Here is a 111928-nt window from a genome sequence, read left to right on the forward strand (position 1 = left end):
CAGCTTCATCAGCGCCGTGCCGCCGCCGCGCGAGCCGGTGAAGCCCACCGCCTTGACCACCGGGTGGCTGACCAGCGCCGAGCCGACTTCATTGCCCGCGCCGTTGATCAGCGAAAACACGCCCTCGGGCATGCCGGCCTTGGCGACGGCGCGCTGGATCGCGCCGGCGACCAGCTCCGAAGTGCCCGGGTGCGCCGAATGGCCCTTCACGATCACCGGGCAGCCGGCGGCGAGCGCCGAGGCGGTGTCGCCGCCGGCGACCGAGAAGGCGAGCGGGAAGTTCGATGCGCCGAAGACGACGACCGGGCCGACCGGAATCATGCGCAGGCGCAGGTCCGGCTTGGGAGCGGGCTGGCGATCGGGAATGGCATGGTCGATGCGCGCGCGGAGATACTCGCCCAGGCGCAGCTCCTTGGCAAACAGGCGCAGCTGGCCAGTGGTGCGGCCGCGCTCGCCAGTGAGGCGGGCGTGCGGCAGGCCGCTTTCCTGCATGGCGCGCTCGGTGAGCGTCTCGCCCAGCGCGTCGATTTCTTCGGCGATCGCCTCGAGGAACTCGGCACGCTTCTCGCGCGGCAGGTTGGCGTAGTTCAGGAAGGCGGTCTCGGCAGCGGCGGCGGCGGCTTCGACATCATCCTTGGTGGCCATGCTGAAGCTCGGCTCCAGCGGGGTGCCGGTCGACGCGGCGACAGCCTGGAAGCCCGGCCCGTCGCGGCGGACACGCTTCGATGCAATGAACAATTCGCCGGTCAGCGCCATGCCTGCTCTCCTGTGTGACAGATGAAGTTAGCGGTAACACCGCTCGCGCGGGGACTTAGGCAGCGCCATGGCAAAATGCAATTGCGCGTGGTCGTCTGCATGCTTGCCGACGCGATAGAAATTGTGTCCGGCTTAGCGGGCGATGCGCTGGCTGGCGGCGTTGGCAGGCTTGCGCGCTTCCATCGTGTCCTGGAAGCCGCGCTCGACCAGCCGCGCCATCGCATCATGCGCGCGCTCGGCATCCTGCGCCTCGATCGCCTCGAGCACGGCCAGGTGCACGGGCAGTGCGTCATGCGGGGCGGGCAGGCGGTGTTGCTTGAACGCCGTGGTCAGCTCGATAGCCGCAGCGACGCCGCTGGTCAGCGACATGATGAAATCATTGCCCGAAGCCTCGAGCAATGCCGAGTGAAAGGCCTCGTCGCAACAACGCCCCTCCTCGGAATCGAATCCATGCCGATCTACCCCAGCCAACCCCTGCTGCATGCGGGCGAGTTGCTCGGGCGTGCGACGCAATGCAGCGAGCCGGGCGGCATCGGGCTCGACGATGCGGCGCAGCTCGAACAGGCTCTCGATCAGCGCATCGTCGGGCTCGCCGGCGAAGATCCAGCTGAGCACATCGGGATCGAGCAGGTGCCATTCCCGACGCGGGCTCACCTGCGTCCCGATCTTGGGACGGGAATGGACCAGGCCTTTCGCCGCCAAGATACGGATTGCCTCGCGATAAGCGGTGCGGGAGACCTTGAACTGCTCGCTTGCAGCGATCTCGCCCTCGAGAATCTCGTTCGGCGCGAGCTCTCCCGAGACGATACGGATGCCGAGCGTGCGCGCAACGGTGCCGTGCAGGCGCAGCGACCGGGGCCGCGGCTTGCGGGTCCGGGTTTTTTTCTCTGTGCGCGGGATCGACGCTTTGGGCTGCCAGCTGGGCATGCCCCCTGCCTAAGCACTTTGCCTGCAACTGCCAAGAGCCGCGCGAATCGGGGCAGATCCCCGAGCCTGGATCGTTATCGCATAAAAATATAAGTGATATCAGCGCGTTACAGCGGTGGCGGAGACGGAGGGATTCGAACCCTCGATACGGTTTCCCGTATGACGCTTTAGCAAAGCGTTGGTTTCAGCCACTCACCCACGTCTCCGGATAACGGCTAGAAGCGGGGCCTATAGCGAGGCGTTTCGCGACAGGCAACGCCCACCTCGACGTAAAATCGACTCGACCCGCCGCTCGTTCATTGCCGGGACAGGCGCGCCCTCTATAGAACGGACATCTGCTGGGCTGGGGTAATTCGACCGATGCGCGTTCGTGATCTGATGCTGATGGCGGCAATCGCCGCGCTCGGAATGGGCAGCCTGCCCGCATCCGCCCAGCAGCAGATGACCACGATCGACCCCAACACCGCGATCGATTCGGACATCAACACCCCGCCCCCGGCGCAGGACCCCTATGCCGCCCCCGCGCAGCAGCAACAGCAGGACGTCCCCGCCCCGCCACCACAGGACCCCTATCCGCAGCAGCAGGGCCCGGCCGGCCAGCAGCCGCCCTCCGCCGGCCCGACGGGCAGCGCCCGCGCCCAGGCGACCACCTATCAGCGCGACGAGCTGGTCGGCGCCGCCGAGGGTGTGTTCGGCAAGGGCGCATCGGGCCTGGGCAAGCTGATCGAGGACATCCTCAAGGACCAGGGCCAGCCCAATGGCTATATCGCCGGCAGCGAAGCCTCGGGCGCGATCGGCGTCGGCCTGCGCTATGGCTCGGGCATGCTGTTCCACAAGGTCGAGGGCCAGCGGAAGGTCTATTGGACCGGCCCGTCGATCGGCTTCGACCTGGGCGGCGACGCCAACAAGGTGTTCGTCCTGGTCTACAACCTCTATGACAGCCAGGACCTCTACAAGCGCTTCCCCCAGGGCGAGGGCCGGGCCTATTTCGTCGGCGGCCTCTCCGCCTCGTACCTGCGCCGCGGCGACGTGGTGCTGATCCCGGTGCGCCTGGGCGTCGGCTGGCGGCTCGGCGTCAACGCCGGCTATATGAAGTTCAGCGAAAAGAAGCGCTGGCTGCCCTTCTAAGGGCACCTTTCCCCACCCATAGCCCCTCCGCGAACCCGTTCTTTTAGCCGATAACGAACCATATAGGCACTTTTCTCTTGACATCGTCACGCTGATATGGCACAAGTAGAGCACGCTGAAGAATTGCGAGTCGGGCCGGGGCGGTAACGCCTTCCGGCCCTTTTCTTTTCGGGAGAGGAGCCGTGGAGGAGAACAACCGGCGCTGGACGCGCTGGACCCTGAAGAAGCGTGCCGCATTCCTCGACGCGCTGGCTGGCAGCTGCAACATCCGCGCGGCCGCGCTGGCTGCCGGAGTGACCCCGCAATGCGCCTATCGGCTGCGGCGCCGGGACCCCGGCTTCGCCGAGGAATGGCACGAGGCACTGCTGGCCGGATACGAGATGCTGGAGACCGAACTGCTCGGCCATCTGCTCCTGGGCAGCCCGGACGAGAGTTTCGAGCGGCCGGACGGCGTGCGCGTCAACGTCAAGGACGTGATGACTCTGCTCAGGATGCATCGCGACAGCCTGCAGGGGAAATGGCGGGGCGGCCCGCCGTTGCGCCGGGCCGATCCGGAGGAGACCAACAAGGCGATCCTGAAGAAGCTGGAGGCAATCGACCGGGCACGCGCCCTGGAGCAGGACGATGATTGACGCCGAGGCGCTGTTCGAGCGCGTGCTGGCTTTGCCGCACGACCAGCGGGTGAGCCTGCTCTATGCGCTGAGCGCACCGCAACTGCGCGAATATGGCGAGCGCTGGTGGCAATGGGCGCACCGCGGACAACATGAGCCCAAGGGGGACTGGCGCGTCTGGATGATCCGCGCGGGGCGCGGTTTCGGCAAGACGCGGGCCGGCGCCGAATGGGTCCTTGCCCGGGCACGCGCGCATCCGGGTGCGCATATCGCATTGGTCGGCGCGACGGTGGAGGACGTGCGTCGCGTGATGATCGAGGGGACCGGCGGCCTGCTAGCCGCGGCCCGGCGGGACGAGACTCTGGCCTGGCACCGCAGCTCGGGCGAGTTGGTCTTCCCCAGCGGCGCCCACGCGCAAATCTATTCGGCCGCCGCCGCCGACAGCCTGCGCGGGCCCGAGCATCATTTTGCCTGGTGCGACGAGCTGGCGAAATGGGGGCGTGTGGGTGAAGTCGCCTGGGACAATCTGATGCTGGGCCTGCGCGTTGGCGAAAGGCCGCAGGTGCTGGTGACCACCACGCCGCGCCCGGTGAAGCTGATGCGCAAGGTGATGGCGCTGCCGGGCTTCGAGGAGACGCGCGGGCGCACAAAAGGCAATCCCTGGCTGCCGCGCAGCTTCGTCGAGGCGATGACCGCCGATTATGGCGGCACGCAACTCGGCCGGCAGGAGCTGGACGGCGAGATGATCGACGAGCTGCAGGGTGCCTTGTGGAGCCGCCCGCTGATCGAGGCCTGCCGGGCGAGCGAGGTGCCCGAGCTGGTGCGCCGGGTGGTGGGCGTCGATCCGCCGGCGGGCGTGGGCGGCGATTCCTGCGGGATCGTCGCGGTCGGGCTGGGCCGCGACGGCAAGGGCTATGTGATCGAGGATGCCAGCGTTTCGGGCGCGACGCCCGAGGGCTGGGCGCAGGCGGTGGCCGCCTGTGCCGCGCGGCATGACGCCGACCGGGTGATCGCCGAGAAGAACCAGGGCGGCGCGATGGTGAAGTCCGTGCTGCTCGGCGCCGACAGCCGGCTACCGGTGACCCTGGTGCATGCCAGCGAAGGCAAGGCGGCCCGGGCCGAGCCGGTGAGCCTGCTCTACGAGGCAGGCAAGGTGCGGCACGCCGCGCCCTTCCCGGCGCTGGAGGACGAATTGTGCGGGCTGGTGGCAGGCGGCGGCTATGAAGGACCCGGCCGATCGCCGGACCGCGCCGACGCGCTGGTCTGGGCGATGACCGAGCTGATGCTGAGTAAGCGGGGCAAGGCGGCGATACGGCTGCTATAGGAGTGACGGGTTGATCTGGATGGTGTGCCCGCCACCCCATGTTGACTTGAGCGCTTTGGAATCGATACTAAATATCCAGACAGCAACGCTAGACAGGAGGTCGAGATGGCTAGCAAGCTCAAGATCCCTGCAGAGCAGCACCCGAAGCCGGCTGCCCGGCCGCGTCCCGATGTGGATCGCGCCGAAGTGCGTGCGCTGATCAAGGAACGTTACAAGAATAGCCTGACCTATCTTGGAAAGTGAGCCTTTCTGGCTGACGATCGAAGATGTCCGGGAAATTCATGACGACCAGATTCATAGCTTTGGCGGCCTGGCAGGCGTCAAGGATGAGGGACTGGTCGAGAGCGCCGTCGCGGCTCCGGTCAACCTCTATCATTATAAGGGCGTCGATGATGTCCTTGCGCTGGGCATTCGTCTCTGCATGGCGATCGCCCGCGATCACGGATATGTGGACGGCAACAAGCGGACCGGCGCGGCGGCCATGCTCGAGTTCTTCGTGCTGAATGGCTATTGGCTCGGCGTTCCGGACGACAATGAGACTCATCCGCTGCTCGGCACGCTGGTCGTGCAGACCCTGCTGGATGAACTAGATGAGTCTCAGCTCTACGATATCCTCATAGCCTATTTCCGGCCGCTCGTGCCTTAGGCGCATCGGCAGGCCGCGTCGATCGCCGGACCGGGCGGACGCTCTGGTCTGGGCGATGACCGAGCTGATGCTGAGCAAGCGGGGCAAGGCGGCGATACGGCTGTTGTGAAAGAATCTCCCCTCCCGGCAAGGGAGGGGACGGGGTGGGTCGGCGACGGCGAGGCTTGATGCCTCGTCAGGCGCTTCAGAGGCGCGGGCGGAGAGAGCCTTTTGGGCGCGCAGACGCGCGCACCCACCCCCAAACCCCTCCCTTGCAGGGAGGGGAGTCTTCAGGATTGGGAGAACCGAGATGACGGAACGGAAGCTGTTCCGGCGGGCGATCGTGCTTGCCGGGATGCTGGGGCTGTGCGGCTGCGCGCTGAGCGTGGGTGCGCTGCTCGATGCGGGGAGCGCGGCGCTGGTGGCGCGCTTCGATACCGACCGCGATGGCGGGCTCGGGCCGGCGGAGGTGATTGCGATGGTCGCCTCCGCCGTGCCGGGCAAGGGCGCCGAGCGCGACGCGCTGCGCGCCGGGCTGACGGCGGGATACTGGACGCGGGACTGCGACCGGGACGGCCGGCTGACCGCGGCGGAGCTGGCGGCGAGCGGTTCGTGCGGGTGATTGCCTAGCGGTGGGGGCCATCCTGGATGCGGCTGGCGATTCCCTGTCCGAACAAGCTGTCCGTCATCCCCGCGAAGGCGGGGAACGCCAGCGCAGACGCTACGCCTCGCGCGCTGGCCCAATCGAGCCGGCAGGTGGCGCGGGCAGTGAAAGCCGCGCTGGCGGCGGAGTGAAGGGGGACCGCTAGCGGCGCGGTGCGCTGAACAGGGCGAGTATCAGGATCAGCGCGAAGAAGGCGAGCAGGCCATATTGCAGCAAGATCTGCATCCGATCGAGGCCACGGATGTGCCGGTCAATCTCGGGATCCCGCAGCATCCGGTAGCGTGTGTGCCGATCGAGCGCGCGAGCGCCTCGCGGAAGGCTGCGGGTCATGCTGTCGATCACCTGCAGCGCACCCGGGTGCCGCTCGGCAACTGCATCGCGCAACCGCTTCTGCAACCAGGCCACGCGCCCCAACAGCAACAGGAAGATGCCGGGCAGGATCAGAAAGAACCACATGCTGGCGGCTTAGCACAGGGAAGCGAGCCGTCCAGATTTCGGAGCGGCAGCTTCAGGGTTGCGCGGCCATGCCGTCGAGCAGATCGCGCAGCCAGGGCAGCCGGTTCGCCGCGTCATCCTGGGCATCAAGGGCCGAGGCATAAAGCCCCGACGGCGGATAATCGGAGCGCCAATATTCGTAGCTGCTACCAAAATCTTCATCCTGGACCAGCTCGAAGACGACGTAGCGAAAGCGATCCTCGGCCACGCGCTCGAGGATCACGCGGTGCATGCCATCGGGATGGGTCCATTCGAGCATCTGCTCTGCAGTCATGCGGGCAGCGTGCCACACCGGGAAGGAGAGATGCAACATGGCCCATTGGCTCGCCGATGCGCGCCGCGGGCAGGCCGAGGGCGTGCTCTCACGCTTCGACCCTGCGTATTGGACGGTCAACTTTCCCCGTCCGATGATGGCGGCGGTGACCAGTACCGCGCCCGATGCGCTGCGGGTGGATGCGGTCTTCTATCGCCAGGACGATCTTGCCGGGCTGATCTGGGAAGCCGAGGACCGGCATGACCATCCGCTGCTGCGCTACGCGACCGAGCGGGACTTTCGTGGCTGCCGGCTGAAGTTCCGTTGGCGCTCCTCGGGTGTGAAGCCGCTCGATGCGGTCCATGGCCCGGTGCTGACGATCGAGGGACGCGACGCCGCGGGCACTCCACGTGCCTGGTATGTCCGGCTGTGGAACTATGCGAACGGGACGGCGGAGGATGCGCTGGTCTCGATCGACTTCGCGACCGTGCAGGGCGGGTATCTGCTGCCCGACGAGGCCGATCCGGTCTGGGCCGGCGATGTCGACCGGATGTTCGTCTCGCTGGTGGCGCCGGGCTATACCGAGGCCGACGCCGACCTGGCCGCGCCGGCCGAAGGCTGGGTCGAGCTCAGCGCGATAGCCTGCGAGGGGCCGGGGGCAGTGCTGGCGGTGGGCGACGTGATCGTGCCCGAACACGGGCTGAGCATCGCCAATGGCTATGACGACAATTATCACCTGACGCCCGAGCGGCTGCTGCGCAACATCGTCCAGCTCGGCTGGCGCGGGGCGATCCTGCACTATGTCGGAATGAGCCATTATTTCCGGCTCGAGGCCAGCTCGGGCGGCCATTATGTGAGCCTGGGCGCGACGGCGCTGAACGTCGCCTGCCGGGCCTGGCACGCCGATTTCGCGGCGCGGGCCAGGGCGCTTGGCTACGACCTGATCCTGTCGCTTTCCTATGAGCTGCTCGACCAGCATTGCTGGGGCGACTGGAAGCAGCGCGCGGCGGACGGGGCGCCAGCGCTGACCGGCTGGGATCCGCCCTCCACCCTGCTCTCGCCCGCGCATGGCGGAGCGATGGCCTATCTGCGCGCGGTGGCACGCGAGTTTGCCGGGATCGCGCGCGATGCGGGGTTGCGGGTGCGCTTCCAGATCGGCGAGCCCTGGTGGTGGACGCTGCCCGACGGCAGCCTGTGCATCCATGATGCGGTCGCCCAGGCTGCGCTGGCGGGTGCCGGCGATGTCGAGACGGCCGCGGGCGCGCTGCTCGCGGCATCGACGCTGGCGCTGCGCGATGCGGTGCGCGAGGTCGATACGGAGGTGGAGACGCTGCTGCTCGTCTATGCGCCGACTGCCCTGGCCGCGCCCGCGGCCAATGTGCCGGTCGGCTGGGCGGCACCGGCCTTCGACGTGCTGCAGCTCGAGGATTATGACTGGGCGGCGGCGGGCGACGCGACGGCGAGCGCGCGAGGGATCGCGGCGATCGAGGCGCGGCTGGGCTATCCGGTAGACGACCAGCATTATCTCGCCGGCTTCGTGCTGCGGCCCGAGGATCGCTGGCAATGGCCCAATGTCGCGGCAGCAGCCGGACGGGCCCGGCGGCGCGGGGTGGCACGCACCTTTGTCTGGGCGCTGCCCCAGGTGCTGCGCGACGGCTTCGTGCATTTCGACCAGGAGGAAGACGTGGACGCGTTCGACGACGTGCTGTTCCCGCTCGCGATGGGTCGCGAGGCGGAAGTGGTGCCCGAGGTCTCGACTTCGATCGTGGCCAGCGCGGGCGGGCGCGAGAAGCGCAATGCCGAATGGGCGGAGGCGCGGACCTCCTATGATATCGGCCCGGGGCTGCGCTCCGAGATGGACGTAGCCGAGCTGCTCGCCTTCTTCCGGGCGCGGATGGGGCCGGCGCGCGGCTTCCGGCTGCGCGATCCGTTCGACTGTTTCGCGCTGGATGAGCTGATCGGCGTGGGCGACGGGGTGACCACGCATTTCCAGCTGGTGCGGCGCTATGGCAGCGTGGTGCGACGAATCACCCGGCCGGTGGCGCAGACGCTGGTGGTCGAGATCGACGGCGCCGAGACCGAGGACTTCACGCTGGGCGAAGGCGGGGTGGTGACGCTGGGCCTGGCGCCTGCCGAGGATGTGGCGGTGACCGCACGCTTCCTGTTCGACGTGCCCGTGCGCTTCGCCGAGGACCGGCTGAGCGTGAGCCGGGCGACGTTCCTTGCGGGCGCGCTCGCCTCGGTGCCCCTGGTCGAGATCCGCGAATGAGCTGGCTGGACGGGGAACTCACCACGCTGGCGCTGTGCTGGCGGATCGAACGGCGCGACGGCGTGACGATCGGGCTTACCGCGCATGACCGGGACATCATGTTGGACGGGCTGGTCCACCGTGCCGCGCCGGGCATGGTACCGAGCGCGATCACCCGCGGCGCCGGGACGGAGCCGGCGAGCATGGACGTGACCGGCGCGCTGACCAGCGACGCGATCAGCGAGACAGACCTGCTCGCCGGGCGCTGGGATGGGGCGCGGGTGACGATCTTCGCCTGCGACTGGACCGATCCCGCCAACCGGGTGGCGCTGGGCGAGGGCAACATCGGCGCGGTGGAGACGCGCGACGGCATGCTCACCGCCGAGCTGCGCGGGGCGACGGCGATGCTCGATCGGCCGGTGGCGGAGGAAACTTCGGCCGAATGCCGCGCCGAGCTGGGCGACCGGCGCTGCCGGGTGGCGATGGCGGGGCGCAGGCGCTTCGCCATGGTGACGGCGATCGACGACAATGTGCTGACGGTCGATGTGGGGGAGCCGGTGCCCAATGCCTATGGCCAGGGGCGGCTGCGCTGGATCAGCGGGGCCAATTCGGGGCTCGAGGCGCGGATTCTCAGCTCCTCGGGAACGCAGCTGACCTTGCGCCGGCCGCCGCATTTCGACGCCGTGGGACGGGTGCTGCTGGTCGAGGGATGCGACCGGACCCTGGCGACCTGCGCGGGACGGTTCGGCAATGCGCTCAACTTTCGGGGCGAACCCTATCTGCCGGGCATCGACCTGCTGACCCGCTATCCGGGCGGATGAGCGGCGCGGAGGTGGTCGCCCGGGCGCGGGCGGCGATCGGCGTACGCTTCCGGCCAAGGGGACGGACGCCGGCGGGCGGGCTCGACTGTGTCGGGCTGGTGGGATGGGCGCATGGCCGGGCGGTGCCGGGCGGCTATGCGATGCGGAGCGGCGATGTCGCGCGGGTGCGGGCGGTCGCCACGGGGGCAGGGCTGGTCGCGGGGGAAGGGCGACGGGCGGGCGATCTGGTGCTGCTCGCGAGCGGCGCGGGGCAGATCCATCTCGGCATCGATAGCGGGACGGGGCTGATCCATGCCGACGCGATGCTGGGCCGGGTGGTCGAGCGGCCCGACCCGCTGCCTTGGCCGGTGATCGGCCGCTGGCGAACAAGGGAGGAATAAGCGATGGCGACCGTGGTGCTTACCGTGGCCGGCGGGCTGATCGGCGGGCCCTGGGGTGCCGCGATCGGCGCGCAAATCGGCAATGCCGTCGACCATGCGGTGTTCGGCGGGGGCAAGGGGCGCGAGGGGCCGCGGCTGAGCGACCTCAAGGTGCAGACCTCTTCCTATGGCACCCAGATCCCGAAACTGTTCGGCACGATGCGCGTGGCGGGATCGGTGATCTGGGCGACCGACCTGGTCGAGCATCGCAACCGCCAGTCGGGCGGCAAGGGCCAGCCGAGCAGCACGACCTACAGCTATACGGCCAGCCTGGCGGTGGCGCTTTCCGGCCGGCCGATCCTGGGGGTGGGCCGGATATGGGCCGACGGCCAGCTGCTGCGCGGCGCGGCGGGCGACTTCAAGGCGCGTACCGGCTTCCGGCTGCACCTGGGCGGCGAGGACCAGCCGGCGGACCCGCTGATCATCGCGGCGGAGGGCGCGGGGCTGGCGCCGGCGCATCGCGGCACCGCCTATGCAGTGTTCGAGGATCTCGAATTGGGTCCCTATGGGAACCGGATACCGTCGCTGACCTTCGAGGTGCAGGCCGATGCCGCGCCGGTGCAGGCGGGCGACATCGCGGTGGCGCTGGGCGCGGTGGAGGCGAGTGACCCGACGGTGGCGCTGGCGGGCTTCGCGGCGCAGGGGACGAATCTCGGCGCGGTCGCGCAGCTGCTGGCGGATGCTGCCGGCGGCTGGTTCGGCGAGGGGCGGGTGCTGCGCTGCGGTGCGGGCGAGGCCATCATGGTCAGCGATGACGGCGTCGGCGGGAAAGGCCGCGCGAACCGCTCGATCGCGGCGGCGAGCAGCGTGCCGCGAACGCTGACGCTCAGCCATTACGACCCGGCACGCGACTATCAGATCGGCGTGCAGCGCGCCGGCAGCCTTGGCGGAGGACCGGGTGAGCGGCGGATCGAACTGCCCGCGGTGATCGACGCCGGCGGCGCGCGGACGCTGGCCGAGGCGGCGCTGCTGCGCGCCGATACCGAGCGGACGCGGCGGAGCGTGCACCTTGGCTGGGAAGCACTCACCGTATCGCCTGGAGCGCGGGTGCGGATCGCCGGGAGCCCCGGCATCTGGCGGGTCGATGGCTGGAAGCTCGAGGCGATGACCGTCTCGCTCGATTGCGTCGCGCTGGCGCCCGAGGTCGCGCCGATTCCCGCGGCCAGCGGGCGGGTGTCGCGTGCCGACGACGCCGTGGTCGGCCGGACCATGGTGCACGCCTTCGAGCTGCCGCCGATCGACGACATCACGTCGGCAGTGCCCAGGCTGGCGGTCGCGGCCGCCGGTGCCGGCCCGGCATGGCGCCGGGCGGCGTTGTTGCTCAGCACGGACGGCGGGACTTCCTGGCAGGCGACGGGCGGGACCCGGGGCATTGCCGTGATCGGCGAGATACGCGTTCCGCCCGGCCCGGCCTCGCCGCTGATCGAGGACCGGCGCAACAGCGTCGAAGTCGCGCTGGCGCACGACGGAATGCAGCTCGATAAGGCCGACACGGCAGAGGTCGATCGGGGCGCCAATCTCGCCATGCTGGGGGACGAACTCATCCAGTTCACCAATGCCCAACCTCTGGGTGACCGGCGCTGGCGGCTTTCGGGCCTGTGGCGCGGACGACGCGGGACCGAACATGCGATCGGCAACCAGTCTGCGGGCGACCGCTTCGTGCTGCTCGATCCGGACACGCTCGCGATGATCGACCTGCCCCACACTGCAGTCGGCACGGAGGTGCAGCTGCTGGCGGAAGGCGCGGCGGACATCGGCGATCCGGCTGGCGCCCGGGCGACGGTCGACGGCATCTCCCTGCTGCCGCTCGCGCCGGTGCATCTGGCCGCACAACCGTTGCCCGGGGGCCGGGTGCAGTTGCGCTGGGCGCGACGCAGCCGAACCGATTGGTTCTGGCAAGATCATGTCGATGTTGCCCCCGCACCGGAGGGGGAGCGCTACCGAGTCACCCTCATTCCCGTGAGCGGCGCGAGCTGGATGGTGGATACGCTGGCACCCGAGATGACGCTGCCCATCGGAACCGACACCAGCGACCTCGGAATCGAGGTCCGGCAATTGGGCACCGCCGGGCCCTCGCCGGCCGCGACACTTAGCTTGAAGATCCAAGGAGGGGAGACATGACCGAGACCACCGACCGATTCGGCCTGCCGCTGCTGAACGCCGGTCAGGCACAGAAGGAAATGTATCACAATGAAGCGATCGTCGGACTCGACCTGCTCAGCCATGCCTGTGCCGAGGCCATCGGCCTGAACGCACCTCCGGCAGAGCCGGCGCCCGGCCAATGCTGGATCGTTGGCGACACGCCGGAGAGCGCATGGCTAGGCCATGCCGGCGAAGTGGCCGGCTGGACCGAGGGCGGCTGGCGCTTCCTGGCGCCCCGCAAGGGCATGCGGCTGTGGCTGGGCGAGGTGGCGGGCTTTGCACTGTTCACCGGGGACGAATGGCGGACCGGCGAGATCCACGGCCGCGTGAAAGTGGAAGGCCAGCAGGTCGTAGGCGAACGCGCCGCGGCCATCGCGGAACCACAGGGCGGGCCGGTGGTTGATGCGCCAGCGCGGGCCGCAATTTCTGCGGTACTGGTTGCCTTGCGCGCGCACGGTCTCATCGAACCCGACGGACTGTGACGTTCATGCAACAGTGCCCGGATTTGTGCGCTTGCGCAGAAACTTTCGTTTCGGTACTGAGTTTTTCGCTGTCCGTAGTGACAATCATGAAAGGGGATTAAGATGCGGAAGCTTGCCGTAACTCTGGCACTCGCGACGACCGCGCTCAGCACGCCCGCCCTCGCTCGCGACGATGCGTGGTATGTGGGTGTCGAAGGCGGCGTGATGCTCGTCGAGGACATCAAGTTCGACGTCGGCGCAGCCACCGATGCCGCGACCGTGCACCACAAGGCTGGCTGGGATGCCGATGCCACCGTCGGTTACGACTTCGGTCCGTTCCGTGCGGAAGCCGAGGTTGGCTATCGTTCGGCTTCGGTCAACCGCCTCACCAGCACCGTGACCCAGCCGGTCCGCACCTCGACCGGTGCGGCTGCCAATGCGCCTGCGGGCGACTACAGCTATGCCGGTGGCCGTTCGTCGGCGCTCAGCTTCATGGTCAACGGCCTGCTCGACTTCGGTGAAGACACCGGCGTGCAGGGCTTTGTCGGCGGCGGCGTTGGCGTTGCTCGCGTCAAGAGCAAGGTTGGCCTGAACACCTTCGCCGACTCGCTCGACGATTCGGACACGGTCTTCGCCTGGCAGGCGATCGCGGGCATCCGCGCTCCGCTGTCGGACTCGATCGACGTGTCGCTGAAGTATCGCTTCTTCAACGCCGACAATGTGAAGCTCACCGACGCTGCGGGTCGCGTGTGGGACGGTCGTTTCCGTTCGCACTCGATCCTGGGTGGCCTGACCTTCAACTTCGGCGCTCCGGAAGCGCCGGCCCCCGCTCCGACTCCGACGCCGGAGCCCACTCCGACGCCGACCTGGACTCCGACTCCGGAACCGACCCCGACGCCGACCGTCGTCTGCACCCCGGGACCGTACATCGTGTTCTTCGACTGGGATAAGTCGGACATCACGCCGGAAGCCGCGAGCATCCTCGACAACGCCATCAGCAACTACCAGAACTGCGGTAACGCGCAGGTCATGCTGGCCGGCCACGCCGACCGCTCGGGTTCGGCCAGCTACAACGTTGGTCTCTCGCAGCGTCGTGCCGACTCGGTGAAGGCTTACCTGACCGCCCGTGGCATCGGTGCCGGCGCGATCTCGACCGAAGCCTTCGGTGAGAGCAAGCCGCGCGTCGAGACCGCCGACGGCGTCCGCGAGCTGCAGAACCGCCGCGTGGAAGTCACCTACGGTCCGGGTTCGGGCAACTAAGCCAGACCCGTCCGCAAGGACTGAGAATTGGGGAGGTCGGGAAACCGGCCTCCCTTTTTCTTTGGCTGCTTTTCGCCCTGGCGGTTGCACCGGATCTGACCAAGCGCCTAGCAATCCGAGATGGCCGAGCTGGCACCCCTTTCGCTCGATCGCGATGGCGCAGAGCATTTGCCTGGCGCAGCGCTTGCGGCGCTGGAAAGGCTCAAGGCCGCGCTTGCCAACCTGCCCGCCCATCGCCCCGGATCACGCCTGTACGGGGTCTCCGGTCTGGATACCCTGCTCGCCGCAAAAGGTGTCATCGGACAAATCGCGGCTGATCGCATAGGCGTCCATGCCCAGCCCGTCCGCGCCATCCTGTTCGACAAGAGCGACCGCACCAATTGGGCGCTGGGCTGGCACCAAGATCGCACGATCGCCGTGGCCGCCCGCCGCGACGTGCCCGGCTTTGGCCCCTGGACCGTCAAGCATGGCATGCAGCACGTGGCGCCACCCTTCGCCCTGCTCGCCGGAATGCTGACATTGCGGGTCCATCTCGACCCGGTCCCGGCCGACAATGCCCCCTTGCTGATAGCGCCCGGATCGCACCGGACGCTGGTTGCGGAGAACGAGATCGAGCAGGCGGTGGCCAGCCATGGCGTCCATGTCTGCCTCGCCGATGCGGGAGATGTCTGGGTCTATGCAACGCCGATCCTACATGCATCGGACGCAGCCGCCCAGCCGGCCCGCCGGCGCGTGCTGCAGATCGACTATGCCGCAACCCGCCCTGCCGGGCGGACTCGACTGGCTGGGGATCTAGCCGCCTTCCGCGCGCAGCGCCTCGGCCAGCCACTCCGGCACCAGCGCATCCCCGAGCGCCTCGACCCGGCGCAACTCCACCATCAACCCGAGATCCGGATAGCTGGCCCGGGTGCGGTCGCCCGGCTCGCCGAGCGGCGCCACGACCAGCCGGCGATTGACCTTGGCGCGATAATGCATCCGCGCGGTATTCTCCTGGCCGACATAGCAACCCTTGGTGAAGCTGACACCACCGAGCTCGGCAGCGTTGCATTCGAGCCACAGTGTCTTGTCCTGGCCCAGTTCCTCCACGCCCTCGGCGACGCCCAGACGCAAACGATGCGCGCGCCAGGCCGTCGCTACTCCCCCTGAAGCCTCTCCCAGCCAGCGATAGCCGAGCGCCGCGAGTCGCGGATCGGAAACGCCTCGCCCGGGCTCGGGCGACCAGTGGACGCCACCCTCCACCGCTTCGATCGTGATAGCGCGGCGCAGCCGATAAAGGGTCAGGCGCCGGACCAGCGCCTCGCGCTGCGCGGCTTCGCAATCGACGAGGACCGAATCGCCATCCGCCCAGAGCAGGAAATCGAACAGCGCCTTGCCTTGGGGGGTGAGCAGCGCGGCCCATTGCGGCGTTTCCGCAGTGACCAGGGCGAGATCCTGTGTCACCAGGCCCTGGAGAAATCCCCGAACGTCTTCGCCTGATATGCGGATCAGGGCGCGGTCATCTAGCCAGGTGCTGGTATCGCTCATCCCGAACAGGTAGGGGGTGGCCGGGGGCGACGGAAGAGGCGCGGTTATGAATGTCGATCTGAAGCTCAAAGGCGGGCGCGTGCATCTGCCCTCTGGTCCGGCCGAAACCGATATCGGCATCCGGGACGGACGCATCGTCGCAATCGGCGGCACGCTGGAAGCAGGCGAGACGATCGACTGCACCGGACTCGACGTGCTGCCCGGCGTGATCGACAGCCAGGTCCATTTCCGCGAGCCGGGCCTCGAAGCCAAGGAAGACCTGGAGAGCGGCGCGCGTGCTGCCGTGCTCGGCGGCGTGACCGCGGTGTTCGAGATGCCGAACACCAAGCCCAATACCGATTCGGCCGAGGCGGTGCAGGACAAGCTTGCCCGGGCCAAGGATCGCATGTGGTGCGACCACGCCTTCTATGTCGGCGCGACCAACAACAATGCCGAGCATCTTGCCGAGCTCGAGCGGCTGCCGGGCACCGCGGGCGTGAAGATCTTCATGGGCGCCTCGACCGGCGACCTGCTGGTCTCCGACGATGCGAACCTGGCGCGCGTGCTCGCCTCGGGCCATCGCCGCGTCGCGATCCATGCCGAGGACGAGTTCCGCATGCAGGACCGGCTGGGCGAGCGCGTACCTGGCGACCCTTCCAGTCACCCGGTGTGGCGCGACGACGAAAGCGCGATGCTGGCGACCCGCCGCATCCTGGGCTTGGCGCGGGCGGCGCGGCGGCGGATCCATGTCCTTCACATCACTACGCCGGCCGAGCTGGAAGTGCTGGGGCAGAACAAGGACATCGCGACCTGCGAAGTCACCCCGCAGCACCTCACGCTGGCCGGCGAGGAAGCCTATCCCACGATCGGCACCTTCGCGCAGATGAACCCGCCGATCCGCTCGGCGGCGCACCGCGCCGGGCTGTGGCACTGGCTCAACCAGGGCGTGCCCGATGTGCTCGGCTCCGATCACGCGCCGCACACCCGCGAGGAAAAGGCCAAGCCCTATCCCGACAGCCCCAGCGGCATGCCCGGCGTGCAGACGCTGCTGCCGCTGATGCTCAACCATGTCGCCGAGGGCCGCACCACGCTACAGCGGGTGATCGACCTGACCAGCGCGGGGCCGCAGCGCATCTTCGGCATCGCCGGCAAGGGCCGCATCGCGGTGGGCTATGACGCGGACTTCACCGTGGTCGACCTCAAGGCGCGCTGGACGATCGAGGAGAGCTGGCTCGCCTCGCGTTGCGGCTGGTCGCCCTTCACCGGCATGCAGCTTACCGGCAAGCCGATCGGCACGATCGTGCGCGGGCACCGGGTGATGTGGGAGGCCGAGCTGGCCAACCGGGCAGTCGGCCGGCCGGTGCGCTTCGAGGCGGTCGAGTTCGGGTGAGGACGGTATCGCGTACCGATCGCGCGTCGCGCCTGATCAAGGCGCCGGCGAGCCAAATCTATCGCGCCTTTATCGACGCCGAAGCACTGGTGTGCTGGCTGCCGCCCGAGGGGATGACCGGCGAGATGCTGGAATTCGATGCGCGGCCGGGTGGCGGCTATCGCATGGCGCTGCGCTATGACGAAGCCGGGCATGACGCACCGGGCAAAACTTCGGAACATGAAGATGTGGTCGAGGTGCGCTTCACCGCGCTGAACCCGGGCCGGGGCATCGTCCAGTCTGCAGTGTTCGATGCGGAGGATCCGGCCTTTGCCGGCACGATGCGCATGACCTGGACGCTCGAGCCGGCAGAGGGCGGCACGCGGGTGGCCATCGCCTGCGAGGACGTGCCGCAGGGCATCCGCAAGCAGGATCACCTCCAGGGACTGAAGTCCTCGCTGGCCAATCTCGCCAGCTTCGTCGGCGGCTAGGCGGGAATCGCGGCGGCCCAGGCCTCGGCTTCGTCCTCGCGCCGGGCATGGACGAGCGGCGGCTCGGCGGTGGCGCCGGCCGGATCGACCTCGATGCTCGCATCGTAGAGGAAGGTCGCGTTGCCGCGGATGGTGACCATGCCGGCGGCATCGGACGATCCCATCACCAGCCCGCCCTTGTTGAACACCTTCATCACCGTGCCGAAGGGCACGCGCCCGGTGCGCCCGGCGGCATAGACCGAGGAGGCCATGGCGCTGCCGCAGCTGTCGGTCAGCCCGACGCCGCGCTCATAAGTGCGCACGAACAGGTCCTGGCCACGCAGCTCGACGAAGGAGACGTTGGCGCGCGCCGGGATCAGGTCCGGACCCGCCTCGCACCAGTCGCCCAGCGCGACCAGTTCGGCCTCGTCAACCGATTCAACGAATGTGACGAGATGCGGGTTGGGCATCGCGATCGCGGTGAAGGTGCGCGGGCTCGGCAGGCCGGGAATGGCGGCTTCGATGATCTCTTCCGCATCGATGCGCAGGCCGACATCGGCGGTGCGGATCGAGGCCGGGCCGGCGGTCTCGCGGATCGTCACCACGCCCGGCGCGAGCGGCTCGGCGCGGGCGACTTCGGCGCTGCTGGTCTTCAGCCGCACGCGGGCATGGTCGATCCCGAGCAGCTCGAAGCCCAACCGCGCGGTGCAGCGCAGGCCGTTGAGGCAGGTCTCCGCCTCCGATCCGTCCGAATTGAACATGCGCATGCCGAAATCATGCCCGGCATCGTCGCCCGCGGTGAGCAGCAACAGACCGTCGCCGCCCACCGGCCCGGCACGGTCGGCGAGCGCGCGGGCCACGCCGGCCCAGTCCGCGTCGGACAGGTCGAGCGTGCGCGCATCGATCAGGGGGAAGTCGTTCCCCGAGCCATGGCATTTGATGAAGGCGAACCGCATGGCGCCCATCTAGGCGCATGCGGCCCGGCTGGCTAGCCGGCGGCGACCGCTTCGCGCGACACCGCACCGCCCATCGCATCGACCGCCGCCTTGTCGCGCGCGATGATCGTGGCGAAGCTCGGCCGCGCATGCATCGCCGCGACCCAGGCCGCGAGCCGCGGATAGGTGGCCGGATCCACCGTCACGCCGATGCAGCCCAAGGTCGCGAGCGGGCTCGCCACGGCGATGTCGGCAAGCGTCAGCCGATCCTCGACCAGATAACCGCTCTCGGGGATCGCGCCCTCAAGATAGGCCAGGATCGGCGGCATCAGGTCGCGCTCGGCGGCGTCGGCCGCATCATGGTCGCACTCCATCTTGAGCACGCGCGGGCGCACGAAGCGCTGGCCGAAGATCGCCCCGCCGGCGGCCATCATGATGGTGTCGGCGAGCTCGTCGAACCAGATCGTCCGGGCCCGGGCGCGCGGCTCGGTCGGGATCAGGCTGGGCTCGGGATATTTGGCGTCGAGGTAGGCGACGATCGCCGAACTGTCGGAGATCAGGAAATCCCCGTCCTTGAAGCCGGGCATCTTGCCGAACGGGCTCGCGGCGACGAAATCCGGGCTGCCGCGGCCCATGCCGGCGGCCTGCAATTCGAGATCCAGGCCCTTTTCGGCGCCGAACACCATGACCTTTCGCACATAAGGCGAAAGCGTCGAACCAAACACGATCATGCCAACCTCTCCTAGGCTTTGGCAAAAGGCTATCCGATCGATTGCACGGGGCAACCGGGTTGTGCGCGACAGGTGCGCTCCACTGTGCGAAGACGAAGCGAGTGATTGCTCTCACGCTCCTTCTCGCACTGGGCGCGGCTGCGGCCTTTTATATCGTGCTGCGGCGCGTGGCCTTTCTGGAACAAGAACTGCGCCGTGTCGAATCGCTGATCGTCGCGCGCGACATGGAAGTACGTGAAGCGCCGATTCACCGAACCGAGTCCGAGGCTGCGCCGGTCCGGATGCCCGAAGCGCCCGCGCGCGTCGCCGAATTGCCAGAGGTGGAGGTGGAGGTGGAGGCCGAACCGGCCCGTCCGCACATCCCCGAACCGCGCGCCATGCCGGAGTTCAGCCTCGAGACGCTGATCGGCGGGCGGCTGCCGATCTGGATCGGCGGCGCGGCGCTGGTGCTCGCGGGCTTCTTCCTCGTCCGCTACTCGATCGAGAGCGGGCTGCTCGGCCCATCGACACGCACGCTGCTCGCGGCGCTGTTCGGCGTGGCCCTGATTGCGGGGAGCGAAGCCACTCGGCGGCTTCCCGCAACCGCGGACGATCCGAGGGTTGCCCAGGCACTGGCCGGGGCGGGCATCGCCAGCCTCTACGGCACGCTCTACATGGCCGCCGCGCTCTATCATCTGATCACGCCGCTCACTGCCTTCCTGCTCGTGCTGGTCGTGACCGGCGGGGCGCTCGCCCTGGCGCTGCGCCATGGCCCTCCCACCGCGGTGATGGCGCTAGTCGGCGGGTTCGCCGCGCCGCTGGTCGCGGGCTTCGACGCTGCCGGTATCGGCCCGCTGCTGGTCTATCTCGCGCTGTTCACCGCAGCCCTGTTCGGCCTGGCGATCCATCGAGGCTGGGCCTGGCTGGCGCTCGCCGCCTGCGTGTCCGGCTTTGCCTGGATCAACTTCCTGATCGCGATGCTGGTCGCACGCGAGGGGGACCTCTCCGCGGTCGGCGCCTTCACCATGCTGCTCGCCATCGGGGCCAGCGCAGCCCTGCCCGCCACCGGCGCCCATAGCCGCTGGCTGCGCATCGCGCCGCTGATCGCCGGCTGCCTCCAGCTGGCGATACTCGCCCCGGCGCTCGACTTTGGCTGGCTCGCCTGGAGCTTCTACCTGATCCTAGCCGCAGCCGCGCTGTTCCTCGCCTGGCGCGATACCGTTTATCTTCCCGGGGCGCTTGCCGCACTCGTCCTGCTGCTGATGCTGGAGACGCTGGCGCTCGCGCCGCCCGATACCGGCTTCACTCCGGTTGCCGCGATTCTCGCGACCCTGATCTTCGCCCTCCCCGGCCATGTCCTTGCCCGTCGTCACCCGATCTGGGCGACGATTGCGCTGCTGGGCACGGCAGGCCCCTTGCTGGCTGCACATCTGCGTGCCCCGGACCTGCTACCAGCCGTCCAATGGGGGCTCGCCGAGTTGGCCGCAGCCGCCATTGCCTTCAGCCTCGCCTGGCGGACCCGTGCCGAGCCCGCCCATCCGATGCTCGTGCCCGCAACGGCGCTGGCGGCATTTCTGGCGGGGCTGGGCCTCGGCCAGTTCGTACCGGGTGACTGGCTGTCCCTGCCGCTCGCCCTGGTAGCCGCAGCCCTGGCATGGTGGGCGCGCAAAATTCGCACGCCCCTGCTCTACACGCTGCCTGCCTATCCGCTCGCCGCCGCGCTGGTGGCCGGAGCGCTGCCACTGGGCGCCCTCAGCGAACTGGTGCTCGCGTCGCTCTCCGGCGAACGCCTCACCTATCCGCTGGTCCCCGACCTTTTCGAGCTGCTGCGCGAGTTGGCCCTCCCGACCGCGCTTGCCATTGCGCTGCTGTTCGACCCCGCCCAGTTCGGCCGGGTCCGGCGTGCTGTATCGCTCGTCGCAATCGCACTGGCCATTCTGCTGCTCTATGCGATCGCCAAGCAGCTTCTTGCGATCTCCACCCTGCCCCGCTTCCTCGCCTGGGGTTTCCTCGAACGCGCCCTGCTCACCCAGGCCTTTCTCGCCGCCGGCTGGTGGCTGGTCCGCCGGGGCAAGGCCGTGGTGCTCGGCCATGCGCTGCTCGCGCTCGGCCTGTTCCGGATCCTCTGGTTCGACCTTTTCCTTCTCACGCCGCTGGTGGAGCCACAGCTGGTCGGCCCGCTGCCGCTTCTCAACGTGGTGGTGGCGCACCTCGCGCTGGCCAGTTTCTGGCTGTGGACCCTGCCCCCGCGCTGGCGCGTCGGCGCGGCCCTGCTCGCGCTTCTCGCCGTGCTGGCGACGGTGCGCCAGGCGACGCATGGAAGCCTGCTCACCGGCCCGATCGGCACGGCCGAGAATGGCGGATACAGCGCCGCGATGCTGGCCCTGGCGCTGTTCTGGCTGTGGCGCGGCATCACCACCGGCGCGCGCGACCTGCGCATCTTCGGCCTCGCGCTGCTGACCGGCGTCACCTTCAAGGTATTCCTGATCGACGCCGCCGCGCTCGACGGACTGCTGCGCATCCTCTCCTTCCTCGGGCTCGGCCTCGCCCTGATCGGGATCGGCTGGGCCTATGGCCGCTTCGTCGGCAAGGGCAGCGCGGCGGAGGCCGAGCCGGTCATCTGAGCCCGTAGAAATCGGCGACCCGGTCGAGCGCGAAGCACAGCACCAGCTTGCCCGCGCGGCTCGGCCAGCCCAGCGCCTTCTCCGCCGGCCCCAGCCCCTCCCCCGCGCAGACCACACGCCACAGGATATCGGCCAGACCCGGCCCCGCCGCCGCGACCGCGCCATCGAACCGCCGGCGCGCAGCGAGCTGCGCCAGCGTCGGATCGAGCCGTTCCGACACGCCGCCCGGCGTCCGCGCCGCCGGCGAGACATCCCAGCGCATCGTCACGCGCGGCCCCAGCGCCGCGGTCTCGTAATCGCCGCGCAGCCTCTCCCCCGCATCGAGCTGACGCAGGCTGACATGGCCCCGCGACGCCAGCCAGGCCATCGGCGATTCGGCCAGGTTCACCGTGACGCTGCGCCGCACCCCGTCCAGATCCTCGATCGTCCGCTCGACCAGCTCCCGCATCTTCGATCTCCTTTTGTTCCGATTCGGAATGCTTGCCATGTCGGCTCGATTGTAGGAAAGGGGGAAACCGATCTGGTTAGAGAGATAGTCGCATGATCACCGCCATACGCGAGGTACGCCGGGCCAAGGGGCTCACGCTGGAGGAAGTCGCCGAGCGCTGCGTCCCGCCGACCACGGCGCAGACGATCGGACGGCTGGAGATGGGCACGCGCACCGTCTCGGTGGGGTGGCTCAACCGCATCGCCGCGGCGCTGGGCGTGGATGCCGCCGACCTGGTCAAGCTGCCCGAGCGCCCCGAGATCCCGGTCGCGGCACTGCTGGAGAGCAGCGGCGCGCAGGCACCGACCCGGACCGCCGTGGTGGTGCCGCCGCACGCCGAGCCTGGGATGGTCGCGGTCAGCGTGGTGGCCGGGATCGGCGACTATCGTGCAGGCGACGAGATATGGTGCCGCATGCTCGCGCCCGAGGGCTTTGCCGGCGCGCTCAACCGCGACGTGCTGGTGCCCCGCCCCGCCGGCCGATTCCTGTTCGGCCGGCTGATCGGACGCGAGGGAGACAGGCTCCATCTGCTCCCGCTCGGCCAGGGCGCCCGCCAGCAGGTGGTCGCCGATCCCCCTTGGATCGCGGAGGCGATCCGCCTCGTCCGCCCCCTCTGAATCACCTTGCGGAGTGCCGCGGACAGGCGCAGTCTGCCGGGCAAAAGCAGGAGGGGCATACCATGCTGAAACTGGGTTTGGCGGCAGCTGCCGCAATCGCCGTCGCGGCACCCGCAATGGCCGATGACTGGGATTTCGTACTGATCAACAACAGCGGCAAGCCGATCAAGACGGTCGAGCTCGCGCCGACGGGCACCACCACCTGGCAGCCCAACAAGGTCGATCCCGAGTTCAAGAAGGAAGACGCGACGGTAAAGCCGGGCGGCCGGATGACCGTCCATTTCGACAAGGGCGCCACCTGCAAATATGACGTGAAGCTCAGCTTCGCCGACAGCAGCAGCGGCGTGTGGACCGGCATCAACGTCTGCGACAATTCCTATGTCACGGTGAAGTACAACGCCGCAGGCGCGCCCGCCTTCACCGCGAACTGAACGCCCCGGCTGCGCCGCAGCCGGAGGATCGACCAATGGCGGAGCGCCGCGGCATGCGGTGCGCCGCCATTTTCGTCTGCACGAAGCCCGGCGCCCGTCCCCAGATCAGCACCGGATCGGCCCAAAGCATCCGAGTCGAAGCCTTTCGAATCGGAAAATAGGTCCAAGATGGAAGAGTAGATAAGATATCCACCATTAATTGGAGTCGACTGACCGGTCTTCTAAAGTTATCCACAGATTATCGAGTCGCCTTAGATATCATGGCCGCCACCGGGTCGCGGCTGCTTCACAAGTACATTGCCAGTTCCGGAAGATGCCCAGCATCCTTCCGCGTTCACATGCTCGACCGCCCGGAATCTCCCGGCGCGGAAGGGTCAGTGCTGTCGGGTGAACAGGGGTGGACACGCTCGAGACCAGGCTGCTGGGCGATAGTGATGCGATGGTGCGGCTGCGCACCATCGTTCCCAAGATCGCGCGCAGCGATGCGCCGACGCTGATCACCGGCTCCACTGGAACCGGCAAGGAGCATTGCGCCCGCACCATCCATGCCCTGAGCGAGCGCCAGGACGCGCCCTTCGTCGCGATCAATTGCGGCGCCATTCCCGACAGCCTGTTCGAGGCCGAGCTGTTCGGCTTCGAGCGCGGCAGCTTCACCGGCGCGGTGCGCAGCCAGACCGGCAAGGCCGTGGTCGCCGGCGCCGGCGGCACCCTGTTCCTCGACGAGGTGGGCGAGCTCTCGCCGTTCAGCCAGGTCAAGCTGCTGCGCCTGCTTGAGGAGAAGGAAGTGCAGCCGATCGGGCGCGAGAAGCCGGTGAAGGTCGATCTGCGGGTGATCGCGGCGACCAATCGCGATGTCGAGCGCCAGGTCGAGGAAGGAAGCTTCCGCGCCGATCTCTATTACCGGCTCAACGTCGCCCGCGTCACCCTGCCCGACCTGGCCGAGCGCGCCGAGGACATATTGCTCTACCTCCGGCACTTCATCGAATCGTTCAACTGCCGGCGCGGCTGCACGGTGGCGGCGCCCGATGCCGAGCTGATCGACGTGCTGCTCCACTATGACTGGCCCGGCAACATCCGCGAGGTGCGCAACTTCGTCGAGGCGATCTTCATCGATCCCCCGCGCGGCGCGATCCGGATGGACCATATCCCCGATGCGTTCGTGCGGCTGCAGCGCAGCTTCGACGCTTCGGGCAAGGACGAGCGCGCCCGCATCCGCGCCGCGCTCGACCGCACCGACTGGAACCGCGCCGAGGCCGCACGCGCGCTCAGCTGGTCGCGGATGACGCTGTACCGCAAGATGACCAAGTACGAGATGACCCGCGGCGGCCCGGAAGGCCCCGAGGAGTATCCCGCGTTGTAACAGTCCGGCGTAACATCGATACGCCCCGTTCGCCGTAGTGTTACGTGGTTATACCTAGGCCATCTAGCTAAACTACTGTTATCCCGGCATTTCACAAGCTGGCACAGCGCTTGCTCCGTATCCGGCAGGAGGCATGCCGGATGAATCAGGGCAGCTTGGCAGATGTGGATACGGAGGCGGCGATGCGCAGCGACGCGCCCCGCGCCCCTGCCAGCTACGTCAATTATTTCGAGCTGGGCCAGAACCCCTTCGAATTCCTGATCGACCTCGGCCAATATTATCCCAGCGGCAATGAAGGCGTGGGCGCGATCGGCATCCACACCCGGCTGGTGCTCACCCCGCCCTATGCCAAGATGCTGTCCGAGCTGCTCGCCCGCTCGGTGCAGGAGCATGAGCGCGAGAACGGGTCGATCGTGCAGATCGGCCAGGACAGCTCCCCCTTCGACATCGTCCTCTCCTCGCTCGGCGACTTCGAGGAACGCGCCCGCGCACTGCGCGCGCCGCGTCCGCCATCCGATTCCGCTCCCGGCGACGATGCCGGCCGCAAATCCCCTTCCAGCAACGACAGGTGATCCATGACTGCTCAGATCCGCCCAAACCGCATGGAGGTCAGCGATCGTTTCCCGATGCTGGGATTCGCCGTTCGCGTCGATCAGCCCAATGTCGACGCGCAGGTGGTGCTGGCGACCGACGTCGCCCTGTTCGATCCGGGCAGCAGGCAGCACCGCACCGCCGCCAATTTCTATTGCAGCGACGAGCAGGGGCGGCTCACCGTGCCGCGCGGGGACGGCGTGTTCGTCGTGCCGCCGGAGGTGCTGGCGCGCTTCATCGGCAACAGCCGGCTCTATTTCGGCCTCGCCACCGGCAATGCCGGCACGCGCGAGCTGAGCGTCGCCGCGCTGCCGCGTGAGGGCAGCCCCTATGTCGCGCTCAACGGCTTCAGCGGGCGGAGCCTGCGCCGCAGCTACACCGCCGCACGCACCGCGCCGGTACTCGAATGGGCCGGCGACGTCCCGCAGCCGGGCAGCCGGCCCGCCGCACCGGCCAGCCCCGCGCCGGCCGGCGCATCGCCCGCCCCCGCCGCGCCCGGCGGCAACGGCACCTATGACGACGGCTTCGGACCGATGCCCGATATCCCGGCGAAGAGCGCCGGCCTCTCCCGGGCGCAATCCGCGCGCGGCAATGTCGCGCTGACCATGGCGTCGGGACTGAGCGCGAACGACGCGCTCGCCTGGATCATGGAGAAGGTCCGCGCCGCCGCGGCAGTCGCTGGCAGCGACGTCAATCCGCCGAGCCTCTACCGGTTCGGCGCGGCGAGCAGCACCTTCATCGCCGCCTGGCAGGCCGGGTTCGGGATCACCGGGCTGATCAACCCGCTCAACGCCTTCCTCGCGGCGTTGCCTCAGCTCGCGGTGCGCAGCGGCGTCACCCTGTCGATCGGGCCGTCGCTCGACACGCCGGTGTTCGGCGGCGGGGTCGGCGCGGTCTTCGCACCCGACGGGCAGGCGGCTTTGTTCGGCACCGCCGATTCGAATTTCGACGCCCAGGGCATCGGCGACTTCATCGAGCATCTGAAGCTGGCGCTCCAGGCCAAGTTCAAGCTCGGCTACAATGCCGGCGGGATCGACGGTTTCGCCAGCCTCCGCAAGGTCGCCGCGATCAATGTCGGCGAGGAGCTGGTGGTCGGCGCCGAGCTCTGGCTCAACGGTGCCAATCAGGGGATCGGCGGCGCGGTGTCGATCGGCGCGGGCTTCGCGCTGCAGTTCGGCCAGGAAGAGGCCGCCTATGTGCCGCCGAGCCTGCCCGGCACCGGCGCGCGCGATCGCGCCACCCGTATCGGCGGCCAGTTCGCCAGCCGGATCGGCGAGGCGCTCGACCTCGGCCTGGCCGAGGCGACGCTCAACCCGCTGTTCGAGAAGCTCGAAGGCTCGGTCCGGCCCGTGCCGCTCGCCTATTCCCGCGCCCAGTCCGTCGGCCGCAGCATCAACTGGGACGGGATCGACTGGATCGCCCAGCCGAACGACAATGCCTGCTGGGCCACCACGCTGGCGATGCTGATCGGCTGGAAGGATCAGAAATGCTATGAGCCGGCGACGATCGCCCAGCGCTGCGGCCGCGACATCAATTCGCGCCTGCCCTGGGCCGAGCGTGCCGCCACCGCCGCCGCGCTCGGCCTCGGGACGGTCCAGCCGCAATGCTACACGCCCGAGGGCTTCTTCAGCCTGATCGAGCGCCACGGCCCGCTCTATGTCGGCAAGATCATGTCCGACACGATCAACTCGGGCCATGCCGTGCTCGTCGTCGGCATGTACGAGGATGGCGGCCAATATTATGTCCGCATCGTCGATCCCTGGGATCGCCCCGTCGGCACGCCGGGCAACCCCGGCGCCTATCCCGACACCCATGAGCGCGGCAGCCGCTACATCATGCGCTACGAGGATTTCGCGCATGAGTACGAGATGGCGGCAGCGGGCACCCCATCCTACGTCCAGATCATCTATGCCGGCATCCCCGCCGGCCGCCAGCCCAACACCGGCACCAGCGCCCCCGCGGGCTTCGCTATGGCGGCGCCGCGCACCAGCAGCGCGATGTCGGCCCCCGACTGGTCGATCAACTGGGACGGCGTCCAGCTGGTCGCCCAGCCCACCGACAATGGCTGCTGGGCGACGACCATCGCGATGATGCTCGGCTGGCGCGACGAGCGCAGCATCACGCCGCAGTCGATCGCGCAGCGCGCCGGCAACGATATCGAGCAGGGCCTGCCCTGGGACGATCATGCCGCCGCAGCAGCCCGGCTCGGCCTCACCGCGCATCCGCCGCAATGCTATTCGACCGACGGCTTCGCTCAGCTGATCCAGAACAACGGCCCGCTCTACGTCAGCAAGATGGCGACCTCGAGCGGCCTGTCGGGCCATGCCGTGCTGGTCGTCGGCATGTATTCGAGCGGCGGGCAATATTTCGTCCGCATCGCCGATCCCTGGGATCGCCCGGTCGGCACGCCCGGCAAGCCCGGCGCCTATCCGGACAGCCATGATCACGGCAGCCGCTACATCATGCGCTACGAGGCGTTCCAGGCCGAATATGAGATGGCCGCATCGGGCAGCAACCCGGTCAACGTGCAGATCCTGAGCGCCGGGGTCCCCGCCGGCCGCCAGATCAACAGCGGCACCACGCCGCCGGCCGGCTATGCGATGGCCGCGCCGCGCACCAGCAGCGCGATGTCCGCGCCCGACTGGTCGATCAACTGGGACAATGTCCAGCTGGTCGCCCAGCCCACCGACAATGGCTGCTGGGCGACGACCATCGCGATGATGCTCGGCTGGCGCGAGCAGCAGAGCATCACCCCTGAATCGATCGGCGCGCGCTGCGGCAGGAGCATCGAGAATATCCTGCCCTGGGTCGATCATGCCGCCACCGCGGTCCAGCTCGGCCTCACCGCGCACGCCCCGCAATGCTATTCGACCGACGGCTTCGCCCAGCTGATCGAGAACAACGGCCCGCTCTATGTCGGCAAGATGGCCAGCTCGGCCGATCGCTCGGGCCATGCCGTGCTGGTCGTCGGCATGTATTCGAGTGGCGGGCAATATTATGTCCGCGTCGCCGATCCCTGGGACCGGCCGGTCGGCACGCCGGGCAATCCCGGCCGCCACACGGCGACGCACAATCATGGCAGCCGCTACATCCTGCGCTACGAGGACTTCCAGTCCGAGTATGAGATGGCGGCGACCGGCACGCCTGCCAATGTCCAGATCTTCAGCGCCGGCGTGCCCGCCGGACGCCAGATCAACCGCAGCACGACCGCGCCGGCGGGCTATGCCATGGGGGCGACGGGCACGCTGCCCGAGCCGCCAGTCGCCCGCAGCCGCGCGCTCGATATCGGCGCGGCGGCGACGATCGCCGGGACGGTGATCCAGATCATCGCCAGCAACAGCGGCGACATCCGGACAAACCTGTCCGCCTGGGCCGGCACCAAGCATCCGAACGATGTGGCCCCCGCCACGAGCGCCAGGTTCCAGAATGGCGAGATCGCCCTGCGCGACTGGCCGGTGCTCGGCGCCACCTTCGGAATCGACGACATCTATTGCTGGCTGAAGATCCGCTGGCAGTACAACGGCACATCGATCAGCCATGTCTATATCGACGATGACGGCCATGACGATGCGCTCGACTGGGGCCTCACCGTCAATGCGACGATCGAGGACGATTCGCGGCTCTATCCCCGCAGCTCCCAGGCGACCCTGCCCGGCGCTGCCGAGGTGCCGGCGCTGCACGTCAACATCACCTATACGTTCGACAACACGGTGGCCGACGACCATGTCGCCAATACCCGCGTCACGCTCTACGCCGACGGCACCCACGACATTTCCAGCCGCTGGGTACAGCATGCGCGGCCCGGCGGCGGCACGCCGACCAACCGCGCCCGCCCGCTTGCCCTGGCGTGATCCATGTCGGGTGATCGCTACCTCCCGCCGCCGCCCGTCGCCACTTCCCGGCGCGCGAGCGTTGCCACGCCCTCGCAGGCGATGGCGGGCTCCTTCTGGGGCGGCGACGGCGCGCAGCAGCCTGCCCAGCAGGACGAGCTGACCGCGCCAGGCACCAGCACGGGCTCGTCCGGCGGCAAGGCGCCGCCCGCCACCGAGACGATCGGCCGGCGTGCGGGGGCGCTTTCGGACGAGCTGAACTTCCCCGATTTCGTCGCGTCGCTGATCCACGGCACCTGGGACGCGATGGTCGATTCGTCGATCCGCCAGATGGACAGCTATGCCGATCTGGTCGCCGCGATCTCCAAGCCGCTCTCGCAGTTCCGCGACGAGAACGTCACCGCCAACCAGGCGCGCGACTGGCTGATGGCGCAATATCCCGGCGATATCGGTCTGGCCCGCGGCGAGAGCGAAGGCACGCTGGTGCCGCGCGGCGGCAGTGGCGGCGGCGATTCCGGGGAAAGCAACTCGCCGACCTGGCTCTCCGATTATGGCTTGGGCGGGCAGGAGCTCACCCCCGAGCTGATCGAGGAGCAGCTCGTCCCCGCCGCGCGCGACCGCCTCGCCGGCGACCGGATGCAGACGCTGGCGACGCTCGTCATGATGGGCATGAACCGGATCGTCGTGAAGGACGGTTCGATCACTGCCCGGCTGCGCTTCCGCGCGGCGGCGGCGGACAAGACCGCGATCGACTATGCGGTGAGCGACGATCCCGGCAACGCCACGCCCTCGGGCAGCTGGTCGACGCGCGGCAGCACCTCCTACCAGGCGCCGGTCACCAAGGTCTCGACCGTCGGGGTCAACGCCCAGACCGACAGCCAGCTCAATGCCGAGCTGTTCGGCGAGGTGAAGATCAACTTCGCCAGCGAGACGCTGCCGCTCGACCGGTTCGTCGACGATGCGCGGCGCACCCTGCTCGAACGGGCGGCACGGCCCGCCCAGCTCCCCGGCAAGGCGCCCGCCGCCGCACTCCCCGCCCCGCCGGCCTCGGCTCCCGCCGCGCCTGCCGCCCCCGCGCCGCTGCCGGTCACTCCGCCGGGAGGCCCGGCATGACCGACGCCGCCCGCCGCCCGCTCGAGGACCTGATCGGCGAGCTGCTCGACGGCGTCACCGCGCTGCCGGCGGCGGGGCTGCGCGCCACCAGCGTCGAGTTCGACCTGCCGGTCGAGGCGACGGTCGAGACCGGCCCCGCCGGGCCGATGGTCCGCGCCGACGTGCCGCGCACCCGCACCCGCACCTGGTTCGACCGCCCGGTCGGCCGCCTCTCGCTCCACATCGGCACGCTGCCGGTGGAGGAGGCGCGATGATCGGCGAGACCGGCGAGGCCGTGGCGCTCGAGGACTTCATCCAGGCGGTGCAGTCCCAGCTCGATACCGCCCAGGCGCGCATGACCTTGAAGGCGCAGAACGACCGCCTGCCGCTCACTTTCGCGATCAGGGACATCTCGATGGACCTGAAGGCCCATCTCGAGCTCAACCAGGGCGAACTCCGAATCCGTCCCGCCGGCCCGAGCGACAAGGACCCGACCGTCCTCCACCTCGTCTTCACCGCGATCACCAAGCCGATGATCGAGGAGAATGCGGTTCCGATGTCGGTCGACGACAAGAACGAAGTGCCGCTCTCCGCGCTCGGCGACGAGCTCGACCCGGCCGAGCGCCGCCGGCTCGAAGGCATCGGCGTGCGCACGGTCGAGAAGCTCAACGAGCTCGAGCGCCGCGGCATCTCGGGATCGGTCGGTCGGATCACCCGCCTGCCGGTCGACAAGCTCGAGCAGGTTCTCGCCCGCGCCTCGCGCCCGATGGTCGACGACGTCAGCCGCGACGGCTCGGAGGATACCGACCAGACCGACGAACTGCGCCAGCGGCTCCGGGTCAAGGGCCGCAACCTGCTGCGCGGCGGGATGCCGCCCCAGGTGATGATCGCCGGCCGCCCGGTCAACGTCGTCCAAGCGCATGACAACGAGCTCGTCCTCGCCCCCGACCACGACCAGCTCGCCGGGCAGATGAGCCTGACGCACGATCCGCGCGCGCCGACCGAATTGTGGTTCGACCAGCAGCCGCGCCGCGCCTTCGTGCAGCCGGCCGGCAACGGCCATGCCGGGGGCTATGGCCTCGACGGAGGCCAGCCATGAGTGCCCGGCTCGGCCGCCTCGTCCAGCCCTGGGCGCACCGCGCCGGCGCCTATGCCGCGCCCGGCAGCCTGCTCGTCCGTCTCAAGCTCGGCGAGGTCCCCGCCGGCATCCCCGCCGCGCTCGACGTGCGCCGCCGCGCCGCCCAGCCCGCCGAGACCACCCAGCACCAGATCCTCGACCGGGTGGTCAAGTCGTTCGGCGGCAGCGTGCGCGTCTCGCGCCTCCACGCCGCCGGCCAGGCGCTGCACAGCATCGGCGCGCGCAACCGCGGCTATAGCGAGGCGGAGGAGATCAGCGGCATCGCCCGCATGCTCCGCTTCGACGTCGCGCCCGACACGCATGTCGGCTCGCTCGCCGTCTCGCTGATGCAGCTCGACATCGTCGAATCGGCGATGCCCAACTATCTCTGCACGATCGGCCTGGACGGACCCGATCGCCATCCCCGCCGCGACGAGGATGACGACAATGAGGGCTGGGACCCGCGCGACATGGTCAATGCGCGCCGTGCGCTGTCCTATTGCGCCGGCGATGGCGGCGTGATCGTCGGCGTGGTCGACAGCGGGATCAACCTGCTCCACCCCGAATTCTCCGGCCATGCGCAGGACGGCGGCATGGGTGACCGGCTGCGCCGCGGCTATGACACCGTCCAGCTGAGCGAAGGCCAGCTCGCCACCGGCATCAAGCTGCTCGGCGACAATCGCGGCGCCGATACCGATCCCACCGATCGCTATGTCGGCCATGGCACGGCCTGCGCCGCGATCATCGGCGCCAGCGGTGCCGGCCTGCCCCCGGGGATCGCCGGCGCCTGCCGCCTGCTGCCGATCCGTTCGCTCGGTGCCGCCCAGCCGCCCGATCACAAGCCCGTCGGCATCGGCGCGATCAGCGATCTCGACATGGGGCTGGTGATGGCCGCCCAGCTCGGCGCCCATGTCATCAATTGCAGCTTCGGCACCGATGACGAGGCGATCGAGCCCGGCATGCCCAAGCCGCATGCCGAAGCCATCGCCTATGCCACCGCGCGCGGCTGCACCCTCGTCGCCGCATCGGGCAACAGCGGCGACAAGCGGGTCTACTGGCCCGCCGCCTTCCCCCAGGTGATCGCGGTCGGCGCCGTCGACTCCGGCCGCCGGATGGCGGGCTTCTCGACCAGCGGCGACCATGTCGCGCTGTGTGCGCCCGGCGTGAACATCCGCACCGCCGATCTCGACGGCTATCAGCGCGCCACCGGCACCAGCTTCGCCGCGCCCTTCGTCGCCGGCGCCGCCGCTCTGCTCGTCGCCCGGGCACAGGAGCGCGCCGCCGCGGTCGATCCCGACACGATCAAGAAGCTGCTGGTCGCCAGCGTCCAGCCGCACCGCTCCGATATCGCCGCCGGCAATGGCGCCGGCATCCTGGACGCCGCCCGCGCGCTCGAGCTGCTCGATCGCGCGATCGACGCCGACGACACCACCGAATTGGGAGGCGCCGATGACGGCTAGAGCCCGCTTCGCTCCCTAGGGCGCCCACCGCGCCCCTCCCCAAGATGGACAAAGATTTTCGAAAGGAACCGTTCAAATGGCCGACATCCTGATCCCGACCATCCGCTTCGTCGACATCGCCAAGCGCGAACAGGCTGCCCGCGATGCGATCACCAGCAGCTATGACAATCTCACCGCGCGCCTGGCCAAGCTCGGCCAGCTCGGCCAGGCCGATGCCGCCGAGCTGGCGCGCGTCACCGCGCTGCAGGCGCTGGTCAAGAACGACGACAAGGGGAAGCTCTATTTCGATCCCCTGTTCGCCACGGCCCGCGCCGCGCTCAAGTCCACCGAGATCGGCCTGCGCCCGCGCGACGTCGAGCATGAGCTGGGCGTGCTGCGCTTCCCCGAGCTGACCGGCGACAAGTCGACCGAGGCCGAGCGCGACGGGGAAGTCGCCCGGATCGGCCTGATCCTCGGCCTGCTCCAGCATAACGGCACGCCGCTGCCCCGGCTCGTCACCACCGGGAAGCTGCCCCAGCCCGATCCCGAGGATCCCAACACCGCCGCGTTCGGCGAGGGCCTGTTCCAGGCGGTAGGCCGGATCGCCGGCCGGATCGAGCTTGCCGAGCGCACGCTCAAGCAGGTCGCCGCCGCGGTCAACATCCAGGGCGACCGGCAGGAGCCGGGCGTGTCCAGCGCCGAATATGCCAAGGTGTTCGAGGGACTGGTCGGCCGCGGCGTCACGGCCCGCGACGTCAATCTCAAGCGGCTGGTCGAGGACCAGTTCGACCGGGTCCAGGCGCTCGGCGACGACCAGGCGCTGCACGACATCGTCATCGACCTGCCCGATCTCGAGGCGACCACGGCCTTCGAAGTCGTCGCCAGCCATTGCAAGCTGATGGGCTCCTTCATCTTCGCCTCGGCCTTCGAGGAGCTGAAGGCCTTCCAGGTGGTCGACAAGCTGGTCGAGATGTCGCAGCGCGGCGAACTCGCGCTGGTCAAGGGACCGGCCGGCACCCAGCTCTACAGCTATTGGCGCGAGGCGCCGAACCGGATGAGCGAGAGCGAGCGCCAGAGCTTCTACGCGATGATGCTCGGTCTGCCGACCGGCCAGCCCGGGGTGAAGGTCAACACCGAGTTCCAGGATCTGTGGCTGCGCTTCGTCTCCTCGGTCTCCACTCTGGTGCGCGAGGCCCGCGTCGATGCGCTGATCCGCGCCGCGACGCCGATGGCGGTCAACCAGCAGCAGGTGAAGAAGGCCGCCCGCGACCTCGCCACCAACATGTCGCTGCACGGCTATGGCATGGCCTTCTATGCCGCCGCCGACCTGCAGAAGCAGATCAACGACATGATATCGCTGCTCCAGGACAAGGAGCTGCTCTCCGCTTTCGGCTCGACCGACATGTGGGGCGTGATCGACCAGGTCGCGCAGACCGAGCTGGGCGGCGCGCGCAACAGCTCCAAGTATCGCATGCTCGCCACCAGCGGCGCGATCATCACCTCGTGGATCGCCGGCAACAGCGATCGCCTGCGCGATCCCACCGCGGCGATGATCGATCTCGGCACGGTCGGCAACCCGCCGACGCGTCCGCGCGGCCAGTCGGCGGTGTCGCACCCGAACGATTATGACCTGGTCAATGCCTGCGAGATGTGGCTCGCGGACTCGGCGATGGACGAGGGCCGCATCGAGCAGATGTCGCAGCCGCGCGAGGCGCCGAACATGACGAGCCGGCCGATCCAGATCCCGTCGATCGCGCGCGATCTGCTCGACAGCGCCGGGCTCGGCATGGGCATGGGCTATGCCCAGGCACCGCAGGCGAACGGCCATGCCCGCGGCGGCTACGGCTATTGATCCCCGGCTGAAGGAGCATTGCCATGGGCTATGAACCACTCAGCACGCAGGTGAAGGGGCGGCTGTTCAGCGCCTCACGCTGCTTGCGAACCGCCAATCCGCTGGGCTTTGTCGGGCGATTGCTGGAGGACAGTTTCGAGCTGCCCGTCGGCGATCCGCGCTATGCCGCCAATGCGCTGGCCCCCGGCGCCGCGCCGATCGAGCCGGTGTTCGGATCGAACCAGACGCGCGCGCTCGCCTTCCATCTCGAACCGCTCGGTCCCGAGGCGTCGGGGTGCGAGCGGCGCGACACGGCCAGCCGCGAGATGCGGCGGCTGGTCGGCGACAATTTCGGGCGCGAGGCGCTGCACTGGTTCGATGGTGCGAGCGAGAGCCAGCGCGGGCTCACCCGCGCCGGCGGGCTGCGCTACGGCGCCTTCTTCGGATCGAGCTTCGACCAGAACGGACTGGAAAGCGCCACCGTCACCTATGAGGGCGGCAACGGCAATCCGATGAACGAGGTCAATCCCGCGCTCGCCCGGCTGATCGGCCAGGCGATGGCGGCGATGCCCGGCCTGCGCCCGGTGTTCACCACCCTGGTCGCCGGGCGCGACTATGGCAGCCAGTGGGTGACCTTCCTGCTCACCAACCGCTTCCGCATCACCGACATGCGGCCGATGCTCGACGAGCTGGGGCTGGGCGCGCGGCTGGGCAGCATCCTGCAGATCGTCGGCGTCGCGCTCGGCGGCCGCTTCGACGTGCCCGACGGCGCGGCTTTGGTCGCCTTCGGCCGCAGCCCGCAGGGTGTCGAGCTCGACCTGCAGATCATGCTCGATGCGATCCCCGACGTGCCGCCCAACTTCCTCCAGCTGCTGACGATGAACCTGCGCGAACGCCCGCGCGAGCTGGCGGCGCTCGAACGCTTCCTCGAGGCGTTCACCCCGGCCGACGATGTCTGGCCCGGGCGGTTCACCATTCTCGGCATCCGCGTCGGCCCCACCGGGCCGCCCAAGGTGAAGCTCTATCTGCGCCCGGTCGAGTTCGAGATCAGCCCGGCCGCCTCGCTGGTCGGTGCGCCCATGCCCGCCGCCGCCTGAGCCATGTCGCGCCGGCTCCGGCCGGCCAGCCAAGGACCGAAGAGATGAACGCTCCCGCTCAGTTTCCCGCCCCCGGCTCGCCGCCCCCGGCCGAGGCGACGCCGCGCCCCGAGGTCCGCGCCAAGGTGCGCGAGATGCTCGCCGCGACGCCTTCGTTCCGCGAGCTGCCGGCCGATACTCAGATGCAGGTCGCGCGCGACACTGCGCTGATCGCCGACGCCCTGGTCGGCCAGGCGGAGGCCGGCAGCCAGTCGGTCGCCGCGCGGCCGATGGCGGAAAGCCAGTGGGAATCGAACAAGCAGGCGGTCGACGATATCGGCAAGGAGGAATTCTCCGCCGGATCGCTGATGGCCGGCGCCCAGGCGGCCGGCGAGTTCATGCGCCAGGTCAACTTCGTCGAGTTCGTCTCGGGGCTGATCGACGGCGTGTTCAACTCGATCATCACCTCGAACATCCAGCAGATGGAGGCCTATTCGAAGATGGTCTCCGACGTGTCCAAGTCGCTCAACCAGTTCCGCGACGACAACACCTCCTCGGACGACGGCAAGGACCAGCTCTGCGAGCAGTTCCCCGACCTGTTCGACGTCGGCGCGGACGCCTTTTCCGGCGGCGGCCCGCAGCTGCGCGTCAAGGACGGCGCCGATCTCGATGCCGGGCTGCAGAGCGTCCGCGACGCGCTGGGCAGCTATGCCGACAAGGACATCGATTCGATCGACGTCACCGATCCCGAGGTGCAGGAGACGCTGATCAAGGCGGCTCGCGGCCAGATCGCCACCTCGCGCCAGCAGCTGCTCGCCACCATGGTGATGATGGGCCTGTCGCGGATCGTCGTCACCAACGGCAAGATCCAGGCGAAGATCCTCTACGACTTCAACGCCTCGAGCCAGCGCACCCTGTCGCGCACCGCCATGGCCCGCGACTATGCCAAGGATGCCTCGGGCAATCTCGCGGTCACCACCGACGGCGAGGGCGAGAGCGAGCGCGGCGGCACCAGCAAGGGCGATTACAGCGGCAGCTATCAGAGCGGCAAGTCGAGCTACAGCGGCAATTACGACTCGGATTACTACACCAAGGGCAAGTACAAATATTCGCAGAAGCCGGTGATGACCGCCCAGGCGGTGGCGAGCGACCAGTCGGTCGACCAGATCAGCGCCAAGGCGAGCCTGGCCGGCGTGGTCGACGTCAATTTCAAGAGCGACTATCTGCCGCTCGAGAAGATGGCGACGCCGGAGATGATCGCGGCGATCCAGATGCGCTCCAAGCCGGTCGATCACAACAAGCCGCAATATACGCCGGGACCGGCGCCCGCCCCGGCTGCTCCGGCGCCGACTCCCGCACCCGCTCCGGCCCACGCCTGAGCCATGGCACAGGCCCTCGCCTCCGATCCGGATCCGCAGGCGCCGCCGCTCTATGGCGGCCCGGGCGGCATGACTCCCGCGGCGATCGCGCGGGTGCGGCCCAAGGTGCAGCAGATGCTCACCGCGATCCCCGCCTTCGCGATGCTGAGCTCGGCCGAGCAGTCGAAGCTCGCCAACGACATGGTCAAGGTGCTCGCCTATATCGACGATCCCGCCGGCGTGGTCGAGCAGACCACCGCGGCGGCTCCGCCGGCGGCGGCGCGCGGCATGGCCGATGCGAACGAGCAGACGCGCAAGAACCTGTCCAAGTCGCCCGGTTTCGCCGGCAAGGACTTTGTCGCGGGCGCGGCGGCGGCGGGGACGGAGCAGTTCACCAACCTCGTCCACAATGTTGATTTTCCTGCCTTTGTCGGCGGGCTGATCAACAATGTCTTCAAGTCGATCGTCGAGACCACGATCGAGCAGATGCGCGCCTATGCCGAGCTGGTCGCCGCGGTGGCCAAGACCGCCGAGGAGTATATGGCCGAGAATATCGGCATGGGTCAGGGCCGCGACTATATGGTCGACCGCTTCCCCGACCTGCTCGCGGTCGATGTCGACGAGGACAGCGGCAAGTCGAAGCTGCGCATCACCGGGGAGGACGAGGAGGCGGCGCTGGCCGAGATCCACGGCACGCTCGCCATGGCCGGCCCGGTGCCCAGCGATCTCAGCGAGGACGAGACCGAGGCCGCCTTCGTCAACGCAGCGCGCATCGTCATGGCCAAATCCCGCCAGCAACTCCTCGCTTCGATGGTGATGCTGGGCATAAACCGTATCGTAGTCACCGACGGCTCCATCACCGCCAAGGTGAAGTTCGACATGCGCGCCACCGATCAGGCCAAGCGCGACTATCGCGCCTCGGCCTATGACCGCCAGTCGAGCCGCAACCGCAAGGTGAGCGCGTTCGGCGGCAGTTTCCTCGGCTTTGGCGGCGGACAGGTGAGCACCAGCGAGCAGTCGCACGTCGCCACCGTCAGCACCGCCGTCAACGAGACGAGCGAGTCGCAGCTCGAGCTCGCCGCCAAGATGCAGGGCGAAGTGCGGGTGAACTTCAAGTCCGACTATCTGCCGCTCGAGAAGATGGCGACGCCCGAGATGATCGGCGCGATCCAGGGCAACTCGATGCCGCCGCCCCCGCGCGGCACGGCGACGCCGCCGGCAACCGCCACCCCGGCGCCAACGGGGCCCTGAACGATGCTGCATACCCCCGCCCTAGCTCTCGCGCTCGAAGCGCGGCCGGCCGTCCCGCACGGGCTGATGCGCGCGGTCGACGACGCCGAGCGCTTGCTCCTCTCCGCCGACGCGCATGCGACGATGCTCGCCGAGTTGGGCGATATCGAGCTCCCGCCCGCCGCGCGCGCCGATGCGATGCAGATACGCGCCATCGCCAGCCTCTATCTCGCCTCGACACTGGAGATGGCGGGACTGATCCAGGCCGCCGACGACTTCACCCGGTTGATGCGCACCGGCGCGCTCGACGGGGACATCGGCGAGGCGGCACCGGTCGTGGAGAAATTCTGGCAGAGCCGCGACGAGCGGCCGAACGAGGCCGAACGCCTGTCCCTGTTCGGCCGGCTGTTCGGCGCCCCGACCGGCCCCGAGGATCTGGGCGCTCGCGCGAACGGGGAATTCGAGGAACTGCTGCTAAACCTTTGCGACGCAATCATGAAGGCTGCGGATGGAGGGAGTCAGGGGCGGGCTCGGCAGGCAGGGATACAGATTGCCGAGAACATTTCCGGCGCGACGAACGGTATGGTGCTGATGCTGGCGCGGCAGATACTGGATACGCTTTCCCAGGCGATCGCGATCCTCAACAACGCCCAGGTACGCACCCTGCTGCACGCCCGCACGCTGTGGGACACGGTCGGCGCGATCGACCGCAAGTTCCGCCGCCAGCCGCGCCCCACCCTCGCGCTGCTGCGCCGCGGCCGCGCCGGCATGGCGGTGCTCGCCTGGCTCGCCGAGCATGTCGACACGATCGAGACCTCGGGCGGCAGCCTGGTCCAGCCCAGCGACCCCGTCATCGACTCGGCGGTCGACTGGGTCGACGAGACGCTGTCGATCGTCCGCGGCCAGAACGGCCCCGACGCCAACGCCGCCGCCCCGCCTTCCCCCTCCGCTTCCGGCGGCGCGAGCACCAGCTGGCGCGACCTGGGGAGCTGAGCATGACGGCCGCGGCGCTCGCCACCCCGCCGCCCCTGGTCCGCGGCGCGATCCGCGATTCGCTGACCGCGGCGCAAGGCTATGGCGATCTCGAGGAAGGCGACCGCCGCGACATCGCCAACGCGCTCGTCCGCATCGCCCATGCCGCCCAGCTGTTCGAGGCCGAGGCCGCCCCGAAAAAGCCCGCGACCGCCGCCGGCATGGCTGCGGGCGACCATTATTCGGGCACCGCCGTCGCCGGGGTCGCGAGCACCACCCATGCGGTGCTGCGGGCGATCAGCTTCCCGCGCTTCGTCGCCGAGCTGATCAACGGCATCTTCCGCGCGATCGTCGACACCAACCAGCAGCAGCTCCAGCAATATGTCGAGCTGGTCCGCGGCGTGTCGCAGTCGCTCGACGGCTTCGCTTCGGCCGGCGGATCGAGCGACGACCCCGCCAAGCGCTGGCTGGCCGACCAGTTCCCCCAGAGCTTCCGCATCGAAGAGCCCGAGGCCCCAGACCCACGCGACATCCCCGATCCCGAGGACACACCGGATCCGGTGCGGCTGATCCCGGTCGGCGCCCCGCCGACGGTGGACGCAGTGCGCGCCGCGCTCAACCTCGAGCCCGATGCCGCGATCCCCGGCACCGACGCGCAGCAGCTGATCCCGTTCGTGCGCAGCAGCCTGGCCCGCAACCGCCAGCAGATGCTTGCGACGATGGTGCAGATGGGCATGCAGCGCATCGTGATCGATTCGGGCCGCATCGCCGCCTCGATGCGCTTCCATATCGACGCGCAATCGGCCGCACGCGAGCAGGAGCATAGCGGCTTCGACACCCGCACCACGGTGGGCGCGAGCGCATCGGGCGGGTTCGGGTTCTGGAGCGCATCGGCCTCGGTCAACTCGACGATCGGCTATGTCCGCACCGATGACGTGACGACCAATGAGAGCACCAATGTCTCGGCCGATCTCGACAGCTCGGTCGAGCTGCACTTCCGCACCGACCAGGTGCCGCTCGACCGCATCGCCTCGCAGAACACCGTCGAGCGGCTGCGGCTCAACACGCTCAATCCCGAGCGCGAGGCGCAGATCGTCGCCGAGACCGACCGCGCCCGGATCACCGCCGCCGGCGCCGCCAATCCCCCCACCGCCGCCAGCAGCGGCGGCTCGGGCCTTGCGCCCTCCCAGACGGTGACCCCGCCTCCGCTGGCGGCAATCACCCCGCGCGGCACCACGCCCGGCAGCAGCGGCGGAGGGACGACTGCGCCCCCGCCGGCCGGCGGGGGTACCACCGCTCCCCCGCCGACGGGAGGAGGAGCGACCACGGCGCCTCCGACCGGCGGCGGCGCGACGACCGCGCCACCCACTGGCGGCGGCGCGACGTCGGCACCGCCCACGGGCGGCAGCACGACCGCGGCCCCGCCCGTCGCCGTGGCGCCCGCGCGCTGAGCCGAAGGATTCTGTTGTAACCGGGCAAGGCCGTTGCAGGAGAATGACGGAGAACCACGAGAAGCAGTTTCCGGGAAGGCTGCCGCGCCCGCTTGGCGCGCCGCAAATCGAACTTCCGAGGACAACGGCGCCTCAGCGCAGGGTCTATAGAAACCTGTTGCGATTCAGCCGGGTAGGTGCCGGAGCGGCAGGGACCTCTTCACCTTCGCCTATCATCCGGCGTCAGGCGGCGTTTTCGCCGATATTCTTTCCTCTCTGACCGCTTAGCCAGGGCCGCAGGATCAGACCGTTCAAATTAATCACAATGTGAAACAGGACCACCGCCCAGAGCAGGCCAGTGCGCAAGTAGAGAAACGACAGGAAAGCAGCCAATAGCGTCGTGGCCAGCACGCCCGCCAGGCCCTGATAGCTGTGCACGGCGCCGAACGCGAGCGCTGCAATCGCGAAGGAAATCACGAGCGGAATCCCGCCAAGCATCAATAGCAGCGGGAGCAGGAGCCGAAAGAAGAGCTCCTCGCCGACTCCTGCGTTCAGCGACAGCGCCACCAACCAACGGCGCTCCTCGTTATTGCGCGGCAGCATGGGCTCGACATCGCCGATGGCTTTCGGCTTGCCTCCACCGAACAGCCTCGCCGCCGCGACTGCGATCACGGCCCCGAGCACCACGGCTATGAGCATCCCGGCCACCAGCGCGGGCGGGAACCCCTGGTCCCGCGCGGTGCGCGCACTTGGCTCCACTACGCTGCGAAACGCGGCGAACTCATCCGGCGCGCCGATCAACGCTTCGAGCCTCCCCAGACAGGCGAGCACGGCGAGAGGCGTCAACGTGTAAAGGGCTATGCCCTTCATGAGCCAGCGGCGGAAATAAGCTTGCCGCTCACGCGTGCCGGCAGCGACCTTGAAGCTCCGATATTCGGGGCCATCATTCCGGATCGACCAGATCAGTATCGCGATCAGCACCAGCGCCGCGGCTAACGGCTGGGGGGAGAAGCCGAACCACATCATGTCAGATCCCGGCAACCGTTATGGGTGAATATGTCCCGCCGGAGTGAATCATGCCATTCCTCGAGATCGCTCAAATGCAGCTGAGGCGAACGCGGCCCATGACAGATGCCACGAGCCGCGCCCCGTACTAGGTCGCGACCGCTACGGCAATGGCGACGCCGGCACCGACGATGCCGAGGCCGATGACAACACCCTCCCAGAACTCCGTCGAGGGAGCTTCCTGGGGCTCAAGCTCTTCCATGTTCAGTTCGATCATATCGATTTTCCTTGTCCAATATTTTCGAAGGACGGCGGCCCGCTAACGGCAGGATCCGTCCAAATCGCGCTCGAAAGACTAGGTTGCCAGCAGGGCGCCGGCAACGATGCCGAGACCCAGGGCAATGCCGACGAGAATTCCGGCTTCCTTGTCGTCCATCGGAGCTTCGAGGACGTCCAGTTCCTCAAGGGTGAGGTCAATCGATTTCTGGTCAAAAAGAATAGCTGACATATTTCAATCCCTTAATGAAATAGGATCAATATTACTCTTTTCAGTCAACGTATCTACTAGGTAGCGATCGCCGCACCGAGGATTACACCGCCCGCAAATGCAAGCAGGCTGTAGAGAAGTACTTCTTCACCGGACATTTCCGGGGTTTCGATCGGATCCAGCTCTTCCAGGCTAATATCCATAGCAGAAGCGAACGCACTCATTGCTTTCTCCTTAGTGGAATATGATAAACTTGAAATGTATATCTAAATACATTTCAGGTCATCTCAGGTCACTACCAGTACAACACCGAGAGCGGCGGCAGCGCCCAAAATGCCACCCATGATAAGAGCTGCAGCAGTCGAATCTTGTGGGGATTCGATCTGATCCAGATACTCGATGCTTAGGTCGATGTCAGAAGAAAACTGATTCATTGAATTCCCCTTTTTAAAGGAAATCATATCAGTGTTACGCGTAGATAGACTTACACAGATATCCCGAAATCAAATATTTATTCCGGGATTCTGAGGGGTACATGCGGAGACCTGCAAGTCAACGTCGAATACTCCCAAAATGGCGCATAAACCTGCTTGACGGCATAAATAGCGAAAGTGATCCTACCGGAATATGGAGAGATTCACATCGTTGCGGGGGCATTCTTTGCGGAATTTTTTCTATCGCAGCAAAGATCTATTGATAGATCCACAGAAAACCTTCACGGATATAGAAAAATCCAATCTCAACGAAAGCTTTATTCCCGTAATATTGCAGATAATTTGCCCAATTATTCTTTTTTATTCCTACTATCATTTGGTGAATTTTCCGTGGTTGCTTTCAAGCATGACGGATGGCCTCCCTGTTGATCAAAAATCATCGATCATGAAGGTGATGACCCCGACAATCATGAGCGCGTCTAGCGCGATCGTAATCTTTATATCGGTGCCTATAGTTTTAGCTATTACTGCTCTTTACTTCTTTCTTGTCGGAAAGATCGCAAATATTCCGCACAGCTATTCACGCTGGTTTGTATTCGTGAGCTGGGCGTCGATGCCGGTTGTCCTCGTGCTACCGATCGGACTTCTCGCCATATTGGGCTCCGATGGTCGCCTGCTACCGGCTGCACTCAACCCGCTTTCACTTGGAAATATACTGGGATTGGAGGCGGATAGTCCGTGGGCGAGCCTGGCCAACGCGGTCAGCCTGATGCTGCTCTGGACACTGTTCCTCACCGCGGTTGGACTTCATGTCTGGACCAGGATGACGGTTGCAAAGAGCAGCTTCATCGCCGCGCTGCCCTATCTCCTTATCTTCGGCACCTGGGCCGCCATCGTCCTGCTGGCGACCGCGGTATGAACAGGCGCATTATCGGCCCCGCCGTGCTTGGGTTGGTCATCCTGCTTGCGGCGCTGGTCCCGCGCCTCACACGCGGGGAAGAGCGCACCGTCGATCTCGAAACGGCCGCCGTCCGCCAAGTCAGCACATCGATCATCTCGTCGGGCGTGCTCAACTTCGAGAACCGGGTGCAACTCTCGCCGGAAGTTATCGGCGCGGTGCTCAAGATCTATGTCAAGGAAGGCGATACGGTGCGCAAGGGCGACCTGCTGCTACGCATCGACGATCGCACGTTGCGCACCGCGGTGGCGGAGCAGATGGCAGTGGTTCGCAGTCAGCGGCTCAGCGTGCAGCAGAGCCAGGTCAGCGCCAACCTGCGCCGTCAGGAATTCGGTCGTGTACAACGGCTCTCCTCCAACGGCTTCGCCACCGTCTCGCTGCTCGACCAGTCACAGAGCGCGCTGCGGACCGCGCAGCTCGACATCGCGTCGAGCAGCGAGCGGCTGCGCCAGGCTGAAGCGGCGCTGCAGCGCACCCAGCGCGAGCTTGCCAAGACGCTGGTGCGCGCGCCGAGCGACGGCACGGTGGTCGCCGTCAACATCAAGGAAGGCGAGACCGCAGTGCCGAGTTCAATCGGCATTGCGGGGTCCAGCCTGATGACCATCGCCAACCTGGATTCGCTTATCGCCGAGATCGACGTGGGCGAAGCGGATATCGCCGCCGTCCGCCCGGGCCAGAAGGTTGCGATCACCGCCGCCGGCATGTCCGACCGGCAGATCGAGGGGCTGATCACGTCGCTCGCCATTTCGCCGCGGCAGGACGAACGCGCGATGGCAGTATCTGGTGGCAGCAACCAGGCGCGGACCTACACCGTCAAGGCCATGCTGCCGGCGAGCGCCCGTCTTGCGTTCCGGCCAGGCATGACCTGCCGCGCGGAGATATACACGCGCACCGGTGGCCGAACCGTCGCCTTGCCGGTGCAGGCCGTGTTGTCGGAGAGCGACGCCGAGACCGGTCAGCCAAGGCGTGGCGCGGAGGATAGCGCGCCACGAGCCGCCAAGGGCGACCAGCGCTACATCTTCGTCAACGATGGCGGTGTCGCCCGCCGCCGGACCGTGACGATAGGGCTCTCGGACGACAGCTTTCAGCAAGTGATTTCGGGACTCAAGCCTGGCGAGCGGGTGGTGGTGGGCCCCTATCGCGAGCTCAAGTTCCTCAAGGACGGCGACCGCATCCGCACCAAGCCACAGGCCCGTTGATGACCCCGCTGATACAGTGTTCGGCCCTTACCAAGGTCTATCGGATGGGGGATGCCGATGTGTTCGCGCTGGATGGCATCGACCTGACGATCGAGCACAACGACTATGTCGCAATCATCGGTCCATCGGGCTCGGGCAAATCGACGATGATGAATATCCTCGGCTGTCTCGACACGCCGAGCAGCGGCCAGTTCCTGCTGAACGGACGCGACGTCGCGAAGATGAACGACCGCGAGCTTGCCGCGACGCGCAATCGTGAAATCGGCTTCATCTTCCAGAGCTTCAACCTGCTGCCGCGCGCGACCGCCCTGGAGAATGTCATGCGCCCGCTGGTCTATCGCGGCATATCCCGGCAGGAACGCCGGGAGCGCGCGCGCGAGGCGCTGGCCCTGGTCGGGCTGGAGGCGCGGGTCAGCCATCTGCCCAACGAGCTGTCCGGTGGCCAGCGCCAGCGGGTGGCAATCGCGCGCGCGCTATGTGGTGAACCTTCGCTGCTGCTGGCGGACGAACCTACCGGCAATCTCGACACCGCTACGGCCGACGAGATCATCGGCCTGTTCGACCGGCTGCACCGCGCCGGCAACACCATCCTGCTCATCACCCACGAGCCGACGATCGCGGCGCGCTGCAAGCGCGCGATCACGCTGGCGGACGGGCGCATCGTCGACGACCGGCGGCGGGAGCAGGTGCTTGCTGCTTAGGCTGAGAGAAGGGGCGCGGGCCGCATGGGACGGCGTGATCGCCAACCGTTCGCGCAGTGGGCTGACCATTGCCGGCATGGTGGTCGGCGTCGCCGCGATCATCGTCGTCGTCTCGATCGTGCAGAGCCTGTCCCAGTCGATCACCAGCAGCTTCGATTCGCTGGGCACCAACACGTTGAGCGTGCGTGCCTATACGAGCTTCGACGAGCAGCTGCGCGGCATCACACGCCGGCTGACGCTTTCCGATCATCGCGCCATCCTCGGCCGGGTCGATGGCGTGGAGCAGGTCACGCCGGTGCTGCTGCCGTTCGGCGCCTATGGCACGCGGGTCGCGGCCGGCGGGAAGACGGGCTTCACGCGCGTCTATGGCGTCACGCCCAATTATCAGGACACGTTCAAGGTATACACCGCGCAAGGCCGTTTCGTGAACGCTGCGGATGAGCAGGCCGCACGCAAGATTTGCGTGATCGGCACCAAGGTCCGCGAGAATCTCGATCTGCCGGGCTCGCCCATCGGGCAGTTTCTGCGCATCGGCGGCGACTGGTACAAGATCGTCGGCGTCATGGAGGAGAAAGGCGATGTCTTTGGAATCAGCCAGGACGACTATGTCGCGATCCCCTTCTCGGCCGGAGAAATTGCCGTTGCGGATCCCGGCAAGCTAGACCTTTCCATTACCCTCAGCGTCGCCGATCCGGATGCGATCGAGGATGTGCAGCACCGGATCGTGCAGGTCCTGCGCGAGAACCGCAAGTTGCGCCCTGGCGACGAGGATGACTTCAAGGTCGATACCGCCAAGCAGCTGACCCAGTCCTTCGACCGGATCACCGGCGCGATCGCCGGGGTCGCCGTGGGGCTGGTCGGCATCTCGCTGCTGGTCGCCGGGATCGGCATCATGAACATGATGCTGACCAGCGTGACCGAGCGGACGCGCGAAATCGGCATCTGCAAGGCACTTGGCGCCCAGCGCGGCGACATCCTGCTCCAGTTCTTGCTGGAAGCAGTCCTGCTGTCCCTGTTCGGCGGACTGCTCGGCGTACTCGTCGGCTGCGGCATCGATCTGATCATACCGATCCTAGTGCCGCAACTGCCCGCAATCCCGATACCGGTCTCGGCAGCAGTCGGCTCCGTGGTCTTTGTCACCGCGATCGGCGTGCTGTTCGGCGTCATCCCGGCCGCCCAGGCTGCCAATCTCGATCCGATCGAAGCGCTGAGGCACGAATGATCGCGCAACTTCAAAAGGGGGGAAGATGAAAAGCGTTACCGTCACCCGGATGCTGATGGACTCCCGCCACATCGTCGGCCTGGGATATGAGCGTCCCGATGGCGAGCTGTGCTGGAGCCTGGCGCAGGCGGGGCTCGAGACCAAATTGTTTGTCGGCAAGTCGGAGGCGAGCCTGAACGATCTCGCGCGTCAGCTCGCCCGGACGCGTTCCGATCACTATGTCTTCGCGGTCAATATGCATTCGGCGCCGGCAGCGCGCGCGCTGGGGCTCGCGTTGCAGCAGGTCCGCCCGACAGTCGTGCTTGCCTTCTGGATGGAACTGAGCGCTCTCCCCACGGATCTGGTGCCACTGGCGGAGATTGGCACGCCCATTCTCGCCGTCGAGCCCGGCGCGGCCGCCGCAGCGCTGACTGGCACGAGCGAAGCGCCGCCCCCGCGCACCGCATCGCTGTACCGCGCCGGCATTTTCAGCGAGGCGGACCTCGCACGGATCGGCCTGCATGCTGCCTCCAATTCGATCGAGGATGACCTTGCCTGGCTCGCGGAAGCAGCGCCCGCGGGCGAAATCCTGGTCGATGGCGTAGGCGCGGGAACCGGCGAAGTCGTCCATCTGGTGGAGCGGCTCGAGGCAATCGGCCTGGCCGACCGATTGACGTTGCGGACGGACGCAAACGGCCTGTCGCAAGCGTCGCCCGGTGCCGTGTCGCGGGCGAGCTTCCAGCGCGTGATGCTGGAAGACGGCTTCAAGCCGGCGCTCCAGGCGGACAGCATCGACGCGCTTCGCCAGATGTTCGCGAGCCGCACGCCGCCAAACGCGCTCGGCCGTGCCTCGATGTTCGTGAAGAACGGCCTGGTCGCGCATTATACCGGCGCCTATGCCGATGGAAATGTCTCGCCGGCGGTGTACCATCTCGAGCTGCCGCTGGAGCTGAACGCCGACGATCGGCGGCTGACATATCAGTGGGCCGGCAGCCACATGTCGGCCAAGAGCGCGGCGATTCTGCTTGGCGAGCCGCAGGCGCTTGAACCGGAACTACCCCGCTTTACCGCGCCCGCCCATCAGGAGACCGGCGGCTGGCCCAAGCATGTCTATGCGGTCGGCAGCGGCGCGCGCGGCAAAGCCTGGGTCGACGGTGAGGAAGAAAGCGCGTTCCCGATCCTGCGCAGCTCGTTCCGCGCGCTCGCTGCCGGTGAAGCGAATGCAGATGCCATGACGATCGTCACGCTTTCCGAAGCCGATGACATCGATGCACTGGACGCACGACTCAGCCGTTTCCACGAAACCGGCGAGATGGAAGTCGGCAATGCCTCCGGCCGCTTCCACTTCGAGAATAGCTGCCGCTGGCTTGGCTACGGCAATTGCAAGCTGGCTGCGATCCGCCGCATGCAGGTGGCGGCCAACCTTGATGTCATGGCCTGTCGCGACGCGGGTCGGTTGGGCCGCGTCGGCGAGCCGATCGATCAGATGCTTCTCGCAAGCCGCCGCCATCAGCAAATGGAGGAGGTTCGCCGCGGCTGCGCGACCTGTCCCGTGCGCGATGCCTGCAGCCGGTGCGCCAACCTGCCCGATGCCTGGGGTGGCCGCTATTGCGCGATGCGGCGCCAATATCCTGCCACGCCGCTCTATTTCGAGCTCTGGTACTTCGTCCGCCTGCTGGCCGAGCATGGGCGCCCCCTGAGCGGAGCCAACACCTTGCGGGTCTCGGCCGAAGGGCTGCCGCCGCAGCATTTCAGCGGCGCCGGTGCACCGACCGGAGCGCCGCGCCGGCTCGTCATCGTCTCGATCGACGCCCAGCATTTCGCCTGGATGCGTGGCACGCGGACGCTCTGCCGGTTGAGCGCACCGCTGGCGACGATCCTGGAAGGCGCCTGGATGGGCGCCAACCAGGAGAATCTGGCCGACGAGCTGGCCTCCCGCTTCGGGGCCGAGCGCGCGGTCGCCGAGGAAAGCGTCGCCGCTGGTCTCGCCAAGCTCAGCGCTGGCGGGTTGCTCGAGGGGTGTGGCCATGCATGAGGACGCCTATCCCGCCGACCTGCTCCACGGAATGTTCGCCAAGCTGAACGCACTCGGCGTTTGCGACGAACCGCCGGCCGACCTCTACGATCATGGCATGTCGGACTTTTACGACGGGTTCATGGCCGAGTATGTCGCCGATATTCCGGTGTTCGAGAAGCTCGCGCCGCCCGGCGCCAAGGTCCTCGACCTTGCATGCGGCGCCGGGCGGATCGGCTTCGCTCTGGCACGCCTTGGCTACACGGTCGACGGGCTGGAACTATCGCCGGCCATGCTCGAGCTCGCCGCCGCCAATGCCGCGCTCGAGACGCCTGAGGTGCGCGGACGCGTCCGCTTCGTGCGAGGCGATATGACCGGCTTCGACATGGGCGAACGCTACGATCTCGTCATCGTCGGGATCACCAGCATCAGCTTGCTGCTCGATCCAGAGCAGCGCGTCGGACTGTTCCGCTCGGTTGCCGGCAACCTTGCACAGGACGGTGTCTTCGTGTTCGACACACTCGATCTCGAAGACGACAAATGGCGGAAGCTCGACCACTTCCACGACGTCTGGTCGGTCTCGACGAGCGGCGAATTCGATATCGGCATCGTCGGGCAGCGCTTCTACCCAGCCGAGCGTCGCTTCATTTTCAACGTCTATCGCGAAACCGGCGACTGGGACGGCAATGTCCACCGGCGCCTGGGATACAGCGAGAAGGCCTGGTTCACGCGCGAGCAGCTTGCAGGCGAACTCGACGCGGCAGGGCTGATCATTCGCGCGGAGCAGCTGTTCGAAGACCAGCGCTTTTTCATTGTCGGCCACAGGGGAGAGTCACGATGACGGCAGCCTACCCGGCGCTGGACAGGCAAGTCACGATCGATCCGCCGCACGAGTCCTTCGCCATCGTCCGTAACGGCGCGACCAACCGCTATTTCCGCCTTGGCGAGCGTGAGGCGGCCTTCGCGGCGAGCCTCGACGGCGCGACTTCACTCGAAGCCCTCGCCGACGAGCAGCGCTTCGGTTTCTCAGGTGAGCAGGTGCGGCGGATGGTCGCATTCCTGCACGAGCACCGGCTGCTCGCGCAGGACGAGACGCTCGCCGAGCCCGCGCCGCGCATCAGCCTGCCCCGGCGTATCTTCGATGGACTGATGCACCACGATCGCGTGCGGTTCACGCTTTTCCATCCGGATGCGTTCCTCGAACGGCACGTCGCCGTGGTCCATGCTCTGTTTAGCCGCCCGGCGGTGGGGCTCTATCTGCTCTGCTTCCTCTCGCCCGTAATCGTGACCGCGTTGCGGCCCGATCTGGCCGTCCGCGCGGCCGGAGCCTACCAGCCGCTCTTGCCGCTCTGGCAATGGTTCACGCTCTATCTGACGATGCTCGCGATCAATTTCGGGCACGAAATGTCGCATGCCGCCGCATGCAAGCATTTCGGCGGGCGCGTCGGGCGCATCGGCCTGATGCTCATGTACCTGACGCCGGTGCCCTTCTGCGACGTGTCGGATGCCTGGCGCTTTCGCGAGACCGGGCCCAAGGTGGTGGTCAGCGCGGCGGGGATTCTGTTCCAGCTGCTGGTGAGTGCGGTTTTTGTCGATATCTGGCTGTTCACTGGCAGCTCGCTCGTCGCCTATCTCGCGCTGCTCAACACCGGCATCGCGGTGATGAACCTCTTTCCCCTGATCAAGCTCGACGGCTATTGGATCCTGTCACACCTGACGCGGCAGCCCAATCTCAAGACGCTCGGCCTGAAGGCGGTCGACCAGCGCTTCCGGCGGCTGATTGGTCGCGCGAAGCCGGGCACGCCGGCTCGTCCGGCGCTGTTCGCCTTCGGCGTGGCGCACCTGATCGTGCTGCCGCTGTTCTGGGGGCTCGGCCTGGTGACGCTCTATCGGCTCACCTCCAGACTGTCGCTCACCTTCGCCTGGCTACTCTGCGGGCTGCTCGCGGCGATGCTATTGTACCGTTTCGCTCGCTCGGCGCTGCGCTACTCCACGGAACTACGGACATGAACGCGCCGGCGCTCCTCCACCCCTATCTTTCGCCGGGCGCTGCGCCCACGCTCAAGGCCGAGCGCGGCCAAGGCTGCCTGATCACCGACGCTGCCGGACGGCACTATATCGACGCCGCCGCCGGCCTATGGAATGTCGCGCTCGGCCTAGGCCATGGCGAGATCCTCGCAGCGATGCAAAAACAGGCAGAGCGGCTCGCCTATTGCGGCCTGTTCGATTCGCGCCACGGCCCCGCCGAGCAACTTGCCGCGCTGCTCGTGAAGCTGACCGATGAGCGCATGCGCTGCGCCTATCTCTCGACCACCGGCACCTCGGCGGTGGAAGTCGCGCTACGCGTGGCCCGCACCTATCAACGCGCCTGCCAGCGCCCCGACAAGACGCGCATCATCAGCCTGGACGAGGCCTATCATGGCTGCTCCTGGATGAATCTTTCCGCCAGCGGCTCGATGCGCGCCGAGATGTCGGACTGGGAAGTGGCGCTTGGCGATTTCACTTGCATTGCAAGCCCACCCGACGAGGCGCGCTCGCTTGCCGACCTGCAAGCGCTGGTCGATTCCGAGGGGGATCGTATCGCGGCGTTCATCCTAGAGCCCATCCTCGGCACGGGTGGCGTGGTGGTGCCGTCACGCGACTATATGGCCAAGGTCCAGAGGATCTGCCGCGATGCCGATATCCTGATCATCGCCGACGAAGTCGCAACCGGTTGCGGCCGGGCGGGGGCGATGTTCGCATCCTATGCCGCGGGGCTTGAGCCAGACATCATAGCGCTCGCGAAGGGACTGGCTGCCGGCTATTTTCCGGTGGGCGCGACCTTGTTTGCCGGCCCCGTGGTGGATGCGCTCCGGTCTGCCGGTGCGCCGATCCTGTTCGGCAGCACGCAAGACGGCAATCCGATCGGCTGCGCCGTCGCGCTGACGGTGCTCAACATCGTCCAGCGCGAAGGGCTGGCTGCGCGCGCGGAGATGCTCGGCGAGAGGATCCGCGCCGCGTTCGGCGAGCTGGCCGGCGGCACGGTGCTCAGCGAAGTGAGCGGCGCCGGGCTTATGATCGGTCTCCGGCTCGCCCATCTCGATCCCGAGCGCACGCCCTTCACCGAGACCGAGGCACTGGAGATACGGCGCCTGTGCGCCGAGGCGGGGCTGCTTGTCTATCATTTCCGTTCGGGCATCAGCCTCTACCCTCCTCTCACCATCTCTCAGGACGAGGTCGATGACATGATCGATATCCTAGTCTCCATCCTCCGGTTGCTCGTATGACGAGCGGCGTTGCACCAGCGGGCATGAATGATGCTCCCGCCCACGCCACTCCTGGGCAAGCGCCGGGACTGGCGGTCGTCGGCAGGTTGCTGGGGGTCCTCGTTCGACCGATCGCCACGCTGCGCCAACCGAGTTCGGCGTCCAATGCCGCGGTGCTGATCTTCGCGATCCTCGCGATCGATTTCGTCGTGGCACTGCTGCTTATGCCCAGCCTGATGCAGGCTTTTCGAGCACAATGGACCCTCGAGCCTGGGATCGCGGCCGGTACCAAGGTGATGACAATCGGCGTCGCGGTCCTCGCCGGCTCGTTGATCAATCTCCTGATAATGCTTGCCGTCTCGGTACTGCTGTTCCTGGCGCTATTCGTCATCGGCGCGAAAGCCCGCTTCGCCGATTTGACCGGCTCGCTGCTGGTGGCCAGCGCACCGCTGATCGCCGAGCGTTTCCTGAAGGCGATCGCCTGGTATTTTGCGGCCAACACGGAAGCGTGGCGGCGGGCCGTAGCGCTCGATGCGCTGCCGAAACTGCTCGGCCTTCCGCTCGACAGCGCCGCGCTCCACTTCTTCAGTCTCTTCGATGTCTGGGCGCTGGCACTGATGGTCCTTGCCATACGCCGCGCCGCCGCGATTGGCTGGTTCCCGGCGATCGCGCTGCTGCTCCTGATTTGGGGCTCCTTCCAGGGGCTGCTCTTCCAGCTCTATGTGATCGGATATATCAAGTGACGGGATCGTCTCCCTTTTCCCTCGAAGGAAAGGTGGCGCTGATTACCGGCGCCGGAACCGGCATCGGCCGGGCAACGGCAACGATGATGGCCCGGACAGGCGCGATCGTCGTGGCCACCGATCGGCCGGGCCGATCGCAGGCACTCGACACGCTGGTCGGCGCGATAACTCGGGAGGGCAGGCGCGCCCTCGCCCTGGAACTCGACGTGACGGCAGTACGCAGCATGCCGGCCGTGTTCGATCGCATCGTCGCCGAGACCGATCGCCTCGACATTCTGGTCAACAATGCCGGCACTCAGCTGTTCAAGGCTGCGCTGGACATCGAGGAAGAAGAGTTCGATGCGATCATGAACGTGAACCTGCGCGGTGCCTTCTTCTGCGCCCAAGCCGCAGCATCGGTACTGTCCAGGGGCGGCACGATTATCAACGTCTGCTCGCAGCACGGAGTCGTCGGCAATCGCGACCGGGCGCCCTATTGCGCCAGCAAAGGCGGGCTGATCAACCTTACCCGCGCCCTGGCAGTGGAATGGGCCGATCGAGCGATCCGTGTCAACGCGGTCAGCCCAACCTATGTGCAGACCGAGAGCAATGCGGCACTGCTCCAGTCGCCTCCGATCCGCGACGATATCAAGAATGATCTTCCTCTGGGCCGGCCGGTGACCGCCGATGAGGTCGCCGCTGCGATCTGCTACCTCGCTTCGGATGCCGCCGCCGGGGTAACCGGGCACAATCTCCTCGTCGATGGCGGCTGGACCGCCCGCTGAGCGGTTCTCGCCTAGACCCTGACGGCCCCGGAACCGAGAAGCCTTGGGAGTGCCCATTAGTCCTCGGGCACGAAAGACAATTTCGGGAAGATGGTGGGCGCTGACGGGCTCGAACCGCCGACCCTCTCGGTGTAAACGAGATGCTCTACCAACTGAGCTAAGCGCCCTGGCGCAACGCCAGTCCAGGCCCGATGCCAAAGCTCGGGCGCCGGGGCAAGCCCCTCAGACCAATCCGAGCCCGGCGCGGCGGATCGCGCCGACATAGGCCCGCATGCCCTGCACCGCCTTTTCGCTGAGCACGATATAGGCGCGGCGCCGGTCGCCCGGATCGGCATGGCGGCCGAACAGCCCCGCCTCGTGCATCGTGCCGATCCAGCGCAGCGCCGTGGTCGGCGGTACGGCGGCGGCGATGCACAGGCTCGACACCGAGACGCGCCGCCGCTCGATATTCGCGGCGAACAGGTCGAGCAGCATGTCCCAGGCGGGATCGGCGAACAGCTCCGCCGCGAAATACTGGCTGCGCAACCGCCGCGAACGGATCACCGCGCGAATCTCCGCCGCGGCGATCTCGGATACAGGCTCGTCGGGCCCGCGATAATCCATCTCGGGCGCGCGCAGGACGCCGTCGCGGCCATCCTCCTCGTCGTCGAACAACTCGCCCCGGGTGAGCCGGGCCAGCGCATCGGCGATGCGCGCGACTTCCTCGTTGAGCCGGCGCAGGCGCGCCACCTCGGCGTCGCGGGTGATGTCGGTCCAGCGCGCACGCGGCGCGCCCTCACTCTCCGCCCGGGCCCGGAGCAGCGCGCCGAGCAGCTCCGTGATGCCGGGATCGCAGAGCAGCTGGGTGTGCGGCATGCCGAGAAGGGGCGCGGCGAGATCGACCTGCCCGGCGGAGAAGATCGCCACCAGCGCCGGGGCTGCCGAAGCGTCGCGTGCCGCCAGGAGATCGAGCAGGACCTCCAGTTCCGGTTCGGAAGCATCGCGCGCATCGAGCAGCACCAGATCGAGCACCGGGCCGTCGAGCAAGGCGGAGGCCGTGGCGGGATCGGCCACGTCGCGCACCCGGAAACCGGCGGTGGCGAGCGTCTCGGTCACTTCGGTCCGCGCCACTGCCGCGATCAACAGCGCGTTGGCCGCCAGATCATAGGGAGCGCCAATCAGTTCAGGGGCCGCGGAAAGGTTCGCCATCGCCTTCTCGGGTCATGTTCCCGGAGAGGCCCAACCTCCGGAACGGATTGCTCGATCCGCTCCGTTTCGGAGCTTGTGGCGCGACCCGGACGGGCGCGGGAATCCTTGCCCGTCCGTTCTGGATCAGTCCACGACTGATCCGTCGGATTCGGCTGCAAATACCGCAGCTTCGCTCGGATCGCCGAGAAGCTCGCGCGTCGCGCTGGCCAACAGGCCCGGCCCCAGCGCCAGGCCGATCGCGAAGAATATCGCACCGAGCACGCCGAAGATGATCTTGGTGACCAGCGGCATGGCGAGCTGCTGGGCGGCGAATGCCTCGGCCGCCGCCTGCATCTGCTCCCGATCGCCATTGGCCGCGAATAGCGCAGCGAGGTAATCGCCCATCACGAACGACATGACGGCGACGCCGGCGACGACGAAGATCAGGCCGATCAGGAAATAGCAGGCAAAGAGCAGCCAGAAGCGGCCACGGGTCAGGTCCCAGGCGGCATCGAGGCTGATCCGGCGGCGATGGAAGCTGAGCGGGAAGATCAGCGAGATGCGCACCTCAACCCAGATCACCGCGCAGATGAAGGCGAGGCCGAGCAGGAACGCGAGGATGGCGGTGATCACGCCCTGCCCCAGGACCAAGCCCAGGGCGGCGATGACCAGCAGCAGCAGCAGCTCGCCGATGAACACGGCGACGAAGAGCCCGATGACGACCAGGATCACCAGCCCGAACATGCGGAACTCGTCCATGCCCAGCCGCATATAGGCGAAACCGCCCTCCTCCGGCCGCAGCATCGCGCGGAACACTGCGTTCATCAGCACCACGAGGAGGAACAGCAGGCAGAGGTTGAGGAGCAATATCAGGCTGAACGCCGGCCCTGCAAAGGCCGAGATCGAAGCGCTGGCATCGGCCGCAGTCGGCATCATCGTGCCGTACATCAGCAGGCCCATGACCAGCGAGATGGCCAGCGCGCCGATGCAATAGGTGACCGCCCAGATCACTACCGAAGCGGGGCGATCGCGCAGCAGCCGGAATGCGCCCCCCAGTATCGAACCCACGCTCGCCATTGAATATTCCCCCGTTCGCTCCGGCCCGCCAGCGTCAGTCGAGACTCTTCACGATCTCCTCGACCATCTTCTTGGCGTCCGCGAGCAGCATCATCGTGTTGTCGCGGTAGAACAGCTCATTGTCCACACCCGCATAGCCGACGCCGCCCATCGAGCGCTTGATGAAAAGCACCGTCTTGGCTTTTTCGACGTCGAGCACCGGCATGCCGTAGATCGGCGAGCTCTTGTCGGTCTTGGCGGCGGGGTTGGTCACGTCGTTGGCGCCGATGACGAAGGCGACGTCGGTCTGGGCGAACTCGCTGTTGATGTCCTCCAGCTCGAACACTTCGTCATAGGGCACGTTCGCCTCGGCGAGCAGCACGTTCATATGGCCCGGCATGCGCCCCGCGACCGGATGGATCGCATATTTCACCCGGACGCCATGTTCCTTGAGCTTGTCGCCCATCTCGCGCAGCGCATGCTGCGCCTGGGCGACCGCCATGCCGTAACCCGGCACGATGATGACCTGCTCGGCCTGGCTCATCAGGAAGGCCGCGTCCTCGGCCGAGCCGCGCTTCCATGGGCGGTCGACCGCCGCGCCGCCGCCACCGGCATCCGCCGTCGCGCCGAAGCCGCCGGCGATCACGCTGATGAAGCTGCGGTTCATCGCGCGGCACATGATGTAGCTGAGGATCGCGCCCGAGCTGCCGACCAGCGCGCCGGTGATGATCATCGCGCTGTTGTGCAGCGTGAAGCCCATCGCCGCGGCGGCCCAGCCGGAATAGCTGTTGAGCATCGAGACGACCACCGGCATGTCCGCGCCGCCGATCGGCACGATCAGCAGGAAGCCGATGACGAAGCTGAGCGCCGTGACGGTCCAGAACACCCAGGGGCTCTGGTCGGTGACGAAATAGCCGACCAGGCCGAGGATGCCGGCGAGCACCGCGAGGTTGATGACATGGCGGCCGGGCAGCAGAATCGGCTTGCCCGACATGTTGCCGTTCAATTTGAGGAAGGCGATCACCGAGCCCGAGAAGGTGATCGCGCCGATCGCCACGCCCAAGCCCATCTCGATCCGGCTGATGCTGAGGATCTCGCCGTCCGGCCCGAGGATGCCGAAGGCGCCGGGGTTGAGGAAGGCGGCGGCCGCGACCAGCACCGCCGCCATGCCGACCAGCGAGTGGAAGGCGGCGACGAGCTGCGGCATCGCGGTCATGGCGATGCGGCGAGCAGTGACGAAACCGATCACGCCGCCGATCGCGATCGCCGCGCCCAGCTCGATCGGGCTGGCGATCTCATGGGTGATCAGCGTGGTGACCACCGCGATCGCCATGCCGAGCATGCCGAGCCGGTTGCCCCGCCGGCTGCTCGCCGGGCTGGAGAGCCCGCGCAGCGCGAGGATGAAACAGATGCCGGCAACCAGATAGGCCAGCGCCACCCACGGATTGACAGGTGCCCCCTCGTGCATCGGCTCAGCCCTTCTTCTTGTACATGGCGAGCATGCGCTCGGTGACGGCGAACCCGCCGAAGATGTTCACGGAGGCCAGCGCGACGGCGACGAGGCCGAGCCACTTCGAAATCTCCGCGCCCGATGCGGCGGACGCGATCAGCGCGCCGACGATGATTACCGAGGAGATCGCGTTGGTCACCGCCATCAGCGGCGTGTGCAGCGCCGGGGTGACCGACCAGACCACATAATAGCCGACGAAGCACGCCAGCACGAAGATCGACAGGATCGAGATGAAGTCCATCGAATTAGCTACCCTTCTTCAGGACGATCCTGGAAAGCTTCTCCATCTGCTCGATGGCCTGATGCTGCTTGTCCAATCTCTCGTCCATTTCTTTGATCATTTCGCCATCGGACAGTTCCCGCGGCGCGACACAATCAACAATGATCTTCCCGGTTCGCGATGGCAGTACCATTCCCGCGTTGAACATCTCGCCGACGAGCCGCTCACGCTCGAGGCTCTGCTCATATTGTCGCCTTGCGCGCCCGAATCTGACCCACGGGTCCGGAACCTTGAAATTCAGGTCCGTATTGTCGCACCATGGCGAGATGATCGCCTCCGTCCTTGCGTACAAATTCCAGAATTGAAGAATTTCGTCGTAGTGCCTGACGAATATTCCATCGAAATTCTCATTCCCTGTCGGCTTTTGGCAGCCCATCAGGAGACAGGCAGCCGCGACGACCGCCCATCTCTTCTTCACCCGAGCAGCCTCTCGTTCACCACCTTGCCGCCCTGGGTCAGGCGGATGGCGTTGCCGATCTCGTCATCGAGAACAGGCTTGCCCTGCTCCTTGTCCCAGAAGGCGGAGAGGAAGTTGAACAGGTTGCGCGCGAACAAAGCCGAGCTGTCGGCGGCGAGGCGCGAGGGCACGTTGCGGTGCCCGACGATCTTCACCCCGTGCTTCACGACGATCTCGCCGGCGACCGCGCCCTCGACATTGCCGCCCGCCTCGACCGCGAGGTCGACGATCACGCTGCCCGGCTTCATGCTGGCGATCTGCGCGTCGCTGATCAGCCGCGGCGCGGGCCGGCCGGGGATCAGCGCGGTGGTGATCACGATGTCCTGCTTGGCGATGTGCGAGGATACCAGCTCGGCCTGCGCCGCCTTGTACTCGTCGCTCATCTCGGTGGCATAGCCGCCGGTGCCTTCGCCCTCGATGCCCTTCACCGCCTCGACGAAGATCGGCTTGGCGCCGAGCGAGAGGATCTGCTCCTTGGTCGCGGCGCGCACATCGGTCGCCGAGACCTGGGCGCCGAGGCGCCGTGCGGTGGCGATCGCCTGGAGGCCGGCGACGCCGACGCCCATCACAAAGGCCTTGGCCGCCGAGACGGTGCCCGCCGCGGTCATCATCATCGGGAAGGCGCGGCCATATTCGGCCGCCGCGTCGAGCACCGCCTTGTAACCGGCGAGGTTCGACTGCGAGGACAGGATGTCCATCGACTGGGCGCGAGTGATGCGCGGCATGAACTCCATCGCCAGCGCCTCGAAGCCACCGCTCGCATAGGCATCGACTCGGGCGCGCTCGCCGAACGGATTGAGCCCGGCGACGATCCAGGCGCCGGGTTTCGTGCCCGTAAGGCTGGCGGGATCGGGGCCCTGCACGCCAAGCACGATGTCCGCGTCCTTGAGGACATCCGCCCGCGCGCCGACGCTGGCGCCGGCATCGGCATAGGCCTGGTCGGCGATGGAAGCATCCAGGCCCGCACCCGACTCTACCGCCAGCTGGGCGCCGAGGCCGACGAACTTCTTCACCGTTTCCGGAGTCGCGGAGACGCGCCGCTCGCCGGCGGCGGCCTCCTTCAATATGGCGATCTTCACTTGGCGGAGATCAGGAAGACGACAAGGGCGGCGACCAGAGCCACGCCCACCGTGCCCCAGGTCATCATCGCCTTGAAACCGTGCCACGTCTGCTCATGTGCCTTGAGCTGCGCGGCGTTGTCACCGGTGTCGGCCATTCGTCTCTCCCCTGAAACTATGTGGCGGGACCTTAACCCGCAGCCCCCGCTCCCTCAACCCCGGTGCGACTTCGGCAAGCTTAAGCCCGCCTTTACCCATCTGCTTTAAGACGGACGCCCTGAAACGGGACATTGGGGACAGAAAGAGCGATGACGCGCAACGGCCAGCGCCTCCTGATGCTGATCGACGACGAGCCGGCACAGCGCCGCCTCGTCGCGGCCATCGCCGCACGCCGCGGCTGGCGCACCATCTTCGCGAGCGAGGCCGAGACCGGCATCGCCACGCTGGGCACGCCCGACGGGATGGCGCTCGACGCGATCCTGCTCGACCATAGCTCGCCCGACGCCGATGCGGCGGGCCTGATCGCCGAGCTGCGCACCCGCCGGCCGCAGCTGCCGATCCTGATGCTCACCGCCAACGGATCGGTCGCCAATGCCGTGGCCGCGATGCGCGCCGGCGCGACCGACTTCCTGGTCAAGCCGCTCGCCGCCGAGCGCCTGCTCGCCGCGCTCGAGGCTGCCGTCGGCGGCAAGACCGCGGGCGAGCTGCGCCCGCTCACCGAGAAGCTTTCCGCCCCGCTCGCCTTCGACGAGATCGTCGGCAGCGCGCCGCAGTTCCGCGCCGCCCTCGCCATCGCCGCCAAGGCCGCCCGCGCCCGGGTGCCCGTGCTGATCGAGGGCGAGAGCGGCGTCGGCAAGGAAGTGGTCGCCGAAGCGGTCCATGCCGCCTCCCCGCGCGGCAAGAAGGACATGGTCTGCGTCAATTGCGGCGCGATCCCCGCCAACCTGGTCGAGAGCGAGCTGTTCGGTCATGAGAAGGGCGCGTTCACCGGCGCCTTCGAACGCAAGATCGGCCGATTCGCCGAAGCCGATGGCGGCACCCTGTTCCTCGACGAGGTCGGCGAGATGCCGCTCGATGCACAGGTGAAGCTGCTGCGCGTGCTCCAGTCGGGCGAGATCCAGCCGCTCGGCGCACGCCATGCCCGCGAGGTCGATGTCCGCGTGATCGCCGCGACCAACAAGACGCTGCAGGCCGAAGTCGAGGCCGGGCGCTTCCGCGAGGACCTCTACTACCGCCTCAACGTCGTCCAGGTGACGATCCCGCCGCTTCGGGAGCGCACCGGTGACATCCCGGCGCTGGCCCGCCACCTGCTCGCGCGGATCGCCGAGCAGCCGGGCCTGCGCGAGCTGGGCATCACCGACGACGCGCTCCAGCTGCTCGGCTCGTACGACTGGCCGGGCAATGTCCGCCAGCTCCAGAACGCGCTGTTCCGCGCCGCCGTGCTCTGCGACGGCGACGGGCTGACCCGCGCCGACTTTCCGCAGATCGCCCAGCTCGCAGCCGGCCACCCCTCGGGCAATGGCCAGCAGGTGCCGGGTGCCAACAATGCCGGCGTCACCCTGTTCCGGCCCGACGGCAATCTGCGCGCACTGGACGAGATCGAGGCCGATGTGATCCGCCTCGCCATCGGCCATTATCGCGGGCGGATGACCGAAGTCGCCCGGCGGCTGGGGATCGGCCGCTCGACGCTCTACCGCAAGCTCGGCGAGCTGGGGATCGACCAGAGCGCCGCCTGAGCCTAGCCTCCCGGCCATGGAGACCCTGGCCAAGGCCCTTGCCGAGCTCGAACGCGCCGCCGAACCCGGCATCGGCGAAGGCATGGCGCGATTCGGTATCGCCACCGCCGACCGGGTGATCGGCATCAAGGTCGGCACAATCCGCGGCATCGCCAAAGGGCTGGGCCGCGACCAGACGCTCGCCGAGCAGCTCTGGGATGCCGGTGTATACGAGGCGCGGCTGCTCGCCTGCTTCGTCGGCGAGGCCAGGCAGCTCACCGCCGCGGGCATGGACCGCTGGGCGGCGGGGTTCGACAATTGGGCGACCTGCGACACCGCCTGTTTCGACCTGTTCGACAAGAGCCCGCTCGCCTGGGATGCCGTCCACCGCTGGGCCGATGACGAGCGCGAGTTCGTCCGCCGCGCGGCCTTCGCGCTGCTCGCCGGGCTGGCGCTGCATGCCAAGAAGCTGCCCGATACGCCCTTCCTCGAGGCGCTGCCGCTGATCGAGGCGGCGGCGGACGACCCACGCAACTTCGTCAAGAAGGGGGTGAGCTGGGCGCTGCGGGCGATCGGGATGCGCAACCCCGCGCTGCATGCCGCTGCCAGCGAACTGGCCGAGCGGTTCGCCGCCTCCCCTGCCCCCGCTGCCCGCTGGATCGGCCGGGACGCGGCACGCGACCTTGCCCGGCCGGCGGCGCGGCGCAAGGCGGGTCTCGGCTAGACCAGCAGCCATTGCCAGAGCAGCCGGCCGGGCAGGAAGGCGAACATGCCCGGCAGCAGCAGCGCCAGCGCATAGAGCCGCCACATATTGACCTTGTGCGCAGCGATCTGGCCCGCCCGGGCCTGGCGGATGGCGCGATAGAGGGTGAAGAACACCACCGGCACGAACAGATGCAGCCAGCTGAACTGGCCGTGGTTGAGATGGCGGATGAACAGCGCGGAGCCCGCCCCGACCACCATTAGCACCGCCCAGGTCCGGCCGAGCATGCGGTGGGTCGCATCGCCCTTGCGCGACAGCAGCACCCACAGGCCGAGCGGGATCGCCGGCAGCACGGTGGCGAGGTGGACGGCGATCGCGACCTGGCGGATCTCATAGGTCGGCGGGGTCAGGCCGAGCAGCACCCGCGCCACCGCATAACCGGTCGCCCCGGTCAGCGCCCCCGCCGCGACGAACATGATCCCCTTGGCGACCCGCGACAGATCGATCGCCGCGGCTTCCCGAACAACTGCATGACTGGCCATTGCTTGCCTCCCGACGCTATTGGCGGGGTCAGGATGGCGCGGCGCCGGCCGGCCGCAATCGCGGCTGCGTGGCCGGGCCGATTGCTGCGTGGACGGACGGCGGCGCGCCGGGCGCTGCCATTTGGCGAAGCGCGAACGGGACGGGGAAGGCGAACAAGTGAGCGGGGCACGGCGAATCCTGATCGACTGCGCGATCATCTTCGGCGTGGGACTGGTGCTCGCGCTGGTCGGGCCGTTCGGCAGCTTCGCAGCGCCGTTCGAGCTGCGGCTGCTCTACTGGCTGGCGATGAGCTATGCCGGCTATTTCCTCTATTTCCCGGCGATGCGCGGGATGGTCGCGCTCGCCCCGCGGCTGCAATTGCCCGAGCCGGCGCTGTGGGCGGCGGCCTGCCTGATCGTCACCTTGCCGATGAGCGCGGTGGTGTGGATCGCCAATTTCGTCTGGCACCCGCCGAGCTGGCCGACGCTGGAGCAGGCGCTCGCCCATTATGGCAACGTGCTGATCATGGGCGCGCTGGTCTGCGCGCTGTTCTGGTTCGCCCGGCAGCGGCATCGGGCCCAACCCGCGCCCGAGCCGGCGCCTACAGCGGAGCCGGCCGAGCCCGGCATGCCCCGGCTGGTCGAGCGCCTGCCCCCGCACCTTCGCGCCGTGCCGATCGCGCTGGAGATGGAGGACCATTATGTCCGGGTGCACACCGCGCATGGCTCGGCGTTGCTGCTGATGCGGATGCGTGACGCGGTGCTCGAGCTCGACGGCCTGCCCGGCGCGCTGGTCCACCGCAGCTGGTGGGTCGCCCGTGACGCGGTGCAGGGCGCGCGGCGCGAGGGGCGCAATGTCCGGCTGCAGCTCGCCGGCGGGATCGAGGCGCCGGTCGCCCGGGCCCAGGCGGCGGGACTGGAGGCGCAGGGCTGGTTCTAGCCCTTCCAACACCGCGCCGCCCGCCGACTCGCCAAAGTCCACGAAGTACACGCCAAAGCGGGTTTTCCGGGCGGCTATTTTCCCCATTTTCCCGGGTTCGCCGCGCATCTCGCAATAGTGTTGCGCGTGCGAGATCCTATTTTCCGACGGCCTCAAAGAGCGGCCGGCCACGAGGCCAGCCGCCCGAGAGGACCGGACGAAATCCTATTTTGCAAGCGCGCTCAGCGGACCGCGACCAGCTTGGCGCTGGACAGATGCCAACGCGTATCGGCGCGGTTGGCGCTCACCCCCGGCACCACGCGGTGGAGCGTGTACGATCCCCGGAAATGCTGGCGCTTGCCGTTCTTGAGCGTGGCGTAGACATCGACCGGCACGGTGATCCAGCGCTGGCTCATGCCGGCATCCTCGCGCCCGGGATTGCGCGTCTCGACCCGGCTGTGCGCGGTCGCGGCGAAGCCCTGGCGGAAGCTGGCGAAGCTCTTGCCGCTCGCCTGGCCGCCCCGGTCCCACAGGCCATAGGCGGCGCGGAAGTCGCCGCGCTCGATCGCGGCATAATAGGCCTGGACCATGTCGCGGGCATCCTGCGGGCCCGGCTCCTGGGCGAATGCCGGAAGGGGCGCGGCGAGCAAAGTGAGGGCAAGGGCGAGACGCATGTAGTTTCTCCGTTTCTCTAGCGGGCGATCAGCGCCGAATCGCGCAGGCCCCGCCAGACCCTCAACGCCTGAACCGTCTCGAATACATCATGAACACGGATGAGTTGCACCCCGGCATCGGCACCCTTGAGCGCGATCGCCAGGCTGCCGCCGAGCCGCTGGTCGGCCGGCGCCTCGTTCGACAGCGCGCCGATCATCCGCTTGCGGCTGGCGCCGAGCAGGATCGCGCAACCCAGGCCGTGGAACAGCGCCAGCCCGTTGATCAGCGCGAGATTGTCCTGGAGCGACTTGCCGAAGCCGATGCCCGGATCGACCAGGATGTTCGACCGGTCGACACCCGCGGCGACCACGTCATCGACGCGCTTCTCCAGCCAGTCGTACACGTCGAGCAGCACGTCGCCATAGCCGTCGCCGCCATGCGGGCCCTTTTGCGGCTCGGGCGAATGCATCAGCACCACCGGGCAGCCGGCCTTGACCACGACGTCGAGCGCCTGGGGATCGTAGAGCAGGGCGGCGACATCGTTGACGAGATGCGCGCCGGCCTGGAGCGACGCCGCCATCACCGCGGCGCGCCGGGTGTCGACCGAGATCGCCGCGCCGCTGGCCGCGAGCTTGCGGATCACCGGCACGACGCGTTCGATCTCCTCGCCTTCCCAGACCTCGGCGGCACCCGGCCGGGTCGATTCGCCGCCGACGTCGAGGATCGCGGCGCCGGCCGCCGCCATGTCCACGCCCGCGCTTGCCGCGGCGTCGACATCCTCGCTCAGCCCGCGCGAATCGGAGAAGCTGTCGGGCGTGCGGTTGAGGATCGCCATCACCTGGGGCTGATCGAGCCGGACGATACGCTCGCCGAGCTTCAGCGGCGCGCGCGGGGCGGTGATCCGCTGGAGAATCGCGGCGATGCGGGGATCGTCGGGAAGGTCGGCGACGGGGATGGTGCGCTGGAGGACGCGCTTGCCGTCCTTACGGGCGATCAGCTCGAAGGCCGAGCACCAGCTGAGCCCGCCGGCCAGACGGACGACCTCGCCGTCGCGGTTGACCGGCGAATCGGCAAGCTGGACGGGGCGGAGATAGAGCCGCGCGGCGGGGGGCAGATCGACGGTCATGCGGCGCGGAAGTTCACTAAGTTCACGACATGCACGCGCGGGGGGCTTCCCGTCCTGCGGGGCGGGCTGATGTGGAGAGAGCGGCTGGCCATGCGGGAAAGCGTCTCAGACGAAATCCTACATTGGAAGCGGAAAGTACAAGCGGGGGATGCGCGCGCCCTCTTCGTCACCCCGGACTTGTTCCGGGGTCCACCCAGCCTCACGTGATGCGCGAGAGCCTCTAGTCCAGCACTCGCCTCCCGGTGGACCCCGGCACAAGGCCGGGGTGACGGGGAGGATATGAGGAACGGCCTGCCCTCCCCTCGTCGATCACGGCTGGGTCGCCAGCAGGTAGTTCTGGCGCAGCGCGTCGATCGGCTTGAGGCCGTCGGCGGCTTCGTAGTTCCAGAAGGTCCAGCCATTGCACGACGGCGCGTTCTGCAGCGTCGCGCCGAGCTTGTGGATCGAGCCGGTCTGGCCGTCGCAGCTCAGCGAGCCGTCGGCGCCGACCACCGCGCGCCAGCGGCGCTTGGAATCGGTCAGCACGGTGCCTGGCTTCAGGAAACCATTCTCGACGAGCTGGCCGAAGGCGACGCGCGGCTGGCTCTTGGGCGCCTGCATCGTCTTCAACGCCGATTCGTCGAGCGGCAGTGCCGCCTCGATGCGCTCCTGCGCCGCCTCGACATAGGCGGTCTCGCGCTCGATGCCGATCCAGCGGCGGCCGAGCCGCTTGGCGACCGCGCCGGTGGTGCCGGTGCCGAAGAAGGGATCGAGCACGACGTCGCCCGGCTTCGTGCTGGCGAGCAGGATGCGGTAGAGCAGGGCTTCGGGCTTCTGGGTCGGGTGGACCTTGGTGCCGCCCTTCTTGAGGCGCTCTTGGCCGCCGCAGATCGGGAATTCCCAGTCCGAGCGCATCTGGATTTCGTCGTTGAGCGTCTTCATCGAGCGATAGTTGAAGGTGTATTTCGCCTTCTCGCCGGTGCTCGCCCAGATCAGCGTCTCGTGCGCGTTGGTGAACCGCGTGCCCTTGAAATTGGGCATCGGATTGGCCTTGCGCCAGATGATGTCGTTGAGGATCCAGAAGCCGAGGTCCTGGATCGCCGAGCCGACCTTGAAGATGTTGTGATAGCTGCCGATCACCCAGATCGTGCCGTCGTCCTTGAGGATGCGGCGCGCCTCGGCCAGCCATTCGCGGGTGAACGCGTCATAGGCGGCGAGGCTGTCGAACTTGTCCCATGCGTCGGTGACCGCGTCGACGGCGCTGCCGTCCGGGCGGTTGAGGTCGCCACCGAGCTGCAGATTATAGGGCGGATCGGCGAAGATGCAGTCGATCGACTTGGCGGGCAGCGCCCGCATCGCCTCGATGCAGTCCTGCTGCAGGATCGTGTCGTAGGGCAACACATCGACCCATGAACGCACCGTTGCCGGCTTGAGTCTGCCCTTTTCGAGAACCCCCATTAACCTCTCTCCCCTTGTTGGAGAGGCGGTTTCTGTCGGCGAATGGCCTCGCGTCAAGCGCTGATTGGTTAACGAAAAAACCTGCGATTCCGTTAACTTGTGGAACGGCGAGCGAACTTATCCACATGCTGAGTCGCAAACTTATCCACAGGCACAAGATATGGGGTGTGGCGAAAAAGACTCAGATCAGCCGAGTGCGATCGCCTCGCCGCCCAAAGCGACGCTCTCGTTGAGCCGGTAGCGTGCCTGCTGGGCGAAACCCAGTTCGTAGAGCGCCTGGGCCTCAAGCTGGAGCAGGCCGTGGTCCTCCGGAAACTTGATTCGGCCGGCGGCGCACAGGGCGGTGCGGCGGATCGCATTGGAACCGGACTCCCGGATCGCTTCGGCCAGCTGCGCGCGGCTGAAATCGGAAGGCAGCGAATCGGAAGGCAGCTCCGCCTCGAGCGCGCGATCGCGCCAATGGGTGACGTCGTAGAGATGGGCGATCGGATCGCCGAGAATGGGATCGCGCAGCGTCTCGAGGAACGCCGGGTGCAGCGGGTGGGACGGATCGCCGACATTGCAGCGCGCATATTGCGCCGCCAGATGCCCGCCGGTGTTCTGGATCATGTAGAGCCGCATCGAATCGGCACCGAGCGACTGGGCCAGGCGCATCAGCGCCGGCATCTCATGGAAATTGTCGAGCTGGACCGTGGCGTTGAGATGGAATTCGCGGAATTCGCCGCGCGCACGCTTGCCAGCGATGAACTGGAGATTGGGATAGAGCTTCTCCCACTTCCCGGGCCGGCGGACATGCTCGTAGACCCAGGGCGTGCAGGCGTCGATCGAGACATCGACCAGCGCACGGTAGCGCTCCAGCCCGGGATATTGCGCCCAGCGCCCTTCGCCCATCAGAAGCGCGTTGGTGTGGATGTTGAGCACCACGTCATCGAGCACGTGATCGGACATGTAGCGCAGGATCGAGCGGTAATGCGGGCTTGACCAGGGATCGCCCTGGCCGGAGACCGAGATGCGGACCTCACCCTCGGCATTGAGCAGCGGCTGGAACACCTGCTGCTCGATCTTGTCGAAGCGGCGCTCCTGCGCCTCGTCCGCTGCCAGGATGCCGTCCCGGCACGAAGGGCAGGCGAGGTTGCAGGTGACGTCGTGCGCGAGGAACAACCAGCGCGGGCCCTGCTCCATATGCGTGATGTTGCCGTCGATCACCGCCCGCATCGCCGGATCGGTGACTTCGTCGCGCGTCGGCAGCTCGTCTTCGTTGATGAAGGTGCAGCGCTGCTTGTGGCAATGGCGATAGGAGCCGTCGAGGATGCTGGCGCGCATCTCCTGCGCGGACGGGCTGTTCCAGATCTGCTCGAAGGTGCTGCCGTCAAGCTGGCCGAGGCGCTGCTGCGTCCAGATCGAGCAGCACGGCGCTACCGTGCCGTCCATCAGCGTCTCGAACTTGACGAAAGGCGCCTCGCAGAAGCGGTTCGAGAGATCGGCCGATTTCTGGGTGCCGTGGCGCTCGAGGAAGAAGATGCCGCCGGCGATCTGCGGGCAATGCGCGTGCTGCGCCGCCATGCCGGCAAGGAAGGTGAGGCCGCGCTCGCGGTCCACCGACAGGGCATGGAGCATGCCGCCGAGCAGGTTGAGAATCTTGCGGACGGGCCCGGACTGGCCGGGCTCGAGAACTTCGAGCAGATCGCGCAGCTCGACTACATCGTCATGCCTCGCAGCATCGGCCAGCAACGGCCAGACTTCGGGATGATCGAGCCCATCGCCGAGACGGTCAACGAGGTTGGAGAGGATCGGATAGAATCGGCTCGCGGTCGGATCGGCAATGGCCGGCCCTGCATCGGAGCAGAAGCCCTGCTCCTCGGCGGCGGGCAGATAAGACATGCGATCACTCCGAAAATGGCTTTGTTCACCATTTTAGGAGAGGCGCAGCCGGACGGTGGCCGGAGGCGGCAAATTTTGCCGGGTCGCTCTCGAATCCGGTCGCGGATCGCTATCCCGATTTTTCGGCGTGACATGTAGGAAATCGAAGAACATATCATGAACGTTGAGTGATTCGGACGGGAGGCGCCCCCATCGAATCGCCCGGCATGTGGTTCATGTTCAATGGAGTATCCCATGACCGTACACACTTACGGCAGCATCGATTTCAACCAGCCGAACACCGGCTCCCCCTTCCCCACGCTGAACGGCGACCTTTCGGTGCTGGCCCGGCTGGCGGCGGCGTTCGCCCCGCACGAGACCGCGCCGCCGTCGATGGCGGTGACGCTCGATGCCGGCGCGCTGTTCGTGGCGGGGGCGCCCGTCGAGGTGAAGGCGCAGACCAGCGCGACGATCGCCCCGCCGACGGCCAATCCGCGCATCGACCGGGTGACGATCAGCCCGAGCACGGGCCTGCTGACGGTCACCGCCGGCACGGAAGCGGCCAACCCGGTGCCGCCCGCCGTCCCGGCCGGCCAGCTGCCGGTGGCGCAGCTGCGGCTCGATGTCGGCATGACCGCGATCACCAATGCGCGGATCCGGGACGAGCGTGTCGCTCCGACGGGTACGAGCGGTGGCGGTAGCGGTACCGCCGGCGGTCTGGTCGGCATCCAGACCTTCACCAGCAGCGGGACCTATACGCCGAGCGCGGGCACGGCTTCGGTCGTGGTCGAGCTGGTCGGCGGTGGCGGCGCCGGCGGCGGCTGCGCGGCGACCTCGGGCGCCCAGGGGTCGGCCGGCAGCGGCGGCAGCTCGGGCTCCTATGCCCGGGCGCGCCTCACCACCGGCTTTGCCGGCCTGGCGGTGACCGTCGGTGCGGGCGGCGCCCCCAGCTCCGCGGCGGCGCGCGGCAATGCCGGCAGCGCTTCGAGCTTCGGCACGCTCGTCACCGCGCCGGGCGGCCTGGGCGGCATGCCCGGCTACGCGACCTCGCCGGGCATCATCGTGGGCGGTTCGGATGCAGGCCCGGCCTCGACCGGCGGCAACCTGGTGAATACCGCAGGCAATCCGGGCGACCATGGCCTGGTGATCGGCCTGACCGCAGTGGTCGGCGGCAATGGCGGCGGCTCGCCGTTCGGCGGCGGCGGCAATGGTGGCGGCAACACGCCCGGCTACAACGGGCTCGCGCCGGGCGCCGGCGGCGGCGGGGCAAGCTCCATTGCCGCCGGCACGGCCCGGAACAGCGGTGCCGGCGCCAATGGCCTGGTGATCGTCTACGAATATTCGGCCTAGCCGAGCAACGGAACGGCCGGGGACATCCCCGGCCGTTTCTATTCCGCCGCCGGCATCCCGAAATCGAAATGCGCCTGGGCGACGGGCGCGAAGCTCCTGCGGTGGTGCGGGGTAGGGCCGAGCGACCGCAGCGCTTCCTGGTGGACCCTGGCCGCATAGCCCTTGTTGCTCGCCCAGCCATAGCCGGGATGGAGCGCGTCGAGCGCGATCATCATCGAATCGCGGTTGTGCTTGGCGACGATCGAGGCGGCGGCGATCGACAGGCAGAGCGCGTCCCCGCCGACCACGGCATGGCTCTGGTGGCTCCAGTCGGGGCAGCGATTGCCGTCGACCAGCACGAAGGCGGGCGGCAGATCGAGCGCGGCGACCGCGCGGGTCATCGCCAGCATCGTCGCCCAGAAGATGTTGAGCGTGTCGATCTCCTCGACCGAGCAGATGCCGATGCCGACCTTGGCGCAGGCGAGGATCTCGGCGCAGAGCCGCTCGCGCTTCCCGGCGGTCAGCGCCTTGGAATCGTCGATACCCTCGGGGATGCACTTGGGATCGAGCACCACCGCTGCCGCCACGACCGGGCCGGCGAGCGGGCCGCGGCCGGCCTCGTCCACCCCGGCAACCGGGCCGCCGTGCAGCTTTCCATATTTCCGCTCGAACTTGAGATCAGGCCCGGATTTAAGCATCGCCGACGCGCCATGGCGGATAGCGGCGCATCTCGCCAGCCTGATAGAGACGAACCGAGTTGCCGGCCGGATCGCGCAGGCGCGCCTCGCGCCAGCCCCAATTCTCGTCCTTCGGCTCCTGCTCGAACTTCACGCCCTGCTGCTGGAGATAGGCGACGGTGACGTCGAGATCGCCGCATTCGAAATAGACGACCGGGGCGGTGTAGCCGGGATCGGTGGCGATGCTGAAGGTTGCGCCGCCCTCGGTCTCGAACCGAGCATAGCGGGGCGAGGCGCGGACGACCTGGGTGAGGCCGAGCAGCCGGTAGAAGCGCTCGCTCGCCGCGAGGTCGGTGGCGGGCACGGTCACCTGGTTCAGCATCGGCTCGAAGAAGCTCATGTTGAGATCGAGCCGCACCGCCTGGTGCCCCATCGGGCCATGGCCGCGGCCCAGCCCTGGCGCCTCCAGCATCGCGATGCGGACGAAGCGCCGGGCGCGGCGGACCGCCTCGGGCAGGTCCCATTCCACCGCCAGGCCGCAGGCGATCGCCGAGGACAGGGTGCAGCCGGTGCCATGGGTGTTGTCGGTATCGATGCGGGGATTGCTCCACTCGATCTCGGGCGGATCCTCGGGATCGGCGGAATAGAGCCGGTCGGTGATCACCGGGCCCTCGACATGGCCGCCCTTGACCAGCACGGCGCAGCGATGCGCCTCGACCAGCGCCCGGGCATCGCCGCCGAGCGCGGCGAGCTCAGGGATGTTGGGGGTGACGACTGTGGCGCGGTCCATCAGCCGCTCGAACGCGGCGATGGTCGCGTCGTCGGCCAGAGTGGCGCCACTGGTCGCGACCATCACGGGGTCGAACACCACCGGCACGCCGGGCAGCTCGGCGAGCTTCTCCGCCACCGCCAGCGCGGTGCGGGCCGAGCCGATCATGCCGATCTTGACCGCATCGACGCCGATATCGGCGACACAGGCGTCGATCTGGGCGAGCACCATCTCGGTGGGCACCGGATGGACGCCGGTGACGCCGAGCGTGTTCTGCGCGGTGATCGCGGTGATCGCAGTCATCGCATGGCCGCCGAGCATGGTGACGGTCTTGATGTCCGCCTGGATGCCCGCGCCGCCGCCGGAATCAGAGCCGGCGATGATGAGGATGCGAGGAGTCATGTGCCTCAACCCCTGGAGTTAAGCCTTGAACCGGCGCTCCGTGGAGGCCGGGTTGCTCGCCAGCGCCTTACCCACACGCGCCGGCCGGTCCAACAGCTCGCCGCCGCAATTGGGGCAGCGTTCGTCGAGCGCATCGGCGCAGTCGGCGCAATAGGTGCACTCGAACGAGCAGATGAACGCGCCGCCCTCGTCCGCCGGCAGGTCGGCGCCGCAGCGCTCACAATCAGGACGCATCTCAAGCATCAGCGCGTTTCCAGATCATGTCATAGAGGTACCACAGCCCGCCCGCGATTACCGCGACGACCACCGAATGCGAGAGTCCTTCGAGCGCCGACATCGTGCCGCTGGCCAGTTGCCCGAAATTCGCGAACCAGCCGCCGAGCGCTCCCGCCACGCCGACCGACACAGCCGAACGCAACCGTTCGCTCATGCCGCGACCTCCGCGACCACGTCGCAGATGCGGTCGACCACCGCCTCGACCTGGCCCTTGTCGTCGCCCTCGGCCATCACCCGGATCACCGGTTCGGTGCCCGAGGCGCGGATGACGAGGCGGCCCTTGCCGTCCAGCTCCGCCTCGGCCGCAGCGATCACGTCCTTCACCCGCGGATCCTCGAGCGGCTTGCCGCCCTTGAAGCGGACATTCTTGAGCAGCTGGGGCAGCGGATCGAAGCGGTGGAGCACCTCGCTGGCCGGCGCGCCGGCGCGGACCAGCTCGGCCAGCACCTGGAGCGAGGCGACCAGCCCATCGCCGGTGGTGGCATAGTCGGACAGGATGATATGGCCCGACTGCTCGCCGCCGACATTATAGCCCGACGAGCGCATCTTCTCGAGGACGTAGCGATCGCCCACCGCGGTGCGGATCAGGCCGAGGCCCTGCGCCGAGAGGTGCCGCTCGAGCCCGAGGTTCGACATGACGGTGGCGACCAAGCCTCCGCCCGCCAGCCGGCCCTGGCGCGCCCAGCCGCCGGCGATCGTCGCCATCAGCTGGTCGCCATCGACGACCTTACCATGCTCGTCGACCACGATCAGCCGGTCGGCATCGCCGTCGAGCGCGATGCCGATATGCGCGCCTGAGGCGACCACCGTCTCGCACAGGGTGCCCGGCGCAGTGGAGCCGACGCCGTCGTTGATGTTCTTGCCGTTCGGCGTGACGCCGATCGCGATCACTTCGGCGCCGAGTTCCCACAGTGCCGAGGGGGCGACCTGATAGGCCGCGCCATTCGCGCAATCGACGACGATCTTGAGCCCGTCGAGCGTCAGCGCCTCGGGGAAGGTCGACTTGGCGAAGTGGATGTAGCGGCCGCGCGCATCCTCGACGCGGCGGGCCCGGCCGATATCGGCCGACTGGGCGAGCGGCACCTCGCCGTCGATCAGCGCCTCGATCGCCAGCTCGTCCGTGTCGGAGAGCTTGAAACCGTCGGGGCCGAACAGCTTGATGCCGTTGTCGGCATAGGGATTGTGGCTGGCCGAGATCATCACGCCCATGTCGGCGCGCATCGAATGGGTGAGCATCGCCACCGCCGGCGTCGGCATCGGCCCGAGCAGCACCACGTCCATGCCCACCGAGGTGAAGCCGGCGACCAGCGCATTCTCGAGCATATAGCCCGAGAGCCGCGTGTCCTTGCCGATCACCACCCGGTGGCGATGATCGCCCCGGCGGAAATGCGCGCCGGCCGCCATGCCGACCTTCATCGCCATCGCCGCAGTCATCGGCGCGACGTTGGTCGCCCCGCGGATTCCGTCCGTACCGAAATATTTTCTTGCCATGTGCCGTTTTCTCGCGACCTTGCGGGCCCTCAACCGCCACCCGATTAGCGCGGAAAACCAAAAAGGGCGAGCATGTCGCAAGCATTGAGAATCCTGATCGCGCTGGTCGCGGGACTGGGCGTGGGGATAGCGCTTGCCAATTACGCGCCGGGCGCGGGTGGCTTCGCCCTGCATTATTTCACCAAGCCGATCGGATCGGCCTGGCTGCACGGGCTGCAGATGGTGATCGTGCCGCTGGTGGTGGCGCTGCTGGTGATCGGTATCGCCGCCTCGGCCGAAGCCGCGCGCGCCGGGCGCATCGCCGCGAGCGCGCTGATCTGCTTCGTCGCGATCCTGTGGTTCAACACGCTGCTGTCGGCCTTCGTCACGCCGATGCTGCTCCAGCTCTTCCCGCTGCCGCACGAATGGGCGGAGGCGCTGCGCGCCTCGCTGTCGAGCGCCAAGGTGGCCGGACAGGTGCCGAGCCTGAGCGACTTCTTCGACAAGATCGTGCCGACCAACATCGTCGCCGCTGCCAGCGCCGACGCCTTCCTGCCGCTCACCGTGTTCGCCATGGTCTTCGCCTTCGCGATCACCCGGCTGCCGACCGAGCGGCGCAAGCTGCTGCTCGATTTCTTCCAGGCGATCGCCGACGCGATGATCGTGGTGATCGGCTGGGTGCTGATGCTGGCGCCCGTCGGCGTGTTCTGCCTCGCCTTCGGCCTGGGCATGGAGACCGGCGCCGCCGCGTTCGGCGCGCTGCTCCACTATATCCTGATCGTCTCGTCGCTGGGCATCATCGTGCTGCTCTCCGCCTATCCGCTCGCCGCGATCGGCGCGCGGGTGCGGGTCAGCCGCTTCGCCCGCGAAGTGCTGCCGAGCCAGGTGGTGGCGCTGAGCACTTCCTCCTCGCTCGCCAGCCTGCCGACCATGCTGCGCTCGAGCGAGGCGCTGGGCGCGCCCGCCACCGTATCGGGCGTGGTGCTGCCGATCGCGGTCGCCGTGTTCCGCGCGACCAGCCCGGCGATGAACCTGGCGGTGGCGCTCTATGTCGCGCACCTGACCGGCACGCCGATCGGCCCGGGCCAGCTCGCCGCCGGCATCGCCACGGCGGCGATCACCACCATGGGATCGGTCAGCCTGCCCGGCACGATCAGCTTCTTCGCCTCGGTCGCGCCGGTCGCGGTGGCGATGGGCGTGCCGATCGAGGCGCTGGGCCTGCTCGTCGCGGTGGAGACGGTGCCCGACCTGTTCCGCACGCTCGGCAACGTCACCATGGACGTCGCGGTGACCGCGACGATCGCCCGCCGCACCGGTGACGGCGAGCCCAAGACCGAGACCGACGCGCTGCTCGCCGAAGAGCTTTGAACGCCCGCGCCGCGGGGCTGTGGCTGGCGCTGCTCGCGGCGTCGGCGGCGGGCACGGCGATCCTCGAATGGATCGGGCTGTCGGCCGGGCTGCTGCTCGGTCCGATGCTCGCCGCGATCGCCTTTTCGGCGCGCGGTGCGGCGCTGCGCCTGCCCAGGCCGTTCTTCGTCGGCGCCCAGGCGGTGATCGGCTGCCTGATCGCCGGCACGCTCGACATGGGCACCTTCGCGCGGGTGGTGACGCAGTGGCCGCTGTTCCTGGGCGTGACCGCGGCGACGCTCGGGGCGAGCAGCCTGCTCGGCTATCTACTCAGCCGCTGGCGGGTGCTGCCGGGCAGCACCGCGATCTGGGGATCGATGCCGGGCGCCGCCTCGGCAATGGTGGTGATGGCCGATGCGTTCGGCGCGGACGCGCGGCTGGTGGCATTCATGACCTATACCCGGGTGGTGTGCGTCGCCGGCGCTGCCTCGATCCTCGCCGCGGCGCTCGGCGCGCATCGCGGCGACGACTGGCTCGTGACGATGCTCACTCCCGCCCCGCTGATCCCCTCGCTGGCGACGCTGGCGGTGGCGGGCATCGGCGCATTCGTCGGGCTCAAGCTGCGCATCCCGGCCGGGGCGCTGCTGGTGCCGATGGCGGCGGGCATCGCGCTCCATGCCATGGGGGTACTGCGGATGACTTTGCCCGAGCCGGTGCTGGCGCTGAGCTATGCGCTGGTCGGCTGGCGGATCGGGCTGGCCTTCACCCGCGAGACGCTGGCGCTAGCGGCCAAGGCACTGCCCCGCGTGCTGCTCTCGACCTTCGTGCTAATCGGCTTTTCAGCGGCGCTGTCGCTGGTGGTTGCCCGGCTGACGGGGATCGATCCGGTCAGCGCCTATCTGGCGGTGAGCCCCGGCGGGCTCGATTCGGTGGCGATCATCGCCACCTCGGTGCCGGTGGACCAGCCCTTCGTGATGGCGATGCAGGCGCTGCGGTTTCTTGCCGTGCTGGCGCTGGGACCGAGTTTGGCGCGGATGGCGGCGGGGCGATTTGCCAGATCTACGGCTACCGGGGCGCCCAGCCGCACCCTCCCTCCGGGGGAGTGAGCGGCGAAGGCTGCCCCGCAGCCTTCGGTTCACGCCTGCGGCGCGAACTTCCCACTCACTTCATGAGGACGAGCTCTTCCGACATGGTCGGGTGCAGCGCCACGGTCTGGTCGAAGGCGTCCTTGGTGAGCCCGGCCTTCACCGCCACCGCCGCGGCCTGGAGGATCTCCGGCGCGTCGGGGCCGATCATGTGGAGGCCGACGACCCGGCCGGTCGTGCCGTCACAGATCATCTTGTAGAGCGCGCGCTCGTTGCGATCGGCCAGCACGTTCTTCATCGCGCGGAAATCGGACTGGTAGACGGCGATCGAGCCGAGCTTGTTGCGCGCCTCGCTCTCGGTCATGCCGACGCTGGCGAGCGGCGGGTGGCTGAACACCGCGCTGGGGATGCAGCTGTAATCGACCTGGTGCGGCTTGCCGCCGAAGATCGTGTCGGCGAAGGCCTGGCCTTCGCGGATCGCGACAGGCGTGAGCTGCACCCGGTTGGTCACGTCGCCGACCGCATAGATCGAATCGACCGAGGACTTGTTGTCCGCATCGACCTGCACTGCACCCTTGCTGTCGAGCGTGACGCCGATCTCGGCGAGGCCCAGGCCTTCGGTGTTCGGCACGCGGCCGGTGGCGAAGAGCACGCAATCGACTTCGATCGGCTCGTGCTTGGTCAGCGTCACCTTGAAGGCCCCGCTCTCTAGCTTCTCGATGCTCTTGAACTCGGCATGGAAGCGGAAATCGATGCCCTTCATCAGCGAGATCTGGAGCAGGCGGTCACGCATCGAATGGTCATAGCCGCGCAGGATCACGTCGGTGCGGTTGACCAGGGTGACGTGGCTGCCGAACTCGTTGAAGATGCCGGCGAACTCGTTGGCGATGTAGCCGCCGCCGGCGATCAGGATGCGCTTGGGCAGCTTCTCGAGGTGGAAGACCTCGTTCGAGGTAATGCCATGCTCGCTGCCCGGGAATTCGGGCACGTGCGGATGGGCGCCGGTGGCGATCAATATGTACTTGGCGGTGATCTTGCGGCCCGAGGCCAGCGTCACTTCGTGCGGACCGGTGACGGTGGCGCGCTCGAGGAAGGTCTCGACGTTATTGTTGTGCAGCGTCTGGGTGTAGAGGCCGTTCAGCCGGTCGACATCGGCCATGACGTTGTCGCGCAGCACCGCCCAGTCGAAATCGCATTCGGGCACGTTCCAGCCGAAGCGGCGCGCGTCCTTCAGATCCTCGGCGAAATGCGCGCCATAGACGAGCAGCTTCTTGGGCACGCAGCCGCGGATCACGCAGGTGCCGCCGATGCGATATTCCTCGGCCACCGCGACCTTCGCGCCATAGGCCGCGGAGACGCGCGAGGCACGGGTGCCCCCGGAACCGGCGCCGATCACGAAGAGGTCATAGTCGTATTCGGCCACGTGATTGTCCTTCCCGCTCGTTTCGAGGCCGGGAGATAGGATGCGCGCGGCGCTCTGCCAATCTCACCCTTGGCCCAGGTCGACCCGGCGCGAGAGGAAATAGAGGATCCAGGCGATGCCGACCGCGGCGAGCAGGAAGAGAAAGATGCCGCGATCGATCGCCTCGGGCGGGACGAAGTGCGACGAGAGCAGCGCGATCGCGACGAAACTCCCTACCCAGAGCTGCAGCGCGATCCGCCAGGGATTGCCCCGGCGGAAGCGGCCGGCGATCTCCTCGGGAATGGGCGTGCGCAGCGCGAGCGAGGCGGCGATGCGCGCGCGGAGTGCCCGCAGGTCGCGGCGATAGCACCAGAGGCGCCAGAGATCGTCGACATGCCACAGCGCCAGACCGCCCATCACGATCACGCCGATCTGGCCGCCCCCGAGCCCGAGCCACGGCTTGAGAGCGAGCAGCACACAGATGAAGGCGAGGAGGATGCCGACCATCGCCCATTGCGCGGGCGGGCGGCTGTCGACGATGAACTTGTCGATGATCGCATGGGCCTCGTCGCGCCAGGGCTGGATCGCGTCGGCAGGCACCGGCAGGGTACGGCCGCGACGGGCATGGAACATCGGCCCGAGCGGCGTCTGCGCGAACCAGCGGTCCACCGCCGCGCGCTCCATGTCCCGGACCCGGTTCTCGTGGTTCATCGGCCTGCCCCTCGGCGTGACGGGGGCAGTGTAGCGGGAGTGGGTAAACGCTCCATTTCGTCATCCCCGCGAAAGCGGGGACCCATCTCGTGCACTCTCGGCAAATACGGCGGCTGCGCTCGCGGATCGCCCGGGAGATGGGCCCCCGCTTTCGCGGGGGTGGCGGCTGGTGATGATCACCGCTTCCGCACGAACTCCGCGCGCAGGACGAGGCCCTTGATGCCTTCGTATTTGCAGTCGATCTCCTGCGCGTCGCCGGTCAGGCGGATCGACTTGATCAGCGTGCCGCGCTTGAGCGTCTGGCCGGCGCCCTTGACGGTCAGGTCCTTGATCAGCGTGACCTGGTCGCCGTCCTGCAGCAGATTGCCGACCGAATCGCGCACTTCGACCGTATCCGCCGCGCCCGCCTTTGCCGCAGCCTCGGCGGCGGGGACCCACTCCCCGCTCGCCTCGTCATAGACGTACTCGTCGTCGCTCACTTGAACGCCCGGGCGATCAGGTCGTTGGTCGATGCATCGAACGACTGGTCGCCCGCGCCCGCCGCCTTGGCCATTTCCTTGCCGAGCTCGACGCCGAACTGGTCGAACGCATTGATGCCGAGCAGCACCGCGTTCACGAAAGTGCGCTGCTCGTAGAAGGCGAGGATCGCGCCGAGCGTGCGCGGATCGACCGTGTCGAGCAGCAGCGTCGCCGAGGGACGGTCGCCCGGATAGTCGCGCGCCAAGTCGTCATTCTTGCGGCCGGCCATCAGCGCCGCACCCTGGGCGAACATGTTGAGCAGCAGCTGGCGGTGATGCTCCTCGGCAAGCCCGTCGCCGGGCTCGATCGAGCCGATGAACTCGAGCGGCACCAGGCGCGTGCCCTGGTGGAGCAGCTGGAACACCGCATGCTGCGCATCGGTGCCGACGCCGCCCCAGGTGATCGGTGCGGTCGGATAGGTGACCGGCTGGCCCTCGGCGGTGACGCGCTTGCCGTTCGACTCCATCTCGAGCTGCTGGAGATAGGAGGGCAGCAGGCCGAGCCGCTCGTCATAGGCGAAGGTGGCGCGCGTCTCGCAGCCGCGGACCTGGGTGTAATAGAGGTCGGCAAAGGCGGCGAGCACCGGCGCGTTGGCCTCGAACGGGGCGAGGCGGAAATGGCGGTCCATCTCGGCGGCGCCTTCGAGCAGCTCCTCGAACGCGTCCCAGCCCAGCGCGAGCGCGGCGGGGAAGCCGATCGACGACCAGAGCGAGTAGCGGCCGCCGACGGACTCGGCGAAGGGCAGCACGCGGGTCTCGTCGATACCGAAGGCAATCGCCTTTTCCGGCGCGGCGGTGAGCGCGACCAGCTTGCCGTACGGATCGGCGACGCCGCCCTGCATCAGCCAAGAGATCGCGCTCTCGGCATTGAGCATCGTCTCGGTGGTGGTGAAGGTCTTCGACGCGATGGCGACCAAGGTGGTCTGCGGATCGAAGCGCTCGAGCGCAGTCTCCAGCGCGACGCCGTCGACATTCGAGACCACCGCGACCTCATAGCGGTCGGCGTCGCGGCCGAGCGCGTCGACGAGCAGGTCCGGACCCAGTGCCGAGCCGCCGATGCCGATATGGATGATGCTGCGTACGGGTCCGAACGCCTCGGCCTCGATCGCATCGATCAGGGCGCGCATCCGGGCATGATAGGCCTGGGCACGGGCGACGCTGTCGGGCGAGCCTTCGCCGCGCTCGGCGGTATGCTCGACCGAACGGCCCTCGGTGACGTTGATCTTCTCGCCGGCGAAAAGCAGGTCGCGCTTGGCGACCAGGCCCATGTCCGCCGCGATCTTGCTGAACGCCGCGATCAGCTCGGGCGTCAGATGGGTCTTCGACCAGTCGAAATGCACGCCGGCAACGTCGGCGGAGAGCTTGGCGACGCGGTCGGAATCGCGCGCGAACAGCTCGGTCAGCGTGGAGGCCTCGAGCGATTTTACGGCGGACCAGTCGGGCAAGCTCATGTTCATCTCCATTTGCGACAAGCCAGCCCCTATCGTCCCAATCTCTCCGCCGCCACTCCATTCATCGGCTTGACCTCACCGCCCGCCCCAAGCAGAGCAGGTTCCCATGGAAAACACCCCCGCCGATTCCCTGAACGAGAAGCCCGCCACTCCCGCCGCGGCGGCTGCGGAGGAGAAGCCCAAGAACGAGTGGAAGGACCTCGGCCTCTTCCTCGTCAAGCTGGCGCTGATCGTCTTCGTGGTGCGCAGCTTCATCTTCTCGCCCTTCTCGATCCCGTCGGAATCGATGATGCCGCGGCTGCTGATCGGCGACTATCTGTTCATCACCAAGTGGAACTACGGCTATTCCAAGCACTCGCTGCCGTGGAGCCTGCCGCTGATCCCGGGCCGCATCTTCCCGGGCACGCCGGCGCGCGGCGACGTGGTGGTGTTCAAGGCGCCGGGCCATAATGGCGAGGACTGGATCAAGCGCGTGATCGGCCTGCCGGGCGACAGCGTGCAGGTGGTCAATGGCCAGGTGATCCTGAACGGCAAGGCGGTGCCCAAGCAGAAGGTCGCCGATCTCGAGCTGCCGGTCACCCCGAACTTCACCAACTGCCCCACCCTGTTCCAGGCGGTGAGCGCCAAGGGCGATCCGGTGTGCAAGCTGCCGCGCTTCCGCGAGACGCTGCCGGGCGGCAAGAGCTATGACGTGCTCGACCAGGGGCTGACCCCGCAGGACAATACCGAAGTCTATCACGTCCCCGCCGGCCATGCGTTCCTGATGGGCGACAATCGCGACAACTCGACCGACAGCCGCTTCTCGCAGCCGCCCGAGGGCCAGGGCATCTCCTATGTCCCGCTCGAGAATATCGAGGGCAAGGCGGTGCTGAGCTTCTGGTCGACCGACGGCAGCGCCAACTGGTTCCTGCCCTGGACCTGGTTCACCGCGGCGCGCTGGAGCCGGATCGGGGAAGGCTTTTGAGCGCTCCCGACCTGGGGGAATGGATCGCCAAGACTTTCGGCCAGCGCCCTTCTGACCTGGCCCCCTATCAGCGCGCATTGACGCATGGCAGTCAGGCCGCCGAGAATTACGAGCGGCTGGAGTTCCTGGGCGACCGGGTGCTCGGCCTGGCGATCGCCGAATGGCTGTACGAGCGCTTCGCCAGCGAGCCCGAGGGTGCGCTGTCGCGCCGGCTCAACGCGCTGGTGACCGGTGCGATGTGCGCGAACGTGGCGCGCGAGGTCGGCGTGCCGCCGCTGCTTCGCCTGGGCAAGCAGGCCCGCGGCGACGGTGCCGCAGACAGCGACAATGTATTGGGCGACGCGATGGAGGCGCTGATCGGCGCGCTCTATCTCGAGTTCGGCTTCGCGCCGGCCCGCGACTTCGTCCGCAAGGCCTGGGCAAAGCATATCGACGCGCATGCCAGCGCGCCGCGCCACCCCAAATCGGCGCTGCAGGAATGGGCGGCCGCGAACAATCGTCGCCCGCCCGAATATGCCGTGACCGACCGCTCCGGCCCCAACCATGCGCCGCGCTTCACCGTGAAGGTGTCGATCGGCAGCTTCGCCGAGGCCGAGGCGCAAGGCACGAGCAAGCAGGACGCGGAGACCGCGGCGGCGGCGGCTTTGCTGGCGAAACTCGCGAAATGACCTTGTTCGCGCAACGACGCGACGACGCAACGATGGAAGAGTTCTTGTTCACGCGGAGGCGCGGAGGCGCGGAGACTGTATCGCGGCGCGCGGGCGACGCCCTCCGCGACAGCGGTGCCGGAAGGGTTGCCGCTGACGCGGCGCATACCCTGCCCCCAAGCAAATCCTCCGCGTCTCCGCGCCTCCGCGCGAACCCCTTTCCTTCTTCTTCTCTTCGTTGCGCCGTCGCGTCGTCGCGCGAACAAATTCTCGGAATCCCATCATGACTGAACAACGCTGCGGCCTGATCGCGATCGTCGGCGCGCCGAACGCCGGCAAGTCCACCCTGGTCAATGCGCTGGTCGGCCAGAAGGTCGCGATCGTCAGCCCCAAGGCGCAGACCACGCGCACCCGGATCATGGGCATCGCGATCGAAGGCGACGCGCAGCTGATCCTGGTCGACACGCCGGGCATCTTCACCCCCGAGCGCCGGCTCGACCGCGCGATGGTCGCCGCCGCCTGGGAAGGCGCGGACGGCGCGGACCTGATCGCGCTGGTGGTCGACGGCAAGGGCGGGATCGGCCCCAAGGTCCACACCGTGATCGAGAGCCTGAAGGGCCGACGCGAGCGCAAGATCCTGATCCTCAACAAGGTGGATATCGCCGACAAGCCGCGGCTGCTCGGCCATGCTGCCAAGCTCAACGAGATCCTGCCCTTCGACGAGACCTATTTCGTCTCGGCCCAGACCGGCGACGGCGTGCCCGAATTGAAAGCGGCGCTGGCCGCGGCGATGCCGCAGGAGCCCTGGCACTTCCCCGAGGATCAGGTGAGCGACGCGACCGACCGCATGCTCGCCGCCGAAGTCACCCGCGAGCAGCTCTATCTCCAGCTCCACAAGGAGCTGCCCTATTCCTCCGCGATCGAGACCGAGCAGTATAAGGAGCGCGAGGACGGGTCGGTCGAGATCCACCAGCAGATCCTGGTCGAGCGCGAGACCCAGCGCGCGATCGTGCTCGGCAAGGGCGGCAGCCGCATCAAGGAGATCGGCGCGCGGGCCCGGGCGGAGCTTTCCCGTCTCATGGGCGTAAAGGTTCATCTCTATCTTCACGTGAAGGTAAGGCCGGAATGGCAGGAAGACCGTTCGCTTTACCGTGAGATCGGGTTGGACTGGGTCGAGTGACGAAGAAGCTCAAGGTCGCCATCGTACAGGATTCGCCGGTTCCCCTCGCCATTGGCGCGGGGCTGGACAAGGCCATCGCGAAAGCACGCGAGGCGATCGAGAAGGGCGCGCGCGTCATCGCGTTGGGCGAAGGCTTCCTCGGCGGCTATCCGGCCTGGCTCGAGCATGTCGCCCCGGCCCGGCTCTGGGACCATCCCGGCACCCGCGAGCTGCACGCGCTGCTGCTCGATCAGGCGATCCGCGGTGACGATCCGCGCTTCCAGCCGCTGCAATGGACGGTCGACATCGCCGATGTCGCGGTGTCGGTTGGCGGGTACGAGCGCGTCCGCCAGAGCCTCTATGCGACGCAATTCCTGTTCCGGCCCGAGGCGCCGGTGCTGCGCCACCGCAAGCTGATCCTCACCCCCGCCGAGAAGCTGATGCTCGGGCGCGGCGACGGATCGACGCTGGGGCTGCACGAAGCCCCCTGGGGCAAGGTGGGCCAGCTCGCCTCGACCGAGCATTGGATGCCGCTCGCCCGCGCGGCGATGCATCACGAGGGCGAGACGGTGCATGTCGCCGCCTGGCCGCAAGTCACCGACATCGCGATGCTCGCCTCGGCGCATTATGCCTATGAGGGCCGTGCCTTCGTGCTGGCGGCCGGCACCATCCAGTACAAGCAGGAGCTGATCGCCGGCTATGAGAAGGCCGGTGGCGACGGATCGGCGCGCAAGCTGCTCGACCGGCTGCCGGACGGGCAGATCCAGCGCGGCCATAGCGCGATCCTGGCGCCCGACGGGGTGGTGATCGCCCAGGCAGGCACCGCGCCCGAGCTGCTGATGGCCGAGATCGACCTGGACGAAGTCGATCGCGGGCTGGCGACGATGGACGTCGACGGTGCGCAGGCACGGCACGACGTGTTCGAGCTGTCGGTGGATCGCCGCCAGCGTGCGGGGATCGTCGACAAGGGCGACAGCGAAGCCGCCTGAGGGCGGACGCTACTGGCACCTGCTAAACTGATCCCCGGCGAAGGCCGGGGAGCGTGCAGGACTACTCAACCCTTGCCGAGCTTGTCCCTGAGCCCCGCCAGCCCACCGAACGGCCCGCTTTCCTCCGCGAGCCGCTTCGCCTCGTCCTCGCTGATCACCCCGGCGTCGCGCAGCGCGGCCTCGGCGGCGGGGCTGCGCGGATAGGGATCGAGCGCCAGCGCCAGCGTCTCGGCCGCCGCCTCGCCCAGGTCGATCGCGCCGCCCGCATAGAAGACGATGTCGCACTCGTCCTCGCTCAGCTCGACTTCATCGTCCCCGCCCTCGCCTTCGCTCTCGGGAAGGAAACGGATCGCGAAATCCTCCTCGATTCGCGCAGGCACGGGATCGTCGGTGATCACACAGGCCTGGACCACCTTCGCCGAGAGATGGCCGGTGGCTATGATGCCCTGCGCATCGCGGCGGATGCGATAATCCGCCACGAGGCTGTCGAGCGTCTTGAGACCGAAGCGCTCGGCCAGCGCGGCGCGCTCCTTGGGCTCGGCCTCGACATGGACCTGGCTCTCGCCGGCACCGATCGTGTCGAGCCGCTGCGGGCGGTTGAATTCACTCTGGATCATGCCAGCTCTCCCGCGACCAGCGTGGCGACCGGCATCTCGGCCAGCTTCGCGTGGAACGCGCGCAGCCCGGCCTCGACATGGGCGCGCGCTTCCGGCGCCGGTGCCTCGCCGCGATAGAGGTTGCGGACCAGCGCTTCGCCCAGCGTGCCGTTCGCCAGACCTTCGCGATAGGCGCCGAGCCGGCCGCCGAGCATGCCCATCATCTTGCCGACATGCTTGCCGACGACGATGTCGCCGATGCCGATCTGGCGCAGCTGCCCGTCCATGTCGGCAATGAACACTTCGGTGAGATGGGTGCTGAACGGCACCGCCGTCTCGTCCTGCTCGAGCCGGAGCAGCACCAGGCTCATCACCGCGGCGATCATGTCGAAACGGCCGTCGATCGTGTCGGGCACCGCCCCCGCTTCATACCAGTGCGGTTCGCGGCCGCGCGCAACGATGGCGGCGTAGAGAATCGGGGCCGCACCGCGGTCGGGAGCCTGGAAGAGCCGCTTGAGCAAGCGCATGTGCCGAGATGGTTCCTGCAATCGAAGGGCGCGACCTTGTTTGGCCGCATTTTGCCGCATATTGAGGCGAACGGCCCGCGATGCAATGTGCGCGGTGCCGGTACGCGTTTGCCTGGAGACCAGAATGTCGATTCCCGCCCGCGCGCTAGGCGCCGCCCTGCTGGCAGCCGCGCTTGGCACCACCGCCTGCGTGCCCGTGCGCACGCACCAGGGCTATATCATCGACAAGGAGCTGGTCGATTCGGTGCAGCCCGGCATCGACACCCGCGAATCGGTGCTCCAGACGCTCGGCCGCCCGACCTTCACCAGCCAGTTCAACGAAGGCGAGTGGTATTACATCTCCCGCCAGAGCGCGAATCTCGGCTATCAGGGGCTGAAGGCCAAGGATCAGACGACGCTGCGCATCACCTTCGATGCCAAGGGCAATGTCGCCGCGGTCGACCGGACCGGCAAGGACCTGATCGCCCAGGTCGATCCCTACGGCAAGACCACCCCGACGCTTGGCCACAAGCGCGGCTTCTTCGAGGACCTGTTCGGCAATATCGGCACCGTCGGTGCGCCGGGCACCGGTGGTCCGGGCGGCGGCGCCGGCGGCAACGGCCCCTAGTCGCTAAGGCGCGCCTTTCATTTCGCTGACGGTGCCGTTCCCGGGCCGTTCAGCGAGGCTCCTCCACAAGGGCGATCTACCGGAAAGCAAATCCGGTCAGTGCTTTGGAGGAAGACATGAAGACGTTCGTAACCGCCGCGCTGCTCGCCGCCGTCGCGATGCCCGCTGTGGCTGTGCCGACCGCGGCCAGCGCCCAGTCGCGCGAGGAACTGCGCCGCGACCGCCAGGACATCCGCCACGAGCAGCGCCAGCTGCGCGACGCCTATCGCCGCGGCGACCGCCGCGACATCCGGGACGAGCGCCGCGACGTGCGCGAGGCGCACCGCGAATATCGCGAGGACCTGCGCGACCGCGACCGTGCCTGGGGCCGTGACGACTGGCGCTTCAACCGCGACCGCAACCGCGCGCTCTATGGCCGTGGCAGCTGGAACGCCCCGTTCCGCTACACGTCGTTCCGCGCCGGTGGCCGGATCGCCCCGAGCTATTACGGCTCGCGCTATGTGATCGCCGATCCGTGGCGCTATCACCTGCCGCGCGCGGATCGCTACCAGAGCTGGGTGCGCCACTATAACGACGTGCTGCTGATCGACACGCGCCGCGGCATCGTCATCCGCACGATCCCCGGCTTCTACTGGTAATCCGGCAAGATCAAAGGCTTCGGCCGCACCGCCTTTTCGGGCCGTGCGGCCGGTGCCGTTGGGCACGGTCCCGAAAGGGGTAGGGACCGTTTGCCGTAACGTCCGAATCAGCGTTTCGCTCCCTCAACATTCCCCAATTTTGCGCGCTATCGGATGGTGAACAGCACCTGGTCGACGGTCTTGCCGTCGAGGTCGACCAAGGCGAGGCGATGCTTGCCCGGCGGGGCCAGGATCAGCGGACGCGAATCGGCGGTGCCGAGGTCGCGCTTGTCGAGAATAAGCCGGTGGCCAAGCGCCTGTCCGGACACCGAAATCGCCAGGCGCTGATTGTCCCGCGGGATATCGGGATCGAGCGCATAGACGCTGCCCCCCACCGGATTGACGATGCGCGGCCGGCGCGCCTCGGCAGGGGCATAGGCGATGCGGTCGAGCCCGGTCCCCTTCAGGAAATATTCGCGGCGCGGCTGCTCGATGCCCGCGGCGAAGCGGATCTGATGCTCCTCGATCCCCTCGGGACGCGGCGGCGCCTTGCCGGGATTGGCTTCGTTCAGCGCCAGCATCACGTCGCGCCACACCGGCGCCGCGCCGCTGGTGCCTGAGACCGCCCGCATCGGATCGCCCTCGAGATTGCCGACCCAGACGCCGACGGTGAAGCGATCGGTGAAGCCGACGCACCAATTGTCGCGCATCGCCTTGGACGTGCCGGTCTTCACCGCCGCCCAGAAGGGCAGGCGCAGCGCCGAATCGACCCCGAAGGTACCGGCGCGGGCGTTAGGGTCGGCGAGCATGTCGGCGACGATCCAGGCGGCCTGGGGCGTGGTGGTCCGGCGTGGCGCTTCGGTCTTCGCGTCCATCGTCAGCCTGAGCGGCGACCAGCGCCCTTCGAGCGCGAGGCTGCGATAGGCGTCGACCTGCTCCATCAGCGTCACCTCGGCCGATCCGAGCGCGAGCGAATAACCATAATATTGGCCGTCCTCGACCAGCCCGCGATAGCCGGTGTCCCAGAGCCGGTCGCGGAATGCGTCCACCCCGGTGAGCAGCAGCGTGCGCACCGCCGGCACGTTGAGCGAGCCCGCCAGCGCGATGCGGGCCGAGACCGGCCCCTTGAACGCCTTGTCGTAATTCTGCGGCACATAGAGGCCCGAGGCGGTATCGAGCTGGACCGGGGAATCGTCGAGGATCGAGGCGGCGGTGAGGTACCCCTTCTCGATGCCCATCGCGTAAAGGAAGGGCTTCAGCGTCGATCCCGCCTGACGATAGGAAGCGGCGCCGTCCACCGCGGGCGCCGTGCTCTCGCCGCCGATCCCGCCGACATAGGCGAGCACGTCGCCGCTCTGGTTATCGACCACGATGACCGCCCCATCGCGGGCGCGGCTGCCGCCCAGCCCCTGAAGCTGGCGGCGGAGCGCCGTGATCGCGGCGCGCTGGATGCTCGCATCGAGCGTGGTGGTGATCTTCGCGCCGGGCTTGGTCAGCAGCGCGGCGGACAGGTGCGGCGCGAGGCCCGGATCGAGCGCCAGGCTGCGCGCCGGGCCGAGCATCGAGGCGGCGGCGCCGGCGAAGCGGCCGCAGTCCCTGTCGCGGCTGAGCGCGCAGGCACGCCGCGCGACTTCGCCCGGGGCTGCCTGCGGGTTGGGCAGCAGCGCCGCGAGCAGCAGCGCATCGTCGCGGGTCAGCGTCGCCGGCGTCTTGCCGAACAGGCCGAGCGCAGCGGCGCCGATCCCTTGCGCCTCGCCACGGAAACCGGCCAGGTTGAGATAGGCCTCGAGGATCTGGTCCTTGCTCCAGCGCGATTCGAGCGCCCAGGCCGCCCGCATCTGGCGCAGCTTGTCGCGCATCCCACGGCTGCCCGGCGTGGCGAGATCGGGGGCGAGATAGGCGGCGACCTGCATCGACAGGGTCGAGGCACCGCGGCCGCGCTTGCCCTCGATCCGGTCGCGCGCCGCGCCGGTCAGCGCCACCCAGTCGACCCCGCCATGCTCGCGGAAGCGGCGGTCCTCGGCGGCGATCAATATGTCGCGCGCGACCGGGGAAACGTCCTGCAGCTTCGTCCAGGCCAGGCGGCGGGCCTGATAGTCGATCCGGCTCGAATCGATCAGCACGCCGTGCCGGTCGTAGAGCCAGGCCTCGGACGGATGCCAGCCGGCGCGGACCGCGGCATAGTCGGGCAGCGCCGGCGGGCGTGTCACCCACCAGAAGCTCGCCGAGGCGACGAGGAGCAAGGTCAGCAGCGTGCCGACGATGCGAGGCGGCGTTATGACGCCCCGCCAGCCCTTCTCCTTCCAGACCGCACGTTCGCGGCCCAGCCAGGCACGCGCCGCGTCGGGCGCATCGTCGATGCGCTTCGTCCAGCGGCGGGCGAAGGCAAGGAAGCGGTCGAAAGCCTCCTTCGCCGTCACCGCTGCGCCACGGACATCACGGCATTGGGCAGCTGCGCGCGGATCTCGGGCGCATACATCGCCTCGATCCGGGTCGCGGGCAGGTTGAACTTGCCCGCCGCATCGAGCCGCATCACGTACGACACCGTGAAGCTGCCGCGCGGCACCCAGCCATAGAAAGCGCGCCAGCTGTCATTGCCGCGCTCGATATAGTTGGGCGAGACGCCTTCGCTGGTGCCGCTGTCCTTCGCGAGCAGCTCGGACTGGCCGCCGAGATTGCCGACGATCGTCGCGCCCGCGGGCACCGGATCGTTGACCACCACCCAGTTGCGCTCGGCCGAAGCCTCGACACTGATCGTCACCTTGACCACGTCGCCGCGCGTCCAGCGGCCGGCGACCGCCTGCTTCACGGCCTCGACCTTCTTGGTCGCCTTGTATCCGGCCATCAGCGGCTGGGTGAGCGGCACCGCCGCCTTCACCCGGACGAACGCCCAGGGACCGGCCGCGCTCGACTGGTTGAGCACCAGCGGCGTGGTCTGGGCAGGCAGCGGGAAGCTGAAGCTGCGCTGCGGCTCGGCCAGCGGCCAGCTGAGGCTCAGTGGGTTGTTGCTGCCGAAGCTGGCGGTGGTGACGCCCGCGATCGCCTCGGCCGGGTAGAGTCCCATGAAGCGCCGCGCCAGGATCGTGCCCCAGGCATTGGCGGTCGTGGTGTCCCAATGCCCGCGCTGCTGGCGGGCGGCGATGCCGACCATCAGCTTGGCGGCGTCATTCTCCCAGCCCGGGCGGCCGAGCGTGGCGAGCAGCACCTTGATCGCCGCCTCGTCGTCCGACGACATCAGCCACCAGGCCATGCGGCCCTTGTCGGAGATGTCGACACGGGTGCCCTCATAGACCAGCCGGCTGCGCAGCACCTTCTCGGCATCGACGCGCAGCTGCTGGCCATTGGCGAGGCCCTGCACCTTGCCGAGCGCCATGGCATAATCGGAGAGCGTGCTGGTCGGCATCTCGGCCGGCGTGATGCCGATCTGGCCGAGCATCGCCGAGGTCGCCGCACCCTGCCGCGCCAGCGCCGTGAACGCCGCGACGCGCTGGAGGCGGACATCTCCATAATCCTCGTGCCGCAGCCGCCCGTCGAGCACCGCCTTCATCGCATCGAGCATCTTGGCCCTGGGGCCCTCCGGCAGCGGCAGGCCCGCCTCGCCGCTGGCCGAGAGGATATAGGCAGTCAGCGCCTCCGAGCCCGGCCAGTCGCCCGGCCAGTAGCGCAGCAGCCCGTCACCGTCCTGATAGGCCGGGATGTCGCTGGCGATCAGGTTCCACATCCCCGTATCGCCCAGCGCGATCGCGCGCGAGGTGCGCTGCTCGAGGCAGTTGTACGGATAGGCGGACATATATTCGCGCACGCCCGAGAGCGGCGGGGCGAGGCTGTCGGTGAGGCTCACCTCGACCGTGCCGAAGCCGGGCAGCGCGCCCGCCGGCGGCGCGATCGGGAATTGCGTGCCCGTGCCGACCCGGCCGAGCGTCGCCGCCCAGGTCTCGACCGGCACTGCGGGCGCCACGACCTGCGCGACGGTGACCTTGTCGGTCGACTTGCCGTCCGCCGATTTGGCGGTGACCGTCCAGCTCAGCTTGCCGTCGCGCGGCGGGGCGGTGAGGTTCCACACCACCGGCGCGGCGCCGCCCGCCGGGATCTCGACGGTCAGTGGCTTGCCGGTCGCATAGGCGGGGTTGAGCGCCACCGTGGCGGTGACCTTCATCGGCTTGCTCGAGCCGTTGCGCAGCGTGAACATCGCGCCGAACTGGTCGCCGGTGCGCACCAGCTGCGGCACGCCGGCATAGATGGTCAGGTCCTGCGACGAGCGGATGCTCGCGCTGCCCGTGCCGAACAGCTGCGGACCCGACGTGGCGATCGCGACGAGCTTGAACGAGGTCAGCGCATCGTTGAGCGGCACCTGTACCTTCGCATGACCATTGGCATCGAGCGCGACCCTGCCCTTCCACAGCAGCACCGGCTGGAAATTCTCGCGGTTGAGCCCGGAGAGATCGCCGCCGCCACCGCCGCCGGCCTCGACGGCCTTCTTGCCGTAATGCCGCTTGCCGACCACCTGGGTCTGCGCGGTCGAGGTGAGCACCGAGATCGGGCGGTCGCCCATCATCGCGGTCAGCACGTCCCAGCTCTCATTGGGCGAGAGCTGGAGCAGCGCCTCGTCCACCGCGACGAAGGCGACGTCGGCCGAAGCGGCCGGCTTGCCGTCGGGGCTCTTCACCGTGACATCGACCTGCGCATTGTCGCGCGCGGCATAGCTCGCTTTGTCGGCCTTCACCGCCACGTCGAGCTTATGGCCTTCCCAGCCGACCTTCACCTTGGCAATGCCCAAGCGATAGGCGGGCTTGGCGAGATCGACCGTCGCGGTCGGCTCGCCGCCGTCCTTCGACCAGGGGCCGCCCCAGTCGCGGGCGATGTTCGAGCGCCAGTTCTGCCAGCCGGTCACGCGCCCGCGCACTGCCATGACCGAGACGAACACGTCCGGCGCATAATCGCCCGGCATCGGCACTTCGATCACCGGATCCTTGCCGGTCAGCCCGACGACGAAGCTGGACAGCACGCCCTCGCGCTCGACGGTGACCAAAGCGGTCGCGTCGCGGAACGGCATGCGGACCTGGAACTTGGCAGTCTCGCCCGCCTTGTATTCGAGCTTCTCGGGGATGACGTCCATGCGGTCGCCATTGTCGCCGCCGAACCACCAGTCATCATCGCCGACCAGCCAGACCGACTTGGTCGCCCGCGCGACATTGCCATTGGCATCCTTGGTGGTCGCCACCGCATAGACCTCGCCCGAGACGCCGGGGTCGAGCGCGCAGCTCGCCAGGCCCTGCGCGTCGGTCGTCGCCGAGCAGGTGGCGCTCAGCCGCGTCGTCTTCATCTGGTTGTCGTATGCGTAGAAGCCGCCGATCAGCCGGCGCCGCGCGGTGAGGATCTCGCGGCTGTACAGCTCGACCGCGATCGCCTGGTTGGCGATCGGCTTGCCATTGGTGTCGAGCGCGACGAAGCGCAGGCGCAGATCGTCCTGCTTCATCAGCCAGCCATCGGTCTTCACGCCGAGCTGCACCGCGGAGGTGAAGATCGGGATGCGCCGCGACGAGGTCAGGATCTGACCATTGGCGTCCTGATAATCCATCTCGACCAGCATCGTGGTGTTCTGCTCGAGCGTCTGCGGCACCTCGGCATTGATCCGGCTGGTGCCGTCCGCGCCGAGTGTCGCCGGCAGCGTCTGGGTCGGCGGCAGCTTGACCTCTTCGTCCTCGCCCTCGCCGTTCATCGGCTTGGTGCCCTCGGTCATCGCGCGGCCGCCAAAGCTGTAGCCGTCATAGCCGTCGGGGGTCTTGAAGTCGGCGAAATAGCCGATGCGCGTCTCGACCGGCAGGCTGGCAGCGCCGCCGCCCGAGAGATAGCCGACGAACAGGTCGAGCGGCAGCGTGCTCGGCCGCACCGCGGCATCCTTGGGCCCGGCGACCGATGCCTTCATCGTCGGCAGCTTGTATTCGTCGACCTTGAACGACTGGCCCGTCCAGATCGTCTTTTCCTTGCCTTCGGCGTCCTTGGTGAGGACGGTGACGTCGTAGTCGCCCATCTTGGCGCCCTGCGGCGCGGTCCATTCGCTCTCGCCGGTGCCATTGGCGTCGATGCTCAGCGGCAGGTCGTACTGGGTGTCCGAGCCGCGATGGCTGAGGCGCAGCGTGCCGCTGAACGCCGGGCTGCTGGCAAAGCCGGCCGCGATCGGCTGGCGCACGATATGCTTCATGTGCACCGTCTCGCCCTGGCGGACGAGCGAACGGTCGAACACGGTGTGGAAGATCTGCTCCTGCTCCGACCAGCCATAGTTGAGGTCGAAATCGAACGGGCGGATGCCCTGGCCCCATTGGGTGAGCGTGAAGCTGAAGTCATCGGCCTTGCGCGCCGAGACCATCAGCGGGCTCGAATTGCCGTTCTCGCAGCTCGAATAGGTCTCGGGCGCGGGCAGGCCGGCGGGCACGCCGAGGCGGCCCGAGGCATCGGTCTTGCCCTTGGCGAGCAGCTGGCCGGTGCAGCTGTCGGTGACGCGCACCTCGGCGTCGCCGACCCCCTGGCCGCTGTCGAGCGCGGTGACCCAGACCAGCGACTGGTCGCGGCCCCATTTGAAATGGACGCTCATGTTGGTGACGAGCGCGCCGGTGGCGACATAGCGCGGCGCCTTGCGGCCGAGCAGCGCCTCGCCGAGCCGCGGGCTGGCCAGCTCGACGATGTAGAAGCCGGGCTGGCTCAGCGGGATGCCGACGACCTCGAAATCCTTGCCCTTGCCGGGCAGGCCGATCTTGAGCGGCTTGCCGGTGGTGGGGGTCAGCAACGGCTTGGCGCCGGTCTGGTTGATCGTGATCGTTTCGTCGCCGCGCTTGATCTCGTCCGATTTGTCCTCGGCCGCATCGGCGAGCGCGCGGAACCACTTGGCGATCTCGGCATCGCCGCCCTCGATCTTCAGGCTCTGGCCGCTCACCGCCATCTGCATGCCCTGGAGATCGGGCTCGACATTGCGGACCGAGACCGGAAGGACGCCGCCCTCCTTGGCTTCGAGTATGCCGAAATTGCCGGCGAACTTCACCAGCGGCGGAGGCGCGTCGAACTTCACGTCGAGCGGGAGGCGCTCGGCATTGGCCAGCTTGCGGCCGCTCTCGTCGGTGATGTTGGCGGGGAAGACGACCTTGGCAGTGGTCTCGGCCGGCAGCGGTGCCTTGAACTTCAGGTCTGCGACGGTCGCCTTGTTCTTGTCGTCGTCGCCGAAGATCGGCTTCAGCTCCTTGCCGTCGGGCGTCCTGATGCGGACGGCCTCGGCCTGCGCCTTGGGGATCGGCGCGGAGAAGCGCACCCAGGCGTCCTGCACCGGGCTGCAGCCCGCGGTCGGGTTGACGCGCGAGCATTCGAAGCGGGCGCTGAATTCCTTGCGGACGGTGAAGTCGAAGCGCTGGTCGGTGCCGGCGGTGCGGCCCGAGGCGCTCTTGATGTCCTTGCCCCAGACCAGCGCCATGTCGCGGCCCGGCGGCAGCGGACGGCGGCACTTCACCGCGACGACGCTGGCGAGCGACTTGGCGCGGTCTTCGGCCTTCTCCGGCAGCGCCTGGGGCAGGCCCGCCTCGCTCAGGAAGCTCTGGACCTGCCAGCGATCGGTGCCCAGATCGGCAAGCAGCTTGGGCGCTACATCGGCGGGCAGCACGTCGACCGGGATCTTCTCGCCCAGGCCATCGACCGCGCAATAGGCATTGGCGCCGACCGAGGCGGGATCGGGCGCGAGGTTCGCCGCGACGACGAAGACCTGGTCCTCCTCGATCTCGCTGCCATAGCGGTTGGGCAGCACCGCACGGGCGATCGGGCCGCCCGAATCGACGGTGAATTCCTTCTGGCCCTGCAGATCATAGCCCGACAGGCTCTTGATCCCGTCGCGCAGGGTGAACTTGCAGGTGACGCCGCCGGGGAGCGGGGTGGCGAATTCGTGGACATAGGTCTGCTGGTCGACCCAGCGGCCCTGACCGCCGGTCGGGCAATCGACCTTGAAGGGGGATTCGGCACGCGGGTCGCCCAGCGGCACCATCGCCACGTTGAAGCGCGTGGTGAAGCGCTCGATCGCCCCATCGCCGACGCCGGGGGTCGCCATCTCGACCTGGGGACTGTTGTCGCCGAACGCAGTGACGGCGCCGATCGGCGCCAGGATCAATGCCAGAACGCCTAGCCGGGCAACGAGCTTCATGGTGGCAACCTCCCCTCGGGCAGCGGTCGGCACGATAGCCGGGCCCCGTTACGAGTCCAGCGACGAATTAACCGCGTCCGTTTCGGAGCGAAAATGCACCATGGCGCTTGATCGTTCCGTCAGCGGCACGGCTTAATTCCGCCTCCGAATTGGAGGGACTTGAAGGTGCCGACTGGGGAGGCGCTGCTCACTGCGATGGACCTGATGGTGCGCGAGATGATCCTGTTCGCGGCGCTGTGGTTCGTCGTCGGCGGGATCGACGACCTGCTCGTCGACCTGATCTATGCCGTACGCAGGCTGCGCGGACACCGCGCGCCGCAGCCGGCGCTGGACGGCCCCGTGCCGCCGGGCCGGATCGCGATCTTCGTGCCCGCCTGGGACGAGTCCGCGGTGATCGGCGCCATGCTGCGCACCGCGCTCCAGCGCTTCGATCACCCTGATTACCGTATCTATGTCGGCGCCTATCCCAATGATCCGGCGACGATCGCGGCGGTGGTCGAAGTCGCGCTGGTGGATGCGCGGGTGCGGCTGGTGATCGGTCCGCGCCCGGGCGGTACGACCAAGGCGGACTGCCTCAACGGCCTGTGGCGCGCGCTGCTGCGCGACGAGGCGGCGGAGGGTTTCACGGCCAGCGCGGTGGCGCTCCACGATGCCGAGGACGTGGTCCACCCGCTCGAGCTGCGCGTCTATGCCCGGGAGCTGGTCGAGCATCCGGCGGTCCAGCTGCCGGTGCTGCCGCTTCCCCACCCGCATTCGCGCTTCTTCGCCGGGCATTATCTCGACGAGTTCGCAGAGAGCCATGGCCGGTCGATGGTCGTGCGCCAGGCGATCGGGGCGGGCCTGCCCTTCGCGGGGGTCGGCTGCGCGATCCGCCGCGACGTGCTGGGGCGGCTCGCCGATGCCCGGGGCGGCGCGCCGTTCGACGCGACCAGCCTGACCGAGGATTATGAGCTGGGCTTCGCGATCGCCGCGCTGGGCGCCCCGGCCCGGCTGGTCCGCATCGCCGAGGCACCGGGCGGCCCGCCGGTCGCGGTGCGCGCCTATTTCCCCGACACGATCGAGGCGGCGGTGCGGCAAAAAGCACGCTGGATGACCGGCATCGCCCTCGCCGGCTGGGACCGGACCGGCTGGGGCGGCTGGCGCCAGATCGGCGACAACTGGATGCGCATGCGCGACCGGCGCGCCACGCTCGAGATCCCCGTCCTCGCCCTCGCCTATCTCTCGATCCTCGCCTGGGGGCTTTCCTCCGGCGCCCATCTGCTCGCCGGCAGCAGGGCGCCCGAGCAATCGCCGCTGATGCAGGCGCTGCTCTGGACCAATTTCGCGCTGCTCGCCTGGCGGCTGGCGGTCCGCGCCGCCTTTGTCGGCCATGCCTATGGCTGGCGGGAGGGGCTGTGGTCGGTGCCGCGCATCTTCTCGAGCAATGCCGTCGCGCTGCTCGCCGCACGGCGCGCGCTCGGCCTCTATCTGCGCATGCTCGCCGGCGCCCCGCCGCGTTGGGACAAGACCGCGCACCGTTTCCCCGAACTGCACCCGGCGGAGCAGGGATGAACGGCCGCGGCCGGCCACTGCGCTTCCTTGCGATGGTCGCGATCGTCTGGACGGGTGCGCGGGTCGCGATCCTCTGGCCCCAGGCCGGATCGCTGCCCGCCGCGATCGAGGCCGCGCTGCCCTTTGCCAAAACCGAACCCCGCACCACACCCGCCATCGCCCGACAGGCGGTCGTCGAGCGACACCCGCCGCTGCCGGCGCATACGCGCGTGCCGCCGGCTTATCGCGCCCCACGCGGTGACGACGATCCGCGCGTGCAGCTCGCCCTGATGGCGCTCGCCCAATATGGCGAGGTCGAGCCGGTCATGTCCTTCGCTGCCGCCCAGCCGACGTCGCTGTCGGCCCGGGCGATGCCCGCCCCCGAGCGGCTCGATCCGCTGCCCGATCGCTGGTCGTTGAGCCTGTGGATGGTCGCGCGTGGCAATGGCGGCCCGGTCGCGGCACCGGGCGGGCAGATCGGCGGCGGACAGGCCGGGGCCCGGGTCGCGTGGCTGGTCGTACCCCGCCAGCGGATCGCCGCCTATGGCCGCGTCACCTCCCCCCTGTCCGGCAGGGGCCGCGAGGCGGCGCTGGGGCTGGAATGGCAGCCGACCCGCGCGCCGGTCCGGCTGATCGCCGAGCGCCGCTTCGGGCTGGATGGCAGTCCCGGCGGCACCGGGCTCGGCGCGATAGCAGGGATCGACAAGGAGTGGCGCGGCTTCCGGCTCGAAGCCTATGGCCAGGCCGGCGCGGTGCTGCGCCGACGCGCCGATCCCTATGCCGATGGCGCGGCGCGCGGCACGCGAACGGTGGGCGCGGCGGGTCCCGTACAGCTGGCCTTGGGTGCCGGCACCTGGGGTGCCGCGCAGCGCGACGCGCAACGGCTCGATATCGGCCCCTCGGCGACGCTGGCGATGCGCAACCTCCGCCTGGCACTCGACTGGCGCCAGCGCGTCGCCGGCGAGGCAAGGCCCGGCTCGGGCCTCGCGCTCACCTTGGGCGCCGATTTCTAGGGCTTACTTCCCCTGCGCGCGCCAGCGGCGGATCGTGCGCTCGAGGATCTGCTCCTCGCCGCCGGTGTCGCGCCACAGCTCGGAGAAGAGCGGATCGTCCGAAGCCGGCCGCTTGTTGTCGTCCAGATTGTCGAACAGCAGCCGGATCGGCGTGGCAACGCCTTCGCCCACCGCGATGCACTCGCGATTCCGAAGCGCCGGGATCGAATCGAGGAAGCCGCGCGCGCCTTCGGGCATCGCCGCCTTCACGAAGGCCTGGTCGCGCTCGTTGTTGAGGCGCATCGACAGGATGGTGCCGCACTGGGAGAGCACGCCCTCCGCGAGGTCCGACGGGCGCTGCGTGATCAGGCCCAGCGACACGCCGTATTTGCGGCCTTCCTTGGCGATCCGGCTGAGGATCCGGCCGACCGACGAACCATCGGCGTTGCGCTCGTTGGGGACGTAGCGGTGCGCCTCCTCGCAGACGAGCAGGATCGGCCGCTTGCTCTCGCCGCGCGACCAGATCGCGAAGTCGAACACCATGCGCGACAGGACGGCCACGACCACCGAGGTGATTTCCGAAGGCACGCCCGACACGTCGATGATCGAGATCGGCTTGCCGTCGCCCGGCAGGCGGAACACGCGCGACAGGAACTGCGCCATCGTGTCCGCCACCAGCATGCCGGAGAACATGAAGGCGTAGCGCGGATCGCCCTTGATCTCGTCGATCTTCGAACGGATGCGCAGATAGGGCGCCGTGTCGGTCGACTTGTCCATCTTGCCCATTTCGAGCTGGAGGATCTGAGTCAGGTCCGACAGGAGATAGGGGATCGGCGCATCGACGGTGAGCTTGCCGATCTCGGCGGCCAGCCGGTTCTTCTGCTTGGCAGCGAGCACGCACTTGGCGAGGATGTCGGCATCCACCTGCCGGTCCGAGCCGGAGGTGGTGAGGAACACTTCGCAATGTTCCTCGAAGTTCATCAGCCAGTACGGCATCTGCAAATTGGTGACGTCGTACAGCGCGCCGGTGGTCTTGAACGCGCTGGCATATTCGCCGTGCGGATCGATCATCACGACATGGCCCTGCGGCGCCAGTTCGCAGATGCGGTGCAGGATCAGCGCCGCGGCAGTCGATTTACCCGTACCGGTCGAGCCGAGCAGCGCGAAATGCTTGCCGAGCATCGAATCGACATAGAGTGCGGCGCGAATGTCCTTGGTCGGATAGACATTGCCGATCTCGATATGGGCGCGATCCTCGGCGGCGTAGATCTGCTTGAGGTCCGCGGTCGAGACCGGGAAGACCGGTGCGCCCGGCGTCGGATAGCGCGTCACGCCGCGGCGGAACTTGTAGAGCTTGCCGGTCAGCCGCTCCTCATCGCCCTCACCGAGGAAGTCGATATAGGCGGCGATATGGTCGCCCTGGAGCTTGAGCGAGCGGACGTTCGCGATCAGCCAGGTCGCGCCGACGCGCACCTTCACCTGGCTGCCGACCTGGCCGGCATTGGCGACGGTGGGGTCCGCGTTTCCGGCGAGCGCGTTCAGCGCCTCCGGATCGATCAGCACCTGGCTCGACGAACCGGCGATCTCGAGCACCGCGCCGATCGGCTCGACCGGCGTGCGCGAGGGCAGGCCCTCGTTCGTAGAAACCGACGCCGCGCCTTCAAACCCGCGCGCGCCAAATTGGCCGTCCATTCGGCTGCTCCCCGTTGACGCGCGCAATCTGCGCCAGGGAGGTAAATATTGGGTGAGTCCGCAAGGACTTCAGAAGCGCTTCCAGACCGCGCCTGCGCCCCAGCCGAACAGAATCGAGAGGGCCACGGCGACGATACCGTAGATCACCGAATAATGTTCTGCCGAATGGGCGACGAAGCGCTCGAAGCCCGATTTGCGGATCTCGATCCCGCGCACCGCCGCGGCGAGCACCCGGCCGTCGCGAATCAGGAAGGTCTCGGCGGTGAACTTGCCGATCGGCACGCGCGCCGGAATCGCCAGCCGCGCGCGATAGAGCACGCCGTCGGTGATCTCCACTGCGCCGGGCGCCTGGTAATAGAGGCCGGTGCGGGCGCGCAGATCCTCCAGCCCCTTGTCGAAGCGCGCCTGCACTTCGGGCGCGGCGCCGGATGCGGGGGAGAGCTGCAGGCTGTCGACGCCAAGCTCGTAGATCGCGCGGGTACGCTCGTCGACGATTTGGTCGATCGGCCGCGACGAGGCGATCGCGTAGAAGCTGGGCGCCGAGCGATAGCGCATGCGCTGGGCGTTGACCCAGATGCCGGCCACCTTCTCCTTCTCGCGCACCTGCACCGACTGGGTGGGGCCCTTCACCACCACGACGATGTCGGCCGGCTTCTCGCCTTGCCCGGGCGTGCGTCCGCCGGGATAGAGGATCGCGCCGAACAGCAGCAGCTCGGCACCGGTGAACGAATAGGCGATCTCGATGTCGCGCTGCGAGACGTCGGGGACCAGCACCGGCTTGGCCTGGCCCATCAGCAGCGGAGCAAGTGCGAGGAGGAGCAATCTCCTCACAGCAATTCCACCGAATAGATTTCGTCGGGCTGCCAGGCGAGGCCGAGCAGCATGCGCACCGCGACGAGCAGCACGATCACCGCCAGGATGAAGCGCAGATATTCGGGCTTCACCGCCAGCGCGAAGCGCGCGCCCATCTGCGCGCCGACCACCGATCCGAGCAGCAGCAGCGCGGCGAGGACGATGTCGACCGCCTTGGTGGTCGTCGCGTGGACCATCGTGGCGGCGGCGGTGACGAACAGGATCTGGAACAGCGAGGTGCCGACCACCACCTGCGTGCCCATGCCGAGCAGGTAGAGCATCGCCGGCACCAGGATGAAACCGCCGCCGACGCCGAGCAGCACGGTCAGGATGCCGGTGAAGAAGCCGAGCAGCAACGGTGCCAGCGGCGAGATGTAGAGTCCCGAGGAATAGAAGCGCCAGCGCAGGGGGAGCATCGCAACCAGCGGATGGTGGCGGCGCTTGCGCGGTCGCGGCGGGCGGGCGCCGCGCGTCACCCGGATCGCCTGGATCGATTCGTGCAGCATCAGCCCGCCGATCGAGCCGAGCATCAGCACATAGAGCACACCGATCACCACATCGATCTGGCCGCTCTTCCGGAGCAGGGTGAACAGCCCCGCCCCGGCGATGCTGCCGATCACGCCCCCTACCACCAGCACCGCGCCCATGTGCAGGTCCACGCCGCCGCGGCGGAAATGGGCGAGCACGCCCGAGACGCTGGCGCCGGTCACCTGGCTCGCGGCCGATGCGGCGGCGACGGTCGGCGGGATGCCGTAGAAGATCAGCAGCGGCGTGGTCAGGAACCCGCCGCCCACTCCGAACATGCCCGAGAGCAATCCCACGCCAAAGCCCAGCGCGACGATGACGAGCGCGTTGACCGACAGGTTGGCGATCGGAAGGTAGAGATCCATTGCGCCGCAGCGATACCGCGTTTGCGGTGCAGTGCAAAAGCCCATCTCCGGTCAGCCGGCGCCGCTCGCTTGCAATGTAGGATTTCGCCTGCCGGGCTCGCGCTGCCGGGCCTGGCGCCCGGCCGCTCTCTGTCTTGTTGGAAATATAGGATTCGTCGCGCGCAAGGATGTTGCGGGGATGCGGCGCGCCTGCGGGAAGCTGGTCAACTCAGGCGCCGGGAAAACCCGCTTCGGGCGTGTACTTCGTGTACTTTGGCGAGGCGCCGCGCGATGTGCTTGTTGGAAACGACCGGGGGGATCGGCACGCGCTGCATGCCGATCGTCCTCAGTCCTCGGCGTCCTTCACCGCGCCGTGGCCGACGGGCACCGAGAGCAGCCGGTTGAGCTGCGCCTTGAACTGGCCGAGGTCGCCGCCGGTGAGCTGCTGGGTCGAGGTGAACGACACCGAGCGCGGGTTCACCGCCATGCCGTTGCGGTAGAGCTCATAGTGGAGGTGCGGGCCGGTCGACAGGCCAGTATTGCCGACCGCGCCGATCCGCTGGCCGCGGCGCACGGTCTCGCCGTTGCGCACATAGATGCGGCTGAGATGGCCATAGCCGGTGCCATAGCCATTGCCGTGCGTGACCTTGATGAAGTTGCCATAGCCGCTGCTGCGGCCGGCGAACTGGACGACGCCGTCGCTGGCGGCGAACACCGGCGAACCCCAGGGCGCGGCGATGTCGACGCCCTTGTGCATGCGGGTATAGCCGAGGATCGGGTGGCGGCGCATGCCGAAGCCCGAGGAGAAGCGGCCATTGGCCGGCATCGCCATCGCGCCGGTGCTGTTGCCCTTGCCGGCGCCGTCGAACCAGGTGGTCTTGCCGCCCTGCTCGAACGGGGCGAGCTGCATCTTGCTCGTGCAGCCGCTGACCCCGGCATACATCAGACTGCCGAGCTGCACTTCGCCGGTCTCGGCGCGCGCCTGGCCGACGATGATGTCGAACTTGCAGTCCGAGCCCAGCCGCGAGACCGGGGTGCGGGTGGCGAGCGTGCGGATATAGCTCTCGACCGCCTTGGCCGGGGCGCCGGCGGCGCGGGCCGAACGATAAAGCGACGAGCCGATCGTGCCCTGGATGCGCAGCGGCGTCCGGTCGATCGCGATCGGGATGACCTTGAGATCGAGGTTCGCGCCGACCCGGATGATCTCCATCTTCTTGTCGAAGGCGGCGCGCAGCTCGAGCTTCTCGAGCGGCCGCGGCTGCGACTTTTCGGGGCGGCGGCCGAGCACATAGTCGAGCATCGTGTTCGACTGGATGTCGGAAAGCGGCATCGCGCCGGCGATCAGCGAGCCGACCGTCTTCGCATCGGCCGCACCGATACCCGAGCGGGTGAGCGCGGCGAGCAGTGCGCCGCCCGAGGCGAGCTTGGTCGAGCCTTCGAGGATCGGGCGCTCAGGCGTGTCGCTCAGCGGCGCGACCAGTTTCGTCGCGGCAAGGCGGGCGCCGGTGCCCGAGCCCATGCCGATCGGCTTGATCGCCTGGGCCTGGGTCGCCTCGAACTCGGCGCCGGAGACCGGTGCGGGAACGGTGCCGTAGATCGGGTTCTCGAAGCCCGGGGCGAGCAGCAAGGTGGCGGTGATCAGCCCGACACAGGTCGCGGCGCCGCGATACCAAGTCAAAGTGCCGATGCGCGAGCCGAGATCGGGGGCGAATTCGAAGTCGCCGAAGCGCTCGCTCAGCCTGGCAGAAAAACCACGTGCCGGAGCCTTGGCGCGCGCGGATGCCGCACCGCCGGTCAGGCCCTCTCCATGGTCACTCCGCAAATACAAGGCGCAACGCCCCCCAAAAGGTCGTCGATGTCGTGCCGTAAACCCCCGGCTACCGAGCAGATCACTGTGGAAGGCAGGACTTAAAGTCAAATTAAGCACCGTCTCTGGGGCCGACTCGTGCGGCGAGTTGTGGCGCCTCGCGGATGAAGCGAGGATTTCACCATATTCGGTAGTCTTTCCAACATGGTTAAGGCGAATCGCCAATCCGGGGGAGTTGCTTAAGGGGTGACTCGGAACGATCTTGGGAGTCGCAATGAGTCGTTTCGCGCGTTCCGAGATCACCGCCGTGCTGGGCCCGACCAACACCGGCAAGACCCACCTGGCAGTGGAGCGGATGGCGGGTCATGCCAGCGGCATGATCGGCTTCCCGCTGCGGTTGCTGGCGCGCGAAGTCTATGATCGCGTCGTCAAGATGAAAGGCAGCGACGCCGAGGTCGCGCTGATCACCGGTGAGGAGAAGATCTGCCCGCCCAAGGCGCGCTGGTTCCTGTGCACCGCCGAATCGATGCCGCTGGAACGCGAGGTCGCGTTCGTCGGGCTGGACGAGGCGCAGCTCGGCGCCGATCCCGAGCGCGGCCATGTCTTCACCGACCGGCTGCTGCGCGCCCGTGGCCGCGAGGAGACGATGATCCTCGGCTCGGACTCGCTCAAACCGATGCTCAAGGCGCTGGTGCCAGAAGCCGAGGTGATCGGCCGGCCGCGCTTCTCGACGCTCAGCTATGCCGGCGCGAAGAAGCTCTCCCGCCTGCCCAGGCGGAGTGCGATCGTCGCGTTCAGCGCCGAGGAAGTCTATGCCGTGGCCGAGGCATTGCGGCGCCTGCGCGGCGGCGCGGCGGTGGTGATGGGCGCGCTCAGCCCCCGCACCCGCAACGCCCAGGTCGCGATGTTCCAGGCGGGCGAGGTCGACTATCTCGTCGCCACCGATGCGATCGGCATGGGGCTCAACATGGACGTCCACCATGTCGCCTTCGCCTCGCTCACCAAGTTCGACGGCCGCCGCCAGCGCCGCCTCACCGTCGCCGAGATGGCGCAGATCGCCGGCCGCGCCGGACGGCATCAACGCGACGGCACCTTCGGCGCGCTGCACGAGGAAGGCCCAAGCGCCTTCACCCCCGAGGAGGTGCTGGCGATCGAGGCGCACCGGGTGCCGCCGCTCGAAAAGCTGTTCTGGCGCCAGGGCGAGCCCGACTTCGCCAGCGTCGAGGCGCTGATCGCCAGCCTCGAAGCGAAGCCCAGCAGCGAAGTGCTGCGCGCTGCGCCGGAGGCGGTCGATCTCGCGGTGCTCAAGCGGCTTTCGGAAGAGGATTGGGTGCGCCAGCGGGTGCGCTCGCCGGCGATGGTCAAGCGGCTCTGGGCCGCGTGCGGCCTGCCCGATTTCCGCAAATTGGGCGCCGAGCCGCACAGCCGCTTCGTCGGCCGGCTGTTTGGCCATCTCTCCGAAGGGCGCGGCCATGTGCCGCACCAATGGTTCGCCGACGAGATCCAGCGGCTCGACAATATGGGCGGCGATGTCGAGACGCTGGCGGGGCGCATCGCGGCGGCGCGCAGCTGGGCCTATATCGCCCACCGTGCCGACTGGCTGGAGGACCCGATCCACTGGGCCGAGCGGACGCGCGCAGTGGAGGAGAAGCTTTCCGACGCGCTCCACGCCAGCCTCACCCAGCGCTTCGTCGACAAGCGCACCACCGTGCTGCTCCGCCAGATCGGCGCCGACGCCTCGAACCTGCCGGTCGAGATCGGGCCCGAGGGCGAAGTGACCGTCGAGGAGCATGCGCTGGGCATTCTCACCGGCTTCCGCTTCACGGTTGCGCCCGAGGCACGTGCCGGGGACAAGCGCATGCTCCTCGCCGCGGCGGAGAAAAGGCTGGGCAAGGAGTATCGCAAGCGCGGCCAGGCGCTGATCGACGCGCCCGATGCCGATATCGCGCTCACCGGCGCGGTACTGGCCTGGAACGGCGTGGCGGTGGCTTCACTGGAGCCCGGCCCAAATATCGCCCGCCCGCGCATCCGGCTCGACCGTTCGCTCGACGTGCTCGAACCGCAAGCCAAGACCGCCGCACAGGCCCGGCTCGAGCGCTGGTTCGCCGACCAGATCGGCAGGCACCTGACCGTGCTCGGCAAGCTCGACGAGGCAACCCGCGATCCCCAGGCCGGCTCGCCGCTGCGCGCGCTCGCCAATGCGCTGCTCGAAGCCGGCGGGCTGCTGCCCCGTCGTGCCGCCGCGACGCTGGTCGAGGCGCTCGATCCGCCGGCGCGCCAGCGGCTGCGCAAGATCGGCGTCACCATCGGCACGCTCGATATCTTCGCCCCTGCCCTGCTCAAGCCCGGTGCCGCGCGCTGGCGCCGCGAGCTGATGGGACTGGCCGAGGCACCACGCGAGGGCGCCACCGTGCTGCCGCGTGCCGCGCCCGGCGCCGACCTCGCCCATGGCTATCGCCCGCTCGGCGCGCAGGCGGTCCGTGTCGACCTGGTCGAGCGCATCGCCCGCGCCGCGCATGACAGCAGGCAGGGCCGCAAGCCCTTCACCCCCGATCCGGCGCTCGCCACCTCGATGGGGCTCACCGCCGAGACGCTGGCGCGGCTGATGGCGCAGCTCGGCTTCCGCACCGCAAGGGGCGCGGAGGGCGAGCCGCAGCGCTGGATCTGGCAGGGGCTGGTCGCGCCGCCCAAGCCCAAGGCGCCGCCGCGCGACAATGCCTTCGCCGTGCTCGCGGAGCTCAAGCATGGCTGACGCGGGCGCCATGCGGATCGATCGCTTCCTGTGGTGGGCCCGCCTCGCCGGCACCCGCTCGGCGGCGCAGGCGATCGCCGAGAAGGGCACGCTGCGCATCGACGGCCGGCGCATCGAGCGCAGCTCCGCCACGGTGCGCATCGGCTGCGTCGTTGCCTTCCCGCTCTATGGCAAGGTGCGCGTCGTCCGGGTCGAGCGACTGCCGGCGCGGCGCGGTCCACCGGCCGAGGGAAGGGCCTGTTACCAGGACCTGACGGTGACTGAGAACGTCTCGCAGGAAGCGCCATATGATTGACGCGGCAGTGTCACAGGCATAGCAGGACCGGCACGTTTCGTTCCAAGGGGCCAGTTTCCATGACCTATGTCGTCACCGACGCCTGCATCCGGTGCAAGTACATGGATTGTGTCGAGGTCTGTCCGGTCGACTGTTTCTACGAGGGCGAGAACATGCTCGTCATCAATCCGAACGAGTGCATCGACTGCGGCGTCTGCGAACCCGAATGCCCGGCCGAGGCGATCCTGCCGGACACCGAGAACGGCCTGGAGAAGTGGCTGGAGCTCAACCGCACCTATTCGGAATCCTGGCCGAACATCACGCAGAAGGGCGACGTGCCCGCCGATGCGGATGCGATGAAGGACGTCCAGGGCAAGTTCGAGCAGTTCTTCTCGCCGGAGCCCGGTTCGGGCAGCTAGGCTTACCCGATTTGGCGTTTGCCCACGCGAAATCCACAGAAACCTGCGAGAAACCGCATTTTACCACGGACAAACGGTGACGTTTGGCTGGTAATTTTATTGCAAGCGTGTTAAATGGGGCGCGACGGAGGAAGACTCACCTCCGCCCGGAGAAGCAAAGAGAAGTCGCCCCGATCTGCCTGCCCTGCATTTGCCGGGGTGGACGCCGAGCCCGTCGGGGCCGGTTATCACGAAAGGTTCCTCGCACATGGCTGCAAAGGCGCTGTCCTTCGATGTCGGCGATTATGTCGTTTACCCCAAGCACGGCGTTGGCCGTGTAATCGAGCTCCAGAAGTCTGAAATCGCTGGAATGCAGCTCGAACTTTACGTTCTGCGCTTCGAAAAAGAGAAAATGACCCTGCGCGTTCCGACCAACAAGGCGGAAAGCGTCGGCATGCGCAAGCTTTCGAGCGACAAGACGCTCAAGGAAGCGCTGGAGACCCTGAAGGGCAAGCCCAAGGTGAAGCGCACCATGTGGTCGCGCCGCGCCCAGGAATATGAAGCGAAGATCAATTCGGGCGACCTGGTGTCGATCGCCGAAGTGGTCCGCGACCTGTTCCGCGCCGACGATCAGCCCGAGCAGAGCTATTCGGAGCGTCAGATCTTCGAAGCGGCCGCCAGCCGCCTCGCCCGCGAGCTCGCGGCGATGGAAGAGACCGACGAGCCGGCCGCACTCGAGAAGATCCTCGACATCCTGCGCAAGGCTGCGGCGATCCACAACAAGGACAAGGTTCCGGCCTGATTCAGATCAGCATCGGTACCTGCGGAGAGGGGCGGCCTTGAAAACCGCCCCTTTTCCTTGTCCAATCGATAGTGTATTGGTTAAGCAATACACATGTTCGGGAGAAATTCGATGCGCAGCCTGATCGCCCTCGCCCTGTTGCCGCTGATGGCCACGGGCGCCTGCCATGCCAGCTGGGAGAAGGACGGCGGCAAGGACGGGCACGAGGTCAAGCCGAGCGGCGTCACCGCCAAGCGGACCTATGACGCGACCGGCTTCACCAAGGTCGAGCTGCGCGGCACCGACGATGTCGACGTGAAGAACGGCGCGCAGTTCGCCGTCACCGCCGAGGGCGACAGCGCGATCCTCGACCAGCTCGAGATCCAGGTGGTCGACGGTACGCTGCGCGTCGACCGCAAGGACCGCAGGGGCTTCTCCTGGGGCCATAGCGACCACGGCGTGAAGGTGACCGTCACGCTGCCCAAGCTGGTCGGCGCCACGCTCACCGGCACCGGCGACATCAGCGTCGACAAGGCCGAGGGCGATTTCCACGGCAAGATCACCGGCACCGGCGATCTGCACATCGCCGCCCTCGCCGCTACCGATGCCGACCTGTCGATCACCGGCACCGGCAACCTCACCGTCGCCGGCACCGCCAACCGGCTCAACGCCTCGATCACCGGTCCGGGCGACATCGACGCCAGCAAGTTCACCGCATCAAGCGCGAGCATCTCGATCCTCGGGCCGGGCAGTCTGAAGGGCAACGTGACCGGCGGCGCCTCGATCTCGATCGCCGGCCCCGGCGATGTCGACCTGACCGGCGGCGCCAAATGCTCGATCAGCGCGACCGGCCCGGGCGAGGCGCATTGTTCCTGAGCTTGCCTAAGTGCTGAAGTGGCGCGAGGGTGAGGCCATGCACCGGCTCGCTCTCGCCCCGCTGTTCCTGCTCCTCGGCGCCGCCGCGCCGGGCGACGAGCGGGTGGTGATGGTCACCGGCTTCGACCGGCTCCGGATCGACGGGCCGTTCGAGGTGGACGTCGCGCCCGGATCGCCGGGGGTGACGATCACCGGCGACCGTGCCGCGCTCGACGCTATCGCCGTGCGGGTCGATGCCAACACGCTCATCCTCAATTCGGGCACGCAGAGCTGGCAATCGGCGTCGGGCAAAGCGGCGAGCAGCGCGCGCATCCGCGTGACGGCGCCGGCGTTGCGCGTGGTCCAGACCAATGGCGGCACAATGCTCAAGCTGGCCGAGCTGCGCGGCGACCGGATCGACGTGTCGCAGAACGGCACCGGGCGGATCGATATCGGCAGGGTCGACGCGCAGGACCTCAGCCTGACGCTGGCCGGATCGGGCACGATCGCGGTCGCCGGCAGCGCGCTGCACACGCGCGTGCGGCTCTATGGATCGAGCAGCCTCGATGCCGCCGCCCTCACCACCGCCGATGCGCAGCTCGTCTCCGGGAGCAGCGGCGTGCTGGCGATGACGGTGCGCTACAATGCCCGGATCAGCGCGACGTCGAGCGGCGTGGTGCGCGTGCTGGGCGACGCCAAATGCGCGGTGATCGGCCAGGGACCGGTCGAGTGCGCCGATTTCGAGAAGGGCCGGGAGGCCAACTAACGCCGCCTGCGCATTGCCTACACCGCGCGCCGCGCCGACTCGTGGAAGTTCACTAAGGTCACGACATCGGCGGGTGCCGCCACTGCGCTATTTTCCCAATTTTCCTGGAAACGCATCGCACCTCGCAACATCCTTGCGTGCGCGGGATCCTATTTCTCCAACAGGTCAAAGAGCGGCCGAACCGCGAGGCCGGCCGCATAAGCCCAGCAAGCGAAATCCTACATTGCAAGCCGCCTTAGGCGGCGAGCGGGAAGCGAAGCAGCCGGTCTTCGAGCGCAACCAGCGCCTGGGCCTTGCCGCCCACCGCGCGGACGATCTCGGGATGATGCGCGTCGAGCCCGCCGGTGAGCGCGCCGAAAGCAGGCAGGATCAGCTTGGTCGCCGAAGCCACGAAGCAGCGCCGCGCCACCTGCCGCCCACGGACGCGCAGGCGCAGCTTGGGGTGGAAATGCCCCGACAGCTCGGGCCGCGGATCGCCCGGCTCGGCCTCGTGGCGCAGCACCAGCCCGTCGACCTCGGCCTCTTCCAGGATCGTGCCGCCGCAATGATCGACCAGCAGGCTGTCATGATTGCCGGTGATCCAGCGCCAGTCGAGCCGGGTGGTGAGATCCGTGAGCAGCGCGCGGGCATCGGGGGGCAGCCGCTCGCAGCCTTCGGAATCATGGAAGCTGTCGCCGAGGCACCAGAGCTCGCGCGCCTGCGTCCGTCCAACCAGCGCCGCCACCGCCTGGAGCGTCGCGATCGAATCATAGGGCGGCAGCATCTGGCCGCGCTGGGCGAACCAGCTGCCCTTCTCGAAATGCAGGTCCGCGGCGAGCAGGGCCGCGCGCGCCGGCCAGTAGAGCGCGCCCTCGGGCAGCGCCATCAGCTCATGGCCGGCGAACGAAAGGGGAACCATGGCCCTGCTATCGGTCGTCCCGCCCGCGCCGTCAACAGCGCAGCATCGGCACCTTGCGGCCCTGATAGGTGACCACGCCGTGATCCTGATCGGTGCGGGCGATCGTGTAGCTGCGCGTCTCGGGCGGGTTGACCTTCTCGGTGCCGTCGGCGGCGCTGTCATAGCGCTCGCGGATCGTCTCGGTGACGGTATCGCCTGCCAGCGCCCAGCTGCCGGTCTCGCCGCTATTGTCGAGCGCGCCATCGGCGCCGTAATGCGCGATGAAGTCGCTGGCGCAGCTGTTCTCGAACGACCAGCTGCCGACCAGCCAGGCCTGAAGCGGCGCGGCCGGGCCGGCAGTTTTGGCCGGCACCGCGGCAACGGGCTTCGCCTCGCTCGCCTCGGCCTTCTGCACCGGCTTCACGGGGTTCGGATTGCACGCCGCAAGCGCCGCGCAGCCGATCAGACCAGCGATGATGTGAGCCCCTGTCCGCATGGCCCGAATCTAGCGCAATCGGCCGATCCGGGCCAGCGCGATCAGGCCGGGACCTTCGCCATTTCACCGATCTTTTCGAGGATACGGACCCAGGAGCGGATGCCCTTGTGGAAGCTCTTCAGGTCGTATTTCTCGTTGGGCGAATGGATGTTGTCGTCGGTCAGCGCGAAGCCGACCAGCACCGTGTCCATGCCGAGGATCTTCGAGATCGAAGTGACGACGGGGATGCCGCCGCCGCAGCCGATCAGCGCCGCCTTGCCCCATTCGGCATCGAGCGCGGCGCGGGTGGCCTCAAGCGGCGGGCTGTCGCTGGAGACGGTGACCGCCGGGCTGCCCGGGCCGCGGCCGGTGAACTCGACCGTGCAATCGGCGGGCAGGCGCGACCGGACATGCTCCTCGAACGACGCCCAGACCCGGGTCGGATCCTGGTTGCCGGTAAGGCGGAAGCTCACCTTGGCGTGCGCTTCCGCCGGGATCACGGTCTTGAAGCCCTCGCCGGTATAGCCGCCCCAGATGCCGTTGACCTCGGCGGTCGGGCGCGACCAGATCTGCTCGAGCACGTCATGGCCCTTCTCGCCGGCCGGCACGCTCAGGCCGATCTCGCCGAGGAACGCGGCCGGATCAAAGCCGAGCGCGTCCCAGCTCGCGCGCACCGCCGGATCGAGCTCGGGCACGCCGTCATAGAAGCCGTCGAGCGTCACCCGGCCATCGGCATCCTTCATCTCGCCGAGGATCGAGCAGAGCAGCTGGATCGGGTTGCGCGCCGCGCCGCCATAAAGGCCCGAATGGAGGTCGCGCGAGGCCGCACGGACCGTCACCTGGCCGGCGGCCATGCCGCGCAAGCCGATGGTGAGGCCCGGCGTCTCGGTGTCCCACATCAGCGTGTCGCAGATCAGCGCGAAATCGGCCTTCAGCTCCTCGGCATTGGCGTGGAGGAAGGGCTCGAGGCTCTTCGAGCCGGACTCTTCCTCGCCCTCGAACAGGATCGTCACCTTGCAGGGCAGCCGGCCCTCGGTCTCTTTCCAGGCGCGGCAGGCCTCGACGAAGGTGCGCAGCTGGCCCTTGTCGTCCGAGGCGCCGCGGCCGACGATCTGCTTCGCGCCGTCGCCGCGCGTCTCGATCACGGGATCGAACGGATCGCGCTTCCACAGCTCGAGTGGGTCGACCGGCTGCACGTCGTAGTGACCATAGAACAGGATGTGCGGACCATCGCCGTCATGATGCGCGACGACCATCGGATGACCGGGCGTCGGCGCGACGCGGGCGGTGAAGCCCAAGCCGTTCAGCTCGTCCGAAAGCAGTTGCGCGGCGTGCTGGCACTGTTCGGCATAGGCGGGATCGGTCGAGACCGAAGGCACGCGCATCAGCGCGAAGAGACGGTCCAAGCTGTCGTCGAGATGCGCCTCGACATAGTCGAGCGGCTTGGTGGAGTCGGTCATGGGCGCAGCGCTACGCCTGTGCGCAACCCGGGGCAAGTTCGACTCGGCGGCCCGGCGGAACAGCGAGCGCCTGCCGATGGTTCTGCGCTCCGGAGGCGCATATGGCGACTGCAGTGCACAAGGGGATCTTGGTCTGTGCCGGCGTGGCGGTGCTCGGCGGCGGCCTGGCCGGCATGGGCTTGGCCAACTATACCCGGACCGGCGCGTTCGACTTCTACAAGCAGACGCCGCCACCCGGCAGCTACGACATGACGGCGACGGCAGACAGCGCCGGCTATTATCCAGTGAGCCGCGCTGCGCCGCCGTCACCCTATCCGGAGAACCCGGCACCGCCGCGCCCGGCACCGATCGTCCGGCCTGCCGAACCCGACGACTATGCCCTCGCCGCCCGGATCGATCCCGAGCCGGTGACGGTGGAGGAGGAGGCGCTGCCCGAGCCGGTATCGGTGATCCCGGTGCAGCGCGGATCCTGGACGGCGCCGGCGGAAGAAGAAGCCGCGGCGCCGGAGCCGGAAGCCGCGCCGGGTGCCGCTACGTCCTAGGTTTGGGGCTGATAAACGCCCGCCTTCAGCGTGAGGGATGAACGGCTGACATTAGGTGGTCAGCGGATGTTCTGCTTTCCGATCGTAAAGCCAACAAGTGTTCCCGTGGCCCAGATCACTTCGGGCACCAGAATGATCCCCATTCCGATCGACCACCACAGGAAGAAGCCCCCCGGAGAGGGTTCCGCGGTGGCAATCCATGCAGTGAAAATCAACGGCGGCACGGCCAAGAACAACGCCAGCAGGGCTAGCTGCAACCTCCCGTGCAAAGACCTTCCGAGTAAATAACCGACGAGTGGTGGCACGAGGGCGAACAGGAGCCAAAAGGCCAGCATCTCGACGTTATGCAGATGATCACCAGCGTCCGCAATTGGGGGAAAGCGGTCCGGTGGCTTTCAGCCAGGTGGCAGGGCCAAACTGCTGGTTGCTTTGGTGAAAATTGCCCCGAATAGCTACATGACCTCCCGCTCCAGCACCCTTTCCGTGTCGGGGCAGGTGCTGGTGATGCGGGTCGCGTGGATGCGGCCGCGGTCGGCAACAAGAGCCATCACGGATTGTTCTTCCGCGCCGTGGTCGCCACAGGGCACGTCCATGACCTTGCCGGGGCGCGGGCTGCGCGCCAGCGCTTCCCACTGGCTTCTATTGAGCACCAGCGGCCGCTCCGGATGCTCGGCGCTGGTCATCGCGTGAAGGTGGGGATTGTCGCGCGTGATGCCGACCGCCACCATCATCTGCTTCCCGCATGGGAGGGTGTCGATCTGAAGGAGGAATTCGCCGGCGATCCCGTCATGGTCGTAATCTCGCAGGCGCATGATCGGCACGGCGGGACGGGCGCGGATCGTGGCGGGCGTGGGGTTGTCGTCGATGTCGCCCGGATGGGCCGGCCAGCGGGGCAGCATCGCGACCGGGCCGAGCATGTCCGATCCGGCGAAGAGCGGCGTCAAAGCCATGCGTTCGGAAGGTGCGCCGGGTCGCTCACGCTCCAGAACCAGGTCACCAGCCTGGGCATAGGCGACACCGCTGCACGGGCAGGTCATGGCCATGGCGGGGTCTGCGGGGCCACAATCGTTGCCGTCATTGGGCGTACCGCGCCAGATCAGCCGCCAGACTTCCTTCGCGCCATCGACCACGAAGCTGCGTTGCTCGCGCACCTCCTCCTTGGCGGGGGTGGCGGCGAGCAGGGGCGCGGCGGTCAGCGCCATCAGAGCGAGCAGCGGGCGGAGCAGCATGACGCGAAATATGCCATGGGCCGCAGGACGCAGGAAGTTCGGATTTCAAACTACGCGTGAGAACTGCCCGGATCGTCGGCCCCGGTACGCGCCGGTCAGCCGGGCTTCACTTCGCGGAGCAGCGTCTCCAGGTCCTGCGCGGTGAAGGGCTTGATCAGCACCGGCACGCTGTTGTCGGCCGCCTCGAGCGTCGGCTCGGCATAGCCGGTGATGATGATCGCCGGGAGCGCCGGGCGCA

109 protein-coding genes, 2 tRNA genes and 1 pseudogene (2 of these 112 running past the window's edge) are annotated in these 111928 nt (G+C 68.0%); 62 read left to right on the plus strand and 50 right to left on the minus strand.

Annotated features, from left to right (window positions below; translation table 11 throughout):
* The 3 genes from J2W22_RS01615 to J2W22_RS01625 form a co-directional block, all read right to left on the minus strand.
* Positions 1-756, minus strand: partial view of an aldehyde dehydrogenase (NADP(+)) gene (locus J2W22_RS01615; RefSeq protein ID WP_307116520.1) — the 5' end (the start) only. The gene continues 816 nt to the left of window position 1, outside the view; only the first 756 of its 1572 coding nucleotides appear in the window; the start codon lies at positions 754-756; its stop codon lies off the left edge, out of view.
* 132 nt (positions 757-888) lie between these two features.
* On the minus strand, positions 889-1683 hold the full coding sequence (locus J2W22_RS01620; RefSeq protein ID WP_307116521.1) for a FadR/GntR family transcriptional regulator: 795 nt from the start codon (positions 1681-1683) through the stop codon (positions 889-891).
* A gap of 116 nt (positions 1684-1799) precedes the next feature.
* Positions 1800-1889, minus strand: a tRNA-Ser gene (locus J2W22_RS01625).
* A gap of 154 nt (positions 1890-2043) precedes the next feature.
* Between J2W22_RS01625 and J2W22_RS01630 the strand changes: the two genes are divergently transcribed.
* From J2W22_RS01630 to J2W22_RS01655, 6 genes are all read left to right on the plus strand, one after another.
* Positions 2044-2811, plus strand: a complete 768-nt coding sequence (locus J2W22_RS01630) for a DUF1134 domain-containing protein (protein WP_307116522.1) — start codon at positions 2044-2046, stop codon at positions 2809-2811.
* A gap of 182 nt (positions 2812-2993) precedes the next feature.
* Entirely contained in the window at positions 2994-3443 is a 450-nt protein-coding gene (locus tag J2W22_RS01635; protein ID WP_307116523.1) for a hypothetical protein, read from the plus strand.
* On the plus strand, positions 3436-4746 hold the full coding sequence (locus J2W22_RS01640; RefSeq protein WP_307116524.1) for a DNA-packaging protein: 1311 nt from the start codon (positions 3436-3438) through the stop codon (positions 4744-4746). The genes J2W22_RS01635 and J2W22_RS01640 overlap by 8 nt, the downstream gene beginning before the upstream one ends.
* 105 nt (positions 4747-4851) lie before the next feature.
* Positions 4852-4989: a hypothetical protein gene (locus tag J2W22_RS01645; RefSeq protein ID WP_307116525.1), complete on the plus strand. Its 138-nt coding sequence runs from the start codon at positions 4852-4854 to the stop codon at positions 4987-4989.
* The gene (locus J2W22_RS01650) at positions 4979-5392 is read left to right on the plus strand and encodes a type II toxin-antitoxin system death-on-curing family toxin (protein ID WP_307116526.1); all 414 of its coding nucleotides are present in this window, start codon (positions 4979-4981) and stop codon (positions 5390-5392) included. The genes J2W22_RS01645 and J2W22_RS01650 overlap by 11 nt, the downstream gene beginning before the upstream one ends.
* Before the next feature lie 289 nt (positions 5393-5681).
* The gene (locus J2W22_RS01655; RefSeq protein ID WP_307116527.1) at positions 5682-5993 is read left to right on the plus strand and encodes a hypothetical protein; all 312 of its coding nucleotides are present in this window, start codon (positions 5682-5684) and stop codon (positions 5991-5993) included.
* A 183-nt stretch (positions 5994-6176) separates the two neighbouring features.
* On the opposite strand, the gene J2W22_RS01660 is transcribed toward J2W22_RS01655, so the two are convergent.
* Together J2W22_RS01660 and J2W22_RS01665 are read right to left on the minus strand one after the other, a co-directional pair.
* The gene (locus tag J2W22_RS01660) at positions 6177-6491 is read right to left on the minus strand and encodes a hypothetical protein (protein ID WP_307116528.1); all 315 of its coding nucleotides are present in this window, start codon (positions 6489-6491) and stop codon (positions 6177-6179) included.
* 52 nt (positions 6492-6543) lie between these two features.
* A complete protein-coding gene (locus J2W22_RS01665; protein ID WP_307116529.1) occupies positions 6544-6843 on the minus strand; it encodes a hypothetical protein in 300 nt (99 codons plus the stop codon).
* On the opposite strand from J2W22_RS01665, the gene J2W22_RS01670 reads away from it, so the two are divergent.
* The 7 genes and pseudogenes from J2W22_RS01670 to J2W22_RS01700 all read left to right on the plus strand — a co-directional run.
* Entirely contained in the window at positions 6842-9052 is a 2211-nt protein-coding gene (locus J2W22_RS01670; protein WP_307116530.1) for a DUF2460 domain-containing protein, read from the plus strand. The two genes, J2W22_RS01665 and J2W22_RS01670, sit on opposite strands and share 2 nt — an antisense overlap.
* Positions 9049-9852 (plus strand): DUF2163 domain-containing protein, encoded by an 804-nt coding sequence (locus J2W22_RS01675; RefSeq protein ID WP_307116531.1) that lies wholly within the window; start codon positions 9049-9051, stop codon positions 9850-9852. The genes J2W22_RS01670 and J2W22_RS01675 overlap by 4 nt, the downstream gene beginning before the upstream one ends.
* Complete coding sequence (locus J2W22_RS01680; RefSeq protein ID WP_307116532.1) at positions 9849-10232, plus strand: peptidoglycan endopeptidase; 384 nt, start codon at positions 9849-9851, stop codon at positions 10230-10232. The genes J2W22_RS01675 and J2W22_RS01680 overlap by 4 nt, the downstream gene beginning before the upstream one ends.
* Before the next feature lie 3 nt (positions 10233-10235).
* Complete coding sequence (locus J2W22_RS01685; protein ID WP_307116533.1) at positions 10236-12392, plus strand: phage tail protein; 2157 nt, start codon at positions 10236-10238, stop codon at positions 12390-12392.
* Positions 12389-12895 (plus strand): DUF2793 domain-containing protein, encoded by a 507-nt coding sequence (locus J2W22_RS01690; protein WP_307116534.1) that lies wholly within the window; start codon positions 12389-12391, stop codon positions 12893-12895. The genes J2W22_RS01685 and J2W22_RS01690 overlap by 4 nt, the downstream gene beginning before the upstream one ends.
* Positions 12896-12997: 102 nt before the next feature.
* Positions 12998-14134: an OmpA family protein gene (locus J2W22_RS01695; protein WP_307116535.1), complete on the plus strand. Its 1137-nt coding sequence runs from the start codon at positions 12998-13000 to the stop codon at positions 14132-14134.
* Positions 14135-14254: 120 nt separating this feature from the next.
* Positions 14255-14806 (plus strand): annotated as a pseudogene (locus J2W22_RS01700) (phytanoyl-CoA dioxygenase family protein); the annotation flags it as partial.
* Between the two features lie 120 nt (positions 14807-14926).
* Here the strand turns inward: J2W22_RS01700 and ygfZ are convergent.
* A complete protein-coding gene (ygfZ, locus tag J2W22_RS01705; protein WP_307116536.1) occupies positions 14927-15658 on the minus strand; it encodes a CAF17-like 4Fe-4S cluster assembly/insertion protein YgfZ in 732 nt (243 codons plus the stop codon).
* Between the two features lie 46 nt (positions 15659-15704).
* Between ygfZ and J2W22_RS01710 the strand changes: the two genes are divergently transcribed.
* Both J2W22_RS01710 and J2W22_RS01715 read left to right on the plus strand, forming a co-directional pair.
* A complete protein-coding gene (locus J2W22_RS01710; RefSeq protein ID WP_307116537.1) occupies positions 15705-17027 on the plus strand; it encodes a dihydroorotase in 1323 nt (440 codons plus the stop codon).
* The gene (locus tag J2W22_RS01715; protein WP_307116538.1) at positions 17024-17497 is read left to right on the plus strand and encodes an SRPBCC family protein; all 474 of its coding nucleotides are present in this window, start codon (positions 17024-17026) and stop codon (positions 17495-17497) included. Before J2W22_RS01710 ends, J2W22_RS01715 begins: the two co-directional genes overlap by 4 nt.
* Here J2W22_RS01715 and dapF read toward each other — a convergent pair.
* Together dapF and J2W22_RS01725 are read right to left on the minus strand one after the other, a co-directional pair.
* Positions 17494-18432, minus strand: a complete 939-nt coding sequence (gene dapF, locus J2W22_RS01720; protein WP_307116539.1) for a diaminopimelate epimerase — start codon at positions 18430-18432, stop codon at positions 17494-17496. The two genes, J2W22_RS01715 and dapF, sit on opposite strands and share 4 nt — an antisense overlap.
* Before the next feature lie 32 nt (positions 18433-18464).
* Positions 18465-19142: a glutathione S-transferase family protein gene (locus J2W22_RS01725; RefSeq protein WP_307116540.1), complete on the minus strand. Its 678-nt coding sequence runs from the start codon at positions 19140-19142 to the stop codon at positions 18465-18467.
* A gap of 101 nt (positions 19143-19243) precedes the next feature.
* On the opposite strand from J2W22_RS01725, the gene J2W22_RS01730 reads away from it, so the two are divergent.
* Positions 19244-21745 carry a DUF2339 domain-containing protein gene (locus tag J2W22_RS01730; protein ID WP_307116541.1) on the plus strand — a complete coding sequence of 834 codons (2502 nt, stop codon included), beginning with the start codon at positions 19244-19246 and terminating at the stop codon, positions 21743-21745.
* Here the strand turns inward: J2W22_RS01730 and J2W22_RS01735 are convergent.
* Complete coding sequence (locus J2W22_RS01735) at positions 21738-22193, minus strand: DUF6456 domain-containing protein (protein WP_307116542.1); 456 nt, start codon at positions 22191-22193, stop codon at positions 21738-21740. The genes J2W22_RS01730 and J2W22_RS01735 overlap by 8 nt on opposite strands.
* Positions 22194-22285: 92 nt before the next feature.
* Here J2W22_RS01735 and J2W22_RS01740 point away from each other — a divergent pair, with 92 nt between their 5' ends.
* From J2W22_RS01740 to J2W22_RS01810, 15 genes are all read left to right on the plus strand, one after another.
* The gene (locus tag J2W22_RS01740; protein ID WP_307116543.1) at positions 22286-22849 is read left to right on the plus strand and encodes a helix-turn-helix domain-containing protein; all 564 of its coding nucleotides are present in this window, start codon (positions 22286-22288) and stop codon (positions 22847-22849) included.
* A 62-nt stretch (positions 22850-22911) separates the two neighbouring features.
* A complete protein-coding gene (locus J2W22_RS01745) occupies positions 22912-23280 on the plus strand; it encodes a hypothetical protein (protein WP_307116544.1) in 369 nt (122 codons plus the stop codon).
* Between the two features lie 397 nt (positions 23281-23677).
* Positions 23678-24640: a sigma-54 interaction domain-containing protein gene (locus J2W22_RS01750; RefSeq protein ID WP_307116545.1), complete on the plus strand. Its 963-nt coding sequence runs from the start codon at positions 23678-23680 to the stop codon at positions 24638-24640.
* A gap of 182 nt (positions 24641-24822) precedes the next feature.
* Positions 24823-25212, plus strand: a complete 390-nt coding sequence (locus J2W22_RS01755) for a DUF3467 domain-containing protein (RefSeq protein WP_307116546.1) — start codon at positions 24823-24825, stop codon at positions 25210-25212.
* Positions 25213-25215: 3 nt separating this feature from the next.
* Entirely contained in the window at positions 25216-29082 is a 3867-nt protein-coding gene (locus J2W22_RS01760; protein WP_307116547.1) for a papain-like cysteine protease family protein, read from the plus strand.
* Between the two features lie 3 nt (positions 29083-29085).
* Positions 29086-30174 (plus strand): hypothetical protein, encoded by a 1089-nt coding sequence (locus tag J2W22_RS01765; protein ID WP_307116548.1) that lies wholly within the window; start codon positions 29086-29088, stop codon positions 30172-30174.
* Positions 30171-30428, plus strand: a complete 258-nt coding sequence (locus J2W22_RS01770; protein WP_307116549.1) for a hypothetical protein — start codon at positions 30171-30173, stop codon at positions 30426-30428. Before J2W22_RS01765 ends, J2W22_RS01770 begins: the two co-directional genes overlap by 4 nt.
* On the plus strand, positions 30425-31252 hold the full coding sequence (locus tag J2W22_RS01775) for a hypothetical protein (protein ID WP_307116550.1): 828 nt from the start codon (positions 30425-30427) through the stop codon (positions 31250-31252). The genes J2W22_RS01770 and J2W22_RS01775 overlap by 4 nt, the downstream gene beginning before the upstream one ends.
* A complete protein-coding gene (locus tag J2W22_RS01780; protein ID WP_307116551.1) occupies positions 31249-32730 on the plus strand; it encodes a S8 family peptidase in 1482 nt (493 codons plus the stop codon). The genes J2W22_RS01775 and J2W22_RS01780 overlap by 4 nt, the downstream gene beginning before the upstream one ends.
* A 76-nt stretch (positions 32731-32806) precedes the next feature.
* Positions 32807-34561: a hypothetical protein gene (locus J2W22_RS01785; RefSeq protein ID WP_307116552.1), complete on the plus strand. Its 1755-nt coding sequence runs from the start codon at positions 32807-32809 to the stop codon at positions 34559-34561.
* A gap of 23 nt (positions 34562-34584) precedes the next feature.
* A complete protein-coding gene (locus tag J2W22_RS01790) occupies positions 34585-35637 on the plus strand; it encodes a hypothetical protein (protein ID WP_307116553.1) in 1053 nt (350 codons plus the stop codon).
* Positions 35638-35681: 44 nt separating this feature from the next.
* Positions 35682-36995 carry a hypothetical protein gene (locus tag J2W22_RS01795; protein WP_307116554.1) on the plus strand — a complete coding sequence of 438 codons (1314 nt, stop codon included), beginning with the start codon at positions 35682-35684 and terminating at the stop codon, positions 36993-36995.
* 3 nt (positions 36996-36998) lie between these two features.
* The gene (locus tag J2W22_RS01800; RefSeq protein WP_307116555.1) at positions 36999-38225 is read left to right on the plus strand and encodes a hypothetical protein; all 1227 of its coding nucleotides are present in this window, start codon (positions 36999-37001) and stop codon (positions 38223-38225) included.
* A 3-nt stretch (positions 38226-38228) separates the two neighbouring features.
* Positions 38229-39197, plus strand: a complete 969-nt coding sequence (locus J2W22_RS01805) for a hypothetical protein (RefSeq protein WP_307116556.1) — start codon at positions 38229-38231, stop codon at positions 39195-39197.
* A gap of 2 nt (positions 39198-39199) precedes the next feature.
* Positions 39200-40627, plus strand: a complete 1428-nt coding sequence (locus J2W22_RS01810) for a hypothetical protein (protein ID WP_307116557.1) — start codon at positions 39200-39202, stop codon at positions 40625-40627.
* A gap of 222 nt (positions 40628-40849) precedes the next feature.
* On the opposite strand, the gene J2W22_RS01815 is transcribed toward J2W22_RS01810, so the two are convergent.
* The 5 genes from J2W22_RS01815 to J2W22_RS01835 all read right to left on the minus strand — a co-directional run bounded on the left by J2W22_RS01815 (position 40850) and on the right by J2W22_RS01835 (position 42532).
* The gene (locus tag J2W22_RS01815; protein ID WP_307116558.1) at positions 40850-41632 is read right to left on the minus strand and encodes a CPBP family glutamic-type intramembrane protease; all 783 of its coding nucleotides are present in this window, start codon (positions 41630-41632) and stop codon (positions 40850-40852) included.
* A gap of 127 nt (positions 41633-41759) precedes the next feature.
* Positions 41760-41888, minus strand: a complete 129-nt coding sequence (locus tag J2W22_RS01820; RefSeq protein ID WP_307116559.1) for a daptide-type RiPP — start codon at positions 41886-41888, stop codon at positions 41760-41762.
* A gap of 78 nt (positions 41889-41966) precedes the next feature.
* Positions 41967-42119, minus strand: coding sequence for a daptide-type RiPP (locus J2W22_RS01825; protein WP_307116560.1), 153 nt, complete (start codon positions 42117-42119; stop codon positions 41967-41969).
* 56 nt (positions 42120-42175) lie between these two features.
* Positions 42176-42322, minus strand: coding sequence for a hypothetical protein (locus J2W22_RS01830; RefSeq protein ID WP_307116561.1), 147 nt, complete (start codon positions 42320-42322; stop codon positions 42176-42178).
* Positions 42323-42385: 63 nt separating this feature from the next.
* Complete coding sequence (locus J2W22_RS01835) at positions 42386-42532, minus strand: hypothetical protein (RefSeq protein WP_307116562.1); 147 nt, start codon at positions 42530-42532, stop codon at positions 42386-42388.
* 226 nt (positions 42533-42758) lie between these two features.
* On the opposite strand from J2W22_RS01835, the gene J2W22_RS01840 reads away from it, so the two are divergent.
* From J2W22_RS01840 to J2W22_RS01885, 10 genes are read left to right on the plus strand one after another with little or no spacing between them, the layout of a single operon-like run.
* Positions 42759-43451: a YIP1 family protein gene (locus J2W22_RS01840; RefSeq protein WP_307116563.1), complete on the plus strand. Its 693-nt coding sequence runs from the start codon at positions 42759-42761 to the stop codon at positions 43449-43451.
* Positions 43448-44689: an efflux RND transporter periplasmic adaptor subunit gene (locus tag J2W22_RS01845; RefSeq protein WP_307116564.1), complete on the plus strand. Its 1242-nt coding sequence runs from the start codon at positions 43448-43450 to the stop codon at positions 44687-44689. The genes J2W22_RS01840 and J2W22_RS01845 overlap by 4 nt, the downstream gene beginning before the upstream one ends.
* On the plus strand, positions 44689-45390 hold the full coding sequence (locus tag J2W22_RS01850) for an ABC transporter ATP-binding protein (protein ID WP_307116565.1): 702 nt from the start codon (positions 44689-44691) through the stop codon (positions 45388-45390). Before J2W22_RS01845 ends, J2W22_RS01850 begins: the two co-directional genes overlap by 1 nt.
* 34 nt (positions 45391-45424) lie before the next feature.
* Positions 45425-46612, plus strand: coding sequence for an ABC transporter permease (locus tag J2W22_RS01855; RefSeq protein WP_307116566.1), 1188 nt, complete (start codon positions 45425-45427; stop codon positions 46610-46612).
* Positions 46613-46637: 25 nt separating this feature from the next.
* A complete protein-coding gene (locus J2W22_RS01860) occupies positions 46638-48626 on the plus strand; it encodes a hypothetical protein (protein ID WP_307116567.1) in 1989 nt (662 codons plus the stop codon).
* Positions 48619-49446, plus strand: coding sequence for a class I SAM-dependent methyltransferase (locus tag J2W22_RS01865; protein WP_307116568.1), 828 nt, complete (start codon positions 48619-48621; stop codon positions 49444-49446). Before J2W22_RS01860 ends, J2W22_RS01865 begins: the two co-directional genes overlap by 8 nt.
* Entirely contained in the window at positions 49443-50615 is a 1173-nt protein-coding gene (locus J2W22_RS01870) for a hypothetical protein (protein WP_307116569.1), read from the plus strand. The genes J2W22_RS01865 and J2W22_RS01870 overlap by 4 nt, the downstream gene beginning before the upstream one ends.
* On the plus strand, positions 50612-51871 hold the full coding sequence (locus J2W22_RS01875; RefSeq protein ID WP_307116570.1) for an aminotransferase family protein: 1260 nt from the start codon (positions 50612-50614) through the stop codon (positions 51869-51871). Before J2W22_RS01870 ends, J2W22_RS01875 begins: the two co-directional genes overlap by 4 nt.
* 23 nt (positions 51872-51894) lie before the next feature.
* Complete coding sequence (locus J2W22_RS01880) at positions 51895-52593, plus strand: hypothetical protein (RefSeq protein ID WP_307116571.1); 699 nt, start codon at positions 51895-51897, stop codon at positions 52591-52593.
* Between the two features lie 32 nt (positions 52594-52625).
* Positions 52626-53357, plus strand: a complete 732-nt coding sequence (locus tag J2W22_RS01885) for an SDR family NAD(P)-dependent oxidoreductase (RefSeq protein ID WP_307116572.1) — start codon at positions 52626-52628, stop codon at positions 53355-53357.
* A 91-nt stretch (positions 53358-53448) separates the two neighbouring features.
* Here J2W22_RS01885 and J2W22_RS01890 read toward each other — a convergent pair.
* The 8 genes from J2W22_RS01890 to J2W22_RS01925 all read right to left on the minus strand — a co-directional run bounded on the left by J2W22_RS01890 (position 53449) and on the right by J2W22_RS01925 (position 59043).
* A tRNA-Val gene (locus tag J2W22_RS01890) sits at positions 53449-53524 on the minus strand.
* A 55-nt stretch (positions 53525-53579) separates the two neighbouring features.
* The gene (locus J2W22_RS01895) at positions 53580-54545 is read right to left on the minus strand and encodes a hypothetical protein (RefSeq protein ID WP_307116573.1); all 966 of its coding nucleotides are present in this window, start codon (positions 54543-54545) and stop codon (positions 53580-53582) included.
* Positions 54546-54668: 123 nt separating this feature from the next.
* Entirely contained in the window at positions 54669-55601 is a 933-nt protein-coding gene (locus tag J2W22_RS01900; RefSeq protein ID WP_307116574.1) for a hypothetical protein, read from the minus strand.
* Between the two features lie 34 nt (positions 55602-55635).
* The gene (locus J2W22_RS01905; RefSeq protein WP_307116575.1) at positions 55636-57048 is read right to left on the minus strand and encodes an NAD(P)(+) transhydrogenase (Re/Si-specific) subunit beta; all 1413 of its coding nucleotides are present in this window, start codon (positions 57046-57048) and stop codon (positions 55636-55638) included.
* Between the two features lie 4 nt (positions 57049-57052).
* The gene (locus J2W22_RS01910; protein ID WP_307116576.1) at positions 57053-57331 is read right to left on the minus strand and encodes an NAD(P) transhydrogenase subunit alpha; all 279 of its coding nucleotides are present in this window, start codon (positions 57329-57331) and stop codon (positions 57053-57055) included.
* A 4-nt stretch (positions 57332-57335) separates the two neighbouring features.
* Entirely contained in the window at positions 57336-57788 is a 453-nt protein-coding gene (locus J2W22_RS01915) for a hypothetical protein (RefSeq protein ID WP_307116577.1), read from the minus strand.
* On the minus strand, positions 57785-58906 hold the full coding sequence (locus tag J2W22_RS01920; protein WP_307116578.1) for an NAD(P) transhydrogenase subunit alpha: 1122 nt from the start codon (positions 58904-58906) through the stop codon (positions 57785-57787). Before J2W22_RS01920 ends, J2W22_RS01915 begins: the two co-directional genes overlap by 4 nt.
* On the minus strand, positions 58903-59043 hold the full coding sequence (locus J2W22_RS01925) for an aa3-type cytochrome c oxidase subunit IV (RefSeq protein ID WP_307116579.1): 141 nt from the start codon (positions 59041-59043) through the stop codon (positions 58903-58905). Before J2W22_RS01925 ends, J2W22_RS01920 begins: the two co-directional genes overlap by 4 nt.
* Before the next feature lie 150 nt (positions 59044-59193).
* Here J2W22_RS01925 and J2W22_RS01930 point away from each other — a divergent pair, with 150 nt between their 5' ends.
* Positions 59194-60621, plus strand: coding sequence for a sigma-54-dependent transcriptional regulator (locus J2W22_RS01930; RefSeq protein ID WP_307116580.1), 1428 nt, complete (start codon positions 59194-59196; stop codon positions 60619-60621).
* Between the two features lie 16 nt (positions 60622-60637).
* Complete coding sequence (locus J2W22_RS01935) at positions 60638-61324, plus strand: DNA alkylation repair protein (protein WP_307116581.1); 687 nt, start codon at positions 60638-60640, stop codon at positions 61322-61324.
* On the opposite strand, the gene J2W22_RS01940 is transcribed toward J2W22_RS01935, so the two are convergent.
* On the minus strand, positions 61321-61845 hold the full coding sequence (locus J2W22_RS01940; RefSeq protein ID WP_307116582.1) for a DUF2306 domain-containing protein: 525 nt from the start codon (positions 61843-61845) through the stop codon (positions 61321-61323). The genes J2W22_RS01935 and J2W22_RS01940 overlap by 4 nt on opposite strands.
* Positions 61846-62002: 157 nt before the next feature.
* On the opposite strand from J2W22_RS01940, the gene J2W22_RS01945 reads away from it, so the two are divergent.
* On the plus strand, positions 62003-62764 hold the full coding sequence (locus tag J2W22_RS01945) for a LytTR family DNA-binding domain-containing protein (protein ID WP_307116583.1): 762 nt from the start codon (positions 62003-62005) through the stop codon (positions 62762-62764).
* 221 nt (positions 62765-62985) lie between these two features.
* Here J2W22_RS01945 and J2W22_RS01950 read toward each other — a convergent pair whose 3' ends face one another.
* The 4 genes from J2W22_RS01950 to J2W22_RS01965 all read right to left on the minus strand — a co-directional run bounded on the left by J2W22_RS01950 (position 62986) and on the right by J2W22_RS01965 (position 67841).
* Positions 62986-63417, minus strand: coding sequence for a hypothetical protein (locus tag J2W22_RS01950; RefSeq protein ID WP_307116584.1), 432 nt, complete (start codon positions 63415-63417; stop codon positions 62986-62988).
* A 17-nt stretch (positions 63418-63434) separates the two neighbouring features.
* Positions 63435-64523, minus strand: a complete 1089-nt coding sequence (folP, locus tag J2W22_RS01955) for a dihydropteroate synthase (protein ID WP_307116585.1) — start codon at positions 64521-64523, stop codon at positions 63435-63437.
* Between the two features lie 309 nt (positions 64524-64832).
* Complete coding sequence (locus J2W22_RS01960) at positions 64833-65960, minus strand: site-specific DNA-methyltransferase (protein WP_307116586.1); 1128 nt, start codon at positions 65958-65960, stop codon at positions 64833-64835.
* Between the two features lie 186 nt (positions 65961-66146).
* Positions 66147-67841 (minus strand): SPASM domain-containing protein, encoded by a 1695-nt coding sequence (locus tag J2W22_RS01965; protein WP_307116587.1) that lies wholly within the window; start codon positions 67839-67841, stop codon positions 66147-66149.
* Positions 67842-68075: 234 nt separating this feature from the next.
* Here J2W22_RS01965 and J2W22_RS01970 point away from each other — a divergent pair, with 234 nt between their 5' ends.
* Complete coding sequence (locus J2W22_RS01970; protein ID WP_307116588.1) at positions 68076-69170, plus strand: glycine-rich domain-containing protein; 1095 nt, start codon at positions 68076-68078, stop codon at positions 69168-69170.
* A 38-nt stretch (positions 69171-69208) separates the two neighbouring features.
* On the opposite strand, the gene J2W22_RS01975 is transcribed toward J2W22_RS01970, so the two are convergent.
* From J2W22_RS01975 to glmM, 5 genes are read right to left on the minus strand one after another with little or no spacing between them, the layout of a single operon-like run.
* Positions 69209-69847: a ribonuclease HII gene (locus J2W22_RS01975; protein ID WP_307116589.1), complete on the minus strand. Its 639-nt coding sequence runs from the start codon at positions 69845-69847 to the stop codon at positions 69209-69211.
* Complete coding sequence (gene thiD, locus J2W22_RS01980; protein WP_307116590.1) at positions 69840-70997, minus strand: bifunctional hydroxymethylpyrimidine kinase/phosphomethylpyrimidine kinase; 1158 nt, start codon at positions 70995-70997, stop codon at positions 69840-69842. Before thiD ends, J2W22_RS01975 begins: the two co-directional genes overlap by 8 nt.
* An 18-nt stretch (positions 70998-71015) precedes the next feature.
* Positions 71016-71240 carry a DUF1272 domain-containing protein gene (locus J2W22_RS01985; RefSeq protein WP_307116591.1) on the minus strand — a complete coding sequence of 75 codons (225 nt, stop codon included), beginning with the start codon at positions 71238-71240 and terminating at the stop codon, positions 71016-71018.
* Positions 71233-71427 (minus strand): hypothetical protein, encoded by a 195-nt coding sequence (locus J2W22_RS01990; RefSeq protein WP_307116592.1) that lies wholly within the window; start codon positions 71425-71427, stop codon positions 71233-71235. Before J2W22_RS01990 ends, J2W22_RS01985 begins: the two co-directional genes overlap by 8 nt.
* Positions 71424-72764, minus strand: a complete 1341-nt coding sequence (gene glmM, locus J2W22_RS01995; RefSeq protein ID WP_307116593.1) for a phosphoglucosamine mutase — start codon at positions 72762-72764, stop codon at positions 71424-71426. The genes J2W22_RS01990 and glmM overlap by 4 nt, the downstream gene beginning before the upstream one ends.
* Positions 72765-72836: 72 nt before the next feature.
* Here glmM and J2W22_RS02000 point away from each other — a divergent pair, with 72 nt between their 5' ends.
* Complete coding sequence (locus J2W22_RS02000) at positions 72837-74111, plus strand: dicarboxylate/amino acid:cation symporter (protein ID WP_307116594.1); 1275 nt, start codon at positions 72837-72839, stop codon at positions 74109-74111.
* The gene (locus J2W22_RS02005) at positions 74108-75196 is read left to right on the plus strand and encodes an AbrB family transcriptional regulator (protein ID WP_307116595.1); all 1089 of its coding nucleotides are present in this window, start codon (positions 74108-74110) and stop codon (positions 75194-75196) included. The genes J2W22_RS02000 and J2W22_RS02005 overlap by 4 nt, the downstream gene beginning before the upstream one ends.
* A 55-nt stretch (positions 75197-75251) precedes the next feature.
* Here the strand turns inward: J2W22_RS02005 and gorA are convergent, their stop codons facing one another.
* The 4 genes from gorA to pgi form a co-directional block, all read right to left on the minus strand.
* Positions 75252-76598 carry a glutathione-disulfide reductase gene (gene gorA, locus J2W22_RS02010; RefSeq protein WP_307116596.1) on the minus strand — a complete coding sequence of 449 codons (1347 nt, stop codon included), beginning with the start codon at positions 76596-76598 and terminating at the stop codon, positions 75252-75254.
* Between the two features lie 63 nt (positions 76599-76661).
* The gene (locus tag J2W22_RS02015) at positions 76662-77288 is read right to left on the minus strand and encodes a hypothetical protein (RefSeq protein WP_307116597.1); all 627 of its coding nucleotides are present in this window, start codon (positions 77286-77288) and stop codon (positions 76662-76664) included.
* 176 nt (positions 77289-77464) lie between these two features.
* A complete protein-coding gene (locus J2W22_RS02020) occupies positions 77465-77767 on the minus strand; it encodes an alkylphosphonate utilization protein (RefSeq protein WP_307116598.1) in 303 nt (100 codons plus the stop codon).
* On the minus strand, positions 77764-79257 hold the full coding sequence (gene pgi / locus J2W22_RS02025; RefSeq protein ID WP_373422927.1) for a glucose-6-phosphate isomerase: 1494 nt from the start codon (positions 79255-79257) through the stop codon (positions 77764-77766). The genes J2W22_RS02020 and pgi overlap by 4 nt, the downstream gene beginning before the upstream one ends.
* A gap of 106 nt (positions 79258-79363) precedes the next feature.
* On the opposite strand from pgi, the gene lepB reads away from it, so the two are divergent.
* From lepB to J2W22_RS02045, 4 genes are all read left to right on the plus strand, one after another.
* Positions 79364-80221 (plus strand): signal peptidase I, encoded by an 858-nt coding sequence (gene lepB, locus J2W22_RS02030; protein ID WP_307116600.1) that lies wholly within the window; start codon positions 79364-79366, stop codon positions 80219-80221.
* Positions 80218-80889: a ribonuclease III gene (gene rnc, locus J2W22_RS02035; RefSeq protein WP_307116601.1), complete on the plus strand. Its 672-nt coding sequence runs from the start codon at positions 80218-80220 to the stop codon at positions 80887-80889. Before lepB ends, rnc begins: the two co-directional genes overlap by 4 nt.
* Before the next feature lie 262 nt (positions 80890-81151).
* Positions 81152-82048, plus strand: coding sequence for a GTPase Era (era, locus tag J2W22_RS02040; protein WP_307116602.1), 897 nt, complete (start codon positions 81152-81154; stop codon positions 82046-82048).
* Positions 82045-83016 (plus strand): nitrilase-related carbon-nitrogen hydrolase, encoded by a 972-nt coding sequence (locus J2W22_RS02045; protein ID WP_307116603.1) that lies wholly within the window; start codon positions 82045-82047, stop codon positions 83014-83016. The genes era and J2W22_RS02045 overlap by 4 nt, the downstream gene beginning before the upstream one ends.
* Before the next feature lie 65 nt (positions 83017-83081).
* Here the strand turns inward: J2W22_RS02045 and J2W22_RS02050 are convergent, their stop codons facing one another.
* Together J2W22_RS02050 and J2W22_RS02055 are read right to left on the minus strand one after the other, a co-directional pair.
* Positions 83082-83633, minus strand: a complete 552-nt coding sequence (locus J2W22_RS02050) for a YceD family protein (protein WP_307116604.1) — start codon at positions 83631-83633, stop codon at positions 83082-83084.
* Complete coding sequence (locus J2W22_RS02055; RefSeq protein WP_307116605.1) at positions 83630-84139, minus strand: ubiquinol-cytochrome C chaperone family protein; 510 nt, start codon at positions 84137-84139, stop codon at positions 83630-83632. Before J2W22_RS02055 ends, J2W22_RS02050 begins: the two co-directional genes overlap by 4 nt.
* A 124-nt stretch (positions 84140-84263) precedes the next feature.
* Between J2W22_RS02055 and J2W22_RS02060 the strand changes: the two genes are divergently transcribed.
* Positions 84264-84746 carry an outer membrane protein assembly factor BamE gene (locus tag J2W22_RS02060; RefSeq protein ID WP_307116606.1) on the plus strand — a complete coding sequence of 161 codons (483 nt, stop codon included), beginning with the start codon at positions 84264-84266 and terminating at the stop codon, positions 84744-84746.
* 116 nt (positions 84747-84862) lie between these two features.
* A complete protein-coding gene (locus J2W22_RS02065; RefSeq protein WP_307116607.1) occupies positions 84863-85384 on the plus strand; it encodes an RcnB family protein in 522 nt (173 codons plus the stop codon).
* 146 nt (positions 85385-85530) lie between these two features.
* Here the strand turns inward: J2W22_RS02065 and pbpC are convergent, their stop codons facing one another.
* Positions 85531-87627 carry a penicillin-binding protein 1C gene (pbpC, locus tag J2W22_RS02070; protein WP_307117971.1) on the minus strand — a complete coding sequence of 699 codons (2097 nt, stop codon included), beginning with the start codon at positions 87625-87627 and terminating at the stop codon, positions 85531-85533.
* Between the two features lie 152 nt (positions 87628-87779).
* Positions 87780-93539: an alpha-2-macroglobulin family protein gene (locus tag J2W22_RS02075; protein WP_307116608.1), complete on the minus strand. Its 5760-nt coding sequence runs from the start codon at positions 93537-93539 to the stop codon at positions 87780-87782.
* A 165-nt stretch (positions 93540-93704) separates the two neighbouring features.
* Here J2W22_RS02075 and J2W22_RS02080 point away from each other — a divergent pair, with 165 nt between their 5' ends.
* Together J2W22_RS02080 and J2W22_RS02085 are read left to right on the plus strand one after the other, a co-directional pair.
* Positions 93705-95090: a glycosyl transferase family protein gene (locus tag J2W22_RS02080; protein ID WP_373422957.1), complete on the plus strand. Its 1386-nt coding sequence runs from the start codon at positions 93705-93707 to the stop codon at positions 95088-95090.
* Positions 95087-96082, plus strand: a complete 996-nt coding sequence (locus tag J2W22_RS02085) for a hypothetical protein (protein ID WP_307116610.1) — start codon at positions 95087-95089, stop codon at positions 96080-96082. The genes J2W22_RS02080 and J2W22_RS02085 overlap by 4 nt, the downstream gene beginning before the upstream one ends.
* Before the next feature lie 3 nt (positions 96083-96085).
* On the opposite strand, the gene J2W22_RS02090 is transcribed toward J2W22_RS02085, so the two are convergent.
* The 4 genes from J2W22_RS02090 to J2W22_RS02105 form a co-directional block, all read right to left on the minus strand.
* Positions 96086-97753 carry an ATP-binding protein gene (locus J2W22_RS02090; RefSeq protein WP_307116611.1) on the minus strand — a complete coding sequence of 556 codons (1668 nt, stop codon included), beginning with the start codon at positions 97751-97753 and terminating at the stop codon, positions 96086-96088.
* 69 nt (positions 97754-97822) lie between these two features.
* Positions 97823-98545, minus strand: a complete 723-nt coding sequence (locus J2W22_RS02095) for a TIGR02186 family protein (protein ID WP_373422958.1) — start codon at positions 98543-98545, stop codon at positions 97823-97825.
* A gap of 35 nt (positions 98546-98580) precedes the next feature.
* Positions 98581-99495, minus strand: a complete 915-nt coding sequence (locus J2W22_RS02100; RefSeq protein ID WP_307116613.1) for a sulfite exporter TauE/SafE family protein — start codon at positions 99493-99495, stop codon at positions 98581-98583.
* 325 nt (positions 99496-99820) lie between these two features.
* Positions 99821-101302: a M23 family metallopeptidase gene (locus J2W22_RS02105; RefSeq protein WP_307116614.1), complete on the minus strand. Its 1482-nt coding sequence runs from the start codon at positions 101300-101302 to the stop codon at positions 99821-99823.
* 253 nt (positions 101303-101555) lie between these two features.
* On the opposite strand from J2W22_RS02105, the gene J2W22_RS02110 reads away from it, so the two are divergent.
* The 6 genes from J2W22_RS02110 to J2W22_RS02135 all read left to right on the plus strand — a co-directional run bounded on the left by J2W22_RS02110 (position 101556) and on the right by J2W22_RS02135 (position 107107).
* Positions 101556-104033 carry a helicase-related protein gene (locus tag J2W22_RS02110; RefSeq protein WP_307116615.1) on the plus strand — a complete coding sequence of 826 codons (2478 nt, stop codon included), beginning with the start codon at positions 101556-101558 and terminating at the stop codon, positions 104031-104033.
* Positions 104026-104328 (plus strand): S4 domain-containing protein, encoded by a 303-nt coding sequence (locus J2W22_RS02115; protein WP_307116616.1) that lies wholly within the window; start codon positions 104026-104028, stop codon positions 104326-104328. The genes J2W22_RS02110 and J2W22_RS02115 overlap by 8 nt, the downstream gene beginning before the upstream one ends.
* 59 nt (positions 104329-104387) lie before the next feature.
* On the plus strand, positions 104388-104726 hold the full coding sequence (gene fdxA / locus J2W22_RS02120; RefSeq protein ID WP_307116617.1) for a ferredoxin FdxA: 339 nt from the start codon (positions 104388-104390) through the stop codon (positions 104724-104726).
* A gap of 247 nt (positions 104727-104973) precedes the next feature.
* Entirely contained in the window at positions 104974-105507 is a 534-nt protein-coding gene (locus J2W22_RS02125) for a CarD family transcriptional regulator (RefSeq protein WP_307116618.1), read from the plus strand.
* Between the two features lie 111 nt (positions 105508-105618).
* Positions 105619-106362 carry a head GIN domain-containing protein gene (locus J2W22_RS02130; protein WP_307116619.1) on the plus strand — a complete coding sequence of 248 codons (744 nt, stop codon included), beginning with the start codon at positions 105619-105621 and terminating at the stop codon, positions 106360-106362.
* Between the two features lie 37 nt (positions 106363-106399).
* Positions 106400-107107: a GIN domain-containing protein gene (locus J2W22_RS02135; RefSeq protein WP_307116620.1), complete on the plus strand. Its 708-nt coding sequence runs from the start codon at positions 106400-106402 to the stop codon at positions 107105-107107.
* Positions 107108-107342: 235 nt separating this feature from the next.
* Here J2W22_RS02135 and pdeM read toward each other — a convergent pair whose 3' ends face one another.
* Genes pdeM through J2W22_RS02150 form a run of 3 tightly spaced genes read right to left on the minus strand, consistent with a single transcriptional unit; the run spans position 107343 to position 109919 of the window.
* Positions 107343-108005 (minus strand): ligase-associated DNA damage response endonuclease PdeM, encoded by a 663-nt coding sequence (gene pdeM, locus J2W22_RS02140; protein WP_307116621.1) that lies wholly within the window; start codon positions 108003-108005, stop codon positions 107343-107345.
* A gap of 31 nt (positions 108006-108036) precedes the next feature.
* Positions 108037-108480, minus strand: coding sequence for a hypothetical protein (locus J2W22_RS02145; protein ID WP_307116622.1), 444 nt, complete (start codon positions 108478-108480; stop codon positions 108037-108039).
* Between the two features lie 41 nt (positions 108481-108521).
* Positions 108522-109919: a M20/M25/M40 family metallo-hydrolase gene (locus J2W22_RS02150; RefSeq protein ID WP_307116623.1), complete on the minus strand. Its 1398-nt coding sequence runs from the start codon at positions 109917-109919 to the stop codon at positions 108522-108524.
* A 101-nt stretch (positions 109920-110020) separates the two neighbouring features.
* On the opposite strand from J2W22_RS02150, the gene J2W22_RS02155 reads away from it, so the two are divergent.
* Complete coding sequence (locus J2W22_RS02155; RefSeq protein WP_307116624.1) at positions 110021-110461, plus strand: hypothetical protein; 441 nt, start codon at positions 110021-110023, stop codon at positions 110459-110461.
* A gap of 59 nt (positions 110462-110520) precedes the next feature.
* Here J2W22_RS02155 and J2W22_RS02160 read toward each other — a convergent pair whose 3' ends face one another.
* The 3 genes from J2W22_RS02160 to J2W22_RS02170 form a co-directional block, all read right to left on the minus strand.
* Positions 110521-110796 carry a hypothetical protein gene (locus tag J2W22_RS02160; RefSeq protein ID WP_307116625.1) on the minus strand — a complete coding sequence of 92 codons (276 nt, stop codon included), beginning with the start codon at positions 110794-110796 and terminating at the stop codon, positions 110521-110523.
* A 117-nt stretch (positions 110797-110913) separates the two neighbouring features.
* Positions 110914-111690: a hypothetical protein gene (locus J2W22_RS02165; protein ID WP_307116626.1), complete on the minus strand. Its 777-nt coding sequence runs from the start codon at positions 111688-111690 to the stop codon at positions 110914-110916.
* A 95-nt stretch (positions 111691-111785) separates the two neighbouring features.
* Positions 111786-111928, minus strand: partial view of a response regulator gene (locus tag J2W22_RS02170; RefSeq protein WP_307116627.1) — the final stretch only. It continues 1921 nt past the right edge of the window; 143 of the gene's 2064 nt are visible here — the last part of the coding sequence; the start codon falls outside the window, past its right edge; it ends in the stop codon at positions 111786-111788.

The organism is Sphingomonas kyeonggiensis (assembly GCF_030812785.1).
Classification (GTDB): domain Bacteria; phylum Pseudomonadota; class Alphaproteobacteria; order Sphingomonadales; family Sphingomonadaceae; genus Sphingomonas; species Sphingomonas kyeonggiensis_B.

Excerpts from the sequence above, each read along its gene's own strand:
- J2W22_RS01620 (WP_307116521.1), bottom strand. The coding sequence starts at position 1,683 with ATGCCCAGCTGGCAGCCCAAAGCGTCGATCCCGCGCACAGAGAAAAAA.
- J2W22_RS01630 (WP_307116522.1), top strand. The coding sequence starts at position 2,044 with ATGCGCGTTCGTGATCTGATGCTGATGGCGGCAATCGCCGCGCTCGGA.
- J2W22_RS01640 (WP_307116524.1), top strand. The coding sequence starts at position 3,436 with ATGATTGACGCCGAGGCGCTGTTCGAGCGCGTGCTGGCTTTGCCGCAC.
- J2W22_RS01645 (WP_307116525.1), top strand. The coding sequence starts at position 4,852 with ATGGCTAGCAAGCTCAAGATCCCTGCAGAGCAGCACCCGAAGCCGGCT.
- J2W22_RS01655 (WP_307116527.1), top strand. The coding sequence starts at position 5,682 with ATGACGGAACGGAAGCTGTTCCGGCGGGCGATCGTGCTTGCCGGGATG.
- J2W22_RS01660 (WP_307116528.1), bottom strand. The coding sequence starts at position 6,491 with ATGTGGTTCTTTCTGATCCTGCCCGGCATCTTCCTGTTGCTGTTGGGG.
- J2W22_RS01670 (WP_307116530.1), top strand. The coding sequence starts at position 6,842 with ATGGCCCATTGGCTCGCCGATGCGCGCCGCGGGCAGGCCGAGGGCGTG.
- J2W22_RS01665 (WP_307116529.1), bottom strand. The coding sequence starts at position 6,843 with ATGTTGCATCTCTCCTTCCCGGTGTGGCACGCTGCCCGCATGACTGCA.
- J2W22_RS01675 (WP_307116531.1), top strand. The coding sequence starts at position 9,049 with ATGAGCTGGCTGGACGGGGAACTCACCACGCTGGCGCTGTGCTGGCGG.
- J2W22_RS01680 (WP_307116532.1), top strand. The coding sequence starts at position 9,849 with ATGAGCGGCGCGGAGGTGGTCGCCCGGGCGCGGGCGGCGATCGGCGTA.
- J2W22_RS01685 (WP_307116533.1), top strand. The coding sequence starts at position 10,236 with ATGGCGACCGTGGTGCTTACCGTGGCCGGCGGGCTGATCGGCGGGCCC.
- J2W22_RS01690 (WP_307116534.1), top strand. The coding sequence starts at position 12,389 with ATGACCGAGACCACCGACCGATTCGGCCTGCCGCTGCTGAACGCCGGT.
- J2W22_RS01695 (WP_307116535.1), top strand. The coding sequence starts at position 12,998 with ATGCGGAAGCTTGCCGTAACTCTGGCACTCGCGACGACCGCGCTCAGC.
- ygfZ (WP_307116536.1), bottom strand. The coding sequence starts at position 15,658 with ATGAGCGATACCAGCACCTGGCTAGATGACCGCGCCCTGATCCGCATA.
- J2W22_RS01710 (WP_307116537.1), top strand. The coding sequence starts at position 15,705 with ATGAATGTCGATCTGAAGCTCAAAGGCGGGCGCGTGCATCTGCCCTCT.
- dapF (WP_307116539.1), bottom strand. The coding sequence starts at position 18,432 with ATGCGGTTCGCCTTCATCAAATGCCATGGCTCGGGGAACGACTTCCCC.
- J2W22_RS01725 (WP_307116540.1), bottom strand. The coding sequence starts at position 19,142 with ATGATCGTGTTTGGTTCGACGCTTTCGCCTTATGTGCGAAAGGTCATG.
- J2W22_RS01735 (WP_307116542.1), bottom strand. The coding sequence starts at position 22,193 with ATGCGGGAGCTGGTCGAGCGGACGATCGAGGATCTGGACGGGGTGCGG.
- J2W22_RS01740 (WP_307116543.1), top strand. The coding sequence starts at position 22,286 with ATGATCACCGCCATACGCGAGGTACGCCGGGCCAAGGGGCTCACGCTG.
- J2W22_RS01745 (WP_307116544.1), top strand. The coding sequence starts at position 22,912 with ATGCTGAAACTGGGTTTGGCGGCAGCTGCCGCAATCGCCGTCGCGGCA.
- J2W22_RS01755 (WP_307116546.1), top strand. The coding sequence starts at position 24,823 with ATGCGCAGCGACGCGCCCCGCGCCCCTGCCAGCTACGTCAATTATTTC.
- J2W22_RS01760 (WP_307116547.1), top strand. The coding sequence starts at position 25,216 with ATGACTGCTCAGATCCGCCCAAACCGCATGGAGGTCAGCGATCGTTTC.
- J2W22_RS01765 (WP_307116548.1), top strand. The coding sequence starts at position 29,086 with ATGTCGGGTGATCGCTACCTCCCGCCGCCGCCCGTCGCCACTTCCCGG.
- J2W22_RS01770 (WP_307116549.1), top strand. The coding sequence starts at position 30,171 with ATGACCGACGCCGCCCGCCGCCCGCTCGAGGACCTGATCGGCGAGCTG.
- J2W22_RS01775 (WP_307116550.1), top strand. The coding sequence starts at position 30,425 with ATGATCGGCGAGACCGGCGAGGCCGTGGCGCTCGAGGACTTCATCCAG.
- J2W22_RS01780 (WP_307116551.1), top strand. The coding sequence starts at position 31,249 with ATGAGTGCCCGGCTCGGCCGCCTCGTCCAGCCCTGGGCGCACCGCGCC.
- J2W22_RS01785 (WP_307116552.1), top strand. The coding sequence starts at position 32,807 with ATGGCCGACATCCTGATCCCGACCATCCGCTTCGTCGACATCGCCAAG.
- J2W22_RS01790 (WP_307116553.1), top strand. The coding sequence starts at position 34,585 with ATGGGCTATGAACCACTCAGCACGCAGGTGAAGGGGCGGCTGTTCAGC.
- J2W22_RS01795 (WP_307116554.1), top strand. The coding sequence starts at position 35,682 with ATGAACGCTCCCGCTCAGTTTCCCGCCCCCGGCTCGCCGCCCCCGGCC.
- J2W22_RS01800 (WP_307116555.1), top strand. The coding sequence starts at position 36,999 with ATGGCACAGGCCCTCGCCTCCGATCCGGATCCGCAGGCGCCGCCGCTC.
- J2W22_RS01805 (WP_307116556.1), top strand. The coding sequence starts at position 38,229 with ATGCTGCATACCCCCGCCCTAGCTCTCGCGCTCGAAGCGCGGCCGGCC.
- J2W22_RS01810 (WP_307116557.1), top strand. The coding sequence starts at position 39,200 with ATGACGGCCGCGGCGCTCGCCACCCCGCCGCCCCTGGTCCGCGGCGCG.
- J2W22_RS01815 (WP_307116558.1), bottom strand. The coding sequence starts at position 41,632 with ATGATGTGGTTCGGCTTCTCCCCCCAGCCGTTAGCCGCGGCGCTGGTG.
- J2W22_RS01820 (WP_307116559.1), bottom strand. The coding sequence starts at position 41,888 with ATGATCGAACTGAACATGGAAGAGCTTGAGCCCCAGGAAGCTCCCTCG.
- J2W22_RS01825 (WP_307116560.1), bottom strand. The coding sequence starts at position 42,119 with ATGTCAGCTATTCTTTTTGACCAGAAATCGATTGACCTCACCCTTGAG.
- J2W22_RS01830 (WP_307116561.1), bottom strand. The coding sequence starts at position 42,322 with ATGAGTGCGTTCGCTTCTGCTATGGATATTAGCCTGGAAGAGCTGGAT.
- J2W22_RS01835 (WP_307116562.1), bottom strand. The coding sequence starts at position 42,532 with ATGAATCAGTTTTCTTCTGACATCGACCTAAGCATCGAGTATCTGGAT.
- J2W22_RS01845 (WP_307116564.1), top strand. The coding sequence starts at position 43,448 with ATGAACAGGCGCATTATCGGCCCCGCCGTGCTTGGGTTGGTCATCCTG.
- J2W22_RS01850 (WP_307116565.1), top strand. The coding sequence starts at position 44,689 with ATGACCCCGCTGATACAGTGTTCGGCCCTTACCAAGGTCTATCGGATG.
- J2W22_RS01860 (WP_307116567.1), top strand. The coding sequence starts at position 46,638 with ATGAAAAGCGTTACCGTCACCCGGATGCTGATGGACTCCCGCCACATC.
- J2W22_RS01865 (WP_307116568.1), top strand. The coding sequence starts at position 48,619 with ATGCATGAGGACGCCTATCCCGCCGACCTGCTCCACGGAATGTTCGCC.
- J2W22_RS01870 (WP_307116569.1), top strand. The coding sequence starts at position 49,443 with ATGACGGCAGCCTACCCGGCGCTGGACAGGCAAGTCACGATCGATCCG.
- J2W22_RS01875 (WP_307116570.1), top strand. The coding sequence starts at position 50,612 with ATGAACGCGCCGGCGCTCCTCCACCCCTATCTTTCGCCGGGCGCTGCG.
- J2W22_RS01880 (WP_307116571.1), top strand. The coding sequence starts at position 51,895 with ATGAATGATGCTCCCGCCCACGCCACTCCTGGGCAAGCGCCGGGACTG.
- J2W22_RS01895 (WP_307116573.1), bottom strand. The coding sequence starts at position 54,545 with ATGGCGAACCTTTCCGCGGCCCCTGAACTGATTGGCGCTCCCTATGAT.
- J2W22_RS01900 (WP_307116574.1), bottom strand. The coding sequence starts at position 55,601 with ATGGCGAGCGTGGGTTCGATACTGGGGGGCGCATTCCGGCTGCTGCGC.
- J2W22_RS01905 (WP_307116575.1), bottom strand. The coding sequence starts at position 57,048 with ATGCACGAGGGGGCACCTGTCAATCCGTGGGTGGCGCTGGCCTATCTG.
- J2W22_RS01910 (WP_307116576.1), bottom strand. The coding sequence starts at position 57,331 with ATGGACTTCATCTCGATCCTGTCGATCTTCGTGCTGGCGTGCTTCGTC.
- J2W22_RS01925 (WP_307116579.1), bottom strand. The coding sequence starts at position 59,043 with ATGGCCGACACCGGTGACAACGCCGCGCAGCTCAAGGCACATGAGCAG.
- J2W22_RS01930 (WP_307116580.1), top strand. The coding sequence starts at position 59,194 with ATGACGCGCAACGGCCAGCGCCTCCTGATGCTGATCGACGACGAGCCG.
- J2W22_RS01935 (WP_307116581.1), top strand. The coding sequence starts at position 60,638 with ATGGAGACCCTGGCCAAGGCCCTTGCCGAGCTCGAACGCGCCGCCGAA.
- J2W22_RS01940 (WP_307116582.1), bottom strand. The coding sequence starts at position 61,845 with ATGGCCAGTCATGCAGTTGTTCGGGAAGCCGCGGCGATCGATCTGTCG.
- J2W22_RS01950 (WP_307116584.1), bottom strand. The coding sequence starts at position 63,417 with ATGCGTCTCGCCCTTGCCCTCACTTTGCTCGCCGCGCCCCTTCCGGCA.
- folP (WP_307116585.1), bottom strand. The coding sequence starts at position 64,523 with ATGACCGTCGATCTGCCCCCCGCCGCGCGGCTCTATCTCCGCCCCGTC.
- J2W22_RS01960 (WP_307116586.1), bottom strand. The coding sequence starts at position 65,960 with ATGGGGGTTCTCGAAAAGGGCAGACTCAAGCCGGCAACGGTGCGTTCA.
- J2W22_RS01965 (WP_307116587.1), bottom strand. The coding sequence starts at position 67,841 with ATGTCTTATCTGCCCGCCGCCGAGGAGCAGGGCTTCTGCTCCGATGCA.
- J2W22_RS01970 (WP_307116588.1), top strand. The coding sequence starts at position 68,076 with ATGACCGTACACACTTACGGCAGCATCGATTTCAACCAGCCGAACACC.
- J2W22_RS01975 (WP_307116589.1), bottom strand. The coding sequence starts at position 69,847 with ATGCTTAAATCCGGGCCTGATCTCAAGTTCGAGCGGAAATATGGAAAG.
- thiD (WP_307116590.1), bottom strand. The coding sequence starts at position 70,997 with ATGACTCCTCGCATCCTCATCATCGCCGGCTCTGATTCCGGCGGCGGC.
- J2W22_RS01985 (WP_307116591.1), bottom strand. The coding sequence starts at position 71,240 with ATGCTTGAGATGCGTCCTGATTGTGAGCGCTGCGGCGCCGACCTGCCG.
- J2W22_RS01990 (WP_307116592.1), bottom strand. The coding sequence starts at position 71,427 with ATGAGCGAACGGTTGCGTTCGGCTGTGTCGGTCGGCGTGGCGGGAGCG.
- glmM (WP_307116593.1), bottom strand. The coding sequence starts at position 72,764 with ATGGCAAGAAAATATTTCGGTACGGACGGAATCCGCGGGGCGACCAAC.
- J2W22_RS02000 (WP_307116594.1), top strand. The coding sequence starts at position 72,837 with ATGTCGCAAGCATTGAGAATCCTGATCGCGCTGGTCGCGGGACTGGGC.
- J2W22_RS02015 (WP_307116597.1), bottom strand. The coding sequence starts at position 77,288 with ATGAACCACGAGAACCGGGTCCGGGACATGGAGCGCGCGGCGGTGGAC.
- pgi (WP_373422927.1), bottom strand. The coding sequence starts at position 79,257 with ATGAGCTTGCCCGACTGGTCCGCCGTAAAATCGCTCGAGGCCTCCACG.
- lepB (WP_307116600.1), top strand. The coding sequence starts at position 79,364 with ATGGAAAACACCCCCGCCGATTCCCTGAACGAGAAGCCCGCCACTCCC.
- era (WP_307116602.1), top strand. The coding sequence starts at position 81,152 with ATGACTGAACAACGCTGCGGCCTGATCGCGATCGTCGGCGCGCCGAAC.
- J2W22_RS02050 (WP_307116604.1), bottom strand. The coding sequence starts at position 83,633 with ATGATCCAGAGTGAATTCAACCGCCCGCAGCGGCTCGACACGATCGGT.
- J2W22_RS02055 (WP_307116605.1), bottom strand. The coding sequence starts at position 84,139 with ATGCGCTTGCTCAAGCGGCTCTTCCAGGCTCCCGACCGCGGTGCGGCC.
- J2W22_RS02060 (WP_307116606.1), top strand. The coding sequence starts at position 84,264 with ATGTCGATTCCCGCCCGCGCGCTAGGCGCCGCCCTGCTGGCAGCCGCG.
- J2W22_RS02065 (WP_307116607.1), top strand. The coding sequence starts at position 84,863 with ATGAAGACGTTCGTAACCGCCGCGCTGCTCGCCGCCGTCGCGATGCCC.
- J2W22_RS02075 (WP_307116608.1), bottom strand. The coding sequence starts at position 93,539 with ATGAAGCTCGTTGCCCGGCTAGGCGTTCTGGCATTGATCCTGGCGCCG.
- J2W22_RS02085 (WP_307116610.1), top strand. The coding sequence starts at position 95,087 with ATGAACGGCCGCGGCCGGCCACTGCGCTTCCTTGCGATGGTCGCGATC.
- J2W22_RS02090 (WP_307116611.1), bottom strand. The coding sequence starts at position 97,753 with ATGGACGGCCAATTTGGCGCGCGCGGGTTTGAAGGCGCGGCGTCGGTT.
- J2W22_RS02095 (WP_373422958.1), bottom strand. The coding sequence starts at position 98,545 with ATGGGCCAGGCCAAGCCGGTGCTGGTCCCCGACGTCTCGCAGCGCGAC.
- J2W22_RS02100 (WP_307116613.1), bottom strand. The coding sequence starts at position 99,495 with ATGGATCTCTACCTTCCGATCGCCAACCTGTCGGTCAACGCGCTCGTC.
- J2W22_RS02110 (WP_307116615.1), top strand. The coding sequence starts at position 101,556 with ATGAGTCGTTTCGCGCGTTCCGAGATCACCGCCGTGCTGGGCCCGACC.
- J2W22_RS02115 (WP_307116616.1), top strand. The coding sequence starts at position 104,026 with ATGGCTGACGCGGGCGCCATGCGGATCGATCGCTTCCTGTGGTGGGCC.
- fdxA (WP_307116617.1), top strand. The coding sequence starts at position 104,388 with ATGACCTATGTCGTCACCGACGCCTGCATCCGGTGCAAGTACATGGAT.
- J2W22_RS02125 (WP_307116618.1), top strand. The coding sequence starts at position 104,974 with ATGGCTGCAAAGGCGCTGTCCTTCGATGTCGGCGATTATGTCGTTTAC.
- J2W22_RS02130 (WP_307116619.1), top strand. The coding sequence starts at position 105,619 with ATGCGCAGCCTGATCGCCCTCGCCCTGTTGCCGCTGATGGCCACGGGC.
- J2W22_RS02135 (WP_307116620.1), top strand. The coding sequence starts at position 106,400 with ATGCACCGGCTCGCTCTCGCCCCGCTGTTCCTGCTCCTCGGCGCCGCC.
- pdeM (WP_307116621.1), bottom strand. The coding sequence starts at position 108,005 with ATGGTTCCCCTTTCGTTCGCCGGCCATGAGCTGATGGCGCTGCCCGAG.
- J2W22_RS02145 (WP_307116622.1), bottom strand. The coding sequence starts at position 108,480 with ATGCGGACAGGGGCTCACATCATCGCTGGTCTGATCGGCTGCGCGGCG.
- J2W22_RS02150 (WP_307116623.1), bottom strand. The coding sequence starts at position 109,919 with ATGACCGACTCCACCAAGCCGCTCGACTATGTCGAGGCGCATCTCGAC.
- J2W22_RS02155 (WP_307116624.1), top strand. The coding sequence starts at position 110,021 with ATGGCGACTGCAGTGCACAAGGGGATCTTGGTCTGTGCCGGCGTGGCG.
- J2W22_RS02160 (WP_307116625.1), bottom strand. The coding sequence starts at position 110,796 with ATGCTGGCCTTTTGGCTCCTGTTCGCCCTCGTGCCACCACTCGTCGGT.
- J2W22_RS02165 (WP_307116626.1), bottom strand. The coding sequence starts at position 111,690 with ATGCTGCTCCGCCCGCTGCTCGCTCTGATGGCGCTGACCGCCGCGCCC.